Origin of the sequence: Gilliamella sp. Bif1-4 (genome assembly GCF_001690535.1) — a bacterium.
Classification (GTDB): domain Bacteria; phylum Pseudomonadota; class Gammaproteobacteria; order Enterobacterales; family Orbaceae; genus Gilliamella; species Gilliamella bombi.
The window spans coordinates 57672-173014 of record NZ_LZHC01000062.1 but is presented as its reverse complement, the minus strand read 5'-3'; the positions used below and the strand labels follow the sequence as shown (position 1 = coordinate 173014).

Genomic DNA, 115343 nt, shown 5'->3' with positions numbered 1-115343 from the left:
GGTTTATTTACATTTTTTTAATTATTGTGCCTCTGTCAGGGTACTTAATGAGTAGTAGGGCGCTGAATTTTTTGGGCATCATTTCTATTCCGTCTATTGATATGCCTAATATGTTTTATGATTTTTTTCATATTATGCATAAGTTCAGCTCATATTTATTAGCAATTTTACTTATTTTACATATAGCTGGCGCCTTATATCATTATTTTTGGATTAAAGATAAAGTATTGCAATCAATGTTAAGTCGTAATTAATTCTATTATTTAAAATAAATAACATAAAGGTGACTTATGAATAAAACAATGAAAGAAAAAGCACTGTCCATATTAACACCTATGCAATATCACGTAACCCAAAAAAATGGGACTGAACCACCGTTCGAAAATGAATTTAATTCCAATCATGAGGAAGGGATATATGTTGATATTGTGTCTGGCGAGCCGTTATTTACTTCGTTAGATAAATTCGATTCAGGGTGTGGCTGGCCTAGTTTTGCTAAACCGATAGAAAAGGGCAATATTGTTGAAAAAAAGGACACCAGTTTTGGTATGCGACGTATTGAAGTGCGATCTGTGGATGCTGATTCTCATCTTGGGCATGTCTTTAATGATGGCCCAAAAGAGTTAGGTGGATTACGTTATTGTATTAACTCGGCTTCCTTACGATTTATACCTAAAGAGGAACTGGAAGATGCAGGCTATGGGCAATATTTAAACCTGTTTGATAAACAATCACAGACAGCATAAACGCTACAATATAAAAATCCTATCATCTAAATCAGATGATAGGATAAAATTTTAAAAGGCCTAGTTTTTTCGTTTAAATAAAATATAACTAATCAATAAAAATACGAAACTGGTTATAAGCGAACCAATAACAGGGTAAATACCAATAACAATACTTACTTGGGCAAACAAATTATCGGCAATATAAAATAAGAAGCCAAAGCTAATGCCTATCACCACACGAATCCCCATTGATACGCTACGCAATGGACCAAAAATAAACGATAAAGCTAACAACATCATCACAGCAACTGAAATAGGTTTAATGATCTTTTTCCAAAACAGCAAATCATAATACTTAGTATCTTGCCCAGAGTTTTTTAGATATTGTGAATACTCATAAAGTCCTGAAGCCGACAACGAGTCAGGGTCAAATGCGACAATATTTAATTTATCAGGAGTAATGCTTGTTTTCCAAGGCATGGATATCGTATTTACACCCACTACTTTATTGGGCACTGTTAGATCATTTTTTTCAACTTGCGACAATGTCCAAGTATCATTTTCATACACTCCATAAGCAGCATAGGTAATGGATTGAAGCTTATTTTGGTCAACTGAATAAATATAAACATTTGAAATCGAATTATCGTTATTTATATGGCCAATAAACACATAATCATTACCATCTTTAGCCCAAAGACTGCCTTGTTCAGCCATTAACGAATTACCATAAAGCTTTTCAGAACGCATATTGCGTGCAGTTTGCTCGCTAACTGGAGCAACCCATTCACCAATCGCCATTGTAATTAGTACTAGTGGTAATGCTGTTTTCATCACCGCAAATGCAATTTTGAAACGACTAAAGCCTGATGTTTCCATTACAATTAATTCACTGCGGGATGCTAACAATCCTAAACCAATCAATGCACCCAATAACGCTGCCATCGGGAAGAATACTTCTAAATCTTTTGGAGCCATTAAAAGCGTATAAATACCGACAGAAAACGCATCATAATCAACTTTAATTTTTCGAAGCTGATCAATAAAACGGATGATACCCGACAAACTAATAAGTAAAAAAAGACTAACACCAATGGTGCTTAAAATAGTTTTACCGATATAACGATCTAAAATCGAAAACACGCTTTGCTCCTTAAGATGCCGAATATTTTAAGCGAAGTTTACGCATAAATAGGTTATTCCAACAATTCAATATTATCGCTAACACAAAATATCCTAAATTTAGTATATAAAACCACAATTCGGGATCTAACCGACCTTTACCTGCATTAGCCTTAATTGAACTGGCCGATAAAAAGTAAACTAAATAGAGCAGTAAAGCTGGTAAAACTTGTGCAAGGCGTCCTTGTCGTGGATTTGATACGCTCAGTGGAATAACCAAAAAGGCCATTAATGGTACTGAAATAATCAACGTTATACGCCAATAAAATTCCGCAACAGCTTTAGGTGTATTAGTATTAATAAGTTCTAATATCCCCAACTGCTGAACATCGACTTTATCGGCATCCTCGTTAGTATTTAACTCTTTGGGTTTAATGATACCTAAATAATTATGAAAGTTTGAAATTCTAAAATCTTTTAATTGTGCTGTGCCTTCATAACGATTAGCATTTTCAAGTGTAATAATTTGGTTACCTTCATTATCGTGGCCAGTCTTACCTTTATTGGCAATAATAATAGAAGGTCGTTGATTTGCTTTTGGATTGATTTGAGCAATAAAGACATTTTCTAAATTGTTATTATCCACATTACCAATGTAAATAACTGAATTACCATCTGTTGTTTGTTGGAATTGTCCTGCTAATAATCCAGCTAAACTAGGATTGATCTTAGCATTAGCAACTAACTGATCTTGCTTAACGTTAGACCAAGGACCAAACCAAATTGAATTCATTACGGTTAATATGCTAGTTAAAATGCATAGAAAAAATACTACTTGATAAGTTAAGTTTTTCTTAACACCGCACGCATGCATTGCCACCATTTCACTATCAGAATAAAGTCTCCCGAAAGTAACAAGCACACCAAGAAAAAGGCTCAACGGCAAAATAAGATCGGCCATATTTGATATGCCTAAAACTAGTAGCGGCATAATTAATTCACGAGGAATTGAACCATCGATTGCGCTCGACAAAATTCTAATTAATTTTTGAGAAAAGAAAATCAGCAACAAAATAAATAAAATTGCCCCTTGGGTTTTCAATGTCTCTTTCACTAAATATCGACGAATTATCACATCTTACCTTTATATGTTGGCACAAAACCGGACTATTATAATCCGATTTGTTTCGTTTTAGTTATCTTTTTGTTGCTATCCAACAATGAACCGATAGAATATAAATTATCTCTACCAATTCATAAATGAGAAGCACTATGGAATTTCAAATAAAAAACAGCGCAATCATAACTAAACAAAAAACAGAGTGTTTAGTTGTTTCAATTGATTCAGGAAAAAGCCAGTCTGATTTTGTCAAAGATATCGATAAATCAACCAATGGTTTAGCTAGTCAGCTTATCAAATCAGGTGATATAAGTTGCGAACTAGGTAAAACTACTTTGCTATATCCAAACAGCAATTTAAAACAAAAACTTTTATTTGTTGGTTGTGGCAAAGCAAAAACATTTGAACTCGTTCAAGCTAAAATTGTTATTAAAGCGGTAATAAAAGAACTACTAGCCAAAAAAATTAAAAATATCGCATGGGATCTATTAGCGTTCAATGAAGTAAGTAGTCTTGAAATTGCCAAACAACTGCCGCAAATTATTAGCGATATAACTTATCGGTTTGATGACTTTAAAACGACTAAAGATCCTGTACCAAGCCTAACTAAAGTTACATTATTAATTCATGATAAAAAAGCGTTATCAGCATTAACTGATAACTTGTTACAAGGGCAAATTATTGCTAATGCTATTATCGCAACAAAAGCAATTGCCAATATGCCGTCAAATATTTGTAACGCAAAATACTTAGCCGAACAAGGTAAACAACTAGGCAAACTGCATTCATCATTAAAAGTAACCTGCCTTGGCGAAAACGAATTAGCAAAATTAAACATGAACGCTTATTTAGCAGTAGGGCGGGGCTCGCAAAACGAATCAATCATGACCATTATTGAATACAAAGGTGCTAAAGATAAAAAAGCTCAGCCGTATGTTTTAGTTGGCAAGGGACTAACCTTTGATTCAGGAGGAATATCAATCAAACCATCTGCAGGCATGGACGAAATGAAATACGATATGTGCGGTGCGGCAACCGTTTATGGTGTTATGCAGGCTGTGGCAGAGTTAAAATTACCTATTAACGTTGTTGGAGTCATGGCGGGTTGTGAAAACATGCCTGACGGCAACAGCTACCGCCCTGGCGACATATTGACGACCATGTCAGGTACTACAGTTGAAGTGATTAACACTGATGCGGAAGGTCGCTTAGTATTATGTGATGCTTTAACATATGTTGAACGTTACAATCCAAAAACTGTTATTGATATAGCCACCTTAACCGGCGCTTGTATCGTTGCATTGGGTTATCACTATACTGGAGTAATGGGTAATAACGACAAATTAATTGCACAATTGATCTCATCATCCAACAAAGCAGGTGACAAAGCATGGGCGCTACCGATTGATAATGAATTCCAAGAACAAATCAAATCAACCTGTGCTGATATTGTTAATGCAGGTGGTCGAGATGGAGGCACCATTACTGCGGCATGCTTCTTATCACGTTTTACCGAAAAATATCAATGGGCACATCTAGATATTGCTGGCACAGCGTGGAAATCTGGAAGGCAAAAAGGTGCAACGGGTCGTCCAGTTGCCATGTTGATTCAATATCTACTAGATCAATAAATCGAGCTAAGATTTTATGAAAAAAGTGATCTTCTATTTACTTGAAAACCAAACAGAAGCCAACGAGTCTGGCGTGCTTTTTTATGAAAAACTAGCATGCAAAAAAATAGTTGAAGCATGGCACGCCAATCAGCGCGTGCAAGTTGCTTGTCAAGATCAGGCTCAAGCAGAACGAATAGACGAGTACCTATGGCAACTCGAAACCGACAATTTTGTTCCGCATAATTTGGCCGGTGAAGGCATGAAAAGGGGATCACCTGTTGAAATTAGCTGGCCACAAAAACGCAGTAGCGGCACACGTCAGCTACTTATTAATTTACAAGAACAATTTCCTGAATTTGCAGGTGTTTATCGTGATATTATCGATTTTGTGCCAGTTGATGAGCAGCTAAAGTCATTAGCAAGGGAACGGTACAAGTTGTATAAAGAGGCAGGGTTTAATCTTAAAACGATTTCAATTAATTTCGAATAATATTAGAGGAGTTTGTTTATTTCTTTACTGATTATTTTCTCTAAAAGTTAAAATAAAAATTAAATAAAATCAATGTTCTATCTGAAGGTTTTTTAATGGCGAAATCTATTCATTATCCAAAAACTTAAAATTCACGCAACCCTTTTTTTATTGATATGTGAAAATTAATAAAAAAAACAATAAATTAAAATTATCTTGTAAAAAAGGGTATTTTAAAATAGAAAACCTGTTTTCCTTTTGCAAAACAATGTTTATAGTATATCTGCTTCTAGATTAACGCCGTATAGGCGGTTTAGAAACAAAATTCGTTTAACCACACCACAAATTCTATGATTAACGCCGTATAGGCGGTTTAGAAATGCTCTTTTTAGTTGTGTTTCCTTATATGTTCCCTTTTACAATTTGTTAGGTATGTTTAGGTTAGCACTATTATTCTTCTATTTTTTAATAGCAAATTTAGGTTTTGCTCAAGCTAAATTTTGTTGATTAATATTGCATCGATTATTGACCGTATAAAGACTATTTTGCCAGTTTATGATATGATTAGGACTCAAATTCGATGGCAATGAGTTATGGTGATTATGAGTTATCAAGTTCTGGCACGCAAATGGCGACCAAAATCATTTTCTGAGGTTGTGGGGCAGCAACATGTTCTTAAAATTTTGTCCAATGCACTTTCGCTAGGACGAGTTCATCATGCTTATTTGTTTTCAGGTACTCGAGGTGTAGGTAAAACGTCAATTGCGCGTTTGTTAGCAAAAGGACTGAATTGTGAAACTGGCATTACTGCTACACCATGTGGAGTTTGTGATAATTGTCGTGATATTGAACAAGGTTGTTTTGTTGATTTACTTGAAATTGATGCTGCATCTCGTACCAAGGTCGAAGACACTCGTGAAATACTTGATAACATCCAATATTTACCAACTAAAGGGCGCTTTAAGGTTTATTTGATTGATGAAGTGCATATGTTATCGCGCAGTAGCTTTAATGCACTTCTTAAAACTCTAGAGGAGCCACCTGAGCATGTTAAGTTTTTATTGGCAACTACAGATCCGCAAAAATTACCTATAACGATTTTATCACGTTGTTTGCATTTGCATTTAAATGTATTAGATACAACATTAATTGGTCAGCAACTTGAACATATTTTGAGATTAGAGCAAATCAGCAGCGATCCGAAAGCCATTGGGTTATTAGCTAAAGCCGCTAATGGTAGTATGCGTGATGCGCTGAGCTTAACCGATCAAGCGATTGCTCTTGGTAATGGTAAGGTCGATGCAGAATCAGTGTCGGTTATGCTTGGTACACTTGATAAGTCGGTTCCTTTTGCAATTATTGAAGCATTACATAATAGTGATGGTAATGCCTTAATGCAACAAATTGAAGCAGCTGCTATACAGGGCGCTGATTGGGATAATCTGTTAGCCGAAACCATTACCTTATTGCATCAAATTGCGTTATTACAAGTAGTGCCAACTGCTTTGGGTGATTATACTGATAATGAAGAACGCATACGTTTTTTAGCACAATATATGGCACCTAACGATGTGCAGTTGTTTTATCAAATTTTGCTAATGGGTCGTAAAGAGCTTTCTTTTTCGCCTGATAAAAAAATTGGTGTCGAGATGAGTTTTTTACGCGCTTTAGCCTTTATGCCAAAGGTAGTTGATGCTGTTACACCATCAGTTATGGCTAGTTCGGCATCTGTTCAAGGCAATAAGCAGACACAAGCACAAACTCAAAAGCAAACTAAAGAACAGCCTAATGCCCAATTACAAACAGTAGCGCATACTAATGTATCAAGGCAAGCAGAAGTTAATAATCAGGTTGTAAATCAAACTAAAAAACAATCTAGAATTCAGCAACCTGATCCTATACTTGAGACAGTGAGGCAGCTTGTTAATCATACCGCACAGACTACACCACAACCAGTGGTAAGCTCGTCATTAACAAATGAGCAAAGCCAGCCTCAGGACTCAAGCGATTTAACCGTTGTGTCTTCAAAAACAGCGCCAACATCTAAAGCTAAACCAGCAACAGCGGATCTAACAATTCCAGATGATGTGTCGTCGGTGACTAAAAGCATTTTAGAAATGCGTATACAGTTGATGAAAGAGGAACAAAATCCAAAAAAGTCTGAACCGGTTGATGTAAATCAACCACAAAATTTAGTAATAAATAAATCATTAACACGAATTAAACAGAGCATCGTGCCAGTAAACGATACCAATACCGATAACAACGATAGCGGTAATAGCAAAGAAGACATTACCGCCGAAAATTATCGATGGCAAGCCAGTGGCTTAATTGCAATGAAGGAAGAGCTGGTGGTCGATACTAAGGCTTTTCGTGAGTCACTAAATGGTGATAAAACCCCTGAAATGGCCCAAAAATTGATTACCGAAATAGCGCAAAAAGATGCTTGGTGTGCCGAAATTGAGCAATTAGATTTACCGCCGTTAATTAAGCAAATTGTAGTTAACTCGGCTTTTGAACAGATAGATAGTGGGACGATTGTGTTACATTTGCGTTCAACCGTTAAGCATTTAATTAATTCGGTATCGAATGTGATCAAAATAAAAAAAGCTCTATGCAAACATCGTAACCAAGAGCTTGATGTAAATATTATTATTGATGATGTAAATTATAAAACACCAGTTGAAATGCACGAAGAGTTATACCAAGAAAAACTTGCGCAGGCGAAGATAGCCATTGCCAAAGATTCAAAAGTGGCTACAATTTGTCGATATTTTGATGCTAAGATTGATGAAGCCAGTGTTCGTCCTGTATAATGTTGGCTATACTTTTTAATGAGGAATTATTATGTTTTCAGGTGGAAAAGGTGGTTTGGGCAATTTAATGAAACAAGCCCAACAAATGCAAGCTAAAATGCAACAAGCTCAAGAAAAGATTGCTAAATTAGAAGTTACTGGTGAATCCGGTGCAGGTTTAGTTAAAGTCACTATTAATGGGACTCACAGTTGTAAGCGTGTTGAAATTGATCCATCACTTATGACTGATGATGATAAAGAGATGTTAGAAGACCTTATTGCTGCGGCTTATAATGATGCGGCTCGCCGTTTAGATGAAGCACAAAAAGAAAGAATGGCTCAAGTTACTGGTGGAATGCAATTACCACCGGGCTTTAAAATACCATTTTAAGTTAACGTATTAATTTAGTTATTTAAATTTTTTATATTGCCGACTGTGTGTATTAAGTCGGCAATGTTGTTTTTGTTATTGCCTGTCTATTTATACAGTTTTTCTTTATTATTTTTTTGTTATCGGGTAAACTACACCTTATTATTTGCTTATTTGTTATGCTTTATTATTAAGGATATATTGTGATTGGTCGTTTACGTGGTACCATTATTGAAAAGCAACCCCCTAAAGCGTTGATAGAAGTCGGTGGCGTCGGTTACGATGTGTTTTTGCCGATGACTTGTTTTTATGAATTACCCGAAAACGGACAGGAAGTCATTTTGTTAACACATTTTTCCGTGCGTGAAGATGCCCAAATCCTGTATGGTTTTAATGAAGAACAAGAGCGTGAATTATTTCGAGAGCTCATTAAAGTTAATGGAGTTGGGCCTAAGTTAGCGTTAGCCATTTTATCGGGCATGTCTGCAGCGCAATTCATTAGTGCTGTTGAACAAGGTGAAATTAAAACACTCGTCAAACTGCCGGGTGTAGGCAATAAAACTGCACAGCGGTTAATTGTTGAAATGAAAGATCGCCTTAAACGTTTTGGTGAACAAACATCAAGTGTTAGCTCGGTTGCTGATATAGATAGTGTTCAAAAGTCAGCTAACCAAATTGAAAGCGAGGCTGTTTCAGCTTTAATTGCATTAGGTTATAAACCACAAGAAGCCAGCCGTATTATTAATAAAGTAATTAATCCTGATATGGATTGCGAAACGCTGATTCGTGAAGCCTTAAAATCAGCATTGTAGATAGAGATTTATTATGATTGAAGCGGATCGTTTGATTGCACCACAAGCGCAAAAGGAAGAAGAGTCATTAGATCGTGCAATTCGTCCAAAATATTTAGACGAATACATTGGTCAACCGCAAGTTCGTGAGCAAATGAAAATATTTATTCAAGCCGCCAAACAACGCAGTGATGCACTTGATCATGTGCTTATCTTTGGTCCCCCTGGGCTTGGAAAAACTACGTTAGCTAATATTGTTGCGAACGAAATGAATGTTAATTTGCGTACTACATCAGGCCCTGTTTTAGAAAAAGCTGGCGATTTAGCCGCTATGCTGACCAATCTAGAGCCAAACGATGTGCTGTTTATTGATGAAATTCATCGGCTTTCACCTGTGGTTGAAGAAATTTTATATCCAGCTATGGAAGATTATCAATTAGATATTATGATTGGTGAAGGACCTGCAGCACGTTCAATCAAAATCGATCTTCCCCCCTTTACATTAATTGGAGCAACAACTCGTGCAGGTTCGTTAACTTCGCCATTGCGAGATCGTTTTGGTATTGTACAACGGCTTGAGTTTTATCGGGTTGAGGATTTGGAATATATTGTTAGCCGTAGCGCTAAATTTTTGGGCATGGCTCTATCAGACGAAGGCGCGCACTTAATAGCCCAACGTTCACGTGGTACTCCCCGAATTGCAAATCGACTATTGCGCCGTGTACGCGATTATGCCGATGTAAAATCAAAAGGTGTTATCGACAAGAAAATTGCTACCCAAGCACTGGATATGCTTGATGTTGATAATGAAGGCTTTGATTATATGGATCGCAAATTATTACTGACTATCATAGAAAAATTTATGGGAGGGCCTGTTGGCTTAGATAACATTGCCGCGGCAATTGGTGAAGAGCGTGAAACGATCGAAGACGTACTTGAACCTTTTTTAATTCAGCAAGGTTATATCCAAAGAACGCCACGTGGTAGAATTGCTACACCTCATGCGTATCACCATTTTGGGATTATTCAGGATAATTGAACAGTTAAAATTATGCTAGTTTATACCAACAAAAACGTGGCTATATGCTTAGCTACGCTTTTTTTTTTATTAATCAAGTTTATTCCTAATTGGAATTTAACCAAGTTCTTTTTCAGTAAACATGCCACTAAATAAGTCAGTACTTAAGTAGCGTTCACCAGAAGAAGGTAAAATAGCTACAATAGTTTTATTAGCATTTTCTGGTAATTTTGCTAATCGATCGGCAGCATAAATGGCGGCACCAGATGAAATCCCTGCTAAGATGCCTTCTTTTTCCATCAATTCGTGGGCTGTTTCGATCGCTTCTTCATTTGATACTTTTTCCACTATATCAATTAAACTTAGATCAAGATTTGCAGGAATAAAACCAGCTCCTATACCTTGAATTTTGTGAGGTCCAGGCTTAATTGGTTCACCTGCTAGTGCTTGACTAATTACTGGTGAGTTGGTTGGTTCAATGGCAACTGCAATTATATTTTTACCCTGTGTCTTTTTGATATAACGTGTTACACCAGTAAATGTGCCTCCCGTTCCTACTCCAGCAATAAAAATATCGACTTTACCATCGGTATCTTGCCAAATTTCAGGTCCCGTTGTTTTTTCGTGAATTTCTGGGTTAGCAGGATTACTAAATTGTTGTAGCATCAAATTCTTTTTAGGATCCTTTGCCACCATTTCCTCTGCTTTTTCGATTGCTCCTTTCATACCTTTAGCTGTTTCAGTTAATACTAAGTTAGCTCCTAAGGCCTTTAGTAGTTTTCTACGTTCAATACTCATGCTTTCAGGCATGGTTAACGTAAGTTTATAGCCTCGAGCAGCGGCTACAGCTGCAAGTGCAATCCCAGTATTACCACTTGTTGGTTCAATTAATTCAACATCTGTAGTTAATAAACCACGCTTTTCAGCATCCCAAATCATGTTCGAGGCAATTCGGCATTTGACGCTAAAACTTGGGTTGCGAGACTCAACTTTGACTAAAATATTACCGTTACCAAAATGTTTTAATCTGACTAATGGTGTATGCCCAATAGTTTGCGAATTATCATCAAAGATTTTACTCATAACAAAGTCCTTCTTTAGTTCCAATTAGCTCAAGAGAAACTCTCTCTAATAATTACTTAATCATATTTATTATAATAAATGCTACCTAAAAAGATGGTACTAATTAATTATTATAATGATATTCATTTGAGCTATAAGGTGATGTCTATTGAGTAGCTGGGCTATCTCTTTTTTTATTCTTTCCGGCTTGTAATAATACGAAAATCTGGTATCGTTCCTTCCTAGAAAAGTGATTATAAAGCATAGCAATCTCCAAACTGTGGTGGTGTGAAGTAACTAGTATAAATCACCTTTCTACTTTCTTCCTCCACCGAGTTTAAAATTGCACTTCATGTTTTAATCCTGATTCTAAAATTGAATTTTTTGTTAAAAAATATGTTATTATAAAACATATGATTTTAAATCAACAAGTTTTTTAGTATTTATTGGATTTTATGTAAATGTATGACGTTACCTGATATCAATTAATTTAGATTCTTATTATTTTAGCTCCTTTATACCTTTGGTTTATTTCTATTTCAATAATAGGGTTAATATTAATTATTTTTAACAAAAACACAAAATAATGAGGCAAATATAGATTACTACAGGTTAGGTAGTTTATTACTATATTTATTCTGATTAATTTTCTCATATCAGTAATAGGGGTTATGACTAGGCTTAATATAGCTGAATTCTAATTAAATAGATAATAAATTGGATTATTTGGATAATTGTAAATAGACCATAAAAATGGTACGCCCGGGTGGACTCGAACCACTGGCCCCCACCATGTCAAGGTGATGCTCTAACCAACTGAGCTACGGGCGTATATTTGAAACACGCAAATATTAACTGTCAAATCGGTTTGTATCAAGTAAAAAAATAAAAAATTAGCTGTTTTTTTAGGCTGTTGAACTAAATTCATTATAGAATAAACGTTATATGCAATAAATTTTAAAAATTGCAATAGGCTTTGTTTAATGCAACCGCTTTAAAAAACATTTTATTTTTGGGATTGAATTACCAATTTTCGAAAATTGATAGTGGTTTGCTTACTTTAATTTAGCTATACTCGCTAGCCCAAGTTGGGTTTTATATGTTTAGGTTAGTATGTCAATAAAAGATCATATTGAAGATGTTTTACAAAATGTTTTTGGTTACAAGTCATTTCGAAATCAACAAAAAGAAATTATTGAATCTATTATCGATGGACGTGATACTTTAGCCATTATTCCAACTGGTGGAGGGAAATCTTTATGTTATCAGATTCCTGCGGTTTTATTACCGGGAACCGCAATAGTTGTTTCACCGTTAATTTCTTTGATGAAAGATCAGGTTGATCAGTTATTAGCTAATGGTATTGCTGCTGCCTATCTTAATGCCTCACAATCATCTACAGAACAACAAAAAGTTATCAAACAATATTTGGATCATTCGATAAAACTGTTATATATTTCTCCTGAAAGATTGGCAGTATACTCTTTTTCTTCATTAATTGATGAATATCCTCCTTCATTAATAGCTATTGATGAGGCGCATTGTATATCTCAATGGGGGCATGATTTTAGGCCTGATTACCGGCAATTAGGACAACTTTCTACTCGCTTTCCTAAAGTACCAATTGTTGCACTGACCGCTACTGCCGATAAGATGACGCAAACTGATATTATGCATCAACTTAATCTGGTTGCTCCGTTGGTTGTAGTGAGAAGTTTTGATCGGCCGAATATTCGTTATACAGTTGTCGAAAAATTTAATCAATTTGAGCAAATTATTTCGTTTATTGAGACGCAAAAAGGCAATAGCGGAATTATTTATTGTTCAAGTCGTTCTAGAGTGGAATATATGACCACTAGACTTGCATCTCGTGGTTTTTCTGTTAAGTCTTATCATGCTGGATTGACTAATCATGAACGCCAACAGGCCCAGGAAGATTTTATAAAAGATAATGTGCAAATTATTGTAGCGACCGTTGCATTTGGTATGGGAATTAACAAACCTAATGTGCGCTTTGTTGTTCATGCGGACTGTCCAAGAACGATTGAATCTTATTATCAAGAAACAGGACGAGCAGGTCGTGACGGTGTGCCAGCTGAAGCTATACTACTATTTAATAGTAAAGATCTTAATTGGTATCAGCAACAAGTTATAGAAAAGAGGAATGGTCAACATCAAGATATAGAATTGCAAAAGATCAATGCGATGGAGGCTTTTGCACAAAGTTTGACTTGTCGGCGTACGGTATTGCTTAATTATTTTGGTGAAGAGAGGACCGAACCATGTAATAACTGCGATGTTTGTTTATATCCTCCAGAGCTTTATGACGGTTTAATTGATGCACAAAAGGTTTTATCTTGTGTTTATCGTGTAGAACAGCATTATGGCGCTCAATATATTATTGATGTGTTACGTGGTTCCGGGCGATCTCAAATTAAAGAAAATGGCCATGATAAGTTATCAGTTTATGGCATCGGTAAGCAGCATTCATCAGATTATTGGCTTAGTGTTATTCGACAGCTAATTTATTTGGGGTATTTAAGTCAAAACATATCAACCTATACAACCCTTCAATTAACGCAAAAAGCGCGTTTAATACTTAGAAGTGAAATACCATTGTCATTGGCCAAACCTCGTTTAGAAATTGTCAAAAAAAGCCGTATAAATCGATATGCAAGAGCAATTAATTTAACAACTATTTTATCATACGAAGAACGGATTTTATTTAACAATCTTAAACGATTACGCAAAAACATTGCTGATGCAGAAGATATTCCTCCATATATTGTTTTTAGTGATGCAACTTTGCTTGAGATGGTTCAAACTAAACCTGAAAGTAAAAAGCAGTTAATTAACATTACAGGCGTAGGGAAAATTAAGTTAGAAAAATATGGTAATTTGTTTTTAGATGAAATAAATGAATTCATGGTAAAAATATTATAATATTTTGATAATTATAATAAATCAATAAAAATGGAAATTGTTATGTTAACAATGCGTAATGTATCACAAATACTTGGAAATATTTAAATAAAAACTAATCTTAAAAAAATCCAACCATTAATTTGACTTGATTAGTGGTTGGTTTTTGTTTTTTTAGCTATAATTAGTCAATTATAAAAAATGTATAATCATTATGATGATTGGTTTTATTGGTGCTGGTAAAGTTGGGTGCACTTTAGCTAAGTATTTTTCTTTGTGTGGTATGCAGGTCGCTGGGTTTTATAGTCGATCTTACGAGCAAGCCCAAGTCGCAAGTAAATTTACTCAAAGTCAGGCATATTCAACGTTAAACGAGCTGGTGAAAGATTGTGATTGTCTGTTTTTGACAGTGCCAGATCATCAAATAGCCGTTGTTTGGCAATCACTTTGTCAGTTACCTATTAGTAATAAATGGATTGGTCATTGTAGCGGATTATTAACATCAAACGTATTTATATCTCATCAAGCGGTTCATCCTTTCGCATTTTCTTTGCATCCTTTATATGCAATATATGATCGGTTTGATTGTTATCATGCTATGTCAAAAGTGTTTTTTACGCTTGAGGTAAATGAACGAGTTATTTCTCAATTACAACAATTTCTAAAACCATTGAAAAACCCTATAGCGATACTATCGGCTGATAAAAAGCCTCTTTATCATGCTGCTTGTGTAATGCTTAGCAATCAGGTTATCGCATTAGCTCAAATAGGAGGTGACTTGTTCACAAAATGTGAGCTTGATACTGAATTTAGTCAGCAAGCTTGGCATAGATTATTTTTAGATAATGCAAAAAATATTTGCAAAGAGGGGACAATTGCCGCTTTAACAGGTCCGATTGAGCGTGCTGATGTTGAAACAATAAAAGAGCATTTAGCTGTCATACCAACTGATGTTAAACCGTTGTATAAGCAATTATCCTCAATTTTAGTTAATCTTAGTCGTAAAAAACATCCAAATAAGGACTATCGACAATTAGAATTGGAGTTGTTACCTTGAAAAATACTATCCTTACACTACAAAAACGTAAACAAAATAAACAAAAAATTACTATGTTAACGGCATATGATTATACAACTGCCAAATTGATGGACGAAAGTGGCGTAGATTGTTTGTTGGTTGGCGATTCTTTAGGCATGGTAATGCTAGGCTACGATAGTACTGTATCGGTAACCATGGAAGATATGATTCACTATTCTAAAGCCGTTGCAAGAGCAGCTAAAACGGCTTTTGTTGTCACAGATTTACCTTTTATGTCTTACCACACCTCGGTATATGATGCTGTTTTAAATGCTGGACGTTTAGTTAAAGAAGGGCAAGCTCAAGCCGTTAAACTTGAAGGGGGGCAAGCTTTTTGTGAACATATTAAAATGATTACACAAGCTTCTATTCCTGTTATTGCACACATTGGATTAATGCCTCAATCAGTGCTTGCTTTAGGTGGCTATAAAGTTCAAGGCAAAGAATATCAACATGCTAAAAATATTATTCTTGATGCATTAGCTGTTGAGCAAGCGGGGGCGGTTGCAATATTACTTGAATGTGTTCCTGCCGATTTAGCTAAATATATTTCTGAATTAGTTAGTATTCCAACTATTGGTATTGGTGCAGGGGCTGGTTGTGATGGGCAGGTGCTTGTTTATCAAGATATGCTGTCTATGTATGATGGTATTTCATCAAAATTTGTTAAATCTTTTGCACCAATTGGTGATCAAATGAAAAAAGCGTTTTCTGAGTATTGTGAAGAAGTGAAGGAACAGCAATTTCCTGCTTCAGAGCATGAGTTTGCAATTGATAACGAAATAATAGTAAAACTTAAATCTGAGTTTTCAATAGGGCATAAAGGGTAACTAAAATGAAGGTTGTAACAACTATTGAACAAGTGCGTCAGCAAGTCAAAGCTTGGCGTCAAGCTGGTTGCAGTGTTGGACTTGTGCCAACTATGGGCTATTTACATGAAGGCCACCAAAGTTTAATGGCAGCTGCTAAAAAAGATAATCAAAAAGTTATTGTTACTATTTTTGTTAATCCGATACAGTTTGGTCCTTCAGAAGACCTTGCTAGCTATCCTCAAGATCTTGAGCGAGATAAAATCGCCTGCGAGCAGATGGGAGTCGATCTTATTTTTTGCCCATCAGCGAGTGAAATGTATGATGCTAACTTCAATAGCTATGTTGATGTTAATGATTTAACCGATGCGCTTTGTGGCAAAAGAAGACCTGGTCATTTTAAAGGTGTGTGTACGGTAGTAACTAAATTATTTAATATCACACAACCTGACCGTGCTTATTTTGGACAAAAAGATGCTCAACAACTTGCGGTGATTAAACGTATGGTTGATGATTTAAACTTTAATGTTGATATTATAGGCTGTCCAATTGTACGTGAAGCGGATGGTTTAGCCAAAAGCTCTCGCAATAGCTATTTATCAGACGTTGAACGTGCAGCTGCAGTTTGTTTATATCTGGCTATTGAATTTGCTAAAGACCAAATTAAGCAAGGCGAAAAGTCAGTGGCTACAATAACCCAAGCTATGCATAACGTAATAGCAAAACAATCGCTAGCTAAAATTGACTATATTGAGTTTGTTGATTTAACTACCTTAAAAGCAGTTGACTCTCTTGAGCAAGACAGCTTATGTGCATTAGCCGTGTATATAGGTAAAACTCGATTGATTGATAATTTTATTTATCAATATAGTGGTAGATAAAAGCTATTTTTTCCTACTGAGACTATTAAAATAATTATTGTTTTAACCATATAATTTGGCTTTTTTAATTCACCGTTTTAACTTTAAAACGGTGAATTTTGAACTCATCACTATCAATATTTACATAAGATCGTCAAAGATAAATTAAATCCACTTAGATTATCGTTCTGCTAATTTATTGTTTTTCTATTTTACTGTAGAATAAACGCTATTTTCTATTATGCCCTAGATCAGGATTGATGCTTTAATTATGAAAAACACAACTTATAATCCACACGAAATTGAACAACCCATTTATCAACATTGGGAAGAAAGCGGATACTTTAAGCCTAATGGTGACAAATCACAGCCAAGTTATTGTATTGCTATTCCACCGCCAAATGTAACGGGTAGTTTACATATGGGGCATGCTTTCCAACAAACAATTATGGATGCCTTAATTCGTTATCATCGTATGCAAGGGCATAATACCCTTTGGCAATCAGGAACCGATCATGCTGGTATTGCAACGCAAATGGTAGTAGAGCGTAAAATTGCTGCTGAAGAAAACAAAACTCGCCATGATTATGGTCGTGATGCTTTTATTGACAAAATTTGGCAATGGAAAGCTGAATCTGGCGGTAGCATTACAAAACAGATGCGTCGTTTAGGGGATTCGGTCGATTGGGATCGTGAACGATTCACGATGGATGAAGGTTTATCAAATGCAGTAAAAGAAGTTTTTGTTCGACTATATCAAGAAAAACTTATCTATCGAGGCAAGCGTTTAGTTAATTGGGACCCTAAATTACGCACAGCGATTTCAGATCTTGAGGTTGAAAACCGAGAAATTAAAGGTTCAATGTGGCATTTGCGTTATCCATTAGCAGATGGTCTCAGAACAGCCGATGGTAAAGATTATTTAGTTGTTGCAACTACTCGCCCAGAAACCTTATTTGGTGATACAGGGGTTGCGGTTAATCCTGAAGATCCTCGCTATAAAGATTTGATTGGCCAATATGTGATATTACCATTTGTTAATCGCCGTATTCCTATTGTTGGTGATGAACATGCTGATATGACAAAAGGTACTGGGTGCGTAAAAATTACGCCAGCTCATGATTTTAATGACTATGAGGTAGGGCGACGTCATCAATTACCGATGATCAATATCTTAACCTTTGATGGTGATATTCGTCAGCAAGCTGAAGTGTTTGATACTAATGGCGAACCAAGTGATGCTTACGAACCTACTATTCCTGCTCAATTCCAAAATCTAGAGCGTTTTGCTGCCCGTAAAGCGGTTATGGCAGAATGTGAATCACTAGGTATTTTAGAAAAAATTGAACCTCATGATTTAACTGTTCCTTATGGTGATCGTGGTGGCGTTGTTATTGAACCTATGCTAACTGATCAATGGTATGTGCGTGCAAAAGTGCTTGCCGAGCCTGCGATCGATGCTGTAAAAAATGGCGATATCCAATTTGTACCAAAACAGTATGAAAACATGTATTTTTCTTGGATGAATGATATCCAAGATTGGTGTATTTCGCGTCAATTATGGTGGGGACACCGTATTCCTGCTTGGTATGATAAACAAGGTAATGTTTATGTTGGTCGAGATGAAGCCGAGGTTCGCCGTGAAAATAAGCTTGCTGATGATATAGAACTGAAACAAGACGACGACGTGCTTGATACTTGGTTCTCATCAGCGCTTTGGACGTTTTCAACGCTAGGTTGGCCAAATAATACTGATGATTTAGCCACATTCCACCCAACGAATGTGCTTGTAACTGGTTTTGACATCATTTTCTTCTGGGTTGCCAGAATGATCATGATGACCATGCACTTTATTAAAGATGAGCAAGGTAAACCACAAGTTCCTTTTAAAACCGTGTATGTTACAGGCTTAATTCGTGATGAAGAAGGGCAAAAAATGTCAAAATCTAAAGGAAACGTAATTGATCCTTTAGATATGATTGACGGCATCTCACTACCCGGACTATTAGAAAAACGCACGGGTAATATGATGCAACCTCAATTAGCTGAAAAAATCGCTAAACGAACTCAAAAGCAATTTCCTAATGGCATTGAGGCTCATGGTACTGATGCATTACGCTTTACGTTAGCTGCCTTAGCATCGACAGGGCGAGATATCAATTGGGATCTAAAACGATTAGAAGGTTATCGAAACTTCTGTAACAAACTTTGGAATGCTAGCCGTTATGTATTAATCAATTCAGAAGGGCACGATTGCGGATTCAATGGTGGAGATTTAGATTATTCACTTGCTGATAAATGGATTTTAGCTGAATTTAACCAAACCGTTAAATCTTACCGTGAAGCATTTGATACCTACCGATTTGATTTAGCTGCAAATATTTTATATGAATTTACTTGGAACCAATTTTGTGACTGGTATTTAGAGTTAACCAAATCGATTTTAACCAATGGCGAACAATCACAGCAACGTGCAGCTCGTCATACGTTAGTGACAGTATTAGAGGCTCTATTATGTCTAGCTCATCCAATTATTCCATTTATTACGGAAGAAATTTGGCAAAATGTAAAAGGGATAATGCACATAACGGCTGACACTATTATGTTACAGCCAATGCCTACTTTTGATAAACAATATGTAAATGACGAAGCGGTAGCAGATATTAATTGGATAAAAGATGTGGTAATTGCAGTGCGAAATATTCGTGCAGAAATGAATATTACACCAAGCAAGCCATTACAATTACTAATTAGAAAGGCCTCACCAACGGTACATCGAATTATTAGTGACAATATCAACTTTATTGAATCACTAGCAAGATTATCCGAAATTGTTTTACTTGATGAGGGTGAAACTGGACCACTATCTGTCACTAAACTGGTGGATGGTGCTGAATTGCTTATCCCGATGGCTGGATTAATTAATAAAGAAAATGAACTTGCGCGTTTAGAAAAAGAAATAGAACGAATTAATGGCGAAATTTCTCGTATTAAAAATAAATTATCTAATGCTAGCTTTGTTGATAAAGCACCAGCAGCAGTAGTAGCGAAAGAAAAGGAAAAGCAACAATGTTATATTGACGATAAAGCCAAACTGCAAGAGCAATATACCGCAATAAAAAACCTTTAATTTTTTAAATTAAAAACCTCTCATTTGAGAGGTTTCAGATTTAGGAATCGAAGTAACAAGTAAAAACGCACTTAAGGATATTCAAATAGCAAAAGAAGTGGCTATTCGAGAAGCTGGTGGTGTTTTTGTGCGTCATCCCAAAACCAAAGCGTTGATAAAACTTTCTGATAATATATCTAAAATAATACGTTTAGAATAGAAGGAGTTGTAAAGATATGAACATAAAAAGATTTAGTTATTCAGCACTTTTAGAAAAAAGTGAAGATTTAACTTATCGTAACCAAGTAACTGATATGGCAACAGTATTAATGACCTTTTTTAAAGAGAATCATTTAATTACAGTCGACCCCTTTAACGAAGATGGTAGCCTAAAGAAAGATAATTTCGCTTTGTATAATTCTGATTTTACGGAGTTCGGTAGGCTTTTATTTGAACAGTATGTTCCAAAATGGTCTGCCTATATAGATAATGGTGGCGATGTCCATAATACAGAAATATTGAAATATGGTTTAAATATATTGAATGTAAGAAGATTTAGTTATTCAGACCTTTTAAAAGCCAATAAAACTTTAAGTTATCGTAAGCAAGTAACTGATCTAGCAACAGTATTAATGACCTTTTTTAAAGAGAATAATTTAATTACAGTCGACCCCTTTAAGGAAGATGGTAGCCTAAAGGAAGATGATTTCGCTTTGTATAATTCTGATTTTACTAAGGTCGGTAGGCTTTTATTTGATCAGTATTTTCCTAAATGGTCTGCCTATCTAGATCGTGGAGGGGATGTTCACAATACAAAGATATTGGAAAAAGGTTTAAAGGCATTAACAAATAGGTAAATAAGACACCGAATTTTGCTACATTTGGCTGATACCCACAGTTCTTGCTAATCCAAATTTTAACCATCAGAGTAACCACGCCTCACCGCTGATAGATAAATGCTTTGATTACGACCACGCCAACAACTTAATCCAGCAGGTCAACGGCTATGATTACATCAGACAGCGTTGACAAAAAGGCTTTGCTAGAATCTGATTTACATAGCAAAACGAAAGGGTATAAGCGAAGTTCTATGCTGATAGCCATCAAAGGTAAGAATGAGCAATTAGCTAAAATAATTCACGAAATGGATTATATGCCGTGGAGTGCGGTATCCACGCCAAGAGGCATTTATGCCCACGAAATGGGACATGCATTGCATTATCATTATCGAGAGGAAATTGATGATATCATCTGGAAAGCGTGGGATCGTGGTTGGGCGCACGCAATTAGCAGGTACGCTCAACGTAATAAAATGGAGTTTGTAGCTGAGTCATTTTCGTTGTATATTGAAAATCCAGTTGAAGCAAAAAAACGTTTATATCCAGAATTATTTAAATTTTTTGAATCATTAGACAAAGGTGTGAAATGAAAAAATTTAAATCATTAATAGAGCAAGCTTCTCGATTGGTTAACACATCACCGCTTCCAGATGATGCAGAAGAACAATTGGAGAAAATAATTGAGCAGACAGATAATGAAACTGAAAAATTTATGCTGGCCAGTTTTGCTGAATCTCTTTTTGTGAAAAGACATTCATAACCCAATCACCCAAACCGCTTCGGCGGTTTTTTTTACATCTAAAATAAACACGAGGTAAAGCATGACACTTAAAAGTGTAAATGTTTTATCTGTCGTTAATAGTAAATCCAAAATATCAACGCAAATCATTGACGGGAAAGAGCACATTGTTATCAATGATGTGGTCCCTATCGTGGATGATATTGTCATGAACGGAATTTTCTATCCGGCAGATGAAATTAACAAATCGTACATGACATTGAATGATAATTTAATGCCGTTAGACCACCCACGAATAAATAACGAGAATGTTTCGGCGTTAAATCCGCAGGCTATTAATAACTTCTATATTGGTGCTTGGGGCAGAAATGTTCGCAAATCTAACGATAAGGTGTTAATGGATGCCTATATCGATAGAAAATTTGCTGAAAGTACCGAAAAGGGGCGAATGCTTGTGAATCGGCTTGATGACATGATGAGTGGGAAAAACACCACACCAATTCATGTATCAACAGGGCTAACCTACACACCTGATAATCAATCAGGCACATCAAAAGGCAAACGGTACAAGTCAATAGCTCGAAACATGAAGTTTGATCATGTCGCAATACTACCAGACAAACAAGGTGCGGCCACGCCAAAAGTACAAAACTTTGAGGGTAAAGGCATTACTAATCATCCGCACACCAATCAAGTGGATTTAAGTGCGTCTGGTTTGAATATTGACTTAACATCAACAGCCACAAGTAACGACGATATTATTAATTTCTTCACAAAAGACTTTGTTGTCATTCTTGATGCTAATTTAGTGTCAGAACAATTAAAAGTCTTTATCTCTCCTGAAATTGAGCGCCGTTTAAATCTTCCTTACTCTAATTCAAATGGATTTAAAGAGGGGACAGTAAAAGACTATATTTTACGTTACTCAGCGCACATTGGTTCATTCACTAAAACATTTGAGTTAAAAGGCAACCACTTCATTGGTTACGTTCGTAATGCTCAGTACATTAAAACCCGTATTGCTGCGCCGATTGGCTCGTTCATGAAGCAACGAATCAACCCACATGACAACTATCAAACACTGGTTTGGTCAGCGTTTGGCTTGCAAATCAAGCGTGACTTTAATGGTAAAAGCAAAGTCTTTAACGCTAGGGGGTAGTTGATGAAATTACGGGTAACTAAACGCGGCTGTTTCGGCCGCATTGATGGTGCGGTAACTGAACTACCTATTGGACATGAGTTCCACGCTACAGACATTCCTACTGCTTTTATTGGGCGTGTAATTGTGTTAGAGCAGCAATCTGTTGAAGTTGAAGCAGACAAAAAGAAAAAGGGTAAATAATCATGTCGGTACAGGTAACCGCAGAAGACGTTAATCAAATGTTATCAGAGCTTGGTTGTTCTGTACCGAGCATTGTTATTAACGCAATCCTTAATAAGGTGAATTCAATCAGTGATTGCTTGGTTGCTCATAATTATTCAGAAGCCGACCAGCTTTTGATACTGATTTACTCAGCTTGTTTACTGGCTCAAATGCAAGGAGCAAGAAAAATCGCATCACAATCAGCACCAAGCGGTGCGTCAAGGTCATTTAAATATGATGACGTGGGTTTTAAATCCATGTACTCATTGCTAAAAAATCTTGATGTCCACGGCTGTACTGATTGTCTGGGCATTTCATGCTCAAAAAAAACATTTTTTTAGTTGTTGGAGGTAGGGATGAGTAATACAGCGAATTGGGCGTATACCGCTAAGGCAACGCTTTGGCGTGTTTATGGTGAGAATGAATATGGTAAAAAAATATTTCATCCTCCAGAGTTAATTTATTGTGATTACGGTTTTGATTCAGCGTTAAAACTTGGGGATATCGGTAGTGGATTTGTTATCAAAAACACGTTTTGGACTGAATATTCACAAGCCAATCAGGGGGATTTTATTCTAGTTGGCGAGTCGTTAGAGGTAGACCCAATAAAAGCTGGAGCAGACGAAATCAAGCATATTATTCGATATGCGGATACATTTGAACGAATAGCTGATGATTATGCGCTTATAACAGGAGTTTAGGATGGCGGTTAAGGTCAAAGTAACAGGCATCAATGAGTGTATTAACCAATTAAATAAAATTGTTGGTGACGTTCAAAGCCGCAGAGCGGTAAGAGCTATTCATTCGGTATTAATAATTGGTGGAGGACGAGCAGCAACCTACACGCCAGTCGGTGATACCTCTAATTTAATCAATAGTCAATATCGTGAAGTGGTTTTTAACGGTAGTCATTTGATTGGTCGAGTTGGTTATACGGCTAATTATGCAGCATATGTTCATGACCCTAATCGCCCGATGAAGTTCAGATTAGCCAGAGCTAAAAAAGAGTTCTTGTATAAAGGTTTTGAAGATGAGAGAGAAACAATTGACATGGTGATGAGAAAAGAGTTGCATATATGAAAATGTATATTCGAGTGGCTGATTACCTCCAAAATGCAAGGTTAACTGAGGGATTTACTGTTCAATATTTAAGTGGCGAGATACAAAAAATAAAAGCAGTAAATTCATTGTATTTCGCCCTAATGGTGGTTCAATACTGAAAGCTTATTTAGGTAATGAGTATTACACGTTAGTCGATGTTATTGGTGTAGTTAATGATATTGAATCAATTGATAATCACGTCTCAGTAATAGCTGATTACATCAAAAACAATCCTTACACTGATATACAGGGCTTGTACAAATTGTTGGCGCATGAGCTATATATCCTTCTCTCTAACTCTATGGGCGAGCTGGGTTATAGCACGCAAAGCACGATATCTTATATTGATACGCTATCTAACTTGATGACCATCAATAAAACAAGTGCAATCGGTGCAGAATCAGCTATCAACGCGTTAACCAAAGCGCAGATGAAAGGTAAGCTTGCTGGTGTTGAGGCAATGACGGTATTTAGTAATATGCCTAGTGTTTTAGGAACATTAACTAATTACCTCAAAAAGAACGCCAAATCAACAAAAGAAGCTGAGAAAATAACAGAGCAATACGTAAGTTAGCCACTGACGGTAAATTATCTATTGCAAACTTTTACCGATGCGCTTATAGATTCTAATGCTGAGCTGGATTCACTTGCTGATAACATGCGAAATACGGTACAAGACGGCATCAACCGTGTTACCAATAATTTAAAAAAATATTTGGGCGAGCTTAATAACTCAACTGGCGCAACAAAAGTTTTAGTTGATTCGTTGATTTTGATGTCTCAACATGTTGACATCTTGATGACTGGTGTTGGTGCTTTAGCTGCTATCTATGCAGGAAAATACATCACACACCATTAGCTAGTGCGACTAAGCAAGGTGCTGAGAAAGTGATTAATGATATAAAACTTGCTCAAGCTGAAAAAGCGGCAGCGCAAGCAGCACTACAGCAAGCACAAGCTGAGCTTGTTCACTTAAGAGCTGTGCAACAATCATTATCAGCACAGCTAAAACTAGCACAAACCGAAAAAACTAGAAACGCAATTAGAAAACAGTTAAAAGCTAACACTGACGCCTTAACTGCAGCTACAAATCAGCAAACAGCAGCGCAAGCAAGACTTGATGTAGCAATGAAAGCAACGTCTTTCGCGGCTAATGGCTTGCGTTCAGCTATGGCGTTACTTGGTGGACCCGCTGGTATGCTATTCCTCGCAGCTGGTGCACTATCAATGTGGTCAAGTAAAATTGATGAAGCTAAGCAAAAATCATTAGAACCCGGCGACAAAGTAGATCAGTTACGAGAAAAATACAAATCTTTAAATCAAGAGCAAAAACAACTTGAGCTATCAAGATTAAAAGTTTTTTTTGATAAAACAAAAGAAAGTATTGACTGGCAAATTGTTGCTGTTAAAGAGTTAAAAGCTGAGTATGAGCAATACAAACGTCGAGCCGCAGGCGCACTGAACAGCATATTTACATCACAAGAGGGTTTAAATGAAGCTCAGAATAAATATCTAGAAGCAAGTGATAAACTAAAAAAATCTCAAGAAAATTTAGCAAAAGCAGAAAAAGCACGTAGTGATATCGAATCGGGAGCAATCGAAAAAACAAATGAAGCGACCGAGGCAAACAAAAATCTATCAAAAAGTTGGGATAAAGTATCGCAATCAGAAATAGATAAAAAATTAGCAAGCTTATCCAAGGAACTTGATATTGCTCAGTTGAAAGCCAAAAAAAATAGTGAAGCGGCATTTGTACTTGACGGACTTTATTCAGCTTTGGGCGATAGTGCTAACGAATATCGAGAAGATCTAATGGCGCTGGATCTTGGACAAACTAACTTTACTAAGCTATCAAATGATCAAGCTGCTGCATTACAGCCGCTGATAGCGCTATTAAAATCATTATCAGCTGAAAACGAAAAGCTAAACGCTAGTAAAAAAAGCGGGCGAGGCACAACAAAATCATACGCAGAGGAAATCAAAGAACTTAGCGATAAGTTGGAAGTTGCTAAACTTGAGGCTCAAGGGCTTACTGTTGAATCTGAATTACTTGCTATTACTCAAAAAATGGGTAGCAAAGTTACAGCGAAACAAACTGAAGAGCTTAGAAAGCTAATCGAAGCATCACAAGCTTATAAAGAACTTGGTTCATTAAAAAGCCCGATTGAAGCTGAAAATGATGCTTATAAAAAGTCTAAGGATTCATTGGATAAATTACAAAAGCTAGGTGAAATAAAAACTCAAGAAGAATACAACGCTAAACTTGAACAAGTAGAAAAACAGCATCAAATCAACATGGCTAAAATTAAGTCTGAAGCTGTTGTATCTAAAATTGACGACGCTGTAGCACAAATTGACCCAGTCCAAGCCCTTAAAAATGAAAATGATAGAAAACTTGCTTTGATTCAAGAGTTTGAAAAGCAGAAATGGATCACCGAAGAAAACGCAATAGCATTGCGTGAAGCGGCTAATCATCAGTATGAGCAAAATAGGATAAATGCACAGTGGGAAATATGGCGAAATCAGAGTGATGCTAACGAGTTTTTAGCGTCATCACTTGAGGGATTAGCAAGTAGTGCGACAAGTACGATATCGGGACTGATGTCTGGCACAATGACAGCAACACAAGCAATGCAGAACTTTGCTAATGTGATTTTGAACGAAGCTATCGGATCACTTGTTCAAATGGGTATGCAATACGTCAAGAACGCAATTGTCGCTAAAACAACTTCGGCAGCAACGACCGCAGCTCAAGTACTTGAAGCTCAGACGCTAGCTTTAGCATATGAACCGGCGGCAATGAACGCATCTATTGCCACACAAGGCGCAGCAGCAGCGATAGGCGCAGAGGCATACGCAACGGCTATAAAGCGTTGGGTATAGCTGGTGCGCGTAAAAATGGTGGTCCCGTAGATGTTAACTCAATGTACCGTGTTGGCGAGGGAGGAAAACTTGAAATCTTGGTAGCAGGCGGTAAACAGTATTTAATACCTGGTGAAAACGGGCAAGTATTAAGCAATCGCCAAATCACTTCTGGTAAAGGTGGAGGTTCAGTAATAAACATGACATTTAATACACCGATTCATCTAGACGGAAATGGCAGCATGTCAGAACAAGACGGACAGCAACTAGCTAAAAACATTGAGCAAGCTATCCGTGCGCAGATTATGAAAGAACAAAGACTACGGGGCTGCTAAATCGGCGTTGATTTTATAGATGAATTTTCATATTTTCACCAAAAAAACCGTCAGGAAAGATATTGATTTTATTAAAGTTTTTTGATGTTTTTGAGAGTAAACTAAACAACCCTTTTTTTAATCGCTTTTTTAATTCATTGAAAAATATAGATTAATTTAAGCACCAGAAAAAAGGGTCATTTTCGGAGAAATGGTTAAATTTTAGTTAAAACAAAAGGCTATGTTTGATATAATCTAGTTCACCGCTGCACAAGCGGTTTAGAAAATTTTGCATGTAACGGACCTCTGGGTCTTGCCGTTCACCGCTGCACAAGCGGTTTAGAAAACGTTACCTAAGTTTTTTATATAGACATTATTGTTCACCGCTGCACAAGCGGTTTAGAAAGCGACAAATGGACATACCCGGCCGATCATTGCGGTAAAAAAATCTACTCAATAGAAAATGGTGCAGAATCAACAGTAACAGAAATTGGCGATATTCCAAGTAATTACACTCTGTTAAAACCAAACTCCGAATTTGATAACTGGAACGGTGAAGCGTGGGTGTTAGATGAAAACAAACAGCATCAGCATTACATAGCTGTAGCAACAGCACAGAAAAAACAGCTATTAAGCGAAGCAACTACGCAAATTGATTATCTACAAGATGCAATCGACACAGAAATAGCAACTGATGAAGAAAAAGCATTGTGCGCAGTATGGAAAAAATATCGTGCGTTATTAAATCGTGTTGACGTTGATACTGCGCCAGATATCGATTGGCCAGAAAAACCACAGTAATTATAGATGTTCTGATCAGATTTAGTTTTTATAACACGGTCAATAAAACAAACGCTTGAGTTAATATTATGAATGACTTAATATTTTGACACTTTAATTTTATGTAAATATTACGATGAATAATATAACTTCTTTTAATAGTTTAAGATTTTTGTTGGCCTTGTTTATTTGCTTATTTCACACTCAAGGAATATTAGCTAATGAAACAGGATATAAATATTTTAGATCGGCTCACTTGGCTGTTGACTGTTTTTTTGTTTTGTCTGGTTTCTTGCTGGCCAGATCGTTTTATTTAAAATCGCTATACACAGAAAACCCTACAGGGTTAATAGATTTTTTTATATCTAGAATAAAACGGCTGTATCCAGAATATTTATTTTGTATGATTTCATTATTTATTTTAATGAGATGTTTAAAAGTTGACATGGGTAGCGCTAAAGCATTTTTTTTGAATTTTATTATGGTTACTGATGTTAGCGGAATTCAGACAATGTTACTGGGGGCTTGGTACGTTGTTGTCCTATTTTGGGTTAGTTGTTTTTTGTATGCATTAATGTATTTTTTTAAAGAAAAAGCGCTTCAATTATATATTCCATTATTATCATTTTCGTGTCTATTTTTTTTAACATCAAACGCAGGTGCAGTTTCAGGTTATTCTGTACCAACGGTATTAGGTTTTTTATCACAGGGAGTGGTAAGAGGTTTTTTAGGCCTATCGGTAGGTATTTTTGCTTACATGATTGCGGATTATATAAATAAAAATGATTGGAACTGTATAAACAAAAAAAAGATCCATTGCATTCTAATTTTTTTAGAGTTACTGTCTATTGCAGGGCTATTGATGCTACTGTGTAGTAGCAAAAAAGGGAGTTTTCACGATTTCAATATCTATTTCGCATTTACGTTTATTATAATATTACTCTTTTATAAAAAAGAATTTTTCTTACGATTTTTATCTAATCAGTTCTAGAAAAAATTGGGGATATATCGTATATACTGTACTTATCACATATTTCACTAATGTTTTGTTTAAAAAAATACTCAGTATTTTTAGATATGAATGTTGTATTAATATTTGTTTTATCAATTATTATTAGCGTTGTTTTTGCGGTAATTTTATATTTTTCTTGTAGATTGTTGAGATCGTTTATAATAAAACAAATTATTGTAAAATAAGGTATTTATAACTACAGGATCGCTGATGTTGTTTCTGTAGTTACTATTTAATACACTAAATTTTAATCTTTATCACATATCAATCTTCAACTTACAATACTCAACAGCATCATGTAGCATCACAAAATCAGCGATATCGTATAGCATTTTTGCTGTTTGATAGAATACATAATTGTGCTCGTCGTCGCTATTGATAATGTAGCATTCGGCCCGTAATTTCATTTTCGTAATCTTCGGGCGACATGCGTATGTAAATTGGTAGTGTGTAGTTTATTGTTATCATAATAAGTAAAGTGTTAATTTGTTATGATTATTAATAAACTGAGTTACAAATAATTATTTTCTTAATTGTTCTAATAGCAACAGAATAGATACTTAAGCAGTTAAATTTTATAAAACATTAGAAATTGATTTAAATCGTTGATTTTAATGGCGTCCCCTACAGGATTCGAACCTGTGACCTACGGCTTAGAAGGCCGTTGCTCTATCCAGCTGAGCTAAGGAGACTTAGATAGGTTTCTTATTTAGATGTTGTGTATTATATAAAGCTATTTCGATACGTCAATGATTTTTAATGGCCTATTATATCGGATAGATAAAATATCATCAATTTGGTTTTTTATTAGAGTCGTTGATGTTTTGTTTTAATCATAAGCTTTCTTTACATTTTTAACTGTTAGCAAATTATATAATAGACCTATGTAATTAAATGTCGAATATTGTTGTTAATAATATTCAGTTTTTTATACATTCTAGTAATTAATTTTGGCATAGTAATATCTCGTTATGATTTAGTTAAATGATGACTTATAATGCTTTTTTAGCAATCTTTTCCAGTAGACTGTTATTATGACTCTCGAATTGTCCTTTAAGGTATCTTTTATCAACTGATAAGATAAAATAGAGCCTAAAAGATTATTAGAGAAATAATTTATCTAACCTTCTGTTTTATTTTTATAAAATACAATAGACGTTGCTATTATCGAACCAATTAATAATATACCACTTAGTGCAAAATTGCTTTGCCATCCCAGATAATCAAATAACAATCCGCCTATCGTTGAACCTATTGCAATTGATGATTGAATTACTGCAACCATTAGTCCTCCACCAATTTCTGCGTCTTTGGGTAATGTTTGTGCTATCCATGCCCACCATCCAGTTGGTGCGGCCGTAGCAAACAATCCCCATAAACTGAATAAAGTAGCTACAGTCCAGATGTGACTTCTAGTTAAAAATAAACCTATGATAATGACAGTCATTAGTAAAGAAATCATCATTAGTGTTTGATAGAGTTTAGTTTTCAGAAAGGTTGTAATTACCATTGTTCCAATAAAACCAGCGACACCTATAGCAAGTAAAATTAAAGATAGATTAAAATTATCTACCTTAGTCACTGTTTCTAGAAAAGGGCGCACATAGGTGAATAAAGTAAACTGTCCCATGAAAAATAATCCACACGCCAGTAAGCCTATAGATAGAATTGGTTTTTTTAGCAGTTGAAGCATAGGCTTGTTAGGTTGATTTTCTTTATAGGTTTTCATAGTAGGCAGGCTAATGCATTGCCAAATAAATGCAAAAATAGCAAGGGGAATGATACAAATAAATGCTCCACGCCAGCCTATTGTTTCTCCTAAGTAGCTTCCCAGTGGTGCGGCTATAATTGTCGCAAGAGCATTACCGCCATTGAAAATAGCTAGAGCCTTAGGTACTTGATGGTGTGGCACCAAACGAATGGCCGTTGCAGCTGACATTGACCAGAATCCACCGATAGCAATACCAATCAGTGCTCTTCCCAGAATATAAACCAAGTAATAGGATGTGATAGCGATAACTAGCCCGGATAAAGCCATTAAAAACGTAAAAAATAGTAACAGTAGTTTTCGATCTAAGTTTCCTGTAAATTTATGAATGGTCAGACTAGTTAGTACTGCTAGTATACCTGATATAGCAATACCTTGACCTGCTTGTCCATCGGTAATTTGTAAATCTCTGGCAATAGGTGTCAGCAGGCTTACAGGTAAAAATTCTGAAGCAATTAATACAAAAACGCATAGCGTCATAGAAAATATACCGCTCCAGTGTGTGTATGTTTTATTGTTTGGTATATTGAGATTTTTTTTAGACATTATAGCTTTATCCTCATACCTTTTTAACCGGCCGAGTTGCATTAAGGGCAAATGTTGTTTCTGTATATAGTAGTTATAAAATTAATAAAAACAAAATATTAGAAATAACATTTTTGTCATTTATATAATGATAATAGCCATCAGTAAATACAGTTATTTTTGTTGGGATGGCTAATATCTATCCTTATAATTTTAAGTTGGTCTTAAAGAACTGTTCAAATTTAGTAAATGGTATTTTTCCTGTGGTATTGTCATATAAATCGACATGATTTGCTTCAGAAACAATTACCAATTCTTTTTTCTTGCCACCGACCATTTTATAAGCATCCTCAGCAAAATAACGAGAATGAGCCTTTTCACCAGTAACAATTAATGTGGGAATAGTAATTTCATTTGCATAGCTTAGTAGCGGCATATTCATAAATGAAAGAGGCATTGTTGCATTCCATGCTCCAACCGAATTAATAGAACGAGGATGAAAACCACGAGGCATTCGGTAGTAATTATAAAACTCTTTCAACACTGGAGGCGGATTTTCTGGTAATGTTTCTGGCAAAATACGTTTAGAAGCACTGACTTTACCTTTCTCATCGATATAAATATCATGTCCACCTAATGTGGGAATACCTGTTTTAGCATCTTCCCAACGTTGTTCGTTCAGATATTGCAAAACAGAATGTCGATCAGCTGTTGAATAACGATCTTTTCCATCACCAACCCCATGACCCATTGCACGACTCATATCGTACATTACACTCGTTGCAACAGCCTTTACACGAGTATCCATTGCTGCATTGTTTAATGCCATACCGCCCCAGCCACAAATGCCGAGCAGTCCAATACGATTACGATCCACTTCTTTTTGTAGACCAAGAAAATCAACTGCAGCACTAAAATCCTCGGTATTGATATCGGGAGAAGCAACATTACGTGGGTAGCCAGCACTTTCTCCGGTATAAGATGGATCAAAAGCCAACGTAATAAAACCTTGTTCGGCTAGTGTTTGAGCGTATAGCCCGCTCGCTTGTTCTTTTACTGCACCAAAAGGTCCGCTGATTGCGATTGCAGCTAATTCGCATTCATTTTGATTTTTGGGAATATAAAGATCGCCGATTAATATAATTCCATAACGGTTCTGAAAGGCGACTTTACGGTGATTAACTTTTGTACTTTTAGGAAAGGTCTTGTCCCATTTTTCGATCAGTGATAAAGGTGAAATTTGATTTATCTTATCAGTACTCATAGTTATAACTCCACTTATTGGTGTGAATAGTATAGTAGTAGGTGGAACAAATTTTGCTAAAAGCTCTTATTACTCATTTCTTTTACTGATATAGATTATATTTAGATAACTCAGCAGAAATTGTATTAGTAATTATTATAATTAATATTAATAGTATTGATTAGTGGGGAAAAAATGCTAAGATTAATACTAAATTGTTATAAATAAGAGTAAAAAAATACTTTGCTAACTAAGCGAGAAAACTACAATGATCTTTACCTGTTTATGATTGTTGTACAGGAAGGAAGCTTTACCGCTGCAGCAAAACGGCTTGGGCTTGCACAATCAGGGATAAGTCGTTCTATCCGTGAGCTTGAAAAGCGCCTTGGTTTACAGCTTTTGGTTCGCACAACGCGCAAATTATCTCTGACGCAGGCGGGTGGACAATTTTATCAAAAAGTACTATCTGGATTTGATGCATTAAATGACGGACTAACCTCTCTAGCTTATTATCGTAATACTCCATCAGGTACTGTTCGCATCAATGCTAGCCAGCATGTTATAGATAAAGTGCTATTACCTAAGTTAGCGGTATTTCAACAACTTTATCCTGATATCCGATTGGAACTTATCAATGAAAGCAGGTTTGTTGATATTATTTCTGAGAGATTTGATGCCGGTGTGCGCCTAGGTCCAGAAATTAACGATGGCATGGTTGCTGTACGTATTTACCCGGATATGGAAATGGCAATTGTTGGCACTCCCGACCACTTTCGTCGCTATGGATTTCCACAAATACCAGCAGATTTAGTGGCACATCCTTGCATTGCATATCAACTTGGTGACGGAAGTTTGTACTCGTGGGAGCTTTATCAAGATGGCGAAAAAATTACCCACCGACCTGAGGGAAAATGGGTTTTTGCTGATAGTTATTTGGAAGCTAAAGCTGCTCGCTTGGGATTGGGGTTAGCCTATGTACCAGAAGAATTGGTAGCGGATGATATAGAAAAAGGCGTTCTCATTAGAGTGCTACAACGTTTTAGTCTTAAGCTCGAAGCATCGTATATCTATTACCCTCATAGAAATATATCTCCTGCGCTAAGAGCTGTTATTGACGCATTGAAAATTTAAAGGGAGATTAAATTGTCTACATTTGATTATTTGTAATAGTCCTTATTTAATTTGACATTTGAGTTATTTTATAACGCAAAAGGAAATGTCAGAAATAAATCAAAAAACAAAAATCATTAAACCTAAATTAGGACTTTAAAAATAAAATTATTGCCACTAACTTCTTGTCTTAATTATTACTTTTGAATTGGAGCGGGAAACGAGGTTCGAACTCGCGACCCCGACCTTGGCAAGGTCGTGCTCTACCAACTGAGCTATTCCCGCATAGACGCATAGGTAAGAAGTGGTGCCCGGGGCGAGACTTGAACTCGCACGGCCAAAAAGGCCGAGGGATTTTAAATCCCTTGTGTCTACCGATTTCACCACCCGGGCTCAAAATTGATTACTTAGAAGTAATTCGTTTTGAATGCAAAGCATTTTACCGATCTTATGATTTCAGTCAATATAAATTTTAAATAAATCGTTTAATTGCTCAATGTTTGACTGATTGATAATTTAAATAAAAGTTATTGGTTGATTTGGAAGGGGATGAGTAATTTTGTTTACTAGAATTTATCAACAAAATTACTCATATAAAAATATGCTTAGGTAGAAATTAACTAAAAATAATTATTCTTCTAATAAATCGCTATGTGCTATCCATAAATATTGCAACATTGATAATAGCGTTAATACTGTTGCAATAAACAATGCTGCAAGACCTGCGTAAATAACAATGTCACAAGGACGCCAAAGTAGCCAAGTTAATGCTGTCATTTGTGCTATCGTTTTGATTTTCCCAATTGACGAAACAGCTACATTGTTACGTTTACCAATTTCAGCCATCCATTCCCGTAAGGCCGATATTATAATTTCTCGTGAAACAATAATAATTGCAGGGATTGAGATCCACCATGATTGATAATATTGTGTAATTAAAACAAGCGCTATTGTTACTATGATTTTGTCGGCGACTGGATCTAAAAATGCGCCAAACTTGGTTGTTTGCCCTAGGCGACGAGCAAGATAACCATCTAATACATCAGTCACGGCCGCAATTAAAAAAATCAATGCAGAGAAAAAACCAGACCATTCATGAGGTAACAAATAAAATGCCAGCACAAAAAAAGGAATTAAAATAACTCGAAATAGTGTTAAGAATGTTGGAAAATTAATTTTCATGTGACAAAAGCTCTTTTTTTATTTTATTAATCAATGAATTATAGATTAATAAAAAACAGTATTTTCTTAATGATTATGTTGCCTGAAATATGTTATTTTTTCAATGGGTTATTGTTGTAAATTTAGATAAATTTTTTCAGCTAATTGTTTTGATATACCTTGTACTTGCGCTATTTCATCAATACTGGCGTTTTTTAACTCTCTTAATCCACCAAAATGTTTCAGTAGTGCTTGACGCCTTTTAGCACCAATACCTTCAATATGTTCTAAGGCACTGTCGGTTAATTGTTTTGTCCCTTTTTTACGCTGACCTATAATGGCATGATCGTGTGATGCATTTCTTATTTGCTGAATGAGTAATAGGGCAGGTGAGTGATCATCAAGATAATATCCTTTACCGTGTGCTTCAAAAAATAGTGTTTCTAGTCCTTCTTTACGCTCAGCACCTTTAGCAACGCCAATTAGAATAGGATGATTTTTATTCCAATTTACTTCTAATTTTTCAAACACCTTTAATGCTTGGTTTAGTTGTCCTTTACCACCGTCAATAAAAATAATATCGGGGATTTTGTCGATAGGCAGATCTTTTTTATTGTAACGGCGTGATAATACTTGTTGCATTGCTGCATAATCATCACCAGGGGTAATTCCTGTAATATTATAGCGTCGAAATTCGGATTTAACAGGTCCTTTATCATCAAAAACAACACAAGATGCAATGGTGTTTTTACCCATAAAATGGCTGATATCAAAACATTCCATTCTATTAATTTTGTCAATTTTTAAAAAATCTTTTAGTCCGTCATAACGTTGTTTTATTGTTGAGTTTGCTAGTAGTTTGTTTTTGACTTCTGTTTGAGCATTCACGGTTGCAATAGTGAGTAATTTTAGGTTATCACCTTTAGGTTCATCAACTAATTTAATTTGATGTTCAGCAATAAGTGATAGCGTTTCTTCTATTGGTTGTTTATCAGACAATGAGAAGTTAAGTAAAATCTTTTTAGGAATATTTCTGTTTTGATTGCCTTGTAAATAAAACTGTCCTAAAAAGGTTTCGATAACTTCTTCTAGCTCAGTATTTGATGGAACCTTAGGGAAATAAGAACGATGCCCAAATGTTTGTCCATTGCGAATAAATAAAACATATATACAAGCTAAACCAGACTCATAATGAAAACCGATCACATCAAGATTATCGTTGTTGTTGTATATGGCTTGTTTTTCATTGATATGCTTTATTGCTTGTAGTTGATCACGCAAAACTACTGCTTTTTCAAAGTTGAGTTCGCTACTAGCTTTTTGCATATCTTCAGTTATTTTTTGTATTATCTGATCTGATTGACCAGATAAAAATAATCTAACATAGTTAACTTGTTCTAGGTAATCTTCATCACTGACTAATCCAGACACACAAGGGCCTAAGCAACGTTTAATTTGATATTGTAGGCAGGGGCGAGTTCGGTTGCGATAAGTTGAATTTAAACACTGTCTTATTGGAAATGTTTTTTGTAATAAAGCTAATATTTGCTTTACTGCATATCCACTTGGATAAGGGCCAAAAAATTCATCTTTTTTTCGATTGACCGCACCACGATAAAGAGACAATTGCGGATGTTGTTCTTTGCTTAACTTTATAAAAGGGTAACTTTTGTCATCTTTTAACAGTACATTGTATCGGGGTTGATACTTTTTAATATAAGTCTGTTCAAGCAGTAAGGCTTCGGTTTCGGTATTGGTAATTGTAAATTCAATATGATGGATATGACTAACGAGCATATCCGTTTTTAGCGTTTTTTTACTATTATTAAAGTAACTTTTTAAGCGATTATTAAGATCTTTAGCCTTTCCCACATAAATAATCGTCTGTTTATCATTAAACATTTGATAAATTCCTGGCTTATGTGGGACTGTTTTTAAAAAAGATGCTGAATCAAATTGGCTCATATTAGTTTTCAAATTTGAGGGCTTTTTTCTCTATAATCCTCATAATGGTGCTAAGTAAACCATTTATCAAGAGATATATTAACCCAGCAACAATAAAAATAGTGAAATCATAATAATCCGCATTCAATTCATTGCTGTAGCCCATAACATCCATAACAGGAATCATTGAAGCTAATGCTGTGCCTTTTACTACAAAGACAACTTCATTTGAATAAGTCGAAAGGGCTCTTTTTAATGCATAAGGCAAAACAACTTTTAAAGTTTGTTTTTTATTCATGCCAAGTGCTTCACAAGCTTGCCACTGTCCTTTAGGTAAGGCTTTTAATGAACCATAAAAAATTTGAGTTGTATAGGCGGCACTATTGAGTGTTAATGTTAAATAGGCACAAAACCAAGGCGAAGAAATAATGTTATAAAACGTCGGTATTTTGATTAAAATATCTCTAAATTGTGATGGCCCATAATAAATTAGTAAAAGTTGTACTAGTAAAGGGGTACCTGTAAATATAATGACATATGCGCGTATAACTTTATTTAATATAAAGTGATTTAATGACAATAGACATGATAGACAAGCAGCAATCAATCCAGCAGATAAAATGCCCAAAATACCTAAACTTAATGTATCGGGTAAACCTTGGGCAATGATGTTAAGGTAATGAATAAAATTATCAGACATAATACGGCCTTACTAACTTTTCGCTGATGTAGGTTGTTCAAAATAGGTTGAGCGTCTTTCAATACGCGATATAACCTTTTGACTTAAAATTGAGATAATTAGATATATGATCATTGCAACAAAATACCATAAAAAAGGTTGGTTGGTTCGCGCGATGATAGTTTTGGTTTGCATCATTAAATCATCAATTGCAATTGCTGAAACTAATGCGGTGTCTTTTAACAAAATTAACCACTGATTACTTAATCCAGGCAGGGCATGGCGCCACATTTGTGGCATTATAATGCGAAGAAACGTGCGTGATTTATTTAATCCGAGTACTTGAGCTGCTTGTTTTTGTCCGTTAGAAATTGCTTTAAATGCACCGCGTAACGTTTGAGAGGCATAAACAGCGTATAAGAGTGATAGTGCTGCAACACCGCATAAAAAAGGACTAATATTAAAATCTTGAATATCTAATTGTATCGTCAATGACAAAAAATAAAGATCGATTGTGAAACCATCATTTAATAATATTAATAATAGTGGTAATCCGTTATAAATAGCTACCACAATTAATAATTCAGGTAATGCGCGAATTGTTAAATTAAATAAGGACATTGTCCACGCAACGGGTTTAAATGGAACAGATTCTAGTATTGAGAAAATTAAAGCGAAAACAATTCCGATAATTAATGATACAAAGGCCAATGATAATGTGATACCTGTTGCTTGTATAAGCGGCAAAATATACCCATCCATTAACGATGAGATCCATATCATTTTATTTGCAAAAAAATCAAACATAAAAAAACCAAGGTTAATTTAAAAAATAAATTCGCCGCAAGATAATGCGGCGAGATTATCATTGTTATATTTATTTAAAAATATAGTTTATTTATTAAACCATTTTTTATAGATAGCATCTAACTCACCGTTCGCTTTTAATTTATCTATCGCTTGATCAAATTGGTTAAGTAATTTTTCGTTACCCTTACGGATAGCAATTCCTAAACCTTCACCAAAATAGTCGTGGTCAGTGATTTTATTGCTTAAAGCAACAATATCTGCCTCTTTGCCTAGCCATTCTCCAGCTACAATTGAGCTTGAAACTATTGCATCAATTCTCTTCGCTTTTAAATCTAAAATAGCGTACTGATAACTATCATAGCTAACCGCTTTCATATCTGGGAATTTATCACTTAAATATTTAGGATAAGTTGTTCCTTTTTGTAGACCAACTCGTTTACCTTTTAGTTGATCGAGACTAGTCAATGTATCTTTCAATGTAACAAATTGGATTGAGCTATCATCATAATAAATTTTAGTAAAATCAACTTGTTTTTGTCGTTCTGGCGTAATATCAATTCCGGCTATAGCGGCATCAATTCGACGAGTTTTTAAGCTAGGAATTAAACCATCAAATGATTGATTGACAATTTTGCATGAAACTTTTATTTCATCACAAATCTTATTAATCACATCAATATCAAAGCCGATGATTTCATTTTTTTCATTAGTAAATTCAAAAGGCGCATAAGTTGCTTCTGTTCCGATTGTTAAGGTGTCTGCTGCTTGAGCTACAAAAGCAGTTCCTGCAAGACAAATGGCTAGTAACGTTTTTTTCATATATCCACCTAATTTTATTTTAATTAATGTGACAAATAAGCTTTAAACTCTTCAGTTTTAGGATGAGCAAAACATTCGAGTTGTCCTCGCTCAATAATTTTACCTTGCTCCATATAAATTACTTGTGAAGCAATTTTGCGTGCAAAATCAACTTCATGCGTAACTATAATTTGTGTAATACCTGTTTGAGATAGCTCATTGATAATTTCGGCAATTTGCGATGTAATTGCTGGATCTAATGCTGCTGTAGGTTCATCGAATAATAATATTTGAGGTTCCATCATTAACGCTCTAGCAATAGCGACACGTTGCTGTTGTCCACCTGAGAGGTGAAGCGGGTAGCGTTGTGCCATATCATCAATTTGCAATCTTTGTAATATTGCCATTGCTTTATCGCAAGCTTCTTTTTTAGATAACTTTAATATTTGGCAAGGTGCTTCAATCAAATTTTCTAGTACCGTCAAATGCGGCCATAAATTATAGTTTTGAAATACCATGCCTACATTTTTACGGAGATGTCTAATTGTTGATTCACTGATTTTTTCAGAAAAATCAAAATGGGTGTTAGCAATAGTCATCTGCCCTGATTTAGGTATTTCAAGTAAATTAAATACTTTTAATAAAGAGCTTTTTCCTGCTCCACTTTGACCAAGTAAAACAATGGTTTCACCAAGTGGATAACAGAGTGAAACATCATTTAAAGCCTGATGTTTACCATAAAAACAGTTAATATGGTTTAATTCAATATTCATTGTTAGTTATACATTTTTCTTGATGCTAAATTTGATTAAATATTACTTTTTCCTGCATAAAAATGCAATCTAATTTATTAGACAAGTTCTCTTTTGTTTGGTTTTTATACTTAAAGATGCACTTTCCTGAAAGTTTTTACAATTTTTTGTTATTTAGGATGGTTATTGAGCATTAGATAAAATAGGAATTACAGGGCCAAGATATCTAGGTTCTTTTTTTAGAATATAAAGATCAATAAATGCACTAACACGCGCAAACATTTCGCGGATACGGACTAACTTCATATTTTTAGGGGAGGGCACAGCAAAACATTGTGCTTGTATGTCTTGAGCAAGGGCAATAAAAATGGCTCGTTCACAATGAAACTCTTGAGTGATAATAGTAAAATTATTTGCATCAAATACTTTATTGGCACGAACCACTGAATCGAAAGTTCTAAAACCTGCATAATCCAAAACGATCACATCGCTAGGAATTCCAGCTTTTATCAAATCCTTCTTCATAGTAATTGGTTCGTTGTAGCTTAAAAGAGCGTTATCACCACTTAATAATAAATAATCAACTTTGTTTTGCCAATAAAGATCAATTGCTCCATCAATACGATTACGATAAAAATCATTTAAACCTCCTCCTCGAACATATTTCGATGTTCCAAGTACAACACCAATAGTCCGGTAAGGAAGTTTGTTTTCATCATGATAAATATAAGGAGCTGTTTTATAGCTGATCCAATAATCTAAACCTACAATAGCAGTTATTAAAATCAAGCAGAAACTAGCAATATAAGCAATAAGCTTTTTTAATTTCATGCTAAAACCAGTTAAAAATAAATACCATTATTGGAAATAAAAAAGGTGCTGTCAATGAGGTCATAACACCACATAAAACTAATGATAACGAACTATACGCACCTTCGTTATAATCAACTTCAATACAACGGGCAGTGCCGACAGCATGTGAAACAGCACCGATAGCTAATCCTCTTGCTGGTGCTGATTTTATTTTTACTAAATTTAATATTTGATGTCCAAATATACCGCCTAATGTACCAACTAATATTACGCATAATGCAGCTATTGACGGTATACCATCTTGATTACTTGCAATTGTTACTGCAATGGCAGTAGTAACAGATTTAGGTAGCACAGATGCAGCAATCTCAATACTTCCACCTAACCAAAATACAATACAAACACCGGTTATCATTGAAGCAAGCGATGCGGTAAAAGTAATAATCATTATTGACTTCCAACGAGCTTTAATTTGGGGAATAAGTTCATATAAAGGATAGGCGAGAGCAACAACAGAATAAGGCAATAGTTTATTAATGATTTGTACGTTGTCAACGTATTGTGTGTAACTGGTGTTTGTTATCAGTAAAATTGGAATTAATACTATTACCGTAATCACTAGGGGATTAAATAACGGATTTTTTATTTTAAATGATATTTTTCTAATAATGAAGAAAACAAAAAGCGTTAATGGTAGCATCCATATCATGGCTGATTGACCTCATCTTTTGGTGATGAAATTGAATTTTTTGCTGCGATTTTATGACATTGTTCTGCTAAAAATGCGGTTAGAAGCAATACAATAAGAGAACCACCTACACAGCCAAATATAATCGGACCCCAATTTTGTAATAAAAGTGAATAATTATCCATAATCCCCATTGCTGCAGGAATAAATAATAATGTCATGTAACGCATGAATAGATTACAGCTATTTTTGATCCAGCAAGTGGGAATTAACTGAAATGCAAGTAAAAAGAACAGGATCAATAAACCAATAATACTACCAGGAATTATTATAGGTAATATTTTAGAAATAATATTACCTACCCATAAACAAAGAGTTAATATGACCAATCCACGACCATAACTAAAAAAAGTATAGTATAAAGAATATAGTCTATGTCTGATGGTGGCGTGCTTAGCTAGAAAATGTTTCATAACGTAAATGCTATTAATCTTAATTATAAATTATGACGGATGCTAGAGTGACATAAAGTTATTTTTCTATATGATACGCTCGTCAAAATTAATTACCAACTAAATAATGGCAGTAATGATAAAGTTGTTTAATTATTGCTAGTTTTTCTGGTTGCTGAATATAAGTTTCAGCATATTGTTCTAATATTAATAAGTAATCTTGAATTTTTGGGGTGTTGAGTTTATCGCGACAATAATCTTTCCAAATAATCTGTTCATGCTCTGTTAATGTTTGTGGGTAATTTCGTGCTTTATAACGAAAAAATAGTGTTGGTAAACGAGGATCATCAAACGTTAATGATAAACTATCTAATAGATGAATTGGAGTTGTTCGAATAGTCTCGCAGCGTAACTTATCTTGGTTATTTAGAAATTTTCCATAAATTTGAGCATCAACATCAGCGTTAATAGTATTAATAGGACTATTATTATCAATATTAAATAACGTCTGTATTTTATTTTGTAATAAATTTTGATTTTCTAACAATTTATGTTGGTTTATTAAACATTGCTCTATATCAATGTTAAACCGTTCAGCATTTTCAGGTAATAATGTTTTTAATGGTGCAATAACAGGACATTTATTGGTATGAACCAATTTTAAAGGTATTCGTGATTCACCTAATTGTAGATCTTTAGTTTTGGTGTAGAGCCTTTCCTTTATTTGCTCAACAGGTAGATCGATTAAGAGATCTATATCTCCAGTTAAATCGCAAATAACAGCGGCACTATTTTGTACTGGATGCCAAATTATAGGTGAAACTAAAGATAGATTACCACGATGGCTACCTAACATGCCTGATACATGAACTATTGGCGTCATATTAACTACATCAATAAGTTCAGCAACTTTATTTTTTTTACGTAATGAGAAAAAATAATTAAACAGTTTAGGTTGTTTTTGTTTTATTAATTTAGCTATTGCTATAGTCGCATAAACATCAGACATTGCATCATGTGCATGTTCATGCTTAATGTTATTTGCTTTTGTTAGATGTTCTAAACGAAAACTTGGTAGGCCTTCATCATTAGTTGGCCAATTAATTCCTTCTGGTCTTAGCGCATAACAAGCACGAACTACATCAAGTAGATCCCATCTTGAATTGTTGTGTTGCCAACAATAAGTATAAGGGTCATAAAAATTACGATATAAAAGATTACGCGTTACTTCATCATCAAAACGAATATTGTTATATCCTAAAATACAAGTATTAGGTTTGCTAAAAGCTTGATGAATTTGTCGAGTAAATTCAGCTTCACAAACTCCTTTGTTATTAGTTTCTTGAGGTGTTATGCCAGTAATTAGTACCGCTTCTGGATTGGGTAGATAGTCTTGAGCTTGACAACAATATATAACCAAAGGATCTTCAATAATATTAAAATTCTCATCAGTTCGAATTCCAGCAAATTGAGCAGGGCGATCTAATGCAGGATGAGTTCCAAATGTTTCATAATCGTGGAAGTAAAAACTTGGCTGTTCTTGGTTATTTTTCATTGTTCTTCTTTGCCCATAATTGTTCTTTTATTTATTTAAATTCAATAAGATATAATAAATTTTTGTTCATTTTTGTTTTTAGCTATTTAAGCGGTTTTTTATTTGTTCACTTGCAAATGTGTACAGATTGAGTACATAATTATATTTTTATATGTGTACAGAATGTAGAAAATAAAATGGCATTAAGTGATACAAAATTAAAATCAATATTAAATAAACCTTACACAGGGTTGCCTGAGTTAACCGATGGTGATGGTTTGGGAGTAAGAATATCACAAAAAGGAACAATTGCGTTTCAATTTCGTTATAGATGGAACGGAAAAGCTCAAAGAATGACAATAGGACGTTACCCATCATTATCGCTTAAAGATGCTAGGATTTTGGTCGGTGAGCTGAGAGACTTATACAATAAAGGAATCGACCCAAAAAAGCATAATCAAGCAAACAATACAGGTATGACTTTGAATGCTTGCCTTGATTATTGGATGGAAAAATATGTATCAACGCTTAGAGATAAAACTGCCACACTATATCAAGCCGTTGTATGCAAAAATCTTTATAATCAATTTCCTGATATACCAGTTAATGAGATACCTGTGCGTGACTGGGTCACTTTTTTTGAAAAGCAAGAACAAATTAATCTTAAAAGAGCCAGAACAATACTAGTGCAGGCTAAATCTGCAATAAATTGGTGTATTAGTCGTCAAGTTATAGACTCATGTGAGTTAATGAAATTAAGCCCTAAAAATATAGGCGTTAAAACTGAAATTGGTGATAGGGTATTAACATATAAAGAGTTGGCAAAAATATGGCTAGCAATTGAGAATAGCAGGGCATCAACAATAAATAAGCTTCTACATCAAATGCTAATGTTATGGGGGGCTAGAAATTCAGAATTACGACTTGCTTCTGTTGATGAATTTGATATGGGTGAATTGATTTGGACAGTTCCAAAGGGACATAGCAAAATGGGTAACGTAATAAGAAGACCTATTTTTGAACAAATTAGACCAATGGTTGAAAAATTACAAAATATGTTTAATGATAAAATGTTTCCAGGAACATCGTTAAATACCTCTATTACAATTTCAGCAGCTAATAGGTATGTAAGACGATTGCGTGAAAAATTAGATATGCCAGAATGGAGCTCCCATGATTTTAGAAGGACATTATCAACTAGATTATCAGAGGAGGGAGTTATGCCCCATATCACAGAAAGGATGTTAGGGCATGAACTTGGTGGTGTTATGGCTGTTTACAATAAACATGATTGGTTAGAAGATCAAAGAAAGGCATATGAATTATATGCTGATAAGATCCTTTGGCACATCAAACACGTTGATTAATTCCGCCATTATTAAACCAGTCAATTACCGCTTTTTTATTGTATCGCTTTGGATAATTCAATACAGCAGCAGGAAAACCTTTATTTTTTGTTAAATTATAAATTGTTGTCCTGCTTTTGATGCCAAACTTTTGCATGATTTCTTTTTCTTCGATTAAGTCATACATTTTATTTTTCTCCAGACTTTTACTTATACTGTATTTTTCGCCAAATTTGGCGTTAATTAATAAAACGGGTGTTTGTAATTTATACTTTGATTCCCCCGAATTGGTGAATCAAAGATAAAAAATGCTCTCTCTATTATTTCATTGCACGCCAAATAATCAGCGCAGATATCTGTAATAAATTAATAGAATAGGTTGGTTGTTCAGTGAGTTATTAACAGATTTTGTGGATTAAAAAAGGGCATAATGCCCTTAATTTATAGTTTCTGTAATTGTTTTTTTTCTAGCTGTTTTTTAAACATCGAAGCAACAAAAGCACCGTCGCCAAAATGATCGTGAATTCTTATACCGAAATTAGAGCCCAACATTTTAAAAACATCATATAAACGATTGTCTATGTAGAAATCGTTCAACCAAAGCATGTGATGAACTAAACAAATTAGGTTGGTTCTGCTTACCTCAATCATATCTTTTCTTGTTTTTGTAACCCCACCCAACCACTTAATAGCCTTATCAAATTTGCTAGCGGGTAAGTCTTGGTAACGTGGTATCTTGAAGTTTTCATAGAATTTAGTGTAGATAGCTTGGTAATGTTCACCAGTCCTGTATGAACGTTCGTTTACCGCTTTTTTGATTGCTTGTTGCTGTTCGGTGTTAATTGTTAATGAATATGAGCCTGTTTTGCGGATTGTTGGTAATACTTCATCAAATACCCAATTTTGGAAGTCTATGGCTTCTTTTTTATTACTGCGAAAAATAACGCAGTATAAATTAGGTTCGTTAATGAAAGTTAATTCTCTTTGTTGCCCAGATGACCTGAGGTACATTTTATGTACCCCAGCTTCAGAAAGATTGAAACGACTAGATTTAGCATTTGATATATTTAAAATTTCTGCTATATCTTTTAAGCAAAACAATGGCTCATTGTTTACTATTTGAATGCGTACTTGGGATTGGTTGAAGTTAAAAACAGATATTTGATTTGACATATTTTGTACCTTTCGTAAAGTTTAGTTAGTTGATCACTTAGTGGGTGATCGGGCTTCAACTACCGCTTTACGACGGCGAGACTTATTTCTCTTTCGAGTATTGTATTTCGTCTTCTCGACCCGATCATAGATATGATCAAATGCCTAAATAACAGGCATAAAAAAACCGCTAGGCTATCGGGTGCGGAAGTCCGCGTAAAGTTGTAGTATTTACAACTATACAACCCGATAAAATTATTGTCAAACTAAAATGGAATCCCGTCATCTATAAAATCATCTTGCTGAGCTGGTGCTGGCGGTTTATGTTGTTGTGCTGACTGATTACTGCTTTTATCGAACGTTAACGCCTCAAAATCATCAACTATAAAATAAATGGCTGTTTTGTTGTTGCCTTGTTGGTCCTGCCATTTATCTGTTTTGTATCGAGTTGTAACACGAATAAAAGCACCTTTGCCTTTATCTCGCACTTTTTCCGCAATCTTACCGAACGCTCGTAAATTAGCCCAATCTGTGACATCTTCATAGCTATCGCCATTCTTCTTATAGCTACCAATTGCCATAGTGAAATTAACGATTAACTTGTTATCAGAGGTGTAACGCTCATCGATTTTCCCAATTCTGCCGGTGAATAAACACTGATTTAAATTATTTGCCATTTTCTTGCTCCAGTTGTTCATAGCTCTTTGTAAAAAGAGATTTATTAGACTCTATTTCGTTTATCTTTTTATGTAATTTTTTTGTTTTTTCTGACAGAAGATCTATTCCATATTTATATGCATTACATGCATAGGTAAACAAACGATCAGATTGAGATTTGTTATAAGTCTGAACATACAAATATTCAGCATAGTCTAACTTTAGTTGCGCTTTTGTAATTTTTGATATAGTTGTTTTTGTTAACTGTAAATCATATAAATCATTTACAACATAGATAACATCCCCAACTTTTAGCTTTTTCCATTCTTCATCTGTAATCATAATTTACTCCATCATTAAATATTGATTTAATCCGCACAACTGTATTAACTCATGCGTGTAAACCCAAGCTAAAACATGACAGCCATTAACATACCCCCATTTATCGCTTCTTCTGTAATAACATGAGTTCCGAGTGCTGATTATAATTTTTCCGTCCTGCGAAAATGACCTAGTAATTACAACGCAATCAGTAAGGGTTTCTGGCAACTCTTTGCTAGCATCACGCCAATTAATCATTACCCACCTCCGTTATTGTTATACCGAAATCATCTAAGCCACTCCAGTAGTAATCAATTATTTTTATCCCTTGTTTTTCGTCAATATCCCAGAAGCCTTCCTCATCTTTTATTTTTGAGCGAAGTTCTTCAACACTAGTGAGATCTTGAACAATCAAGTAAAAAGCTCTTTCAGCAATCAGTTTTAATCCAACATAAGTAATATTGTCATTATATTTGCGTAGTCGATCCTCGCAGCCACCCCAGTACTCGTTCATCTCTTTAAATATTTGCTCGATGTCTTTTTCGTGATCTAACTGAATTGTAATGAAAAATGAACCATACCAATTTAATTCATATGTTTTTTTACTCACTTAAACCTCGCTTATAATTAACAATGATCAATAATTCAGATGTTCGCCAGCAATCTTTATTCTGCTTCTCTGTTTGTGATTTGTTTAGAATAGCCATTATTTTTCCTCTAAAATTAATGTCACTCTGTCGCCAACGGCGTGACTACCGTCATGTCAAACAATACGGCTTGTATATTTCAAACTAGTGCGCTAACTGCAATTGCGGACAGTGTCTCTGCTAACACTAATCATCAACGCATATACCAGACGTTATTAAAAAACCGTCACTAGGACGGTTATGCTTCGACCACGGAAAAATCAGCGTCTAAAATCATTTCATTATCTTGACTTATGCCAGCTTCTGCTTTTTCGTCCAAAATTACAGCTTGTTGAATTTCAATTGAAACAGGTAAATATTTAAATAATCGTCGAATGACTGTTTTCTTTGCCATTTCTTCCCAGTGAGTTATCCAAGGTCCTTTATCACCAGCTTTACTTTGTTTGCGAACTGATTCAATTTGGTTGAATGTCATTACTTCAAATTGAGAACCACCGTCTTTCAAGCGGGCAACAGCATAAACATATGTGATTGGTGCTGATTCGTCGGCTTTTGGAGTGTGTTTTAAATCCTCATTTAAACCATACTCATAATGAAAATCATCGCCTTCTCGAACGGTTCTTGCTGATATACTGATGATTTGCCCTGAACGTCTAGCAAGATCAATCATGCCTCTATAGCCAATAATTAACTGTACGTTAGATTTTCCATCCTTCGCTTTACCGTTACCAAATGGGAGTAGGTAGGCATGCCCAAGAGCTCCTCCTGGTTCTAAACCCAGTTGCGAGCATTGAACAACTGCTCCTAAAAAACTTTGAATATTTGAGTCTGCTAATGCTGGCGTTTTCCGAATTTCTGTTGTAACGATTCTTGCCATTCTGTCGGGGTTCATGTGTTTTGGCAGTGCCATGGCAAGTTGGTTTTTAATTTTTGGAGAGTTAACTAATTCAGCTAATGTTGCTGGCTTTTTGTCTTGATTTGTTAGTTGAGTTTTTTCTAGGTCAGATTTAGCAATAGGTGGTTGATTTTGTTCACTCATTTTTTAATTCCTTAGCCCAATAAGGCAACGATAATGTTTGAAGTGCTGGAAAATTGTTATCTTCTGTGCATTGTTTGAATCTAAATAAATTAGCTTTATAAGCTTGACGACCAATGTTTTTAGCGGCCTCATCTAATATGAAAGTTTTTACAGGGTATCTACCACAATTGATTGTTGTGCTAACTACCAAGAAAACAAAAGTAGGTTTTTCTCCAGTGATAGATTGAACACCGTCGCTATAAAACGAGTCTTGCACATGATAACGATAGTCATATGAATGAGCATAAAAGCGATCAATATCAGCAGATGTTTTTATATCCGCTACCCAGTTAAATTTTTCTATAAATTTATCAGGTCGGCATCGGCATAAAATATCTGTATCAATATCATTCCAATATATAGATGATTCTGTATACCCCCGCTCTTCAATAATCCATTTCGCTAATGGATGAGCCATTGCACTATCACGCATTAGAAGTAACTTTCTGTAATCTTCATTGGTGATGATAGCTTGATTAGATTCTTTGGCTTCTTTGAGTAACTCTTGGTACTCGGCTTTTCCTGCGTTGGTTCTTAAATTGATTGGCTTTGGTATTATGAAGCGCTTTTTAAATTCTTCAGGCTCTAATAGTAGACAATGAAAAGCTGTCCCCATATCCAGTGATGACATTTTACTTTTATCAACTGGCGCATTTTTTACCCACTGATAAAGAGCAGGACTTTCTTCAATAAAATCTAGTTGCGATTTACTAATACCTGCGCCATTGTGATAATCTTCGTTAGATATATCGTAATAAATACCTTGTTTCATTATCTTTACTCCGTCGCCACTTCTAACATCCAGCGAATCAACATAAACAACCCGCCAAATGTCACAATTAAGACACAAAAAAGGGCGTATATTTTTTCGCCCTTAGTCATTCTGTAATTAATATTAAATCGGTCTGTTTGATAAACATTACAGCCGACATGATCAATCGGTATTGTGTTCATGCTATTTCCTCAATTCTTCGAAAAACCAATCTGTTATGTCTTCACAATTTTTACTAATGCGGAATGGTTCCAAATCATCCCAACGCAAACCGCATCCATATTCCGTGTTTTGTTCAATAAATAAAGGCTTTTTCAGTAACATCAGGTCGGGTAAGCACGACGCAGACGCTCCGTGGGACCAGCTAATTTTTGCATCAATGCAGGCGTTTAACACTAATGCTACTTCGTGCTCGGTTTCACATTTAACAAACCAATCTTGGTGCAGTAATCGCTCAATAATCTTTTTACTTGTCATTGTTTAATCCCCTGTCTATTTGCTAAATCTGTAAAAAAGCCCGTTACTCAATTCACGGGCAAAGGATTTGCATGTACTCGTCTTTCCGAGTTGTCAAAAATTTTGGTTATACTCAAGATTGGCTTGAGAGTAGCAAATATCGGTTATAAATTGGTTATAAAGGTCTGCATCAATGCTTTTACTTTCTAGCTTTATTTTTAAAAGCTCTACTATTTGCCAATCGTTGTCGTTACTGAAATTTTTAAGCAATTCTTCGGCTCTAGCTTCAATCCATTTGTCTTTATCAAATTGCGCTTCGTCATTGTTCATCATGTTGCAATAAGCATTTTCGTAACCATTTTCTACAGCTCTATGTAACATCATCTATCTCCTTCCTTATATTTCAAATTCAAGCGCACTTGTTTAAATGCGCTTTGATTTGAATGCTGGTACATACCCCAGTAGGTGTTGCGCTCCCTTACTCTGCGTTATTCGTTCATCAGCTTAGAGGGAGCTAGGCATTTCGTTCTAAGATGAGCTTCGCTTTCACACTGTCTACTTGAATAACACTTTATAAGTTGTTCCGACTTTCCGAATTTTTAAAGAGCTTCAACTTTGGTAAGTTGATTTGTTTTGATGTGACTATTACAACATAAGTTGTTATTAATATCAACACCTAAAGTTGTTATTATTTTTAATTAAGTTGTTAAGTTGTTGTTTTTGTGTGGTTGATTGTTATTCGTTTGATTGTTTTTTAATCAGTTGGTGTTTTAAAGTTGTGGTGGGGGATTTTAGGCGTGAAAAAAGCGACTTCTGTCGCTCGAATAAAATTTAGCAATTAGTTGTCGGGTATTTTTAATGAATCGCTGTAAATAATAATTTCTTTAGCTTTCATTTTTAATTGAGCGCTATAGTTTAAACTATACTCTCTTTGACGATATTGCTTGTATATCTCTTTAATATTCTCATTATTATCGTATGAAACTAACCAATGGAATTGTGCATCATCAAGTATTTCTCTGATTTTCACATGATCGTCATGGTTATAATAGTTTCTATATAGTCCTTGTCCTTTTACATAGTAAGGAGGATCTAAGTAAATAAAAACATTTTTATTATTAGTTTTATTTATTTGAGTTAATAATTTCGATGCATCTAGATTGGTAACAAAAATATTTTTGGCCCAACCGCTAATTAATTGAATTTTTTTTATTAAGTCTAATTTTTTAAATCGATTATCTATTCTATAAATTCCATCTTGTTTTTTACCGCCAATAACCCCACCTTTTAAAATTCCTGAGCGGTTCGTTCTATTGAGGAAAAAAGCTGAAAATCCAAGGTTTAATTCAGAGTTATTTAATGGATTATTTATGATCTCTTTTTGCTTATACCATTCATCGATTGTTATAGGCGTATCATTAAGTAAACGTAAAAAATTTTCAGTATCATATATAGCTGATTTCCAAAATGAATAAACAGCCGGGTCAGCATCGTTAATGTGAATGTTTTTGCAAATACCATCAATTAGAAGATTAAGAGCAACACCAGCACCACCTGCATAAATTTCATAATAGTCACAACCAACAATATTGTTGGTTTCTATTATATTTTTAATATGAGGAGAAAACTTAGATTTTCCCCCAGGATATCTTAATGGTGAATAGTGCATGATGGTATCAAAATAGTGAATATGATTATTAGTGTATATCAACTATATTTTATTGGCCAGAACTAAATTTTAATTTGGCCAAATATTTGGGTCAATACCATTAGATGTAGAAACATTTTTAAATAAACATTTTAAATCATGAATAAATTCATCTAATTCAATCTTGTTTTCTTTATTGGCCAACCAATGTCGAAGTAATAATTTAAAAAATAAATCATGTTTTTTAAATAGTTCTTTTCTTTTTTTTCTTATTTTACCATTAGAAGATTGATTTTCTTTTATGAGCTTATGGGAAAGCTTGTCGATTGCTTCAATTTCACATTTTATATGTTCTCTGTAATATTCTTTTGTTATTTGGGATTCTAGTACATCAAGACTAGACCAAAAATCAGGCTGACTATTATAAACATTTAATGAATAATCAAATAATAATTTTTCAGGGCTTTTATTGCTTGGAAGAAAAATAATATTTTTTCTGCTATAAATTTTTTTAAGTTCTTTATAAGCTCTAGGATCTTCATTAGAAGGTCTCTCATCTCCATCAAGAATGGTTATCGAAGGAGTTAATGACCGAAAAAAAACCTCATCATCATTCATATCTTTTAATGTTTGTGCACCAATATTAAATTGGCCACAATGTAATGAACTTTCTATTTTTGAAAAATTTTCATTTTCTTTTCTTTTGTAATTAAGTATTTCTTTTAAAAAAATTCTAGCTTCTTCATCTTCAGTTAGAACAGGGATTTTTTTTAATTTGTATTTCCCGTCATCAATTTTATTTTGGAGAAATAATGATATGTTCTGTAATGTCGGATCAGGTAACAGTATTATAGAGCCACTTTGTGTTTTAGGTGTGGTGTTATCAATCAAATATAAAATATTACATCCTTTTTTTATTGAATATTCAATAAGAGACAAGCTATGTGTTGTGAAAAAAACTTGTATTTTATAACCAATAGAAAACTCATGAATTATTTTCAATATTTTATATTGTAGTGTTGGGTGTAATGTAGCATCTAGCTCATCAATTAGTAACACGCTTTCGCATTTGTTACTTTGGTTACTATTTTCATAATAGTATTTTAAAGACAGTAATGCTGTTAATAGTATTTGTATATTATCTTGCCCTGCTGATATTGTGTTTGAATCAATCCCACTGATGTTGCTTCTAAATGTTGGCCTTTTTTTTATGTTTGCAATGTTCTCTTGAGGTAAAATCTCGGCTATTTCAATATTACATAAATCATTATACAATTCATTGTACTTATCCCTATATTCTTGTGGTAAAAACTTCTTTATAGTGATTACATCTGTGTCATCAGGAATTTCTCCAGTTGGAATTAGCCTCGGTAATCCTAAATAAATTATAGGTATTTCAGGTAAGTTTTCTTTTTTGCCTTTTGCATAATTGGGGATAATTCTATAACGATTTAACATTCCATCATCCTTCACTCTAAAAGGGATCGAATTGGGACGGTCGTAATATTTTATATCAAAAACTTTTCCTTCATTATTATCTTGTTTTGTTACTAATCCCGCTTTGGCTAAAGATTCAATTTTTGGATTTATAAGTTGGTTTAATGAGTTAATAAGTTTTAAGCTTGGATTGTTTTTTAATTTTGGTTGTTTAAATGAATTACTTATGATGTATAAAATAGTCGTTTTGCATGTACCATTCCCTCCGGAAATAACATTGATGTTATTTGAAAATTTAAAACTAATATCGTGTAATTTTAAATACTTTTTAATTTTAATTTCTTCTATCATGATATATTACTACCTTATTCCGGTTACCTATATTTCACTCACAAAAAACCGCCGAAGCGGTTGTTACGGATAATCTTTGCCACCATTTGGTGGTTTACATCTCATTAATCTGCCTAATGTCATTTTCCACCCTTTGAATACGCCATATTTTTCAATTGCTAATAAGGCATATTCTGAGCAAGACGGTTCGAATCTACATGCTGAGCGAATGCGATTGGGGGCTATCGCTCTATATAGATATATTAATTTAAAACTAAGCCACTTCACGTCTAAAGATAATCACATAATAAATAGAATATTCTTCTTTCTTTCCTAAAAGAGATGCAAGACACCCTGGGGATGTTCTTACTCCAACGCTTTCAACGCTTACAAATTCCCAATTATCGTTGGCTTTGTTATTTATTATTTCACGCAAATAAGCTCCAGCTTCATTGCCTTTATCCTTTTTTCCGACATTAATATTTGGTGGAATTTGAACTGTTTCATAAATATAACGCATTGTTTTCTCCTTGAATTATTATTTAATATATATCTAATCATGGTTATCTGTTTTATTCACTAGAATAACCTCGAAGCGGTTAGCCGTGTTTTCTTAATAGCATTGATTACATTTCAAATGAACAATGAAATACTCGCCCGATTATTTCTATATTTTTTGAATCATCAATTTCATCAGGAAATTCTTCAGAGTTGTAAGAAACAATTCTTATTTTTCCTGCTGGTAATAAATACAATCTTTTTAGCCGACACAATCCGTCTTGGCATATTGCATAAACATCGCCATCACGAATATCTTTTTGTAGTGTGTTTACAGCGACCGTTGCACCATTTGGAATAACTGGCTCCATGCTGTTTCCTTTAGCTGGAAAACAAATGACAAATTCTTTTTGTGCATTTTTTCTTCTAAAAAAAGATTTGCTAAATCTGAGCTTATATCCGTTGTGATCTTCCGTGCTTGAACAACCATGTCCTGCTGCAAGTTCAATTGATTTGAAATATGGAACTTCAACTTCATCATCATTTAATGGGGTTTTATCATCCCACTCATCTACGTCTCTTGCTGATAATTCATCCATCGGCGTTCCGTCTCGTTGCTGTTTAAGCTGAGGACCTTCTCCTTTAGCTAACCATTCAACCGAAACACCTAAATAATCAGCGATCTTCAATAGATTTCTATTTGATTTTGTTTTGCCTGTCATTAATTTCCATATTGTGGTTTGAGACATACCAATAGCCTCTCCCAATTTCGCTTGAGAAATCTTCTTTTCTTTCATTATTGAGGTTAGTCGATCTGCTAATGTCATTTTTTAAGCTCCTTTTTCATTTAAATAAAATACAACCAAAGTTGTATAAAGTAAAACATCTTAAGTTGTTGACACAAGCAAAAACAAAAGATAATATTCACAACATAAGTTGTTAAAAGAGAGTTTGTATGAAAAATAAAGCAATTGAGAAAGCTATTTTAATTACGGGAAGCCAGAAAAAATTAGCTGATGCGTGTGGGAAAACTCAGACATCAGTATGGAAGTGGCTGCACGGATTGTCTGATGTTAGTCCTGAGCATGTTCATTTAATAGTAAAAGCAACCAATGGGGAAGTTGCAGCTTGCGATATTAGACCTGATTTACCAGAACTTTTCCCAAGAAAGAGGGTAAGCAATGAACGCAGTTGAAATATTAAAACTAATAGGGCGTCCGAATGCCTATTATCCTAAGCTAGCTAAGCCACTGGGTGGTGTGAGTCCTGCTGTTTTATTCTCACAATTATTTTATTGGCAAGACAAGGCTACGTCTGATTTAGGTGTGTATAAAACACGTGATGAGCTTGAAGATGAAACTGGTTTATCTCATAACGAACAAAGAACGGCTATCAAAAAACTAAAAGAAAAAGGCGTGTTAATTGTTACAGAAAAGAGGTTAGAGCATAAGACTTTTTACAAGATTGATAATGAAAAAGTTAATCAAGTTTTAAGCGATTTCGCCAACTCTATAACTCAATCATCACGACAACTAAAAAGTAATCTTCCCGATCTCTACAATGTAGATGCCGAGGAGTCTACAAAATCAAGTTCGTTATATCAAGAGAATACTACAAAGACTACTACAGAGAATACTACAAATATTATTGCGAATAAATCGCAACAGCCAAAGCGACCTTGTCAGTTTCCTGATGAATTTAAACCGAACGATCATCATCGAGATATAGCGATGAATGAAAACATCAATCTGGATAATGAGTTTGTTAAATTTAGGGATTATTGCTTGGCGAATGGCAAAAAATATATTGATTGGAATGCGGCTTTTAACAACTGGTTACGCAATGCTAACGGTTATAAAAAATCAAATAAACCACCATCTAAATTCATGACCCTTTCTGAACGTAACAGGGCTGTTTTAGAGAGTATGAGGGCTTAACCATGGCAAAGATTACAGATGAATTTTTAGCGGTTATTGGTGGATTACTTGAGGTTTACGGGCAGCAAGCAAGCACTGTCAAGGTTAATATTTACTGGTCAACACTTGGGCAATATCCGATTCAATCGTTAAAAGCCGCTGCACATGCTTGGGTGCTTAAAAGTCAATTTATGCCTAAGCCTGCTGATTTAATCAAGCTAATAGGCGGTTCAAGTAATCATTTATCACCAGATGAAGCATGGTCGATTGCAATACTTGCTAGCGATGAAACCAATACGGTTGTTTGGACTAATGAAATAGCAAAAGCGTGGGCACAAGCTGAAATTGTCTACCGAAATGGCGACAAAATTGGAGCAAGACGAACGTTTATTGATGCATATGAGCGAATGGTTGACGAATCGATGATGTACGGACGAGCTATCGAGGTGTTTGTCTCCCAAGGTAGCGATAAAGCAAAGCGTGCTGATGCTATAAACCATGCCGTTTTTACAGGGCTATTAACACAAGAGCGAGCTAATCATTATCTGCCAAAACCAGAAAATACGTTTGCAATGTTGGAATGTAAAACTGAGCAATATGCATCAAGTAAAAGCATGATGCATATTGCTAGCATTAAGCAGATGTTAAAAACAGGTAGAGCTTGTGTTGCGGAGAGTTAACCATTGCCCACTTGGACGTTATCACATGCTCGACAAAATAGCATACGACTATGTGAGAGCAATACGAGAGCGCGGAGCGAATACGGCAAAGATTAAGCAGCAGTTAGCAGAACGAGTAAAAAATTATTCAGAAGAAGATAAGACAAAATTGAGGGAGTTGATACAAAAATGGCAAGAGTTAAAAAAGTAGTGGAAGCAAATGTATTCGATAAAAACACAGGTTTAAATATGGAGTTATCAGAGCTTATTTTTGATAGAGAACAATATTATCAAGAATTGGTGTGCGCTTTTTCGGTTATCAAAAAAAATGGTTTAGAAATTGAATTCTTAGGTGCTGTAGAAAGCCTTGTGCACAACCCAAAAATTAAAAGAAGCATTATCAACTGTATCACTGATAAAAAACATGTACTAGGGAAAGAGATAGGTGACTACAACCAAGTAACAAAAAATTATATTAAAAAATACTATAACAAATTAAAACATGAAGTTGATAGCGAAAAAGTGATTGTTCTTCAAAGAGAAATTGCGGAGCTTAAGAACCAGTTGGATGCAATTACAACAGCTTCACTTGTTGATAATTTGAGTGCGTGAGGGTTTAGGGATGAGTGATGGAGCAATAGTAGCGATAGCGATGATGCTTTATTGTGCATTTGTAATTTGGAGGATGACGAAATGACTAAATTAATTAATATGTTAGAAGGATTAACTTGCAAAGAATTAGAAAAATTGATTGAAGAATCTAAACAAAAAATAAATGAATTAAAAAGAGGAGATCAGGTTAGATTAATAGCAGTTTGCAAGCGAATACTTGTTCTTAAATATTTCAAATTAGCAGATAAAGACAAAGCAATTTCATATGCACATGAACATATGAATAAGCAGTTAAACGATTCGACGAACGCCAGATTTGGTTGCGATATTTCAATTGAGACAACTTTGGTTCCTGAATCAGATGTAGATAGCTATTTGGAGATGAATGATGACTAAACTAACGCAACAGCAAACAGTGATCGACAACATTAAAAATCCAAAACACTATCAAATCATCAGCGGTGTTGAATCTATCGATATTATCGCACGTTGTATGACAGTTGAGCAATTTAGCGGCTTTTGCCTCGGTAACATTCTAAAATATCGAATTAGAGCGGGCAAAAAAGATGCGTTAGAGCAGGATATTGCCAAGGCTAACGAGTACGAGAAGATTTTTGAGAGTAAAAAATGTTTATGTATTGATTGGGGTGTTACCAATGATTAAAGAATTTCGTTTAACACATGAAACAGCACGCACTACAGCGATTAAAGTAATAAATCAATTACCAGTTGATAGCGAGCATCCGCTAAGAATTGTGATTGATGAAGAAAAACGCAGTAACGCTCAAAATCGCATGATGTGGGCTGTTTTAAATGATATTGCTAAGCAAGTTGAATGGAACGGAGAAAAGCTCACAGCGGAGGAATGGAAACATCTAATCACAGCTAACCTACACGGTCAAAAATGTGTAAAGGGTATTCAGGGCGGACTGGTGTTTATGGGGCAATCAACAAGGAAAATGAATAAAAAAGAATTTGCTGATGTAGTGACTTGTGCCGAACAGTTTGGGGCTGAAAACGGCGTTATATTTAGCTCAGATGCACAGGAAGCGATTCGACTGGCTGAACAGTACAAAGACCAATTATCAAAGGTGGCATGATGAACAACAAACACAAAGAACAATTAAAACTGTACGATGATAAAGAGCAAGAATTAGAGCGAGCAATAGCAATAGTTAGAGAACAACGCAGAGAATACATCAATCAGCATAATTTAAACAGGGTTAACGACAATGCCGAAGAAACACAAACTAATCAAAACTGATTTTAAATGCCCAGAATGTGACGGGGCTTGTTTATATAACGTTGACTTGGATTTATTTGTCTGTAATAGACCATTGGTTGGCGTTAACGGAGAAGTAAAAGGCTCTTGCGGTAAGTTTTACAAGAATAAAGCGAAATTCAGACAATGAAGCGAGAAATAAAGCAGAAAAAATGTAAAAGCTGTGGCAAAAAATTTGCGCTATTTAACTCGCTCGCTCAAGTATGTTCGGTTGATTGCGCTATTCAATATGCAAAAGATAACAAAGTTCAAGAGCGAACGAGAATTAAGTTAGCACGGATAGCCAAGGAGGGCATAAAAACACGCTCAGAGCATTTAAGAGATGCGCAAACAGCATTTAATACATTCATTCGAGAGCGAGACAAAAACGAGCCGTGTATTAGCTGTGGACGATATCATAACGGGCAATATCACGCAGGACACTATCGAAGCGTTGGTGCGTGTCCAGAGTTACGATTTTGTGAGCTGAATGTACATAAGCAATGTTCAGCATGTAACAATCACAAGTCAGGGAACATCATTGAGTACAGAATTAATCTGGTGAAAAAAATTGGCATTGAAAAAGTTGAATGGTTAGAGGGGTATCACGAACCGAAAAAATACACAGTAGAGCAAATAAAGCAGATTAAAGCTGAGTATAAACAAAAATTAAAAGAATTAAAAAAGGGGGCGTAATGAGAGAAACTAAAGACATTTTAACAGCATGGAAAAACACACGCATTTTAAAGCGTATGGGTACAGAATATCCCTCAAAATCGGCGGGTATTAATGGTGCACCAATGGATTTTGATTATCGTCAGTATTTAACAGAAGAAGAGGCGCAGATTATTGATAATGCTGTTTTAAGATTAAAAGCAGATAATATTGAGCATTGGGCCGTATTAACATCTTTTTATCTTCGTGAAATTTCATGTAGTAAGCAAGCAAGAATATTGGGTAAACAAACAACAGAAATTACAAGAATTTTGTTTGCTGCTGAATGTTTCATCCGTGGTCATATTATTGAATTATTCCCAAAGGTGGCATAGTTGACAATGAACATAATTAAGATGTATATTGAAAAAACGTTAGCAAAATCTAACGTTAGGATTAGCCTCCTACTGTTCAGTACGACGTATAACCGCGTCAGCGGTATTTTTATGCGTAAAGCTTAGTTGCATCTATTCTATGGTGAGCTGGGTAAGGGCTCGAAAGAGCGCCGTTTCGTACTAGCGGTAAGGCTAACCTTATTCAGTTCACCTCCAATGATTAGCCTCTGCGGTGGTGATTATTAAAATCATTAGTACGGAGACAATATTATGTCTAATTCATTAGTCTTTCATAATACTACCATTCAATCAGTTAATCACAATAACCAAATATGGATCACATCAAGCGAACTAGCTAAATTACTTCAATATAAAAGCACTGATTCAGTAACAAAGATTTATAGTCGAAACAAGTTAATTTGTTATTGACTACCAAAGCAATTTAATTGTATATTCTTTGGTGAGGTGTCGAAACCTAAACAAAGCGGATTAATCGCCCCGTTAACGTGATTTTTTTATGCTCAAAATCTATGCCGAGAGGGCGAGGAATAAAATACCAGCAATGGAAATAACTCCAGCCTTTCTTTGTTAGGCTTTCGAACCTCTTGGCACCCAATTAACTAGATTGGGGAAGTAATTTCGAAAAAAATAAACAAAGGATATAGCATGTCAAACACAAAATTAGAAACAATTCAGTTTCACAATCAACAATTAATCGTTCTTAATCACCAAAACAAACCTTATATTGCAATGAAGCCAGTTTGCGAAAATATTGGGTTAGATTGGGAAGCTCAACGCCAAAGAATCAAGCGTCACCACGTGTTAAGCAAAGGAGCCTTTATGATAAAGGTACCTTCTAAAGGTGGAATTCAACAATATTTATGCCTACCAATTTCAATGATCAACGGTTGGCTTTTTGGTATTGAAACTAGTCGAGTAAAACCAGAAATAAGGGCGACACTTGAACAATATCAGCTTGAATGTTTCGATGTACTTTATAACCACTTTATGCCAAAAGTAGCGCAACAGTTCCCTAACACAATTTCGCCCGAGCAACAACAGCAAATCCAACAGGCTGTCAACGAGCGAGTTTATCGAACAGGTGAAAAACATCAGGCTGTTTATTCAAAATTTCATCAGCAATTTAAGATCCCTCGCTACCAAGATTTGCCAGCTAGTAAATTTGATGAGGCGATTAAGTGGTTGGGTGGTGTGCATTCTCGAAGTGGGTTGTCTGATGAAGATTTATACAATTTAGCTTGGTTATATAAAGTAGCTGATAGAATGCGTCACCACATAGAGTTGGTAGAACCTGCATTGCGTGCAATAGATTCACGTTTTACGGGAGCTTTTTACTCCATGGCTTATGATTATAAATATACGTTAAGACAGGCTAGAAAAGTTATTGAACGAGAAACAGCGCATATAATTACAAGTCATCTTACTACAAATTGGAATAAAGTATTACCTGTAATAAGAAATAATTAATAGAAATAACTTAAACACTTGACTGTTTAAACGTTTAAACGGATAATGTGCCTAAGATGCGGTTTTCAACGCATAGAATTTAAGCCCACTGAAATAGTTGGGCTTTTTATTTACAAGTGTAAGTAATTTTATGAGAACACGAGCATATAGACGACATCAAGTTAAGCGATGTTTAGATAATAGAAGGAATGATTTTTATTCTGGTGATTCTAGAAAGTCGCTAAAAAGGCATATAACAACACCGACAGCTTGTTCTTGTTGGATGTGCGGCAATCCAAGGCGATATCTCAATGAGTTAACATTGCAAGAACATCGATCATTGCTGAATTTGAAAGAAAGCCTCAATTAAGAGGCTTTTTATTATCAAGGTAAAATTTCACAGCATCAACAATAAGCTTAGCTTGTGGAATATCTAGGATTTTACTTGCTTGTTCAATTAATGCGATATCGTCAACGTGTAGCTTAAAGCCTTTTACTTTAACTCCTCGTTTTTGGTCGCTTTTTTGATTAATTTCAACTCTTGTTAATGCCATGTTATCCGCCTTGATTTTTTAAAATTAAATTGTTATATTTAAGGTCATCGGAGAGGTTTCCCTCTCCTTTGAACTACTTTAGAATGCTGGGGAGCTAATCAAAAGTAGCAGAATTAAAATGAATATTTTCTTTTTCATTTTTCTTCTCCTTAAGCCCTCGTCTTAGGTCGGGGGTTTACCTTATCAAGTCCCTCACTTGATGCTTATTATTGTAAGTTAACTTACAATAAAAGTCAACACTATTTATCAAAAAATTTTAATTTTTATAGATTTATTACTGAATAAAATTATTAAATGAAGCCGCTTAATTGCGGTTTTTTTATGTCAAAATTTCATGCATGTTGGCGACATTGATGTCGTTGACATCTACAGAATCGACAGCAATGCTAGACACACACATAACTAACATTTAGCTAGTACGCTGTCATGTCATTAACTAACACGAATATTCATCATGGAAAAATACACTTCACCGATTTCGTATTTCTGGGGAGCTATATGCACGCTTTTAGGTGCGCTTAGCTTAAACGATATAGCCATTATTGTCGGTATCATTTTATCAATAGCGACATTTATTATTAATTGGCTGTATAAGCGTCGTGATTTTTATCATAAAAAAAAATTGAGAGAGCAATACTATGAAAAACACAACAAAAATAGCGACGAGTGCGATTTGTAGTGTTTCAGCAATAATTGCTATTGTTCTTGCTAATTATCAGGATGAAATCAGAACAAGCAAAGTCGGATTAGAAATAATCGGTAATGCTGAATCATGTGTACGAGAGCCTTATTATTGTCCAGCTAACATATTAACGGTTGGCATTGGCTCAACGGGTAACAATATTGAACAACGAATCTACTCAGATGCTGAAATAGCTAAGCGCTGGGTAGATGATATCAAAACAGCAGAAATGTGTGTTAATCGCTACGCTAACGGTTTTCATCTACCACAGTCTGTTTTTGATTCCGTTACTTCGATTACATTTAATGTTGGGTGCACAAAGATGCGTACTTCAACAATGTATAAACATCTGAACAACGGCGATTATAAAGCGGCTTGTAATGAGTTTCCAAGGTGGAACAAGGCAGGTGGTAAGGTTTTGAATGGCTTAGTAATCAGACGAGAAAAGGAGAAGGCGTTATGTCTATCTTATGCTTCATTATCGCTTCAATAATGGCTGTTAATGATGTGAATGGCTGGGGTTGGTTTTTATTTGTATCGTTATTGTTGAGTGATTCATCATGTTCAAATTGTCAAAAGTAAAAAGTAAATATGTTTTAGCTTCAGGACATAATTACGAAATAGCGCTAGAAACCGAGCGCAATTCACTAGAAGTGCTTATAGTAGAGTGCGTTTCGTGGCTTGTGGCTACAATTGTTACCGTTGGTTTTTTTTGTTTATATACAAAATTTGTCTGTCCTGAGGTGTGGAGTTACATCGTTATGAATAAATCAAGTATGGCGAGCATAGCATTAATCGTTGCCGCTTTTGTCTTTGCTGTCCACTTCGGTTACAACAATTATCAAGAGAAGAAACTGCTACAAAAAGATAACGCTGAACTGTTCGGAAAAATCGAACAGTTGAACCAGGATATTGCTAAAAACAATCAAATTATAGCGCAACGAGAGCAAGAAAAAGCTCAAGACGCTATGTCAATTAAACAACTTCAAGAGCAAATGAAAGATGCGCTTAAAAATAATCAATGTGCTAATGATTTTATGCCTAGTAACGTGTCTGACTGGATGCGGAACGGTAAAAACTGAGTACGTTTATCAATGCAATATCCCTGCTTCGCTGACACAACCAAATAACGAGCCTTATATTGATAAGCGAATCACTTGGGGACAATGTCCAGTTTTGTACACTGAATTATTGAACGAACTTAGGCAGTGTAATGCGGATAAAAGGGCGATAAGAGAAATTAATTATTAGTTATTGTATTGCTAATTAGGGAAAAGTAAGTTATTATCCAAATGATCTTAGGGTAACTCACTTATTAAACAATTTGTTACATTTTTATCCGTATCATGTTTAATTTCTTCGTACTAGGGGGAGTTGGTTCACGGTCGCCAAACTTAGAAACCATATCCCCTTAAAACTACTAACTTAGATACTCCTCATTAATAGTTTTTCAATTAACTACCTGTATAAATAATCATTCACTTTTACCGCATAAACTATAAAAATACCCGGGCAGTTATAAAAAATAACTGCATATTTAATCAAACCGCCTCGTGCGGTTTTTTTATGCCTGAAATGTTTGAAACACCACAAACCCAATTCAATTTTTAATCAATCATAATGCCATCACACGGCAAATATTAACCAAGAGCTTTACAGAATGAGCCTGAGAGAATGACAGCTAATGTCTGAACTCTTGGGGCTGTTTATTCTGTGTGACTTAGGCTCATTCTATAAAGGACATAATATGAATATTATTAAATTTGATTTTAACGGTCATCAAGTTGGTTTTAACGATGATGGTTGGATTAACGCTACAGAAGCTGCGTCAAAATTTGGTAAACGTCCAAATGACTGGCTAATTCTTCCCGATACAGTTAATTATATCAATGCTTTAGAATCTACATACCAGAAAATCCCGTATGTAAAAACTAGCCGAGCCAGAAAGGATCGTGGTGGTGGTACTTGGATTCATCCTAAATTAGCCGTTCGATTTGCCCGGTGGCTGTCTGTGGATTTTGAAATATGGTGTGATGAGCAAATTGATAAGCTTATTCGTTCTCAAGTTGTTACTTATACAGATGAGCAAGTATTAGCAATACTAACTCATAAAGAGCCTCAAACATGGGAAAAACGATTCCAACAACCTTTTTATCAAGCATTATCAAAAATGACTAACTTGCCATTCAATAATCATATTGGCGGTTGTCCATCATTATTTGGACTGATAACCCAGAAGTGGGTTTATGGTGTTGTACTACCTAAAAAGGTTTATCAAAGCATCAAAGAGCGCACAAAGAAAGGTGAAAAAATTCATCAGTTCTTAAAGCCAGAAGCGCTAAAAGCGGTAGAGGATCAGCTTATCGCAATAACAACAATTGCAAAAGGCTGTATTGATTACAAAGATTTCGAGGCTCGATGCTCAACAATATTTAATACGCAGGGACAGATTAAATTTATATTGGCAGCATAAAGGTAACTATCATGGATAATAATAAAAACCCTATTTTTTACGCTCGCATTGTTAGCATCTCATATGTAGAACATCTAATTAGAATAAATGGCGATAATATTTTCAAACATCATCTAGGAAACTTGGAATTAGAACCCGACAGCCTAGCGTCTTTTTTGGAAGGATTCTATGAACGAGAGCTTTCAGAATTTGAACGCATGTGTATGTATGGTTCAATGATTGATATGAATAAAACAAAAGAGGGCTGTTCATTAAAAATCGGCACTACCTTTTATTTAAATCAATCTGGCATAGATAAATTAAACAATCTAATGAGTGATTTCATGCTAATGAATTTAGAAGAGAAAGAAACAAAATCAGCAGTTACATATCATTAACTTCTAGGTTAATCATGTTCGCCGAGGTAAAGAGAAATGAAACAAATTCAATTAGCCCATTTATATAAGCACGGTAGGTTTTATGGTTACGGTATTGCAGTAGATGGACAGCTTTTAACTAATCAAGTAGCTGTTAGTATCGAGACAAAACCCAATCAACCGCCTCGCATATATGTTGATTTTTACTTAGATAGTGAAGCGGTTAACAATCCGATTGATATTGAATTGAATAACAAGAGTAACAAGAAAGAATTCAACAACTATCAGGACTGATAATGAATTTCGTCATTAATATAAACGTCAACATCAAAGCCTAATTATGCCAATTGCTCCAAAAATATTTAATCCTCATCGCAAAAACAATACAGCTAAAGTTAGCGTTAAACAAACATGGGGAAATGGAAGAGGTGGCAGACCATGGAGGCGATTACGCATAGCGATTCTTGAAAGGGATAACTATCTCTGTCAATGCGATGATTGTACACGATTAGGATTGATTAAGGTTGCTAATGAGGTTGACCATATCATTCCGTTGTTCAAAGGTGGCACAGATGATGAAACCAACCTACGAGCTATTAATAGTGAATGCCATAAGAAGAAAACAGCAAAAGAAAGCCGCACGAAGACTAAAAAGAAGGAGGGGGTGGGTTAAAAGTCTATAACTTTTTAGATGGACACCGACCGCCTAATCAAATTTTCACACCGTCAAAATTAATAATCCGATTTTTAGGAGGATGTAACATGGGCAGAAAACGGACTGATCCCAATTTAAAGGTGATCGCAGGTACCGACCGCCCCGATCGAGAAATTCAAGATGTACCTAAATTTGATTTAATTGATGATTTTCCCGAAGCGCCACTTCATTTAAATATCGATGGTATTCAAATGTGGAATAATTTAGGTCCACAACTGGTAAATACAAAAGTATTGCAAGTGGTTGATTTGTACCCGCTTGAACAACTATGCGTTGCGTGGCAAATGTTTAGAAAAAAAGCAAAAGCTGACATGGAGATCACAGCATCAGAGCATCAAGCATTGAAAGCATTATTTTCAGAATTTGGTATGACACCTGCAAGTCGTAGCAAGGTAACGGCGCAGAACGATAAAAATACTGGTAATAAATTTGCAGGCAATGGGAAACGAAAAGCGAGTTAAATTATGCGTGATTATGTTCAGATAGCGATTGATTATGCAACTGACGCGATAAAAGATAAAAAGCGTGAGAAATATTGCAAACTGATCAGGCAAGCAGCCAAGCGATTTTTAGATGATTTAAAGAGAGCCGACAAAAAAAATTGTCCGTTTTTTTTTGATGAGTGGCATGCAAAAGATGCGTGCGATTTTTTAGAAAAATTACCACACGCTAAGGGTAACTGGGACCCACCTACTATAGTTTTACATCCATCACATATATTTTTTGTGGTTCAATTATTTGGATTCAGAAAAAAGACTTTTATCAAAATAAAAGATTGGGCTGATGATGATAAGTTTTATCCTCGCAGGTTTTCGTCTGCGCTGTTTGCTGTTGCTCGTAAAAATGCAAAAAGCACATTATCAGCAGGAATCTTGCTTTATTGTCTTTGTTGTGAGCCAGAGAATGGAGCGGAGGTAATTAGTGCGGCAACAACATTTCCACAAGCGCGAATAATTTTCGATACAGCTAAAATAATGGTTGAGAAAACATTCGATATGCGAGAAGCGTTCGGGCTTGAATGTTGGTCGAAATCGATATCTAGATTTGAAACAAACTCAAGCTTCAAACCAATTCACGCAAAAGCATCAACACAAGATGGCTTAAATCCATCACACATTGGGATAGATGAAATTCATGCACATAAAACGGCTGATTTATTAAATGTCTTACAGTCAGCGTTAGGCGCTAGAGCAAATCCACTTATTTTATACACGACAACAGAGGGTTATGTTAATGCTGGACCATGGCAAGAAATAAGAAAATTTGCACAGGATTTGTTGAAAGGTAGTTTTAAGGATGAAGCGGATCACTTCTTGGTGGTTTTTTATGCGCTAGATGATGACGATGAAGAATTAAATCCTGAGTCATGGATAAAAGCGAGTCCGTTTATTGACATAAACCCTTATTTACTTGATGAGATAAAAAAAGCTGCGATTGAAGCTAAGCAAATGCCATCTAAAATGGCAGAGTTTAGAATCAAGAGGCTTAACAAACCATCATCAGCCGCTGATATATGGATAGATTTAAGGAAATGGGATAAATGTGACGGGCAAGTGGATTTGGAATTTCTAAAAGATTACCCGTGTTATGGTGGTCTCGATTTAGCCTCAACAAGTGATTTAACGTCGCTAAGTTTGACGTGGAATATTGACGGTGAAATTTATACTTATAACTGGGGTTGGTGCCCAACATCAGCAATAAGTTATCGAACAGAAAGGGGTACAGTGCCGTATGCGGGTTGGGTTGAAAAAGGCTATATCAAGCAAACAGAAGGCGATGTAACTGATTATACTGTAATTGAATCAGATATATTGGAATTATTTAATAAATTCAATATAGTAAACATAGCTTATGACTCATGGAATGCACAAACGTTAGTTAACAATCTTGTCGCCGAAAATGTACCAATGATTCAATTTATACAAGGTACAAAATCTTATCATCCAGCTATGCAAGCGACTGAAATTTATTATGTGTCAGGAAAATTACATCACGGAGGTAATCCTGTGCTTAGATGGTGCGCGTCAAACATGGTGGCGAGGCGAGATCCAAACTTGAATATGGCCCCAGATAAAAAGAAATCGGCTGACAAAATTGACTATTTGGTCAGTATGTTAATGAGTATTGGTGTAATGATAGCGGACATTGAAGATAACGAAGATGAAGATATTGAAGCAGCATTTAAGGACGTATTAATAATATGAAACTAGCATTAATTTTATTCATGGCTTTTAGCTTATTTGGCTTTGTATTGCTGATTATTGCTGCATATCTAATATTCGGATATCAGTATTCAATTTTAACAGCCTCTTTATGCTCGTTCATAACGGCTTATTTCATTAAAAGAGGCTTAACAAATGGCTAAAAATTTCTTTCAGGTTCTTAGTGATTCTTTTAAGCCACCGAGAAGCGAAGTATTGGATACTGGCGGTAATGTTATTAGACCCTCTGATAGTGAATTCTGGGCAAATTTTTTTGGTTGGCAATCAGCAAGCGGGCAAAATGTATCTGTAGATAAATCATTGAGATTATCGGCGGTGTGGGCATGTGTTGGGCTTATTTCGGACACCGTTTCAACATTACCGTTAAATCTTTATGAACGATTGCCAGATGGGGGTCGTAGAGTTGCAAGTGAACATCAGTTACAAGATGTTTTACATTCAAGCCCAAATTATAACAATACACCATTTGAATTTTGGCAAATTGAATTAGCGGCAATGCTACTGAGAGGAAACGCTTACGCTGAAATAAAAAGGACTGCTAATAAAGTTTCTTCAATAAACTTCTTGCTTCCGCAATCTATAGAGACTCAAATACAAGATGATGGAAGCCTGAGATATCGCTATTCTAATAAAAATAGCACTAGGATAATATCTGAAAATGACATGTTCCACACAAAGGCATTTACATTAGACGGTATTACAGGTATTTCACCAATTCAGTACGGGGCCAATGTAATCGGTTCGGCAATATCTGCTGATACCGCAGCAAACAGCACGTTTAAAAACGGATTAATGCCCACCGTTGCATTTTCTACAGATAAAATCATCAAGAAAGAACAACGCGAAGAGTTTAGAACAAGCGTACGCGAAATATCTGGCGCAATGAACGCTGGAAAATCTCCAATTTTAGAGTACGGATTAGAAGCAAAACAAATTGGTATTAGTCCTGAGGATGCGCAATTACTTGAATCTAGAAAGTTTAGTATTGAAGAAATTTGCAGATGGTTCCGCGTTCCGCCGTGGATGATTGGGTACACAGAGAAAAATACTAGCTGGGGATCGGGGTTAGAACAACAAATGATAGCGTTTGTTACATTTAATTTAAACCCTTGGATAACAAGAATTCAACAATCCATTAATAAACGACTATTGTCTCCGGAAGATCGTAGTAAATATTATTCTGAATTTAGTCTTGATGGTTTATTAAAGGGCGATAGCTCTGCTAGAGCTAGCTTTTATTCAGCTATGGTTAACAACGGTATTTACACACGTGATGAAGTACGAGTAAAAGAAAACCTGCCAAAACGAGGTGGTAATGCTGACGTATTAACAATTCAAACCGCAATGGCGCCAATTGATGCGCTTGGAAAATCTAAAAACTAAGGTATATCAATGAAAAAACAAAACTTACCTGTAGCGCCACAGTCGCTGCAAAAGATTCCTATTGCCTTTGATTTGAGCGCAAATGCTTTAAATAAATGGGAATCAGGGATTAGAGCCGAAATAGAAGAAGATAACACAATATCTATTTTAGATCCTATTGGTCTTGATTATTGGACCGGCGAGGGCGTGACTGCAAAACGAATTGCTGCGGCTCTTCGTCAGATAGGGCATGAGCAGGATGTCACTGTCTACATCAATTCACCCGGCGGTGATATGTTTGAAGGTTTTGCCATATATAACCTTCTTCGTAATCACGGCGGGAAAGTCACGGTAAAAATAATCGGCATTGCTGCATCGGCCGCGTCAATAATTGCAATGGCTGGGGATGACTTGCAAATAGCTAGAGCAGGCTTTTTAATGATTCATAATTGCTGGCTACACGCTGTAGGAAATCGCCATGATTTACGAGAAGTGGCGGAAACAATCGAACCATTTGATTTAGCTATGTCAGATATTTACGTAATTAGATCTGGATTGGATAAAGACCTAATTATATCGATGATGGATAAAGAAACTTACATCGTCGGTAATGATGCGGTCAAGCAAGGTTTTGCTGATTCATTATTACCTGCTGATATCGTAACAAAACAAAAAGAATCCGATCCGAATTCATCAATCAAAAAATTAGACGCCCTGCTCGCCAAGGCTCAATTACCGAGAACGGAGCGTCGAAAATTCATTCAAGAACTAAAAACTAGCATGTCTGGCGCTGCTAGCGAAAGCACGCCGTGCGCTGCTTCTGATGTTCAAATAAACGTAGAGTTTGGCTCTACAGCAAAATTATCAAATTCACTAAAAGGTATTTTAAAATGACAGATTTAACACAATTAGAACAAGAGTATAAACAAGTCCAAGCTGATCTCAAAAGCGTTGGTGACACATTAAAAAGTTATGCTGAGAAATCTGAAAAAGAAATTAAAGCGCACCAGCAGTTAAGCGAAGAATCAAAGGCGAAAGCAGACACAGCATTAGCTAAATTCAATGAATTACAAGCTAAGTTAAATGATATTACGCAAAAGCTTGAACGACCACAAGATAACCCAAAAGAATCTGTTCAATCACTCGGGAAAATGGTTGTTGAAAGCGAATCATTTAAAAATGCTAATATGAACGCGTCGTTCCGAGGTTCAGTACGAGTGAACGCTCCCCGTTCGGCGATTACGACCACAACAACGAATATTGTGGCTCCAGATCGCCAAGCTGGGATTATTGCACCGCCAGTACGCCGTATGACAATCCGTGATTTATTGATTCCGGGAACCACTAACTCAAACTCAATTGAATTTGTCCGAGAAACTGGATTTACAAATAATGCAACAACTGTTGGTGAGAGTATGGCAAAGCCTTATTCTGACATTACGTTCGGATTAGTTAATTCACCAGTACGCACTGTTGCACACTTATTTAAAGCCTCCCGTCAGATTTTAGACGATGTTTCTGGATTGATTAGTTACATCGACGGGCGAGCACGTAATGGTTTACAGCTAGCAGAAGAAAAGCAATTATTATTTGGCAATGGTTCTGGCTCTAATATTCTTGGTATTGTTCCTCAAGCCTCAAGTTTTACTCCGTCATTATCTGTTGCCAATGCAACCGCAATTGATCGCATTCGCTTAGCTTTACTTCAAGCTGTTTTAGCTGAATTCCCATCAAATGGTATTGTTTTAAACCCAATTGATTGGGCAGGTATTGAGCTGACAAAAGATAACGAAGGTCGTTATATCATCGGCAATCCAATGGACGGCACAACTCCTCGACTTTGGAATTTGCCCGTTGTAGAAACCCAAGCTATGAACGCAAATAATTTCCTAGTGGGTGCATTCAATATGGCAGCTCAAATTTTTGACAGAATGGATATGGAAGTCTTGATTTCTACAGAGAATGACAAAGACTTTGAAAATAACATGATCACCATTCGAGCCGAAGAGCGATTAGCATTAGCTGTATATCGCCCAGAAGCATTTGTAACGGGTGAAGTAACACCAACAGTGTAAAGGAGAATGGCGAGGCAACTCGCCTTTATTTGCTATGGAAAAAATAAAAGTAATTGCTTTAAAAAGTTTTGATTACGGCGGAACAATCAGAACACCTCAATCGCCACCGTTTGAAGTTGATAAATTAGACCTGTCCTATTTTGTATCAAATGGCATGGTTAAACACTATCACGAGAAAGACAATGTTAACACGGAAGAAGATCAGCTGTCTTCTAATGCTGATAAAGCCTCTCAACCTAACACGAAAAAAAAGGCTAAAAAAGATGTCACTGATAACGCTTGATGAAGCAAAATTACATCTGCGCATTGACCATAATTTTGATGATGCTGATATTCAATTAAAGCTTGATGCCGCAGAGGAACAAGCAATTAATTTCTTGGAGCGACAAGTTTACGCAACAGATGACGAACTAAAACAAGCTGTTTTTTCAAATAAAGCAGGAGATCGTCCGATGTTAGTCAATTCAAGTTTTAAATCCGCTGTTCTTTTATTATTGGGACATCTTTATGAAAATAGAGAAGAAACCAGCACCGCAAATTCATCAAATGTTAAATATGGATTTGAACGATTGTTAAACCCATATCGAATTCATATAGGTGTTTAGTATGCAGTCAGGCAAATTACGTAACCAAGTAACTTTTCAGAAGCAAATCAATCGTACAGACGAACTGGGACAACTAGTTAATAAATGGGTCGATGTGTGCACTGTACGAGCTGAAATTCGTGACGTGTCGGGAAAAGAGTATCAAAGCTCACAAGCTGAACAAACGCAAACAGATTGTAAAATCTTAATTCGGTACAGAAAAGATATTACTGCTGATATGCGTGTGCTGTGTAATGGAACTTATTACGATATTAAAGCGGTGCTTGAAGACGTAAAAAGGACAAGGCTTGAATTACCCTGCCAAAAAGGCGTACGTTATGATTAAACCCACGTTATCAATAGCTGGATTTAAAGAGCTTGAAGCGGACTTTAAATTACTGTCAAAAGCAGAGCAACGAAAAGTTTCAAAAAAGGCTGTGCGTGCCGGTGCTGTTGTTTTTCGTGATGCTATTCGTGCAAGTGCTCCTGTCAGAACTGGGCGCCTCAAAAAATCGATTTCAGTTGACGCAGTTAGAGGTAAAAACGCAATTGCAGGAATTAAATTTAAAAAAGTACGAGTCGTTAAAAAACTGAAAAATGGCGAAGGTTCTGTAGTAAAAAGATGGACGCCTTTTTGGTGGTGGATCTTAGAAAATGGTTCATCGAAAATGTCAGCCAAGCCTTTTGTTCGTCCTACGTTCGATGCAAATGTAAAAAAGGCAGAAGATGCTGCATTTGAACAGTTTTTAAAAGATATCGATGAGATTTTCTCAAAATGATAGAAATTAAAATTAATAACGCACTAAAAATTTTGTGCGACGGACGGGTAAGTCCATTAATTGCACAACAAGGAACTAGCCCACCATACTTGTGCTACACAAAAGTTTCAGAAGTTTACGACGATGTTATGAGTGGCCAATCATCTGTTGAGTATTGTTTTCAAGTTGATATCTACGCTAAAACATTGCTCGAAGCTGAAACCATTAAACAACAAGCGTACGAAAAACTGAAACCATTAAAACCATTCAATATCACTAGTCGCCAAGACTATGAAACCGAAACAGAGCTTTATCGCTCAACGTTAGAATTTTACATTCAATAATTACCTATTTAACCATTTTATGCCGCTTAATTGTGGTTTTTTTATTTTTGGAGATATTAATATGCCAGAAGTTCAACAAGTACAAAGTGAATACACAAAAACCAGAGATGTTGGTGTTTTTGTTAGTAAAGATCCGTCCCTTAAATTTATTGCGCAAGCAACAGCAAAACTTAGTCTAGAATGCACTGTGACCGATTACTCAATGACAGCGCCTGAGGGTGAAGAAATCGACGTATCGACACTTTCATCAATCACAAAAGAAACTATCAGCGGCTTACCTGCCGAGGCAACGGTTTCAATGAACGCTAACTTTGTTATTGGTAATTCTGCACAGCAAGTATTACGCAAATCGTACGACACGGGAGATAACTACGCATTCCAGATCAAATATGAAGACGGTAGTTCAATCGACTGGATTGCACGTGTAACGAGTTACGAGTTCAAAGGTGCAAAAAATGGCGTGGTAACTGGCTCTTTCTCATTCAAAGTAAAAGGTAAGTTCGTTTTTAATGCTCCGTCTGTTAATCAAGGACAAAAATAATGAATTTAAAACAAATTATCACAGCAAAAAACTCAGGCTTTCGTACAAAAAAGGTTCGGGTTGAAGAATGGGGTGTGGCGGTTACTATTCGTGAGCCACTACACACCGATTTTAATCGGTATATTAAGACAATCAAAGATATCACAGATAATGAAAAACTAACTGATCACGAAAAAGATTTGTTAAACATTAAAGCGGAAGCAACGCTATTTGCAACGGTGCTGCTTGATGATAAAGGTGATTTTGTTTTCAGCAATGATATTGATGATTTAGTAAAAAGTTACGGTCCTGTTCATACTCGATTAGTCAATGAGGCTTTTAATCTGCTCGGCTTGAAAAGCGAGCCGATAAAAGAGGCTGAAAAAAAGTAGAAAGCGATCCTGAGCTGTTTTTTAAGCTTAAATTAGCATTAAGGCTCGGTAAAACTCTTGCCGAGCTTGAGCAAACGCTATCAGTAAGGGAATTTTACTACTGGGTCGCATTCGACAAATTAAACCCGATCGGCGACGAACGCCACGACTGGCACGCCGCACAAGTCGCATCAGCTATCTATCGCTCACAAGGTGCAAAAGTCGAGTTTGAGGACTGTTTACTTAAATTCAAAGAAGAGAAGAAAGAGCCTGTCAGCATATTTGACGCGCTATCAAATTTACTTGGGAAATAATTATGGCAACATTGCGAGAATTGGCAATCCGAGTTACAGCCGACTCATCATCATATCAACGAGAAATGAGTCGAGCATCACGACTTGGTACAGATTATTATAAAACAATGGAAGACCGTTCAAAGCGGTTTGATGCATACATTGCTAGTAATAATCGCTCAGTTCAAGCAATGAACATGCAATTAACTCAGCTAAAATCATCAGCTTTAAGCGTGGCTACAGCGTTCGCTGGAGGCTTTGCATTTACTAGCATTGTAAACATGGCGGATGACTGGGGGCAAATGGCTGCTCGTATTAGAATGGCTATTACATCTGTCGAGGGTTCAGCTGATAATTATGAGCAAGTGCAAAGTCGCTTGCTTGAAATTAGTAATCGTAATGCTAAAGCAATTGAAGATTCACAAGAACTATACATTGCAACGGCATCATCAATGCGTGATCTGGGTTATAGCACAAACGACACGATCGACTTTATCGAGGCTATGTCAAACAGCTATACTATAAATGCGACTTCTGCAGATAAAGTATCAACCAGCATTAACGCAATAACTAAATCGATGATCACAGGGAAAGTTAGCAGTAACGACTGGAAATCGATAATGGCATCAACGCCAAATGTTGTTACAGCACTTACAAACTCAACAGGTAAAGCCGAAAAGGTCATAAAGCAACTCGGTATGAGTGGTCAAATATCAATGCGTCAATTAGCAGATGCAATGATAAAGGTGAAAGACGAAACGGGCGCCATGGCGGACGGCATGGGTAATACCGTAAAAGATGGTTTTACTCAAGTTTTAAACAGCTTCGAATCGTTAATCGGTAAGATAAATAGCAACATGGGGATTACACAAAGTGTTGCTAGTGGTTTGAAAGTCGTTGCGGACAATATTCATTTGATTACTGGTGCTGGCGCAGTTTTAACTGCCGCAGGATTATCACGATATTTTAGCGGACTTTCGCTATCTGTTTTTAATGCAACAAAAACAACATTAGCAAACAGAGCAGCACAAATATCTCAAGCCCAAGCACAACTAGCAGCTGTTAAAAGCTTGCAATTAAAAGCGGTTGCAGAAGTAAATGCTGCTCGATTTGAAGCACAACGTGCGGTTGGTTTAAAAGCAAGTCTTGTTGCGCAAAACAATTTAACAGCAGCTATTAATCGTCAAACACAAGCAAATAATGCGCTAGCTGCTGCACAAACAAAAGTAAACGCACTAACTAGTAAGTTTAATTTGTTATCCCGTGCAGGCAGCGGTTTATTAGGTATGCTGGGTGGTCCACTTGGCTTAGCTACAACATTGTTATCGGTGGGCGCTGGTTTTTTAATGATGGGGGATGGCGCAGATAAAGCTAAAAAACCGCTTGAGGAATTACAATTACCCGTTGATCAACTACTCGCTAAGTTTAAAGAACTCGACAAATCAAGACAGTTAAACATAACAACGGGACTGCAAGCAGAAATCGATATTAATACAAAAGATATCGATATTAATATTTCTGATATTAAAGATAAATTAACGGATAAATTAACTGACATTTTACCCGCTGGATATTCGGGTGTGACGCTTTATTTGTCACCATCTAATAAACAAGCTATTGATGAGTATGTGAATGAAATTGATTCGCTCAAAAATAAGCTAAAAGAGGGAGAAATAACATCAAAAGAATTTGGCGAGAAGCTATTTGAAGCTGGGCAGAAATTTACATCAGCAACAGCAGGCGGCGAACAATTCAAGACACTAATTGGGAATATTACTACTGCTCTGTTAGAAAATGCTCAGAAGCTAGCAGAAAACAAAGAAAAAATGGATGCGGTGGGCAAAGCCTCGGCTGAAACAGCTAAAGAAGTAAAAACGCTTGATGCTGCTGATTTTCCGAATTTAGAAAACCAGCTCGGTGTACTTAGTCAGCAACTTGATGTAAACAGAGCTAAGTCAGAAAGTGGAGCAGAGGCGGCATTTGTGCTTGCTGGGCTACAACGAGCGGCAGGAGATGCTGCACTTGAACATGCAGATGATTTGTTTAATTTAGCAACTAATCAGCAAGTATCTGCTGAAATGTCAGATGTACTTACTGAAAAGCTTAGATTATATACAAAAAATCTACGTGAAAGCTTCAAGCTACAAGAGGGCTTCAAACACTCAAAAACGATCAAGAGCGCAGCAGAGCTGTATAAGTCGCAGTTAGACAAACTAAATAGTCAGATCAACGCTTACACTGATATCACTGAGCTACAAAAAATACGCAGGCAATTAGCGGAAGGGGAATTAAGTAAGCTAACTGATATTCAAAAGAAAGCGTTAGAAACAAAAGCTATTGAGCTTGATCGGCTAAATGCGCAAAAAGAATATAAATCAATTATGGATTCTTTGCGCACTCCAGCGGAGCAACAGCTAGATACTTACAAGCAGCATTTATCGATTATCGAAAAAGCAAATCTATCATTAAAAGAACGTGAAGAACTGCTTAATAGAATGGCTAAAAAAGCCGCTGAATCAGCACCAACATTCAGCTATCACAACTCTTACAACGGTTTAGGTAGTGATTTACTGAATGTAGCGGAGGATGATAAAAAGCTGCGAGACTGGAATGAGCAACAGCTACAAATTCAAAACGACTTATTAGCACAAAAGCTAATTAGTCAGCAAGAATATGCTGATGCCGTCGTAAAAATTGAAGAAACTATGCAACAAAAGCAAAAGGATATTCAGTCTGCATATACACTCGCAACACTCGGCACATTCTCATCATTAACAGGCTCGATTGCTGATATGTTCAAGGAAACCGCAGGCGAATCATCTGCTGCATACAAAGTTATGTTTCTTGCTAGTAAAGCCTCAGCTATTGCGCAATCGATAATCAGTACCGAAGTAGCAGCCACTAAAGCATTAGAGTTTGATCCGACTGGTGTTATGTCTGGAATTACACGAGGTCTTGGATATGCATCGGTTGGCATGATCGCAGCTCAAACACTAACTGGTATGGCTCATAGTGGTATTGATCACATTCCAGAAGATGGTACATGGTTACTTAAAAAAGGTGAGCGGGTAATAGATGATAGAACAAATGCTGACTTAAAGAACTTCTTGCAAACATCGAATAAATCAGCAGGTAATATAACTGTAAACGTGCCTGTAAATGTTGGTAACGGTGGTTTATCTGAAGACGACGGAAAAGCGGTCGGAAATATGATAAAACAGTCAGTACTAGCAATTCTTGATGAGCAAACACGCCCGGGTGGCAAGCTAAATAGACGTTGATTTAATGGATTAAATTTCATACCATTATCCAAAAATTAATTAAGGAGAATGGTATGAAAAAAATTGTATTTTTGGGGTTAATGAGTTTTACGTTGATAGGGTGCTCGTCGTCACCAGTGTCAAATGATGCGGCAGTAAACGTTCCTGAGCAGCGGATATATAACCAAGATATTTTTGTAAAAAAAGAAAATTCAGAAATGGTTATTATAAAAAGAGATAAAGGATTTGTAAGTAGCGCTTGCTCTGATTCTCTTTTTGTTGACGGAGTTAAAATTGCTGATTTAAACCCCGCGGAAAAAGTTGTTATCTATCCGCTATTAGGGAAACGAATTTTTAGCATGGTGGCAAATGGAGTTTGTGGCGGAGGAATGGTTGAAGTTGAAGGGGATGTTGAGAAAAGTCAAGTTTTAACATATAGGATTGCTCATTCCTTAAATGGCGGATATGGTATTTATAGAACGGCGTTCTAAATAGACTAATCATTTATAGGAGAATGATGTGAAAAAATCATTAATTTTAGTAGTTATTGTTTCTTTTCTTTCTGGTTGCTCAACAACTCCTCTTTCATTAAATGAAATAAAGGATGTACCGAGGGAGAGAATATTTGGCTATCAAAATAAAGTTGATAATTATGCTAATTTAGTATTAATAAGAGACAAAGGTTTAGTTGGAAGCGGTTGTTATATAAATGTATTTATTAATGGTCAAGAAGTCGCTAAATTAGAAACAAAAGAGCGTGTTTCACTGTATGCGCCAAGTGGCAACATAATAATAGGCTCATCTCTTCAGGGAAGTGGATTATGTAGCTTTAATCCTCCACGCCGTGAACGTGAATTTTCTTTTAAAGATGGTGAAAGAAAAGTGTTCAGATTATCTATAGATCAAAATGGAAATACAGATATAACACCAACAACTTTATATTAAAGCCATTTATAAGGAAACAGTATGAAAAAATTATTATTATTAACGTGTTTAGGTTTTATTTTCTCTGGTTGCAGTGTTCATCACCAATTTAGTGATAGGCTGTCTTATTAATCATTAAAGCAAATAAAATCAGAGATACATATAACTCAAAAAGAAAGCTTAGATATTACATGGGTTCCTAGTGATTTTACGTCACGAATTGATATACAAGGGGCATCAGGGTTTCTTGGTAGTGGAACTCGTACTAGAATCCCGATCGGCATTGGTCTTTCATCAAGAATTGAAGAAGCAATTAGCTCGTACGCAGATTTAAATTCTGACGGTAGAAAGTTAACATTAATAGTTAATAATGCTAAAACAAAATTCACTTATGGAGCAACGAATATTGATAGTGCGAGTGTATATTTAAATGTAACATTTGAATTGTCAGGCAATAGGTGGACTAAAGAATTTTCTACTAAGCAGAATGATAGCGGTGTAAAAGATGCAAAAGTCACTTCAGTTATTGAGTATGCGTGGGATCAGATAGCTTTAGATGTAGCTAGAGAAATAGCTACACACTTATAATCAAACCCTCTTAGAGGTTTTTTTTATTAATAGAAATATTGACCCTAACTTTAAGTTATAGTCATTCACCTAACCGCCGCATAGGCGGTTTAGAAATTTCGGGCTTATTTTTTATTAATACCGATAAATTCAAATTGCCCCACATTTTCTAACAACGTCTCTAAGTTTGTCATTAATTTATGCAGTTGATCCTTGTCATTAGAATATAAAAAACTATCTTCAAGAATACTCACTATTTCTGCGTTCATAGAGCGATTATTTTTTGCTGCAGCTTCTTGAATTTTTTCTTTTAATTCAATGGGTAACCTTATTTTCATTTGTGGATCTTCTTTAGCCATATCAACCTCGAAAAATTTTTTTCTATTATGAACCACTTTGGTGTTGACATCAATAAACCAAAGTGGTTTACTACACACAAATGAACCAAAGTGGTTTGTAAATTAAAAGGAGAAAATAAAACATATGAAAAAAGCAAAAGAGTTGTATCAAAAGAAAGTGAGATTTCAAGATGATGTGAAAGAGACAATAATTGATAACTCAAAAAAGGAAATTCGAAGTTTTGATGCAGAAGTAAATTATCAATTAAGAAAAGCTTATGGGTTATTAGAAGGAGTAACAAATGCCCAATAAAGCAAAAACCCCAACATCGGCAAATGTTGAGGTTCAATCAACAAATCAATTTTAAACAGGAGATTCGTTTATGAAAAATGATATAACTTTAGTAAATAAAAGTCAATTGACAATGTCTAGCCGTGAGATAGCCTCTTTAACAAATAAGAGACATGATCATATATGTCGAGATATTCGGGCTATTTTAGTGGCGTTACTTGGTGGTAAAGATGGTGATTATATCCGTAACCCAAATTTGGGTTACCTTACAAATCAACATGTTAGCTGTGATCAGTATGATTTTAAAAATCCTAATGCGTGGGAATATCATATATCGAGACGGTACACGGAAATATTAATTACGGGTTATGATATTAAACGTCGAACAGCAGTTATTGATCGCCTTTATCAACTAGAAGAAGCTAACAAGCAATCTCAACTAAAACTTCCAACAACAAAAGAGCTTGCACTAATGGTTATTCAAGCCGAAGAAGAAAATGAAAGGCTGATGATAGAAAATAAGACGCTAGGATCTCAACTTGAAGAAATGAAGCCAACCGTTGCTGCCTTTGATCGCATTGCGACTAAAGCAGAAGGTAGCATGTGTATTACTGATACTGCCAAGCATTTACAAGTTCAACCAAGAAAATTCTTTCAAGAATTAAACTCAATGGGTTGGATTTACAAAAGAACAGGCAGTCATCATTGGCTTGGATATCAAGATAAGGTTAAGCAAGGGCTGTTAGAGCATAAGATTACAACAGTCTCAAGAAGTGACGGCAGTGAAAAGATAGTAGAGCAGGTGCTAGTTACTCCAAAAGGGTTAGCGAAACTATCACAAATTTTATCACAAGAAATCGCAGCTTAATCAATTAACAACAAATTATAAGCCCTCTAAAAAGGGGGCGATTACGAGGATATAGCATGTCAAATCAATTAATGTTTCACAGCACAGTAGTGCAACCAGTTAAACGTAATAATCAAATTTGGATCACGTCCACCGAGCTATCTAAGCTTTTACAATATGCTGATTCTAAATCAGTAACAAAGATTTATAGTCGGAACAAGGATGAGTTCACAGATAAAATGACAATGGTGGTCAAATTGACTACCAATGGAATAAACAACAGTCTACGCAAGAAATCAGTACGAATTTTCTCACTTCGTGGAGCGCACCTAATCGCAATGTTTGCTAGCACGAATGTAGCAAAAGAAGTGCGTAAATGGTTGCTAGATTTAGCTGATAAAGAGGCAAGTCATTCGCAAACAAGAAAAGATATGATTGAGGTGAACAGGACTAATTTAATTTGTTTGGTACATCACATGCTTTGGTTGAACGATTTCTACATAGACAATCGTTTATATGATGTTTTTAAAATGCTAGGCTCTAATTTCGGTGTAAGAGTTCACGATCATTTTGGCGACGGTGCTTTTGTTGCCTCGATGTTTAAAAAACAGCTAGAAAAGAAACAACTACAGCAAGTATAAATAATTATTATATAAGCAGTTTAGAAAGATTGGCTTCCATTTTTTTGTGGAAGCCAATACTCTGCTGTCAAGTGGAATAAAAGCATACCCGAAGATGGTTTTATTGATCAATTAAGTTTTTTATTCTCAACAAATTCAATTAATAGTTAAAAAAAATTATCAAAATTTATAAAAAAGATGTACTGTATAAAAACACACTGTTTGTATAAACATAAAGAAAATGCATTCTTATTTATATATAATCACCATTATTGATTAAATATTGTGTGTTATTTATGACTATTGATAGTGGTGGTGCATATAGTATAAGAGGTTTTAATTACCAGAAAGCAGTAATTGCTCAAATTGCTATTAATAATTTTAACGTGGATAATTTTTATATCATTGTTGAAAATCAAGAGGACATTGTTGTTTTTTTCTCAGAAAAAAATTTCCACCTGCAAGTAAAAGGGCAAACATTAAGTATTAAAAGTTTAATTAAAGTTCCAAAGAATAAAAATTCGATTTTATATAAACTTTTAAACAAGGAAGAAAAAGTCGATTATTATAAAGTTGTAACTCTAGATACTTTCAGTAAAAAAGATATAAAAGATTTATCTGAATCTAGTTGTAATATATTCGATGATTTTGTTTATGATTATTCTGAAAAACAAAAGGAAGAATTTTTAAAATGTCTGCAGCAAGAAAATTTATTTTCTGGTGATGAAAAGAAAATTCAAAATGAATTAGATAAAACTAAAATAGTTTTTTCTAATTTTAAAAATGATTTATCACAAGCGGAACTAATACTTCTCGGTTATATGACAAAGAAGGGAATCACTATGGATGACTATGCTGGAATTAATGCGCTCAATGAACTATTTACACAAATAGATTTAAAAAGTGAACAAAAAGCAAGTATTCATAATAAAAATGTGATTGAAAGTAAAAAAATAACCTCCAAAGAACTAAAAAACATTTTTAGTCTTTGTAGCATAATTACTAAGATACCAGAGCTTAGAATTAATTTTTTAGAATCATTAGTTGAAGATGAATTATTGAGTAAAAAAGAAAGAAGAGATATAGAGTTAAAATTCTATATGCTTAATAGCAAATTAAGGGATTTAAGAAAAGATATTTTAGCTAGAATAGCTAATAGTGATTTCTATATTAAAGAGTTAGAAAGTAATGGTTTTTCCTTTATACATAGTATTTATCAAAAATTAAGTGATAATTTTCAAGCAGATATTTATGCCGTTCTTATTGATATTGTTTCGGAAAAGTTTTTGGAGCGTAATAAATGATTATTAAGCGCTTTGTTATTTTAGACAAAAAAAATAAATTAGCTAATGAGTTTCATTTTTCACCTAATTCTAATGTTATCTATTCTAAAAAGGGTACTGTTGGTAAATCAAGCTTACTGAAATCAATTTACTATTGTTTGGGAATGAATATTAAAAGTTTTACAAAAACTTGGAACTATAGACAAATGATGTTTAAGTTATATTTCACTCATAACAATCAAGAGGGATGGATAATACGTCATCATCGGTACTATAAAGTATATGATAGAGACGAACTTTTAGATGAGGGCGAATATTCTAAATGGTTTGCCAATTTATTGAATATGCAAATTAAATTACGCACCAAAAATAGTGAGAATCTAAGCCAAGTTGTTGCTGCAGCTATCCTTAGTTTGTTTTATATAGATCAAGATTCTTCTTGGCAAGGAACGCCATTTAGAAATACAGCTAGTTTAACTTGGTATGACTCAAAAGATATGCCAAAATCTATTTTTGAATATGTTCTTAACTTAAAAAGTAATGAACATCTTGAAAAAGAAGAGAAAAAAGGAAAATTAAAAAAGGAACATAGTGAATTAACAAGTAATCACAATTCATTGTTAACACTTAAAGACCAATTTATTTTAACTGAAAATTGCAATTCTTTTGTGAATGAAGATGAGTATAAAGAAGATCTGAGGAAGTATTTATCAATAATTAATACGATTAATCAGCAACTGTCTACTTATAATGGGCAAATATATTCAAAACAAGTTGAATTAGATTCTCTTAAATTAGAAATAAGAGAGCTTGAAGAGATCTTAAAATACAATAATGAATTGTATGAAAATCACTCCATTAGATGCAGTAAGTGCGATTCTTTCTTAACTGAACAACAATCCAAAGAAAGAATGAAACTGGATTATAGTTCTTTTCTATTAGCCGAAAATATAAAGGATACTCAATCAAAAATTGAAAAAGTTGAACAAGACCTAAACTCTTTATTGAATAAAAAAATTGGGCTTGATAAAGAGTATAAAACCCTATCTAATCAGCTGAAAATAACCTCAAGTAAAGCATCGATTGATGCGTATATCCAAAGTGTAGGTGAGAAAAAATCTCAAGATAAATATTATGCAATACTAAACGATTTAAAAATTAAAATATCCAAAATTAATGATGATTTAAAAATTATAAATGCAGATATAAAAATATTAACCAAAGAACAAGATAAGAATAGAGCTAAAATAGATTCAGATTTTACTGTTTTTTTTAATGAACTGGCTGATAAATTGCCATCTGTAGATCGTGATTTTATATTTTTAAAATTTAATCAAATAAAAAATAGTGGTTCAGCATTAAATCAAACATACTTGGTTATTTATTTAACTTATATAAAGATATTAATGAAATATTCTTCTGTAGAACTTCCTTTTGTTATGGATTCAATAATAAAAGATGAACTTGACCCAGGTGTAATATCAAGTTCTTATCTTCTTATTAATAAAGTACTTTTATCATCCCAAAAACAAACCCTTTTTGCGGCTCTCAATGATAAATTTCAATATTTAACAGGTGAATGTAATAGGATTGAAATTAAAAGTGACCAAAAACTTTTAAATAAAGAAAGTTATGAAAAATTAAAAAGTGAAATTGTAGTTTAGTAAATATATTATATTTTAATAAACTTTTTAAATTAATATTAGATTCAAATATATACATAAATATTTTGTATGTGAACAACATCAATAACCCGCTTCGGCGGGTTTTTTATTAAAAATCTAACAGTTCAGGTTTGATTTGTAGCGCTTCGGCAATTTTAATCCGTGTTGCTTTTCTCAACTTTTGGCTTTTTTCATATTGAGAATAAGCCGATTGACTAATACCTATTTTATTCGCAACTTCAACTTGAGATAGCTTTAAATATTCACGCCATGCTTGTGCTGGAGAATAATTATTATCAAAAACCATGTTAACAACTTCACTTGGTACGCCTGTTTCAATATCGATTGTTTTATTCATTATTATTTTTATGATTAACCTAAATATAAGCATTATATAAGTTTTAGTAAAAATATAAATAATTAGAATTGATAACCATAGTTGACATCTTAGCAGTGTAAGATATAATAGTTTTAAATTAAAACAGGAATAAAGCATGATTACTGTAAGTTATACACCGCAAATGGAAAAATGGTTGAAGTCGCTTAAAGATAAAACTGCAGCAGCTAAAATTAAAGTTCGAATTCGTCGTATGCAAGAAGGTAATTTTGGTGATGTTAAGCCTGTAGGCAGCGGTGTATCAGAAATGCGTATTCACTGTGGAAAAGGGTATAGGGTTTATTTTGTTAACCGCAATAATGAAATTGTTATTTTATTGTGTGGCGGTGACAAGGATACACAACAAACAGATATTAAAATTGCTAAAGAATTAGCAAATAAATGGGGTTAATTATGACTACAAAACTAAAAACTTTTGATGTGGTTGATTTTTTAAATACTGATGAAGAAATGCAAGAATATTTAAATGCCGCAATAGAAGAAGGAGACCCTAAATTTTTATTTATTGCGCTTGGTGATATAGCTAGAGCTAAAAACATCAGTCAGCTTTCACGTGATACAGGTATAAGCCGTGAGGGTATTTATAAAGCGTTATCAGGTGAGGGGAATCCTACATTTAATACAATCTTTAAAATTGTTCAAGCATTAGGTTTGCAAATGCAGTTTTCCTCACAAAAACATGCTGATTGTTGTTAACTGAGTATGGAAAATCTAATGTAGATATACAAAATAAAATCAAACCTAAAGCTCGCAATTGCGGGCTTTTTTATGTCTGGAGAAAACTATGGAAACATTTCACTGGCAAGTTGCACCGAGCATGAGCGAAAAAGCCGAGCCAAAAATAAAAACCATTAAGTTCGGTGACGGCTATGAGCAACGAATTAAAGACGGCATTAACAACGACTTGCGCTCATACAGCGTTACGCTAAAAGTATTGCGAGAAGATGCGCAACACATCAATGACTTTTTAACACGGCAGGGTGGGCTTCACGCATTTAAATGGATAGAGCCGAACTCGCACAGATTAATAACAGTTAAATGCCCAAGCTGGACATCTAACGTTATGAACACTGCAACAACAATAACAGCAACATTTGAAGAGGTAGTCGCATGATCCCCAAAAAAATGTTACTTGATATAACCAAAATAGCGCAAGATGCGATTGTTGATTTGTATGAAGTCGATTTAACGAAGATCGTGGGTAATAAAACGATATTTCGCTTTCATAACGGATTAAACGAGCTAAGGCGACCCATTACATGGCAAGGCAATATCTATGAGCCATATCCTATTAAAGTAGATGGTTTTCAAAAAAACGGGCAGGGCACTAGTAACCGTCCAAAAATGACTGTTTCCAATGCTTTCGGTCTAATAACCGGTTTAGTGAAATCATTTGATGACTTGCTTGGAGCTGTAGTAACTAGACGTCAGGTTTTAGCGGAATTTTTAGATGCTGTAAATTTTGAAGGTGGAAATAATAAAGCAGATCCGACGCAAGAAGTGGTATCGCAATATTTAGTTGAGAGATTAACTAATTTAATACCAAGTGAATCTGCCACATTTGAATTAGCATTACCTTGTGAAAGCGATGGGATTTTCTTGCCATCTAGGGTAATCATCGCACATACATGCTGTTGGCAATATCGTAGCTCTGAATGTAGTTACACGGGTGGTGCGATTGCTGATGAAAGAGATGCTCTCACAAACGATGTTACTAAAGATAAATGTTCTGGAACGATTACGGGTTGTAAACTTCGCTTTGGTAAAAACGGCATTCTTCCTTTCGGCGGCTTTCCCGCTTCTGCAAAACTATCTTAATTAATTATGAAAACACAAATACTTAATCACGCTAAACAATGCGGTGAGTCTGAATGCTGCGGATTTGTTATTGATAATAAATCCTATCTGCCATGCAAAAACATCTCACCTACACCCACTGAAACATTCCAAATATCCCCTGATGATTGGATAAAAGCGGAAGAAAGTGGCGTTATAACTGCAATTGTTCATTCTCACCCCGACGGTTTGCCTATTTTGAGTGAGGCTGACCAGTTTTATCAGCAAAAAACTGCCGTTGATTGGTGGTTAGTCTGTGATAACAAAATTCACAAATTTAGATATATGCAACCTTTATTAGGTCGTGAATTTAAACACGGAGTAACTGACTGTTACGCGTTATTTCGTGATGCATATCATCTATGTGGTTTTGATTTTCCGAACTTTCACCGTGACGACGACTGGTGGGACGACGGGCAAAATCTTTATCTAGATAATATGCAAGCTAATGGTTTCCATCAGGTAAGTATATCTAGTTTGCAAGATGGCGACGTTATTCTTTTTCCGCTTAACAGTAAAACCGTTAATCATGCTGCTATTTATATTGGTAATAACTTTATTCTTCATCATCTACCACGTCGTCTATCGAAAAGAGATTTATTTAGCGGATACTGGATTAAAAACTATCATTCAATATGGAGACACAAACAATGGCAATCATTAAACTTTACGGCAATCTTAAGCAATATGGCAATAAATACAAAATAAACGCTGACACAGCGAGTGAAGCTCTAAATTGTTTGTATTTACAAATTAAAGGACTAAAGGAAGAAATTAAAAAAGGTTTTTTTCGAGTTAGAATTAATAAAAAAGATATCACAGATAAAACGTTGCAATTTGGGCTTCATTCTCAAATTTCACATGATTCAGTAATCCACATTGTTCCAGTAGCCGCAGGCGCTAAAAATGGCGGTATTTTTAATATTATTGCAGGGGCTGCTCTGGTAGTAATCGGTGTGGTAGGTAATATTTATGGAGGTTGGGGAACACCGTTTATCGCAGCGGGCATAGGAATGATGGCAGGCGGCGTAGCTCAAATGCTAACAAAAACTCCAAAAATGAAAGATGCAGCTAATGACGAAGGTAAAAAGAGCACCTCTTTTTCTAGTCTTGGCAACACTGCCGCTCAAGGATCGCCTGTTCCTTGGGTTTTTGGGGAAATAATGGTTGGCTCAAAAGTTGAGTCGCAAGGCGTTGAAACAATGAATGTGGAGTGATAAATGGGTGACAGTTCAGGAAAAACAAAAACTCCGCGAATTGAGGCTGACAATCTAGAATCAAAACAACAATTATCTATTATTGATATTATCAGTGAGGGTCAGATTGAAGGTCCTGTGGGAGGGTTAAAAGGGGTTTTTTTAAATAAAACGCCAATCCAAGCTGATGATGGATCATATAATTTTAACGGCGTTGAAGTTGAGTGGACGGCTGGGACACAATCGCAATTACCGTTGTCGGGATTTGCTGAAACACAAAACGAAATCCCAGTTGGGTTAGAGGTTAAACAAAAAACACCAATAGTTAGAACGATAACCGATCCTTATGTCGATCGAGTACGCGTAACTGTCGGTGTTTCTGCATTATATAGCCAGACAAATAGTGGTGATATAACAAGAACATCTGTAAGCATGGCGGTGCAAATTGGAAACGGGGCAAGTTGGGTTACAAAAAAAGTTGTTGAATTAGAAAATAAAAAAACGCGTTCACAATATTTAACATCTGTAATTTTAGATGATTTACCTTCTGTGCCGTTTAATATTCGCGTTATTCGCCTTACTCCAGACAGCAAGTCAGATTTATTAGTAAATAACACTGTTTGGTCATCTTATACAGAGATTTATGACGTAAAATTATCATACCCAAATACGGCGCTCGTCGGTTTAAGATTTGATTCATCGCAATTTAATGGTGTGCCAACTCGCACATATTTGATTAGAGGGATTAGATGTAAAATTCCTAATAATTATGACCCTATTTCTCGTACATACAACGGAATTTGGTTGGGCGAGTTTAAAACGGAGTGGACAAATAATCCTGCGTGGGCATTTTATGACATTATAACCAGTAATCGCTATGGTATGGCGCAACGATTTGGTAAGATTTCAATTGATAAATTCATGCTCTATTCAATTGCTCAATATTGCGATGAGCTTGTTGATGATGGTTTTGGCGGGAAAGAGCCTAGATTCACATGCAATTGTTGCATAACAGAAAGATCACAAGCATATGATTTGATAAATAATCTTTGCTCGATCTTTAGAGCGATGCCAGTGTGGGACGGAACACAGCTAACTACTATTATTGATAGACCAAGCGATACTGTTGCTATTTATACCAATGCAAATGTTGTTGATGGTAGATTCAGTTATTCATCTGCAGCAATGAAAGATAGACATACAGCAGTTCGAGTTAAGTACATCGACCCAGCTTACGGATGGGAGCCTGTAACAGAATACGTTGCAGATGATGAGGCAATCAAGCGGTTTGGGCTAAATGTGTTAGACGTTGAAGCCTTTGGGTGCACATCACGAGGTCAGGCGCACCGTACAGGAAAATGGATTATAACTACAGAAAAATATGAACGTCAAACAGTCACGTTCAGCGTGGGGCGAGAAGGATTGCGACATTTACCGGGCGATGTAATCGAGATTTTAGATAATGAATATATTATGTCGCAATCAGGAGGGCGAATTGTCTCCGCAGTCGATAATATTGTTACGTTAGATCGTGATGTTGAAATTGAAAAAAATAGCTACATAACATATCAAGACATCAATGCAAAACTAATAAAAGTCAAGGTTGTATCACAAAAGACACCGAATACTTTAGTTTTAGAGCAAACAGTTAATGCAGATCAGTGGTCAACATGGATTTTAACAAATGTTAATGTATCATCACGCTTATTTAAAGCGATCGCTATTAGTGAAAATGACGACGGTACATATTCTATAACAGCAATAGAACACGAACCTAAAAAAGAAGCAATAGTAGACGAAGGAGCTGTTTTTACACCCAACAACGCTCAATCCATCGGCTGGGGAATTCCACCGATTGAAGGTCTTGCTGTTTCAATTACCCCCGATAGTGACGAATATCAAGCGGTGCTTTCATGGACAACGCCAAGAACAATGAACCATCTTGAGTTTCAGGTTACTATTTTGAGAAATGGTAATTTAGTATCACGTCAGACAGTACATGAAATGAGTGTAACAATGAGTAACCTTGATGAAGGTAAATATACTGCGTCCGTGCGTGGAATATCGACAGAGGACGGCAGGTTGGGCGATGAGTCTACAGTAGCATTTACTATTGCAGCACCGGAGACCCCAACTCAATTGGTTTTTTCCTCTTCAAGTAATACTGTAACAATCAAACCGATTATGCCGTCAAGTGTTGGTCTTGGCACAACATTCGAGTATTACAAGGGTTCTACACTGGATGAGGTTAAAGCTATGACTAATTATCTAGGCAGAACATCAAATAAGCTAATTGATGCTGATGTACAAGCGTCTACAACTTATTATTACGGCGTGATTGCGGTTAATGCGGCTGGCCATTCGGGAATGTGTACTGGTTCAGCAACAACAGCAGATGACACAGTTGGTGCCGCAGGCGGCATTTTTAGAATAAAAACCGCCGATGGGTTTTTTCCTGAAAACAATGACAAAGCTACACAGCTTTTTCATTATGTTCTTGGAATGTGGCCATCACGAGATACGGTGCTAATAGTTTACACCGAGGATGGTAACGGACATGTAACTAAAACTGAAGCAAAAATGTATGACGGCGCAAAATGGGTATCACCAGCATTATTTTTAGATGGCAATCTTATTGCTACAGGCACTATCAGTGGTGATAGATTGGTTGCATATACTGAAATCAAAGCACCAATCATTCGAGGTGGCAGCATTAATATTAATGACAGGTTTATTGTAGCAGAGGACGGCTCAGCAACAATTAAATATTTGAACGGTAACGCAGGAACTATAATGAAAGATGGAACAATAAAAATCTTTGATGAAACGGGGGCTTTAGTCGTTCAAATCGGTAATTTGGAGGTTTAAATGTCATTTGGCATTAAAGTTTTCACAAAAACAGGGCCAGCATACCATTTAGATGGAAACTGTACATCTATGTTTATATCCGGTGCGTTGGGATCTGATGTTTACCCAGAAACTGGGCTTTATGTGCCTAATGGGCATGACTACTATGCGCATCTTTCTGATGCGTGTGGTTTTGATGGTTATTTAGATGATACGGGCTCTACAGTTATTTATTCGTCTATTGCACCATTACCATATTTAGATGAACGACGTCAACTATGTTTTAAAAACGGTAAATATGCTATAGATTCGATTACAGGAGTTCCACCAGAAGTAATGATTAAAAGTGACCAGCAGCTTGTTTTACTAACGTGGCCAAAACCAGCGCGCGCTAATGGGCATGGTATTTTGTTTAACGGTGTTAATTCTTTTTTTCAAATTAACCAAAACACTAATTTTAGTAACGTAATCTGGAAAGGAGATGTTGAAATTAGTAGAAAAGGGTGGAAAGTGCAAGATATTGAACCATCAATATCGCATTATAACTCATTTACTTTTTTTTATTGTGAAGATCCATCAATATCGGTAGGGAGGAGCTGGGATTTGAGTGACAGGGCATTAGGAATGGTTTACATTCCCTACGACCACAATGGTTATATTAGTAATAGAGCGATAAAAGTGAAGGTTGTTGTTTTTGGGGTCGGTCAAATAAAGACGTCTAAATACGGATTAAGAATATATAAAAATAAACACGTTGTATATGATTCATGTAATGAAGTGCTTATAAACCCAGTTTTTACAAGTTTTGATAAATATTCTCTTGGTCAAATGCAATCTATAAATGGTGTTCGGCGTCCTATGTTTGCGAGGGTATCTGTTGGTGCACGTCATTTTAACGAAGGAAAAGGTGGTCGCCTCTGTGATATTGGTTTAAGATCAAATGGATATCAACTTTCAACGACGGAACAGATTGCAATTAAAACTTATTGGATGGACTCAGAACTAAAATTTGCATCATTTATATCAGAGCAACCCGTTATGATTTTAGACGCTGAAAATTATTTTAAATTTTAAAAAATGGAGATAGAGCAATGATAAAAAAAATAATATTACTATTTATGTTGTTATTTTCTAGTAATTCGTATTCTGAAAATTTAAATTGCAACGCAATTTATAAGGAGAATGCTTTAGGCGGAAGGTTAAAAACATACGAAATTATAAATGTTAAAAAGATCAGTGAAAATCATTACGATCTGAAACTTAAAGTTAATGGATCGATCAGGCAAAAATTAGATAATTTTCCGACCGATAAAACTCACACATTGGTTGATGTTAAATGTGCAAATTTAGAAAAAGAAAAAAAATTAAAAGAACTACTCAAACTATAAATTAAGTTTTAAAAGAAGACCGCTCGTGTAGCGGTTTTTTTATGTCTGGAGAAAATTATGGCAAAAATATCAGGTATTTTAACAGATGGTGCAGGACAAATTATTAATAACTGTACTATCGAGTTATACGCAAAAAAAACAACAGGCGCAGTATTAACACAAACACAAGCGTTTCAAGTCGCAAACAACGGCAGTTACATGATGAACGTGTTGCCGTGTGATTACGATGTGAAGCTGATTATAAACGGATTTCCGCCGAAAAAATTGGGCACTATCCAAGTATTTTCTGATTCAAAAGACGGCACATTAAATGATTTTTTACTCAATCCATCAGAGAGTGAGATAACACCCGCAATACTGCAACAAGTTATTGATGCTCGTAATCGTGCAAATAAAGCTGCCGAAAAAGCGGCAGATTCAGAGCGAAATAGTAAAATCGCTGAAACGAATGCAAAAACTAGCGCAGATAATGCAAAAGTAAGCGAAACTAATGCAAATAATTTTGCACAATCAGCACGCGAATCAGCAACAACGGCAACGAATGCTAACTCATCAGCAAAATCACATTCAGATTCAGCAAAAAACAGTGCAGATAGTGCGAGTTCATCAGCGACAGCATCTCGCAACTCAGCTCAGCAATCTAGTAATAGTGCAAATGCTGCTAAAGTGTCGGAAGACAATGCTAAAACATCTGAACAAAAAGCTAAAAAATCAGCAGATGATGCAAAAAAATGGGTATCAACAATTGATACTTCTAAACTAGTAAAAAAGTCTGGCGATGAAATGACAGGGCAGTTGCGTATGTCCGGTGATTCTGCAGGTATTAAATTCAAATATGCTGATAGTAATAACGAGTTTGTATTGCGTACGCTGAGTAATAGTTTGTCATTTATTTTTTACGACGAGCAACAAAAAGCATGGTCAACAAAATTAGCGTATATAACAAATGCAAAATCATGGTGTTTTCAAAACATTAATGATGTAACAATTAATAATAAATCAGTGTTAAAAGTAGGTGACGCTCTCCCTGTTTATGTCGGCGACCAACGTCTAATGCCGTTTAGACGTGATGAACTGCCGTTCGGGTGGTATTTTCGCAACGGTGATAATTTCTTACTAGATTCACCGCAAGGGAAGGCTTTAAATGGTTTATCTGTTAACTACAAAAGAGACCATAATATCACGATAAAAAAAATTGATGGTAAACAGTATATTAATGTACCGACTGCATTTTCTTCCGACGGTCGTGGTTTTTTTGAGCGCGCGGTTAACGGAACCAGCAGGCAAGTTGGTAGCATGGAAAATGATGCAATTCGTAATATCTGGGGACAGCTTTATAACGTCATGCAATGGCGGGGGACGGTTGGACAGGGTGTTTTTTATGTCGATGAGCCAAACACATCTGGGTCAGGATTAAATAACAGAAACGGAAATGCTGTTACGTACCCGAGTGATTCTGATTTTCCAGAACGAACTATAACATTTGACGCATCACGTGTAGTGCCTGTCACTGCTGATGATAACAGACCTCTCAACATCGGTATGACACCAGTAATTTATTTAGGAGTTTAATATGATTAATTATTATTTTGATACTACAAAAGAATTAAAACCGTACACACATTCTCTTGAAGCGAACGATGACACGTTACCGCCTGATAATGCGCTACGGATTGCCCCTTCATTTAAAGAAGGTTATTGGCCGTGTGAACAGAACAGCGAATGGATTTTAATTGAAGATAACAGAAACAAAACGGTATATAACATTGATACGAAAGAATCAAGTGTTATTGATTATCTCGGTAAAATTAAAAACGGTTTTACACTGTTAGAGCCGTTTGAATTTTGCAAATGGAACGGCAAAAAATGGGTATTAGATGAAGATGCAAAAAATGAACATATCATCAAAAATAATCAAAATTTAAAAAACTCATTAATCAATGAAGCTAACGAAAAAATATCGTTACTTCAAGATATTATTGATTTAGACATGCAAGAAGCTGATGAAGAAGCGCAGTTAAAACAATGGAAAAAGTACCGCATTTTAGTAACTCGTGTTGATGCGTCAGATGTTAATGCTGTGTTTCCTAAAAAACCACAATAGTATCATCGTATAATACTCTCAATCTTCAACCAACAATACTCAACAGCGTCTTCTAGCATCACAAAATCAGCGATATCGTATAGTGTTTTTGCTGTTTGATAGAACACGTAATTGTGTTCGTCGTCGCTGTTGATAATGTAGCATTCGCACGATAGCTCAATTTCAAAATCGTGTAACCCTATATATGTTGTATTGAAGTATAAAAGTGAGTACATATTTGAGTACAGATTCAATTACATTTGAAATTAAAATCAATAATAAACAAGCTGATACATTAAAGGTTTCATAATCGTGGAAGTAAAAACTTGGCTGTTCTTGGTTATTTTTCATTGTGTAACCATATATTTTATGTTTTCTGTAAAGAAACTCATAAATTTCATTATATATACTAAAAATAATCAGCTTCTTTCCCACATTTTATAGGGAAACTTAAAGTAATTTATTATTTACAAGGTAGAAATTAATCAATTCAAAATTTTCAATGATATCTATTCTTACACAAAACAAACATTTTGAATGATTTAAAATGAGTATAATTTATTATTAATTAGTTGGTGCACTTTCGATAATATCGGCTAGTTTTTCGAGTGTTAGCCTTAAAAATTTTGGCATAGCTTCTAGCTCAATAGAATCCATTAAATTTTTTACATATAATCCTAATTCAGTATCGCCTTCAACAATCAAACGACGTTGAAAAAATAGTGTATCGGGGTCTTGTCGTCTAGTTGCTATCATAATCAAATCATTAGCATTACCTATAAAGCTTACATCAGCAATTTCTTCTCGGCTAACAACTAATTTATTATCGATTAAACTAACAAACCACACAAGCTCTAGATCAGTAACTTGAATTTTAAGCCAACGATTTTCTAAAAAATCTAGATCACCCTCTTGTAGAGAATGTTCAAATTGTAATTTCAATAATTGCTCTATGGTTTGTTTTTTAATACTAAAAGGAATGCATCGCAAGGTAAGCCCCAAAATATGGGGCGCTTTATTGACAAACTGTGAATGAATTTTGTTTAAAATTTGGCTTTTTGCTCCAATCATTTATGCATCCCCAGAAATCATTTTTTCATAAATATCCAAATCGTTATTTAAATGTTCATAAACTTCTTCGCTTACTTCATTACGAACTTTCATTTGTAGTAAAGCTGTACGTTCTGCACCAATTGCAACTAGACGCATACGTCTTTCTAAGTTTTCAGCCTCTAGTGCTTTTTGTTCTAAATCTTTAAGTCCAGTACGGCGTCTTAATGAACCAATGACACGAGAACCAATTTCATGTATAATCTCTTGATCTAAGCCAGATTCAGAAGTTTCTTGTAATAAATTATTTTGCATTTTTTCAAGACTGATAATCGCTTCTTCTGCCATTTGACCTTTAACTGATAAAATTTCATTTTTTTGTTCAGAATTATCTAAAATTACACTACCTCGTAACAAGATAGGTAAGATTATCACCGCTGCAATCAATGAGATTAAAATGATACCTGTCGCAATAAAGACCAGTTGATAACGGCCATTAATTGTCATCGGAATAGATAATACGCCAGCTAGAGTGATAGCACCTCTAACGCCAGCAAATGTTGAAATTAAAAGATCTCTGGTTGAGTATGCTCTAAATGCAAGAGGTCTCTTAGTTCCAAAAGGCATCGTTGGCATATGTTTCATTGACCATAACCAAGCAAATCTAGTTCCCATCAATACAGCAAAAACGAATAAAACAATTAAACATAGTTGCCATACCTCAATTGAGGTATCAATTTGGTTTTCTACAAAAGTATTATTAAAAATGCTTGGTAACTGAATACCTAATAAAACAAATACAAATCCATTAAATACAAAGGTTAACATTGACCATGTGCTATCTGATTGCAAACGTGCAGTTAAAGGTGCGTTTCGCATCATACCAGAATGGTTCACGGTCATACCCGCGCTTACTGCTGCTAAAATACCAGAACAATGACACTCCTCAGCAATGATATAGGCGGCGAATGGTAGTAAAAATAGTAATACTATTTGAATAGCTGGATCATTGTGAGTAAGCTTATTTATTTTACGCAAAATACGTGCATATAACCAAGTAAATAAAACACCAATAGCTAATCCACCAATAGCAACTACAAAAAATTGCACACTAACATCAAAGATGTTGAATACTGCATCACCAACGGCAATAGCAATGGCAAATTTTAAAGATACCAAACCTGAAGCATCATTCATCAATGCTTCACCTTCGATGATTTCCATCTTTTCTTTTTCGATCCGACCTTTACCAACAATTCCACTTAATGCTACAGCATCTGTTGGTGATAAAACTGCCGCTAATGCAAATGTTGCTGCTAGATCGATTCCTTTTGGTAACATCCAATAAAGTAAATAACCAACAGCTACAATTGTTATTACAACTAAAACTAGCGCTAGCCCAACAATTTCTCTAACATTGTGCACAAAATCTTTTACCGATGTTTTGCGGCCATCGGCAAAGAGTAAAGGTGGAATGAATAAAACGAGAAATAACTCTGGGTCAAATTTGACATAAACACCAAATGCAGCCAATATACAACCTAATAATATTTGCATTAGAGGCAATGGGATTTGTATCGGTAGCATTTTAATAACAACGCCAGAAAGTGATACAATTAATACTAGTAGTAAAATTATTGAAAAAAGATCCATAGCTTCTCTTTTATTTATCCTATAATCCTATTGTTTGCATTGATTATATCGGATCTTTAGTTAAATTTCAGTTGAAAATTTCATAGATTTATCTAAATTTTGCTCAGATACAATTTATTAATCAAAAAACGGTGGTATCATTGAAAGGTATTTTGAATGAAAAATTGGCAAAGAGCATTTATACTACATAATCGCTCTTATACTGAAAGCAGTTTATTAGTTGATCTGTTTGTTGAAAATGTCGGAAAAGTAAAGGTATTAGCTAAAGGAGCTAGACGAAAAAGTTCAGCTTTGAAAGGTATGTTGCAACCTTTTACTCCACTTATTGTACAATACTCAGGCCAAGGTGAAATAAAAACATTGCGTCAAGTTGAGGCTATGTCGCTTGCATTGCCATTGGTATCTGTTTTTTTGTATAGCGCATTTTATTTAAATGAACTATTACATCGAGTTTTAGTTGCAGAAGCAGAATTGCCAACTCTTTTTGATGATTATCTAAAAAGTCTGCAACAATTAGCCCAACAGGTTCCTGCTGAAAATGTGTTGCGAGCTTTTGAATTATCGTTATTAGAAAATTTAGGATATCACGTTGATTTTTTTCACTGCTGTGTAACTGGCGATGACATTGTTAAATCGATGTATTATCAATATCAATCGGAAAAAGGATTTATCAGTAGTTTATTACAAAATAGCATCAGCTTTACTGGCGAGCAGGTTTTAGCTTTAGGAAAACGTCAATTTGATAATATCGATACGTTAAAAGCAGCTAAACGCTTTACTAGGATGGCGTTGAAACCTTATGTAGGATCAAAACCATTCAAAAGCAGAGAGCTATTTCTAAAAATTTAGTTTTGCTAATTTGGCTGCTCGATTTAAAAGAGTTATTAAATTCATTTCGATGTTGAATTAAGTAATATATCAAGCTGATTAGCAAATTTTTCTCGGTCTTTGCTGGAAAATGGAGCTGAACCTTTAGATTGTATTCCACTTGCTCGCATGGTTTCCATAAAATCTCTCATAATTAATCGTTCTTTAATTGTATCTAGTGTATATTGTTCACCTCGTGGCGTGAGCACTAATGCATTTTTATTTAAAACTTCGGATGCAAGTGGAATGTCTGAGGTAATAACTAAATCATTTTTTTGAACCGACTCAATTATTTTTCTATCTGCTACATCAAATCCTTTTTCAACTAATAAAGTTTTAATATAAGGTGACAAGGGGATAGTTAAACATTGATTTGCAATTAATGTTGTATTTATTGCTTTTCGATTTGCAACTCGATATAAAATCTCTTTAATTGGGTTAGGGCAGGCATCAGCATCAATCCAAATATTCATAGCATATGTGTTCATATTATAAACTTTTATTAGTTAATGATTATAATCTTTGTTATACAAAAATAACCATTTATTTGTAAAAAAGTTTCCGGTAACTATGTGTTTTAGTATATTTATTAAGCTTCATATTAATATGATTCTTTCTATTTTAAATCCAGATGATAAGTGGTAGTATATTCGACCTATTTTTTAAGTAAGCAAGTGCGCTTTCGTGTGGCGCACCACTGTTATAAGGATTTGTTATGCCAATTATTACTCTTCCTGACGGAAGCCAACGTCAATTCGATAAACCCGTTACTGTTTTAGAAGTTGCTCAAAGTATTGGAGCAGGTCTTGCTAAAGCTTGTATAGCTGGGCGTGTAAATGGCGAGCGTAAAGATGCCTGTGATGTCATTGATCAAGATGCAACATTAGCCATTATTACAGCCAAAGATGAAGATGGACTCGAAATTATTCGTCATTCTTGTGCACATTTATTGGGTCACGCAATTAAACAACTATGGCCTAATACACAAATGGCTATTGGTCCAACAATTGATAATGGTTTTTATTATGATGTTGATTTAGATCACTCTTTAACTCAGGAAGACTTTGATGCATTAGAAAAACGCATGCATGAATTGGCTAAAAAAAATTATGAAGTAAAAAAAGAAGTGGTTAGTTGGGAGCGCGCTAGAGAAGTTTTTTGGGAGCGACATGAACCATATAAAATTGCTATTTTAGATGAAAACATTCCAAAAGATTCAAAACCAGCACTTTATTATCACGAAGAATATATTGATATGTGTCGTGGACCACATGTACCTAATATGCGTTTTTGCCATCATTTTAAATTGCAAAAAATTGCTGGAGCTTATTGGCGCGGTAACAGTGATAATAAAATGTTACAACGTATTTATGGAACAGCATGGGCAGATAAAAAACAACTTGATAGCTATTTACAATTTTTAGAAGAAGCCGCTAAACGAGATCATCGTAAAATCGGCAAGCAATTAGATCTTTATCATATGCAAGAAGAAGCACCAGGCATGGTGTTTTGGCATAATGATGGTTGGATTATCTTTCGTGAACTTGAGGTATTTGTTCGCACAAAATTGAAAGAATACGATTATCAAGAAGTAAAAGGTCCATTTATGATGGATCGTGTTTTGTGGGAAAAAACAGGTCACTGGGGTAATTATAAAGAGTTAATGTTTGTTACTTCTTCTGAAAATCGTGAATATTGTATTAAACCAATGAACTGTCCAGGACATGTACAAATTTTTAATCAAGGCTTAAAATCTTATCGTGATTTACCATTACGTATGGCGGAATTTGGTAGTTGCCATCGTAATGAACCTTCAGGATCTTTACATGGTTTGATGCGCGTTCGAGGTTTTACACAAGATGATGCACATATCTTTTGTACTGAAGATCAAATTCGCAGTGAAGTAAATAGCTGTATCAAAATGGTTTATGATACTTATAGTACTTTCGGTTTTAATGATATTACTGTTAAGTTATCAACCCGTCCTGAAAAACGAATTGGTAAGGATGAAACTTGGGATCTTGCTGAAAAAGATTTAGCTGAATGTTTAACAGAAAATGGCATTGAATTCGAATATTTACCAGGTGAAGGCGCTTTTTATGGCCCAAAAATAGAATTTACCTTGCATGACTGTTTAGGTAGAGCATGGCAATGCGGTACAGTTCAGCTTGATTTTATGCTACCTGAACGTTTAGATGCGACTTATGTAGGTGAAGATAATGAACGTCATGTCCCGGTTATGATTCATAGAGCTATTTTAGGTTCTATGGAGCGTTTTATGGGTATCTTGACTGAAAACTGTACAGGTTTTTTCCCTACTTGGCTTGCTCCATTGCAAGTTGCAGTAATTAACATTACCGATAATCAAGCTGAATATGCCAAACAATTAACCGCACAATTACAAAAAGTTGGCATTAGAGCAAAAGCGGACTTGAGAAATGAGAAAATAGGGTTTAAAATTCGTGAGCATACTCTAAAACGTGTTCCTTATATGTTTGTTTGTGGAGACAAAGAAATGGAATCAGGAACAATTTCAGTTCGAACTCGTCAAGGTAAAGATCTTGGTAGCTTTGAAGTGAAACATGTTATAGAATTGTTGCTTAACGAAATTCATAGTCGTTCATTAGAACAAATGAATTAATGATAAATTAATTTGGAGGAATGAGATATTAAAGTCAGTAAACGAATTCAGTCAACACGAGCACATAAAATCAATGATGAAATTACAGCTCGTGAGGTGAGGTTAACCGGCGTCGATGGTGAGCAGCTCGGTATAGTAAGCTTAGATGAAGCTTTAAAACAAGCTGAAGAAGCAACTTTAGATTTAGTTGAAATAAGCCCTAATGCAGAGCCACCTGTTTGTCGAATTATGGATTATGGCAAGTTCCTCTATGAAAAGAGTAAAGCAACAAAAGAGCAGAAGAAGAAGCAAAAGGTTGTTCAGGTTAAGGAAATTAAGTTCCGACCTGGTACAGACGAAGGCGACTATCAGGTAAAACTCCGCAGCCTGATTCGCTTTCTTGAAGATGGCGATAAAGCTAAAGTAACGTTACGCTTTCGTGGTCGTGAAATGGCTCACCAACAGTTAGGTTCTGAAATGCTTGATCGTATTAAAAAGGATTTAGCTGATTTGGCGGTTATTGAATCTTATCCAACCAAGATTGAAGGTCGACAAATGATTATGGTGCTAGCGCCGAAGAAGAAATAATGGTTCAACAAGCTAGATTTTGATACTATTGAAAACTACACCATTATTTTGTTTTTATTAACAATGCGAAGTGGAAATTGATAAAATGCCTAAAATTAAAACTGTAAAAGGCGCAGCAAAGCGCTTTAAAAAAACAGCTTCTGGTGGCTTTAAGCATAAGCAAGCTAACAAGAGTCATATCCTAACTAAAAAATCAACTAAGCGTAAACGTCATTTACGTGGTTTGACTACTGTGTCAAAAGGCGATTTAGGTTTAGTTACTGCGTGTGTTCCATACGTTTAAGTTTTGATTAATTATTAGAGGATATAGTTTATGGCTCGTGTTAAACGTGGTGTTATTGCTCGTGCACGTCACAAGAAAATTTTAAAACAAGCAAAAGGTTATTATGGAGCTCGTTCACGTGTATATCGTGTTGCTTTCCAAGCTGTAATTAAAGCTGGACAATATGCTTACCGTGACCGTCGCCAACGTAAACGTCAATTCCGTCAATTATGGATTGTTCGTATCAATGCTGCTGCTCGTCAATGCGGTCTTTCTTATAGCCGATTTATCAATGGTTTAAAGAAAGCGTCAATTGAAATTGATCGTAAGATCTTAGCTGATATTGCTGTATTTGACAAAAATGCATTTGCTGCATTAGTTGAAAAAGCAAAAGCAGCACTATAATAGCTTTATAAAAGCCGAGTTATCTCGGCTTTTATCATTCAATTTTAATATTTTAAGAGTAAATTCATTATGAATATAGCTATTTTTTGTTTCTTTTTTGGTTTCTTTAGCAATACTAAATCGTGAGGCAAAGAAAAAACAAAAAATAATTATAAAAGCCTCAAAAAGAGGCTTTTTTTATGCAATAAACACAATAAGCAGGAGAACTGTATGTCTCAATTAGTTGAACTGGTGAATAACGCCAAATCCGCTATTGAAAGTGCTAATGATATTAATTCGATCGAACAAATTCGAGTGGAATATTTTGGTAAAAAAGGCTATTTTACAATGCAAATGGCTTCTTTACGTGATGTTCCTGCCGATGAACGTCCATCTGTGGGTCAAAAAATCAATGATGCAAAGCAAGAAGTTGTTCAGCTATTGAATCAAAAGCGCAATTATTTAGAGCGTCAGGCTCTTAATGCAAAACTAACCAATGAAACAATTGATATTACATTGCCTGGCAACTCACTTGAACTAGGCGGATTACATCCAGTTACAAAAACAATTAATCGATTAGTTGATTTTTTTGGTGAACTAGGTTTTGTTGTTGAAACCGGTCCTGAAATAGAAGATGACTACCATAATTTTGATGCATTAAATATTCCTGCTCATCATCCTGCTCGTGCAGATCATGATACATTTTGGTTTGATGCAAAACGCTTATTAAGAACGCAAACTTCAACAGTACAAATTCGCACAATGGAAAATCAAAAACCACCCATTCGAATAATTGCTCCTGGAAGAACATATCGAAATGATTATGACCAAACACACACACCAATGTTCCATCAAATGGAAGGTTTGCTAGTTGATAAAGATATCAGTTTTACACATTTAAAAGGGTTATTGCATGATTTTCTGCACTGCTTTTTTGAAGATAATATGGAAATACGCTTTAGGCCAGGTTACTTTCCATTTACAGAACCATCGGCTGAAGTTGATATTAAAGCTAAAAATGGTAAATGGCTGGAAGTCTTAGGCTGTGGAATGGTTCATCCTAATGTATTACGTAATGTAGGTATTGATCCTGAAGTTTATAGTGGTTTTGCATTTGGTATGGGGATAGAACGATTAACTATGTTACGTTACGGTGTCACTGATTTACGTTCTTTCTTTGAAAATGATTTACGTTTTTTAAAGCAATTTAATTAATTCTGGAGATCAAAACATGAAATTTAGTGAAAGTTGGCTACGTGAATGGATCAATCCAGAAATTAGTAGCGAAACGCTAGCAGATCAATTAACAATGGCTGGTTTAGAAGTTGATGATGTCGAAAAAGTAGCAGGTGACTTTACAGGTGTCGTTATTGGTAAAGTAGTTGAATGTATGCAGCACCCGAATGCTGATAAACTTCGTGTAACAAAAATTGATATAGGCAAAGAAGAATTACTTGATATCGTTTGTGGAGCGCCAAATTGTCGACAAGGTTTGACTGTTGCATGTGCTACAGTGGGGGCTGTTTTACCAGGTAATTTTAAAATCAAATCAGCTAAGTTACGAGGTGAACCGTCAGAAGGCATGCTATGTTCATACTCAGAATTAGGGATTGCTGATGAACATAATGGTATTATTGAATTACCTGATGATGCTCCTTTGGGACAAGATATTCGTGAATATTTAAATTTAAACGATGTCATAATAGATATTAGTGTAACACCTAATCGGGCTGATTGCTTTGGTATTGTTGGGATTGCTAGAGATATTTCTGCAGTTAACAATATTCCAATGCAAGCACTTAAAGTTAACAGTGTACAGGCAACAATTTCCGATACAGTATCAATAAAAATAGATGAACCCACAGCATTACCTCGCTATTTGGGTAGGGTAATTAAAAATATTAATGTTAATGCTCAAACGCCACTATGGATGAAAGAAAAATTGCGTCGTGGTGGAATTCGTTCAATCGATGCCGTTGTTGATATAACTAATTTTGTATTATTAGAAATTGGCCACCCAATGCATGCATTTGATTTATCGCAGATTGAAAAGGGCATAATTGTTCGTTATGCAAACAAAGATGAAAAACTGACTTTACTTAATGGTAATGAAGTTAAACTTAATGATAAAACTTTAGTAATTGCTGATCACAAAAAAATTTTAGCGCTAGCTGGGATTATGGGTGGTGAAAAATCTGGTGTAACACAAACAACCAAAGATGTATTTCTTGAAGCGGCATTCTTTAATCCATTAGTTATAACGGGTAAAGCACGTGAATACGGTTTACATACAGAAGCATCACACCGCTATGAACGAGGAGTTGATCCTTTATTACAATTTACAGCAATGGAACGAGCAAGCCAATTATTAATTGATATTTGTGGTGGAAAAGCCGGCCCAGTTATTGATGTGACACATGAAGCTGAACTTCCTGCACAAGCAACTATCCAATTGCGCCGTAATAAAATTGATCGTATTATTGGTTATACAATCGAAACACAAAAGATCACCGATATTTTGATTAGACTAGGTTGTGAAGTTGAATATAAAGACAATGTTTGGATTGTAAAATCACCAAGCTGGCGTTTTGATTTGCAAATTGAAGAAGATTTAGTTGAAGAAGTTGCCCGTATTTACGGATATAACAATATTCCAAATGCCAATTTGAAAATTGAATCAGTAATGAAACCGAAACCAGAAAGTCAAATCCCATTACGTAGAGTAAAGGATTTATTGGTTGATAGAGGGTTTCAAGAAGCGGTAACATACAGCTTTGTCGATCCAGAAGTTCAGCAAATATTATATCCTGAACATCCAGAAATCAAATTACCTAACCCAATTTCAAGTGAAATGTCAGTTATGCGTTTATCACTTTGGTCTGGGTTATTAGATGTGATACTATATAACCAAAATCGTCAGCAAACACGTGCCCGATTATTTGAAACTGGTTTACGTTTTATTCCTGATGAAAATTGTGAATTTGGCGTATGTCAGGAGTTAATGTTAGCAGGTATTGTTACTGGTAATTTATACGAAGAACACTGGCAGCTCCCTAAAAAGAATGTAGATTTTTATGATCTCAAAGGTGATCTTGAGTCAATTTTTTCTCTTTTAGGGTGTGGTGATCAAATACAGTTAAAAAAATCTGAACTCCCGGCTTTACATCCAGGACAAAGTGCAGCGATTTATTTAAATGATGAGTTATTAGGTCATTTAGGAGTCTTGCATCCAGAAATTGAAAAAAAATTGTCTTTAAATAGTAAAACGCTTGTTTTTGAAATAAATTTAGCTAAAATTAGTAAAAAAGAGGTACCTGTAGCTCAAGATTTATCCAAGTATCCGTCAAATAAACGTGATATAGCTATTATTGTTTCAAATACAATACCAGCAGCGGATATTATTTTAGAGTGTAAAAAAGCGGGTGGTGAGCAACTTATTAAAGTGACTCTTTTTGATGTGTATCAAGGTGAAAATATCAAAGAAGATCAAAAAAGCATTGCTATTAGTTTGATTTTACAAGATAAATCACGTACGCTTGAAGAAGAAGACATAACTAACATTGTAAGCAAATGCGTTACTGCCTTACAAAATCGTTTTAAAGCCCTATTAAGAGAATAATAATATGACATTAACTAAAGCAGATATTGCAGATCGTCTTGCCGAAAAATTTAATATTGATCGACAAGAATCTAAAATCCTTGTAGAGCTATTTTTTGAAGAGATTCGGGTGGCTTTAGAAAAAGGGGAACCAGTTAAATTATCTGGATTTGGTAATTTTACAGTACGTGATAAAAATTCACGCCCAGGTAGAAACCCAAAAACAGGTGAAAGTGTTGATATTTCAGCTCGTAGAGTTGTTACATTCAGACCAGGTATAAAATTTAGAGAGCGTGTTGAGAAAAATCTAGTAATCTAATTTTTGAATTACATACTATCATTTCAAATAATGGCTTTTCTTTTGATGTAGCATCTAAAGAAAAGCCGAACAGCTGTGCTATACTAAAAAGTAGTTGTAAAAAATTAATAATTCAAGTATGATACCTCCGCTTCAATGGAGGCTCTATGGGTTCTCTTGCAACATTTTTTTGCTCACTAGGTCAGGTCCGGAAGGAAGCAGCCAAAGTAAAATACATGTGTGTGGGATGTAGCTGATAGGGTCTCCTCCAATGCATGTTTGCAGTAAATTTACCTATTTTTTTAATGCATAAATTAAATATATTTTATTAACTAAAATACATATGTGAATTTGTAATCCAAAACACTTTAAAAATGTATAATCAATTGATGAATAAGGAAATTTATTTTGAAATTACCGTCCCTTCTTCCAATAACGCTAGCAATTATTTTAAGTGGTTGTACTGTTTTACCTCATTCAGGACCAAATTTTTCATCTATAAAAAATATAAATAAACAACATGCTGAATTAGATAAAATTTATAATAAAGTAAAAATCGTTAATTTAAATATTTCACCTGATTCTATAAAAGAAGCGCAAACTAATTTATTTAACTTTACAAAGTTTATTAATGAAAGAGATAGCCAAGATAAAAAAGTTGATAATATAGGTAAAGGCGATAGTATAAAGATTTCTGTAATTGAAACCCCTCCAGCAATACTGTTTGTAGGTTCAGGTGATACAGCTGCTCCAAAAACTGGATTAACTGAATTACCAATAGTAGTTGTTGACTCTAAAGGATTTATTTCTTTGCCGTTTGTTGGGAATGTGAAAGTTGTTAATAAAACTCCCACGCAGCTACAAAAAGAAATAATTGAAAAATTATCTGGAATTGCAAATAGACCCCAAGTAATTGTCACTGTTTTAGAAAAACGTTCTTCAAATGTTACAGTTATTGGTGATAAATTTAGTGGTAAAATGCCTATAACAGCTAAGGGGGAGCGTTTATTAGATGCTGTTACCATGTTAGGTAGCAATATGTATGATATTAAAGATACTTTAATACAAGTCACTAGAAATAATAAAGTTGATAAAATTCCACTAAGTTTAGTATTATCTAATCCTAAATTTAATGTTCATCTTCAAAAAGATGATGTTATTGCTTTGATTAATAAGCCTAGTTCTTTTATTTCTATGGGGGCTATAGGATCGACAAAAGAAGTCAGATTTGAAGCTGTTGGAATTAATTTGTCACAAGCATTAGCTCGTATTGGTGGTTTACGAGATAGTCAATCTGATGCCCGTGGTGTTTTTGTGTTTAGATATCAAGACACTTTGTCGATAGATAATAAGAAAGAGCTTGTACCAACGGTTTATCAAATAGACTTAAATAATCCTAATTCATTATTCATAATGAAGAATTTCCAAATTAAGAATAATGATATTGTTTATGTTGCATCTGCACCAATTTTAGAACTACAAAAATTCTTATATGCGATTTTCTCACCAGGTGTTGGAGTTGTTAATCAAATTAACCAGATTAGTGAATAAGTTATTAACTATTACACTCGTGAGATTTTATGTTTTTAAATTTTAAAAGAAAAAAAAGTTGGTTATTACATCTAATTGTATCATTACCAACTTTATTATCGATAATTTATTTTGGATTAATTGCTGAAAATATTTATACATCTGAAGCAACATATATTATACGTTCTTCGGATACCCAATCATCATTAGGAGGGCTGGGAAGTTTTTTTTCAAAAGTTGGAATTTCACGCTCTAATGATGATTCATATGTTGTTTTGTCATATATAAAATCTAGAGATGCGCTATCTTCTGTTGAAAAAGTTCTACCTGTACAAGAGTGGTATACCCAAAAAGGCGATATAATATCTCGATTTAATGGATTCAATCTTGATTCTTATAATAAAAAAGAATATTTTTATCGATACATGTGCAATATGATAAGTGTTAATTTTGACAGTTCTACAGGTATTGCTACAATTAGTGTAAATGCTTTTGATATGCAAGATGCATTCAAAATAAATGAACAGTTATTAAAACAAGCTGAAGGGTTTGTAAACCAAATAAATTTACGAGCCAAACAAGATCTCATAACCGCATCGCTAGCAGAACTGAAAAATGCTGAATCACAGATGAAGAAAGAAGCTCATGCTCTAGCTGAATTTCAAAGAAATAAAAATAGAGATGCTAATTTAGCTGAGTATCAGCAGATATTAATTAATAATACGGTTGCTAAACAACAATTTGAGGCAGCCACATTATCATTACGTAATGCTCAGGTAGAAATAACTAAAAAGCAACTTTATCTAGAACGAATAGAGCAACCGAGTATATCAGATGTATCATTTAAACCTGCACGCATTTATAATATCATTGCGACTTTTATAATTAGCTTTTTAGTATATGGTATTATTAATTTACTTTCAGCTGGTATAAGAGAACATAAAGATTAATGACGGGAGTAATTACTAAAACATCATTTATGCGTTCATTAAAAATACAAATTAATGTATTGAATGCTTTAATTTTAAGGGAAATAATTACCCGTTATGGGCGTAATAATATCGGTTTCCTTTGGCTATTTGTTGAACCTATGTCGTTAACGTTGTTAATAAGTTTAATGTGGTTTTTTTTTAAAATAAATTCTGTATCCAATCTTAATATTATTGCATTTGTATTAACAGGCTATCCAATGGTAATGATGTGGCGTAATGCTTCATCTCGAGCAAAAGGTTCAGTAGCAGCCAATAAAGCATTGTTATATCATCGTAACATTAAAATTTTAGATCTAGTTTATGCACGTGTATTTCTTGAAGTGATTGGGGCAAGTGCAGCTCAAGTTTTTGTTATATCAATTTTTATTTTTGCTGGACTAATTGCTATACCTTATGATCCTTTTTATATGTTATGTGCTTGGGGGTTGATGTGTTGGTTTTCTCTGGGGTTAGGTTTAATCATTTTTGTTTTATCTGCCAAATATGGTGCTTTTGATAAAATGTGGGGTACTTTAAGTTTTATCCTTATGCCTTTATCTGGAGCTTTCTTTTGGGTTGATACCTTTCCCCATGAAATTCAAAAGTTATTGCTTTATATTCCGCCAATTAATGGAACAGAAATGTTTAGAGCAGGTTATTTCGGCCCCTCAACTATAACACATCAAAATGTAAGCTATTTGATTTTTTGTAATATAGTTTTATTATTTGTGGGATTAACCATGGTAAAAATTAATGAGAATTATATTCTTGAGGATAATTGATGATTATTGTTAAAAATGTAGGTAAACAGTACTCAACAAGAAAAGGATATAAAACAGTTCTCAATAATATCAATTTTTCTTTACAGAGAGGAGAAAAAATTGGCATTTTGGGACGTAATGGTGCAGGTAAATCTACACTAATTAGACTTCTAAGTGAAATAGAAAAACCAACTACAGGTTCAATAATAAGAAATATGTCAATTTCTTGGCCATTAGCTTTTTCTGGTGCTTTCCAAGGTAGTTTGACGGGAATGGATAATTTAAGATTTATTTGTCGAATTTATGGATGTAATTTTGAAAAAGCGAAAGAATACGTTGAAAATTTTGCGGAATTAGGCGATTATTTATATGAACCAATAAAAAAATACTCTTCTGGAATGAAAGCTCGTTTAGCTTTTGCGTTGTCTTTATCAATTGAGTTTGATTGTTATTTAATTGATGAAGTGATTGCTGTTGGTGACTCTAGATTTACAGAAAAATGTAAAACAGAATTATTTGAAAATAAAAAAGATCGTGCTCTCATTCTAGTTTCACATAATATGAATGCTATAAAAAATTATTGTGATAAAGCTATGGTGCTTGATGCTGGTTACTTATATCAATTTGATACAATTGAACAAGCTTATATTTACCATAATAAACAACAAAAAATTACATAAACTTATTATTAATAGAATTCTAAATGAAAAATGCTCTAGTCTTTTCAAAAAAAATCCTAACAATAAAAAGTATTAATCACTTTTTTTCTGATCTGTCGTTTAGTAAAAAAAATACTAAGAAGAAAATCGATGCAGTTGCAGGGTGGGGATATCGCCCAACAACAATAAAAGCTAGGACATATGCAACTAAACATTTACTACCATTTATTGCTCTTGAAGATGGATTTTTACGCTCTATTGGTTTAGGTCTAGAAGGCTATCCTCCACTATCACTTATTGCCGATAGTATTGGAATTTATTATGATTCTAGAAAACCATCAGAATTAGAAATATTAATTAAAAATAAAACGAATTTAAATCAATATATAAATGAAGCAACCTTTGCATTAAAATTAATTATTGAAGCACAGTTATCAAAATATAATCATGCACCTGATTTTTGTGGTTTCGAGGATAAAATCAATAATAAAAATAAAAAAGTATTAGTTATCGATCAAACATTTGGAGATATGGCTGTCGAGCTAGGTGGAGCAAATAAACAAACTTTTATATCAATGCTAAATTGCGCAGTCGAGGAGAACCCACTTTCAACGATTTATATAAAAACCCATACAGATGTAATTAATGGATACAAGAAAGGTTATTTAACTCAAATAGCTAACCAAAAGTCTGTTATGTTATTTAGTGAAGATGTCAACTCTCTTTCATTGCTTAAACATTTTGATAAAGTGTATGTCGTTACATCGCATATGGGATTTGAAGCACTTTTATTGGGTAAACATGTTGTTACCTTTGGTTTACCTTGGTATGCTGGTTGGGGGGTCACTGATGATCGACATAAAAATATAAACCATTTACGAGCAAATGATAGAAGAACCCAAGCCACAGTTTTAGAGCTGTTTATCGCAAGCTACATATTATATTGTAAATACATTAATCCTTATACAGGCAAAAAAGGAACTATTTTTGATGTTATTAACTATTTAATCAAAATCAAAACACTCAATAATAAACTTAGAGGTACGATTAACTTAGTTGGATTTTCATTCTGGAAGAAACAAGTACTGCTACCTTATTTAAGGTTACCTTCTGTAAAATGTCGATTTTATTCAGTGGATAAATATATAAAAATTTTTAATGACAAAGATACAAAAAATAAACTTAAAACTGAAAAATTATTAATATGGGGACAAGGAAAAAAAGAGTTACTTCCAATTATTAACAGTATGAATCCGTTTCGTATTGAGGATGGTTTTATCCGTTCTATTGGTTTAGGATCCAATCTAGTTATGCCATATTCACTGGTTATTGATAAACTAGGTATTTATTTTAATTCACAAAATATTAGTGAATTAGAGTTTTTATTAACAAATAAAAAAGTTACTAAAAAGGAAAAAGAAAAAGCTAGCTCACTACAAAACTTACTAATTGTAACTAAATTAGGTAAATACAATGTTGGTAAGAAAATGAATATTAGACCTATTGGAAATAAAGAAAAAATCATTTTAATACCTGGACAGGTTGAAGATGACGCATCTATTTTATATGGTTCTCCTATTATAAAAACAAATTTAGAGTTAATAAAAACTGTTAGACAAAATAACCCTGACGATTATATTGTTTATAAACCTCATCCAGATGTTTTAAGTGGTAATCGAAGAGGTGAAGTTGATACATTCGAAATAAAAAAATATGTTAATAATATTATTGAATTTGTTGATATTATCGATTGTATTGAGCAAGTTGATGAAGTCCATACAATCACTTCATTAGCAGGTTTTGAAGCTTTAATCAGAAATAAACCAGTAGTGTGTTATGGGCAGCCATTTTATTCGGGCTGGGGATTAACAATTGATATATACCCTAATATTAGAAGAAATAGATCACTAACACTTCATGAATTAATTTATATTGTGATGTATGATTACCCGATTTATATTCATCCTGATTCTTTAAATTTTACCGATCCAGAAACTTTAATAAATTATTTAAATGATAAAAAATTAAAAGCTTCAAGCAAAATTAGACAGGTTTGGTTAAAAAAACAATTTAACAAGTTAAAACAGGTTGTTTTTCTTATTTGTAAATTAAAATTAAACAACTCTAAATTTTAGCTTTAATCATTTATGTATAAGAAAATACCCTATCGTTTTCCACCTCTAGTTCTTTTAAACGTTTAATGTCTGAGTGTTACATACAGGCATATTTCTCTCGCCATTTATAGAAAGTTGAATTACCCATGCCATATTTACGGCAGAGTTCCTTGACAGGAATACCTGCTTCAGCTTCTTTTAAAATAGCTACGATTTGATGTTCAGTCATTTTTTTCATAATTAAATCCCCTTTTACTTTTATCATAGAGAATTTTCTACTTTTTTGCTGTACTATTTTAGGGGATAGTTACAAATATTTTTTCAAAAAATTACTAATTAATGTAGAATCGTGATATATTGGTAAAGTTTTTTAATTATTTTTAATAGTAAAGCTATACTTTATAAAGCATTCTAGGAATAGGGTTAATAGGTTATAAGTATTAATAAGTTTATTCAGTTGTGAATAAATTTATTCTATATAATTTATTATATAAAAGGACAATGAATCACTATTTATACGAATTAATTCATACTAAAAGAAATATATTATTTCTACAAGGTCCTATTGGTCCTTTTTTTAAAAACGTTGCAGAGTGGTTGAAAAAATCAGGATGTAACGTTTATAAAATAAATTTAAATGGAGGTGATGAGTATTTTTATTCAAAAAATAGTGTTTCTTTCTGTAAATCAGTTGAAGAGTTCCCTCAATTTTTACAAGATTATATCTATCAACATTCTATCGACGCAATTATTGTTTTTGGCGATTGTCGGATATACCACAAAATAGCTAAGTCAATAGTAAATTCTAATCCAAATTTATCATTTTGGGTGTTTGAAGAAGGTTATCTTAGACCGCATTATATTACTTTTGAGAAAGATGGGGTTAATGGTTTTTCTCTCTTACCTAAAAATCATGATTTTTATCAAAATATTGAAATTACCTCTATAGATGAAAGTAATGGGAAGTCTCATTATTATTCAATGATTTACTACAGTATTGTTTATTATTTTTTTATGCTATTAAAGAAATATAAATATTCTAATTATATACATCATAGGAAAACATCATTATCTTTTTATGCTTTTCATTGGGCTTTAGCTTTAATTAGAAAATTGAAATCAAAGTTAATAGAGCCTAGATTGATAAAAAATGTTATTGACAATGAATATAAACCATTCTACATTTTTCCTTTACAATGCAATCAAGATTTTCAAATTCAAGAGCATAGCCATTATCACTCTATGAAATCATATATTTTCAGAGTTATACGCTCATTTTCTTTATTTGCTGATGAAAAAAGCTATTTACTAATCAAGCATCATCCGATGGATGAAGGTTTTAATAATTATAACCGACTAATAAAAAAATTGGCTAGTCGTTATGGTGTTAGTAAACGGGTGATATATATCCATGGCGTTCCTATGCCAATTTTACTTAGAAAAGCAATCGGGTTGGTCACGGTTAATAGTACTTGTGGACTTTCAGCCTTGATTCATGGATTGCCTGTTATTGCTCTCGGTAAAGCACATTATGATATAAAAGGGTTAACTTTTCAAAATGGACTTGACCGTTTTTGGATGGAAGGGCATAAACCCGATACTCAGTTGTTTGAAAGATATCGTAGTTATTTATGCAATAAATCCCAAATTAAAGGATCTATTTATTATTCAAAATTCAAAATTTAAAATTTTATAATTAATTATCTATACTTAATAAAAATGAAGGAATTTAAAGTAATGTATTCACCTCTATTAACAGTTATAGTTCCATTTCGCAATGACCCTGCTTTACCTTATTTGATGCTTAGATTGGAAGAGTTAATTTCATCTTTTCCGAAAAAAAAAGAGCTTGAATTCATTCTTGTTGATTCTGGTTCTAATATTGATAGCCAATTAATAGCATCCAATATATGTAAAAAATATAATATAACTTATCTGTATCATGATAGTAGTAACAAAATATTTTCGATAGGTGAAGTAAGAGATTTTGGTGTTGTTCATGCTAATGGTCAAAAAATTACATTTATGGATGTTGATTTTAGGGTTCCATCAAATTTTTGGGATAGACTGTTAAATTTTATGATTCAATTTGAAGTAAATGATAAGAAAAAATCAATTTTTGTTGTCCCTGCACTATATTTAACTCAACTAGGAACTGAAAAATTTTATGAAATAAGTAATGATGATAAATATAATCAGTTTTTATTAAAATGGCTATATGGAGACGAAACATTAGTTGAAACGATGGCTTTTTGTACTCCAATGTCAATTATTGATAAATACTATTATTTATCAATTGGTGGACATAATTCTGAATTTAGAGGGCATGGATTTGAAGACTTTGAGTTATATCATCGAATACTTATAGAAAATAATGAGTTTCCAAAACCTGATGACTACTATTTAGATAGAAAGTCATGGAATTTTAATACTTATAGTGGCTTTCGTGCTAAGTTTTCTCTTCTTGGAAGGGCTGCTTATGCTGCTAATTTATTCATTGTTCACTTATGGCACCCAAGACCTGAACAAGCATCTTTTTATAATCCTGATGCAATGAAAAAAAATCGTTCCATTTGGCAATCAATATTTAAAGAATTTGAAAATACACTAGAACATCCTGAGCCTTTAATTTCTAAAAACTCTTTATATAAAAAAATACTTATATTAGGCAGACCAAAAACTAATATTGTTCGTTGTATGAGAGATGTTATACCTATGTTAGGTACACCTTTATATATAAATGAGTTTGATTTTATTGACGAGGATGATGGTTTATATGATAAAGAATTTCGACAAATGTTAGAGCATAACGATATTGATTTAATTTTATTTAATGCCCCTTATGGAAATAAAGCTCGTCAGAACATTTATGAATGGAGTAGAAAGGAAAATTTTCCATATCTTGTTTTTGAGCGGGGGGCTCTACCAGATAGTTGGTTTTTTGATTCCAAAGGGTTTAATGCTGACTCATTGACTTATAATGAAGAATATTGGAATATTGAATTAGATGAACTAAAAATAGAATCTGTTAAAAATTATATTTATAAATGTTTTAATGAAAAAACACCATTAGAACATCAAGATAGTAGAATAGGCTCTCGCAGCCTTTCTGATAAGCTTCGAATAGGTGGCAAAAAAGTATTATTTATACCATTTCAAAGACCAAGTGACAGTGTTGTTAAATATATGTCTGGAACCGCAGTAAATTTTGAAAATTTTGTTCAGGTAATAGATAAAGTCGCTCAAGAAATGGAAAAATATGGATGGATTGTATTGTGTAAAAAACATCCTTTGGAAACAGTTCAACCTGAGCTTGTTCATGCTCAATATGTGCCTAATGAAACTAATTTTCTTGATCTTATTGAATTATGTGATGCGGTCTTTCTCATTAATTCAGGAGTTGGAATTTATGCTATGATGGCTGAAAAACCATGTTATATATTAGGTAATGCTTTTTATCAATTTGATGGGATCAATCAAAGTATAGATACATGTGATCCAATAGTTATTTCGAATACTATTTTAGAAGGTTACAAATTTGATATAACCAAAATGTATAAATTTATATATTATTTACTTAATCATGTATACAGTTTTGGAACTCCTACTATTGTTCGAAAAATAGAAGAAGACGGTTCATTGAGAACCCTTACTCGTTACGTTGATTTTTATCATATTAATATTGATAATAAATTTGTTTTAAATTATAAATATAATAATTTAAAACAAGTTCCTACTTATGCGCCATTATTAGAAAAATACAAATTAGATATTTTTCAAAAAAAACAAGTTAAAAAAGGGAAAATAACTGAAACTAAAAAAGTTGAGTCGCCAAAATTAACTACCAAATCAAAAGTAAATACTAATACAGAAAGAAAAGGTATTTCCGCACAAATTGAAAAATATGAGCGAAAAACAGGTTTTGCATATAAGTTATTTTTGTTTACTGTACGCCCATTTATTTCAAATAAAAAATATGACAAATTAAAAAATAAACCTTATGATTTTTTTAATGACACAAAATTACCAGTAATAAAAAAAATAGGGGAAATCATTTTAAAATAAAATTATTTATTAATTAATAGGTTATTTTTTTTATTAACTAAATAAAATTTTCTTTTCTGAGTTACTATATTTATAATCTTAATATAAGCATAAGGCTCAGAATTGAACTGTAAAATGACTATTACTTTCCCTAAAAGTAATTAGTCATTTTACTTGAACTTTTAACTGTCTTATGAACTTTCAATTCATTTCTTAAATCATCAAAGTAGTTTTGTATACCTTGAATTACTGTCATTTTAACTCTCCATAATAACTGTTGGTTTTTATATTAAATCTAAAATATTATAATATTAATTATGAAAAATATAGTAGGTATTAATTGCATCAGAAACGCTTTTAAAAAAGTCAAGATTACAGTGCTGATTTCAGTTACAATATATTCGTGAATCAAAGATGGAATATTGGGTAGTACGGTTATTAAAAGTTAAAACTCATATTATTCATGATTGTTACTATAAGCTAGGAAAATTAGCTAATAAAGTGCTATTTGAATATATTAAAATTTATTTTAATTACATACGCCGTCATTTTGTCAACGGTAAGGGGGAGCGCCAGAATAATATGAACAACAATTTTACTAAAAACAAAACTACAAAATGATAGAGGTGAGGAC

Annotated in this window: 136 protein-coding genes, 4 tRNA genes, 1 other RNA gene and 2 pseudogenes (1 of these 143 only partly in view); 99 read left to right on the top strand and 44 right to left on the bottom strand. The window is 34.6% G+C overall.

Annotated features, from left to right (window positions below; translation table 11 throughout):
• On the top strand, positions 1-254 hold the end of the coding sequence (locus A9G25_RS10345) for a cytochrome b (RefSeq protein ID WP_065626851.1). It extends 274 nt beyond the left edge of the window; 254 of the gene's 528 nt are visible here — the last part of the coding sequence; the start codon falls outside the window, past its left edge; it ends in the stop codon at positions 252-254.
• Positions 255-302: 48 nt separating this feature from the next.
• Entirely contained in the window at positions 303-746 is a 444-nt protein-coding gene (gene msrB / locus A9G25_RS10340) for a peptide-methionine (R)-S-oxide reductase MsrB (protein WP_176701123.1), read from the top strand.
• Positions 747-806: 60 nt separating this feature from the next.
• Here msrB and lptG read toward each other — a convergent pair whose 3' ends face one another.
• Both lptG and lptF read right to left on the bottom strand, forming a co-directional pair.
• Positions 807-1871, bottom strand: coding sequence for an LPS export ABC transporter permease LptG (gene lptG, locus A9G25_RS10335; RefSeq protein ID WP_065626849.1), 1065 nt, complete (start codon positions 1869-1871; stop codon positions 807-809).
• A 10-nt stretch (positions 1872-1881) separates the two neighbouring features.
• Positions 1882-2985 (bottom strand): LPS export ABC transporter permease LptF, encoded by a 1104-nt coding sequence (lptF, locus tag A9G25_RS10330; RefSeq protein WP_065626848.1) that lies wholly within the window; start codon positions 2983-2985, stop codon positions 1882-1884.
• A gap of 137 nt (positions 2986-3122) precedes the next feature.
• Between lptF and A9G25_RS10325 the strand changes: the two genes are divergently transcribed.
• The 6 genes from A9G25_RS10325 to ruvB all read left to right on the top strand — a co-directional run bounded on the left by A9G25_RS10325 (position 3123) and on the right by ruvB (position 10047).
• On the top strand, positions 3123-4601 hold the full coding sequence (locus A9G25_RS10325; protein WP_065626847.1) for a leucyl aminopeptidase: 1479 nt from the start codon (positions 3123-3125) through the stop codon (positions 4599-4601).
• 16 nt (positions 4602-4617) lie between these two features.
• Positions 4618-5073, top strand: a complete 456-nt coding sequence (locus A9G25_RS10320; protein ID WP_065626846.1) for a DNA polymerase III subunit chi — start codon at positions 4618-4620, stop codon at positions 5071-5073.
• A 581-nt stretch (positions 5074-5654) separates the two neighbouring features.
• Positions 5655-7868 carry a DNA polymerase III subunit gamma/tau gene (gene dnaX / locus A9G25_RS10315; protein WP_065626962.1) on the top strand — a complete coding sequence of 738 codons (2214 nt, stop codon included), beginning with the start codon at positions 5655-5657 and terminating at the stop codon, positions 7866-7868.
• A 31-nt stretch (positions 7869-7899) separates the two neighbouring features.
• Positions 7900-8238 carry a YbaB/EbfC family nucleoid-associated protein gene (locus tag A9G25_RS10310; RefSeq protein WP_065626845.1) on the top strand — a complete coding sequence of 113 codons (339 nt, stop codon included), beginning with the start codon at positions 7900-7902 and terminating at the stop codon, positions 8236-8238.
• Between the two features lie 182 nt (positions 8239-8420).
• Positions 8421-9029, top strand: coding sequence for a Holliday junction branch migration protein RuvA (ruvA, locus tag A9G25_RS10305; RefSeq protein ID WP_065626844.1), 609 nt, complete (start codon positions 8421-8423; stop codon positions 9027-9029).
• A 13-nt stretch (positions 9030-9042) separates the two neighbouring features.
• Entirely contained in the window at positions 9043-10047 is a 1005-nt protein-coding gene (gene ruvB, locus A9G25_RS10300; protein WP_065626843.1) for a Holliday junction branch migration DNA helicase RuvB, read from the top strand.
• A gap of 96 nt (positions 10048-10143) precedes the next feature.
• Here the strand turns inward: ruvB and cysK are convergent, their stop codons facing one another.
• Entirely contained in the window at positions 10144-11109 is a 966-nt protein-coding gene (gene cysK, locus A9G25_RS10295; protein WP_065626842.1) for a cysteine synthase A, read from the bottom strand.
• Positions 11110-11842: 733 nt separating this feature from the next.
• Positions 11843-11919, bottom strand: a tRNA-Val gene (locus A9G25_RS10290).
• Between the two features lie 282 nt (positions 11920-12201).
• On the opposite strand from A9G25_RS10290, the gene recQ reads away from it, so the two are divergent.
• From recQ to A9G25_RS10205, 20 genes and pseudogenes are all read left to right on the top strand, one after another.
• Positions 12202-14031, top strand: a complete 1830-nt coding sequence (gene recQ / locus A9G25_RS10285; RefSeq protein ID WP_065626841.1) for a DNA helicase RecQ — start codon at positions 12202-12204, stop codon at positions 14029-14031.
• A 193-nt stretch (positions 14032-14224) separates the two neighbouring features.
• Complete coding sequence (locus A9G25_RS10280) at positions 14225-15067, top strand: Rossmann-like and DUF2520 domain-containing protein (RefSeq protein ID WP_065626840.1); 843 nt, start codon at positions 14225-14227, stop codon at positions 15065-15067.
• Positions 15064-15918 carry a 3-methyl-2-oxobutanoate hydroxymethyltransferase gene (panB, locus tag A9G25_RS10275; RefSeq protein WP_065626839.1) on the top strand — a complete coding sequence of 285 codons (855 nt, stop codon included), beginning with the start codon at positions 15064-15066 and terminating at the stop codon, positions 15916-15918. The genes A9G25_RS10280 and panB overlap by 4 nt, the downstream gene beginning before the upstream one ends.
• 5 nt (positions 15919-15923) lie before the next feature.
• Positions 15924-16778: a pantoate--beta-alanine ligase gene (panC, locus tag A9G25_RS10270; protein WP_065626838.1), complete on the top strand. Its 855-nt coding sequence runs from the start codon at positions 15924-15926 to the stop codon at positions 16776-16778.
• 250 nt (positions 16779-17028) lie between these two features.
• Positions 17029-19887: a valine--tRNA ligase gene (locus tag A9G25_RS10265; RefSeq protein WP_065626837.1), complete on the top strand. Its 2859-nt coding sequence runs from the start codon at positions 17029-17031 to the stop codon at positions 19885-19887.
• Positions 19888-20102: 215 nt separating this feature from the next.
• A complete protein-coding gene (locus A9G25_RS13110; RefSeq protein ID WP_218057606.1) occupies positions 20103-20723 on the top strand; it encodes a hypothetical protein in 621 nt (206 codons plus the stop codon).
• A 149-nt stretch (positions 20724-20872) separates the two neighbouring features.
• On the top strand, positions 20873-21295 hold the full coding sequence (locus tag A9G25_RS10255) for a hypothetical protein (RefSeq protein WP_065626836.1): 423 nt from the start codon (positions 20873-20875) through the stop codon (positions 21293-21295).
• Positions 21292-21465 (top strand): hypothetical protein, encoded by a 174-nt coding sequence (locus A9G25_RS12895; protein WP_176700375.1) that lies wholly within the window; start codon positions 21292-21294, stop codon positions 21463-21465. The genes A9G25_RS10255 and A9G25_RS12895 overlap by 4 nt, the downstream gene beginning before the upstream one ends.
• Positions 21466-21526: 61 nt before the next feature.
• Positions 21527-22603, top strand: coding sequence for a major capsid protein (locus A9G25_RS10250; protein ID WP_065626835.1), 1077 nt, complete (start codon positions 21527-21529; stop codon positions 22601-22603).
• Between the two features lie 3 nt (positions 22604-22606).
• Positions 22607-22786 (top strand): hypothetical protein, encoded by a 180-nt coding sequence (locus A9G25_RS10245; protein WP_065626834.1) that lies wholly within the window; start codon positions 22607-22609, stop codon positions 22784-22786.
• A 2-nt stretch (positions 22787-22788) separates the two neighbouring features.
• A complete protein-coding gene (locus tag A9G25_RS10240; protein WP_065626833.1) occupies positions 22789-23148 on the top strand; it encodes a DUF7370 family protein in 360 nt (119 codons plus the stop codon).
• Between the two features lie 15 nt (positions 23149-23163).
• Positions 23164-23508 (top strand): hypothetical protein, encoded by a 345-nt coding sequence (locus A9G25_RS10235; RefSeq protein WP_065626832.1) that lies wholly within the window; start codon positions 23164-23166, stop codon positions 23506-23508.
• Position 23509: 1 nt separating this feature from the next.
• On the top strand, positions 23510-23887 hold the full coding sequence (locus tag A9G25_RS10230) for a hypothetical protein (protein ID WP_065626831.1): 378 nt from the start codon (positions 23510-23512) through the stop codon (positions 23885-23887).
• Positions 23888-23939: 52 nt separating this feature from the next.
• A pseudogene (locus A9G25_RS13435) lies at positions 23940-24143 on the top strand (phage tail termination protein); the annotation flags it as partial.
• A gap of 30 nt (positions 24144-24173) precedes the next feature.
• Complete coding sequence (locus A9G25_RS10225) at positions 24174-24482, top strand: tape measure protein (RefSeq protein WP_141675078.1); 309 nt, start codon at positions 24174-24176, stop codon at positions 24480-24482.
• 21 nt (positions 24483-24503) lie between these two features.
• A complete protein-coding gene (locus tag A9G25_RS10220) occupies positions 24504-24767 on the top strand; it encodes a hypothetical protein (protein WP_065626829.1) in 264 nt (87 codons plus the stop codon).
• 29 nt (positions 24768-24796) lie between these two features.
• The gene (locus tag A9G25_RS10215) at positions 24797-26791 is read left to right on the top strand and encodes a hypothetical protein (RefSeq protein ID WP_065626828.1); all 1995 of its coding nucleotides are present in this window, start codon (positions 24797-24799) and stop codon (positions 26789-26791) included.
• The gene (locus A9G25_RS10210) at positions 26782-27105 is read left to right on the top strand and encodes a hypothetical protein (RefSeq protein WP_065626827.1); all 324 of its coding nucleotides are present in this window, start codon (positions 26782-26784) and stop codon (positions 27103-27105) included. The genes A9G25_RS10215 and A9G25_RS10210 overlap by 10 nt, the downstream gene beginning before the upstream one ends.
• Before the next feature lie 345 nt (positions 27106-27450).
• Positions 27451-27885, top strand: coding sequence for a tail fiber assembly protein (locus A9G25_RS12435; RefSeq protein ID WP_442903095.1), 435 nt, complete (start codon positions 27451-27453; stop codon positions 27883-27885).
• 115 nt (positions 27886-28000) lie between these two features.
• Positions 28001-28855 carry an acyltransferase family protein gene (locus A9G25_RS10205; protein ID WP_065626826.1) on the top strand — a complete coding sequence of 285 codons (855 nt, stop codon included), beginning with the start codon at positions 28001-28003 and terminating at the stop codon, positions 28853-28855.
• 278 nt (positions 28856-29133) lie between these two features.
• On the opposite strand, the gene A9G25_RS12890 is transcribed toward A9G25_RS10205, so the two are convergent.
• The 4 genes from A9G25_RS12890 to A9G25_RS10190 all read right to left on the bottom strand — a co-directional run bounded on the left by A9G25_RS12890 (position 29134) and on the right by A9G25_RS10190 (position 32466).
• Positions 29134-29283: a hypothetical protein gene (locus A9G25_RS12890; protein WP_176701118.1), complete on the bottom strand. Its 150-nt coding sequence runs from the start codon at positions 29281-29283 to the stop codon at positions 29134-29136.
• A gap of 208 nt (positions 29284-29491) precedes the next feature.
• Positions 29492-29568 (bottom strand) — tRNA-Arg (locus A9G25_RS10200).
• Positions 29569-29996: 428 nt separating this feature from the next.
• Positions 29997-31190: an MFS transporter gene (locus tag A9G25_RS10195; protein ID WP_065626825.1), complete on the bottom strand. Its 1194-nt coding sequence runs from the start codon at positions 31188-31190 to the stop codon at positions 29997-29999.
• Between the two features lie 184 nt (positions 31191-31374).
• Positions 31375-32466: an alpha/beta hydrolase gene (locus tag A9G25_RS10190; protein WP_081297234.1), complete on the bottom strand. Its 1092-nt coding sequence runs from the start codon at positions 32464-32466 to the stop codon at positions 31375-31377.
• Positions 32467-32655: 189 nt separating this feature from the next.
• Between A9G25_RS10190 and A9G25_RS10185 the strand changes: the two genes are divergently transcribed.
• Complete coding sequence (locus A9G25_RS10185; protein WP_081297233.1) at positions 32656-33543, top strand: LysR family transcriptional regulator; 888 nt, start codon at positions 32656-32658, stop codon at positions 33541-33543.
• A 188-nt stretch (positions 33544-33731) separates the two neighbouring features.
• Here A9G25_RS10185 and A9G25_RS10180 read toward each other — a convergent pair.
• From A9G25_RS10180 to sbcB, 12 genes are all read right to left on the bottom strand, one after another.
• Positions 33732-33807, bottom strand: a tRNA-Gly gene (locus tag A9G25_RS10180).
• Positions 33808-33827: 20 nt separating this feature from the next.
• Positions 33828-33915 (bottom strand) — tRNA-Leu (locus A9G25_RS10175).
• A gap of 237 nt (positions 33916-34152) precedes the next feature.
• The gene (pgsA, locus tag A9G25_RS10170) at positions 34153-34704 is read right to left on the bottom strand and encodes a CDP-diacylglycerol--glycerol-3-phosphate 3-phosphatidyltransferase (RefSeq protein ID WP_065626822.1); all 552 of its coding nucleotides are present in this window, start codon (positions 34702-34704) and stop codon (positions 34153-34155) included.
• Between the two features lie 108 nt (positions 34705-34812).
• Positions 34813-36648, bottom strand: coding sequence for an excinuclease ABC subunit UvrC (gene uvrC / locus A9G25_RS10165; RefSeq protein WP_065626960.1), 1836 nt, complete (start codon positions 36646-36648; stop codon positions 34813-34815).
• A 1-nt stretch (position 36649) separates the two neighbouring features.
• On the bottom strand, positions 36650-37327 hold the full coding sequence (gene artM / locus A9G25_RS10160; RefSeq protein WP_065626821.1) for an arginine ABC transporter permease ArtM: 678 nt from the start codon (positions 37325-37327) through the stop codon (positions 36650-36652).
• 12 nt (positions 37328-37339) lie between these two features.
• Positions 37340-38068 carry an arginine ABC transporter permease ArtQ gene (gene artQ / locus A9G25_RS10155; RefSeq protein ID WP_065626959.1) on the bottom strand — a complete coding sequence of 243 codons (729 nt, stop codon included), beginning with the start codon at positions 38066-38068 and terminating at the stop codon, positions 37340-37342.
• A gap of 132 nt (positions 38069-38200) precedes the next feature.
• On the bottom strand, positions 38201-38935 hold the full coding sequence (locus A9G25_RS10150) for a transporter substrate-binding domain-containing protein (protein ID WP_065626820.1): 735 nt from the start codon (positions 38933-38935) through the stop codon (positions 38201-38203).
• Between the two features lie 23 nt (positions 38936-38958).
• Entirely contained in the window at positions 38959-39687 is a 729-nt protein-coding gene (gene artP / locus A9G25_RS10145) for an arginine ABC transporter ATP-binding protein ArtP (protein ID WP_065626819.1), read from the bottom strand.
• Positions 39688-39849: 162 nt separating this feature from the next.
• Complete coding sequence (locus A9G25_RS10140) at positions 39850-40497, bottom strand: ElyC/SanA/YdcF family protein (protein WP_081297232.1); 648 nt, start codon at positions 40495-40497, stop codon at positions 39850-39852.
• Position 40498: 1 nt separating this feature from the next.
• On the bottom strand, positions 40499-41188 hold the full coding sequence (locus A9G25_RS10135; RefSeq protein ID WP_065626818.1) for a CidB/LrgB family autolysis modulator: 690 nt from the start codon (positions 41186-41188) through the stop codon (positions 40499-40501).
• On the bottom strand, positions 41185-41640 hold the full coding sequence (locus A9G25_RS10130; protein ID WP_081297231.1) for a CidA/LrgA family protein: 456 nt from the start codon (positions 41638-41640) through the stop codon (positions 41185-41187). The genes A9G25_RS10135 and A9G25_RS10130 overlap by 4 nt, the downstream gene beginning before the upstream one ends.
• Positions 41641-41728: 88 nt before the next feature.
• Positions 41729-43174, bottom strand: coding sequence for an exodeoxyribonuclease I (gene sbcB, locus A9G25_RS10125; RefSeq protein WP_065626817.1), 1446 nt, complete (start codon positions 43172-43174; stop codon positions 41729-41731).
• 176 nt (positions 43175-43350) lie between these two features.
• Between sbcB and A9G25_RS10120 the strand changes: the two genes are divergently transcribed.
• Positions 43351-44520 carry a tyrosine-type recombinase/integrase gene (locus A9G25_RS10120; protein ID WP_065626816.1) on the top strand — a complete coding sequence of 390 codons (1170 nt, stop codon included), beginning with the start codon at positions 43351-43353 and terminating at the stop codon, positions 44518-44520.
• On the opposite strand, the gene A9G25_RS10115 is transcribed toward A9G25_RS10120, so the two are convergent.
• From A9G25_RS10115 to A9G25_RS10050, 15 genes are all read right to left on the bottom strand, one after another.
• The gene (locus A9G25_RS10115) at positions 44504-44686 is read right to left on the bottom strand and encodes a helix-turn-helix transcriptional regulator (protein ID WP_065567557.1); all 183 of its coding nucleotides are present in this window, start codon (positions 44684-44686) and stop codon (positions 44504-44506) included. The two genes, A9G25_RS10120 and A9G25_RS10115, sit on opposite strands and share 17 nt — an antisense overlap.
• Before the next feature lie 254 nt (positions 44687-44940).
• Positions 44941-45672 carry a BRO-N domain-containing protein gene (locus tag A9G25_RS10110; RefSeq protein WP_065626815.1) on the bottom strand — a complete coding sequence of 244 codons (732 nt, stop codon included), beginning with the start codon at positions 45670-45672 and terminating at the stop codon, positions 44941-44943.
• 245 nt (positions 45673-45917) lie between these two features.
• Positions 45918-46328 carry a single-stranded DNA-binding protein gene (locus tag A9G25_RS10105; protein ID WP_065626814.1) on the bottom strand — a complete coding sequence of 137 codons (411 nt, stop codon included), beginning with the start codon at positions 46326-46328 and terminating at the stop codon, positions 45918-45920.
• Complete coding sequence (locus A9G25_RS10100) at positions 46318-46650, bottom strand: hypothetical protein (protein ID WP_065626813.1); 333 nt, start codon at positions 46648-46650, stop codon at positions 46318-46320. The genes A9G25_RS10105 and A9G25_RS10100 overlap by 11 nt, the downstream gene beginning before the upstream one ends.
• A 229-nt stretch (positions 46651-46879) precedes the next feature.
• The gene (locus tag A9G25_RS10090; RefSeq protein WP_065626811.1) at positions 46880-47239 is read right to left on the bottom strand and encodes a DUF2528 family protein; all 360 of its coding nucleotides are present in this window, start codon (positions 47237-47239) and stop codon (positions 46880-46882) included.
• Between the two features lie 275 nt (positions 47240-47514).
• Entirely contained in the window at positions 47515-48315 is an 801-nt protein-coding gene (gene recT, locus A9G25_RS10085; protein ID WP_034910107.1) for a recombination protein RecT, read from the bottom strand.
• Positions 48308-49126: a PD-(D/E)XK nuclease-like domain-containing protein gene (locus tag A9G25_RS10080; RefSeq protein WP_065626810.1), complete on the bottom strand. Its 819-nt coding sequence runs from the start codon at positions 49124-49126 to the stop codon at positions 48308-48310. Before A9G25_RS10080 ends, recT begins: the two co-directional genes overlap by 8 nt.
• A gap of 5 nt (positions 49127-49131) precedes the next feature.
• Positions 49132-49308 carry a hypothetical protein gene (locus tag A9G25_RS13105; protein ID WP_218057603.1) on the bottom strand — a complete coding sequence of 59 codons (177 nt, stop codon included), beginning with the start codon at positions 49306-49308 and terminating at the stop codon, positions 49132-49134.
• A 1-nt stretch (position 49309) separates the two neighbouring features.
• Positions 49310-49603 carry a hypothetical protein gene (locus A9G25_RS10075; protein WP_065626809.1) on the bottom strand — a complete coding sequence of 98 codons (294 nt, stop codon included), beginning with the start codon at positions 49601-49603 and terminating at the stop codon, positions 49310-49312.
• A gap of 93 nt (positions 49604-49696) precedes the next feature.
• Complete coding sequence (locus tag A9G25_RS10070; protein WP_141675077.1) at positions 49697-49966, bottom strand: hypothetical protein; 270 nt, start codon at positions 49964-49966, stop codon at positions 49697-49699.
• 454 nt (positions 49967-50420) lie between these two features.
• Positions 50421-51251 (bottom strand): DNA adenine methylase, encoded by an 831-nt coding sequence (locus A9G25_RS10065; protein WP_065626807.1) that lies wholly within the window; start codon positions 51249-51251, stop codon positions 50421-50423.
• A 69-nt stretch (positions 51252-51320) separates the two neighbouring features.
• A complete protein-coding gene (locus tag A9G25_RS10060; protein WP_065626806.1) occupies positions 51321-53018 on the bottom strand; it encodes an AAA family ATPase in 1698 nt (565 codons plus the stop codon).
• A gap of 63 nt (positions 53019-53081) precedes the next feature.
• Positions 53082-53285, bottom strand: coding sequence for a membrane protein insertion efficiency factor YidD (gene yidD, locus A9G25_RS13255; protein ID WP_080702292.1), 204 nt, complete (start codon positions 53283-53285; stop codon positions 53082-53084).
• Positions 53272-53517 (bottom strand): hypothetical protein, encoded by a 246-nt coding sequence (locus tag A9G25_RS10055; RefSeq protein WP_034910092.1) that lies wholly within the window; start codon positions 53515-53517, stop codon positions 53272-53274. Before A9G25_RS10055 ends, yidD begins: the two co-directional genes overlap by 14 nt.
• Before the next feature lie 106 nt (positions 53518-53623).
• Entirely contained in the window at positions 53624-54322 is a 699-nt protein-coding gene (locus A9G25_RS10050) for an XRE family transcriptional regulator (RefSeq protein WP_065626805.1), read from the bottom strand.
• 128 nt (positions 54323-54450) lie between these two features.
• On the opposite strand from A9G25_RS10050, the gene A9G25_RS10045 reads away from it, so the two are divergent.
• The 12 genes from A9G25_RS10045 to A9G25_RS10000 all read left to right on the top strand — a co-directional run bounded on the left by A9G25_RS10045 (position 54451) and on the right by A9G25_RS10000 (position 60480).
• A complete protein-coding gene (locus A9G25_RS10045; RefSeq protein WP_034910089.1) occupies positions 54451-54690 on the top strand; it encodes a helix-turn-helix domain-containing protein in 240 nt (79 codons plus the stop codon).
• Positions 54677-55432, top strand: a complete 756-nt coding sequence (locus tag A9G25_RS10040; protein ID WP_065626804.1) for a hypothetical protein — start codon at positions 54677-54679, stop codon at positions 55430-55432. Before A9G25_RS10045 ends, A9G25_RS10040 begins: the two co-directional genes overlap by 14 nt.
• A 2-nt stretch (positions 55433-55434) precedes the next feature.
• A complete protein-coding gene (locus A9G25_RS10035; protein ID WP_065626803.1) occupies positions 55435-56091 on the top strand; it encodes a hypothetical protein in 657 nt (218 codons plus the stop codon).
• 168 nt (positions 56092-56259) lie between these two features.
• Complete coding sequence (locus A9G25_RS10030) at positions 56260-56682, top strand: hypothetical protein (RefSeq protein WP_065626802.1); 423 nt, start codon at positions 56260-56262, stop codon at positions 56680-56682.
• An 81-nt stretch (positions 56683-56763) separates the two neighbouring features.
• Positions 56764-57078, top strand: coding sequence for a hypothetical protein (locus A9G25_RS10025; RefSeq protein WP_065626801.1), 315 nt, complete (start codon positions 56764-56766; stop codon positions 57076-57078).
• On the top strand, positions 57071-57346 hold the full coding sequence (locus tag A9G25_RS10020; protein ID WP_065626800.1) for a DUF3310 domain-containing protein: 276 nt from the start codon (positions 57071-57073) through the stop codon (positions 57344-57346). Before A9G25_RS10025 ends, A9G25_RS10020 begins: the two co-directional genes overlap by 8 nt.
• Positions 57339-57782 carry a recombination protein NinB gene (locus A9G25_RS10015; protein WP_065626799.1) on the top strand — a complete coding sequence of 148 codons (444 nt, stop codon included), beginning with the start codon at positions 57339-57341 and terminating at the stop codon, positions 57780-57782. The genes A9G25_RS10020 and A9G25_RS10015 overlap by 8 nt, the downstream gene beginning before the upstream one ends.
• A complete protein-coding gene (locus A9G25_RS12885; RefSeq protein WP_176701117.1) occupies positions 57782-57946 on the top strand; it encodes a hypothetical protein in 165 nt (54 codons plus the stop codon). Before A9G25_RS10015 ends, A9G25_RS12885 begins: the two co-directional genes overlap by 1 nt.
• Before the next feature lie 144 nt (positions 57947-58090).
• The gene (locus tag A9G25_RS10010) at positions 58091-58639 is read left to right on the top strand and encodes a recombination protein NinG (RefSeq protein WP_065626798.1); all 549 of its coding nucleotides are present in this window, start codon (positions 58091-58093) and stop codon (positions 58637-58639) included.
• A complete protein-coding gene (locus tag A9G25_RS10005; protein ID WP_065626797.1) occupies positions 58639-58992 on the top strand; it encodes an antiterminator Q family protein in 354 nt (117 codons plus the stop codon). The genes A9G25_RS10010 and A9G25_RS10005 overlap by 1 nt, the downstream gene beginning before the upstream one ends.
• 270 nt (positions 58993-59262) lie before the next feature.
• A complete protein-coding gene (locus A9G25_RS12880; RefSeq protein WP_176701116.1) occupies positions 59263-59421 on the top strand; it encodes a hypothetical protein in 159 nt (52 codons plus the stop codon).
• 237 nt (positions 59422-59658) lie between these two features.
• The gene (locus tag A9G25_RS10000) at positions 59659-60480 is read left to right on the top strand and encodes a phage antirepressor N-terminal domain-containing protein (RefSeq protein WP_065626796.1); all 822 of its coding nucleotides are present in this window, start codon (positions 59659-59661) and stop codon (positions 60478-60480) included.
• Between the two features lie 341 nt (positions 60481-60821).
• On the opposite strand, the gene A9G25_RS09995 is transcribed toward A9G25_RS10000, so the two are convergent.
• Positions 60822-61013: a hypothetical protein gene (locus A9G25_RS09995; RefSeq protein WP_065626795.1), complete on the bottom strand. Its 192-nt coding sequence runs from the start codon at positions 61011-61013 to the stop codon at positions 60822-60824.
• 454 nt (positions 61014-61467) lie between these two features.
• Here A9G25_RS09995 and A9G25_RS13430 point away from each other — a divergent pair, with 454 nt between their 5' ends.
• The 20 genes from A9G25_RS13430 (at position 61468) to A9G25_RS09905 (ending at position 73496) form a co-directional block, all read left to right on the top strand.
• Positions 61468-61692: a phage holin family protein gene (locus A9G25_RS13430; protein ID WP_081297227.1), complete on the top strand. Its 225-nt coding sequence runs from the start codon at positions 61468-61470 to the stop codon at positions 61690-61692.
• Positions 61652-62188 carry a lysozyme gene (locus A9G25_RS09990; RefSeq protein ID WP_065626794.1) on the top strand — a complete coding sequence of 179 codons (537 nt, stop codon included), beginning with the start codon at positions 61652-61654 and terminating at the stop codon, positions 62186-62188. Before A9G25_RS13430 ends, A9G25_RS09990 begins: the two co-directional genes overlap by 41 nt.
• Before the next feature lie 67 nt (positions 62189-62255).
• The gene (locus A9G25_RS09985) at positions 62256-62777 is read left to right on the top strand and encodes a DUF2570 domain-containing protein (RefSeq protein WP_065626793.1); all 522 of its coding nucleotides are present in this window, start codon (positions 62256-62258) and stop codon (positions 62775-62777) included.
• Positions 62698-62946, top strand: coding sequence for an Rz1-like lysis system protein LysC (lysC, locus tag A9G25_RS13425; RefSeq protein WP_442903093.1), 249 nt, complete (start codon positions 62698-62700; stop codon positions 62944-62946). Before A9G25_RS09985 ends, lysC begins: the two co-directional genes overlap by 80 nt.
• Positions 62947-63442: 496 nt before the next feature.
• Positions 63443-64168, top strand: coding sequence for a KilA-N domain-containing protein (locus A9G25_RS09980; RefSeq protein ID WP_065626792.1), 726 nt, complete (start codon positions 63443-63445; stop codon positions 64166-64168).
• An 11-nt stretch (positions 64169-64179) separates the two neighbouring features.
• The gene (locus tag A9G25_RS09975) at positions 64180-64545 is read left to right on the top strand and encodes a hypothetical protein (RefSeq protein ID WP_065590553.1); all 366 of its coding nucleotides are present in this window, start codon (positions 64180-64182) and stop codon (positions 64543-64545) included.
• Positions 64546-64581: 36 nt separating this feature from the next.
• Entirely contained in the window at positions 64582-64818 is a 237-nt protein-coding gene (locus A9G25_RS09970; protein WP_065626791.1) for a hypothetical protein, read from the top strand.
• Between the two features lie 46 nt (positions 64819-64864).
• Positions 64865-65197: an HNH endonuclease gene (locus A9G25_RS09965; protein WP_065626790.1), complete on the top strand. Its 333-nt coding sequence runs from the start codon at positions 64865-64867 to the stop codon at positions 65195-65197.
• A gap of 89 nt (positions 65198-65286) precedes the next feature.
• Complete coding sequence (locus tag A9G25_RS09960) at positions 65287-65700, top strand: P27 family phage terminase small subunit (RefSeq protein ID WP_065626789.1); 414 nt, start codon at positions 65287-65289, stop codon at positions 65698-65700.
• 3 nt (positions 65701-65703) lie between these two features.
• A complete protein-coding gene (locus A9G25_RS09955; RefSeq protein WP_065626788.1) occupies positions 65704-67443 on the top strand; it encodes a terminase large subunit in 1740 nt (579 codons plus the stop codon).
• 213 nt (positions 67444-67656) lie between these two features.
• Positions 67657-68844, top strand: coding sequence for a phage portal protein (locus tag A9G25_RS09950; protein WP_218057602.1), 1188 nt, complete (start codon positions 67657-67659; stop codon positions 68842-68844).
• A 9-nt stretch (positions 68845-68853) separates the two neighbouring features.
• Positions 68854-69717 carry a head maturation protease, ClpP-related gene (locus A9G25_RS09945; protein ID WP_065626786.1) on the top strand — a complete coding sequence of 288 codons (864 nt, stop codon included), beginning with the start codon at positions 68854-68856 and terminating at the stop codon, positions 69715-69717.
• The gene (locus A9G25_RS09940) at positions 69714-70898 is read left to right on the top strand and encodes a phage major capsid protein (RefSeq protein ID WP_065626785.1); all 1185 of its coding nucleotides are present in this window, start codon (positions 69714-69716) and stop codon (positions 70896-70898) included. Before A9G25_RS09945 ends, A9G25_RS09940 begins: the two co-directional genes overlap by 4 nt.
• A gap of 34 nt (positions 70899-70932) precedes the next feature.
• Complete coding sequence (locus A9G25_RS12875; RefSeq protein ID WP_065582165.1) at positions 70933-71181, top strand: hypothetical protein; 249 nt, start codon at positions 70933-70935, stop codon at positions 71179-71181.
• Complete coding sequence (locus tag A9G25_RS09930; protein WP_065626784.1) at positions 71162-71503, top strand: head-tail connector protein; 342 nt, start codon at positions 71162-71164, stop codon at positions 71501-71503. The genes A9G25_RS12875 and A9G25_RS09930 overlap by 20 nt, the downstream gene beginning before the upstream one ends.
• Before the next feature lies 1 nt (position 71504).
• Positions 71505-71828 carry a phage head closure protein gene (locus tag A9G25_RS09925; RefSeq protein ID WP_065626783.1) on the top strand — a complete coding sequence of 108 codons (324 nt, stop codon included), beginning with the start codon at positions 71505-71507 and terminating at the stop codon, positions 71826-71828.
• Positions 71821-72261, top strand: a complete 441-nt coding sequence (locus A9G25_RS09920) for an HK97-gp10 family putative phage morphogenesis protein (protein WP_065626782.1) — start codon at positions 71821-71823, stop codon at positions 72259-72261. The genes A9G25_RS09925 and A9G25_RS09920 overlap by 8 nt, the downstream gene beginning before the upstream one ends.
• Entirely contained in the window at positions 72258-72584 is a 327-nt protein-coding gene (gene gp17 / locus A9G25_RS09915; protein ID WP_065626781.1) for a tail completion protein gp17, read from the top strand. The genes A9G25_RS09920 and gp17 overlap by 4 nt, the downstream gene beginning before the upstream one ends.
• Before the next feature lie 61 nt (positions 72585-72645).
• Positions 72646-73125: a phage tail tube protein gene (locus A9G25_RS09910; RefSeq protein ID WP_065626780.1), complete on the top strand. Its 480-nt coding sequence runs from the start codon at positions 72646-72648 to the stop codon at positions 73123-73125.
• Positions 73125-73496: a phage tail assembly chaperone gene (locus tag A9G25_RS09905; protein ID WP_065626779.1), complete on the top strand. Its 372-nt coding sequence runs from the start codon at positions 73125-73127 to the stop codon at positions 73494-73496. Before A9G25_RS09910 ends, A9G25_RS09905 begins: the two co-directional genes overlap by 1 nt.
• A gap of 27 nt (positions 73497-73523) precedes the next feature.
• Here the strand turns inward: A9G25_RS09905 and A9G25_RS13225 are convergent, their stop codons facing one another.
• On the bottom strand, positions 73524-73667 hold the full coding sequence (locus A9G25_RS13225; protein ID WP_255307112.1) for a hypothetical protein: 144 nt from the start codon (positions 73665-73667) through the stop codon (positions 73524-73526).
• Between A9G25_RS13225 and A9G25_RS13420 the strand changes: the two genes are divergently transcribed.
• From A9G25_RS13420 to A9G25_RS13100, 4 genes are read left to right on the top strand one after another with little or no spacing between them, the layout of a single operon-like run.
• Positions 73625-73789 (top strand): phage tail assembly protein T, encoded by a 165-nt coding sequence (locus A9G25_RS13420; RefSeq protein WP_442902711.1) that lies wholly within the window; start codon positions 73625-73627, stop codon positions 73787-73789. The two genes, A9G25_RS13225 and A9G25_RS13420, sit on opposite strands and share 43 nt — an antisense overlap.
• Before the next feature lie 2 nt (positions 73790-73791).
• Complete coding sequence (locus tag A9G25_RS09900; RefSeq protein WP_065626778.1) at positions 73792-77049, top strand: tape measure protein; 3258 nt, start codon at positions 73792-73794, stop codon at positions 77047-77049.
• A gap of 53 nt (positions 77050-77102) precedes the next feature.
• Positions 77103-77519: a hypothetical protein gene (locus tag A9G25_RS09895; protein WP_065626777.1), complete on the top strand. Its 417-nt coding sequence runs from the start codon at positions 77103-77105 to the stop codon at positions 77517-77519.
• A gap of 28 nt (positions 77520-77547) precedes the next feature.
• Positions 77548-77973, top strand: a complete 426-nt coding sequence (locus tag A9G25_RS13100) for a hypothetical protein (protein ID WP_065626776.1) — start codon at positions 77548-77550, stop codon at positions 77971-77973.
• Positions 77974-78119: 146 nt separating this feature from the next.
• Here the strand turns inward: A9G25_RS13100 and A9G25_RS12645 are convergent, their stop codons facing one another.
• Positions 78120-78341 carry a hypothetical protein gene (locus A9G25_RS12645; RefSeq protein ID WP_141675076.1) on the bottom strand — a complete coding sequence of 74 codons (222 nt, stop codon included), beginning with the start codon at positions 78339-78341 and terminating at the stop codon, positions 78120-78122.
• A gap of 55 nt (positions 78342-78396) precedes the next feature.
• Between A9G25_RS12645 and A9G25_RS12865 the strand changes: the two genes are divergently transcribed.
• A complete protein-coding gene (locus A9G25_RS12865) occupies positions 78397-78540 on the top strand; it encodes a hypothetical protein (protein ID WP_176701115.1) in 144 nt (47 codons plus the stop codon).
• A 104-nt stretch (positions 78541-78644) separates the two neighbouring features.
• Here A9G25_RS12865 and A9G25_RS09880 read toward each other — a convergent pair whose 3' ends face one another.
• The gene (locus A9G25_RS09880) at positions 78645-78878 is read right to left on the bottom strand and encodes an Arc family DNA-binding protein (RefSeq protein ID WP_065626957.1); all 234 of its coding nucleotides are present in this window, start codon (positions 78876-78878) and stop codon (positions 78645-78647) included.
• A gap of 124 nt (positions 78879-79002) precedes the next feature.
• On the opposite strand from A9G25_RS09880, the gene A9G25_RS09875 reads away from it, so the two are divergent.
• The 5 genes from A9G25_RS09875 (at position 79003) to A9G25_RS09855 (ending at position 83563) form a co-directional block, all read left to right on the top strand.
• Positions 79003-79170, top strand: coding sequence for an Arc family DNA binding domain-containing protein (locus A9G25_RS09875; RefSeq protein ID WP_065626775.1), 168 nt, complete (start codon positions 79003-79005; stop codon positions 79168-79170).
• Between the two features lie 70 nt (positions 79171-79240).
• A complete protein-coding gene (locus A9G25_RS09870) occupies positions 79241-80017 on the top strand; it encodes a phage antirepressor KilAC domain-containing protein (protein ID WP_065575802.1) in 777 nt (258 codons plus the stop codon).
• Positions 80018-80088: 71 nt separating this feature from the next.
• Positions 80089-80637 carry a BRO family protein gene (locus A9G25_RS09865; protein ID WP_218057600.1) on the top strand — a complete coding sequence of 183 codons (549 nt, stop codon included), beginning with the start codon at positions 80089-80091 and terminating at the stop codon, positions 80635-80637.
• Between the two features lie 275 nt (positions 80638-80912).
• On the top strand, positions 80913-81920 hold the full coding sequence (locus A9G25_RS09860; RefSeq protein ID WP_065561128.1) for a hypothetical protein: 1008 nt from the start codon (positions 80913-80915) through the stop codon (positions 81918-81920).
• On the top strand, positions 81917-83563 hold the full coding sequence (locus A9G25_RS09855) for a hypothetical protein (protein ID WP_065626773.1): 1647 nt from the start codon (positions 81917-81919) through the stop codon (positions 83561-83563). The genes A9G25_RS09860 and A9G25_RS09855 overlap by 4 nt, the downstream gene beginning before the upstream one ends.
• A 109-nt stretch (positions 83564-83672) precedes the next feature.
• Here A9G25_RS09855 and A9G25_RS09850 read toward each other — a convergent pair whose 3' ends face one another.
• Positions 83673-83921 carry a helix-turn-helix domain-containing protein gene (locus tag A9G25_RS09850; protein WP_218057599.1) on the bottom strand — a complete coding sequence of 83 codons (249 nt, stop codon included), beginning with the start codon at positions 83919-83921 and terminating at the stop codon, positions 83673-83675.
• Positions 83922-84057: 136 nt separating this feature from the next.
• Here A9G25_RS09850 and A9G25_RS09845 point away from each other — a divergent pair, with 136 nt between their 5' ends.
• The 11 genes from A9G25_RS09845 (at position 84058) to A9G25_RS09795 (ending at position 93331) form a co-directional block, all read left to right on the top strand.
• On the top strand, positions 84058-84351 hold the full coding sequence (locus tag A9G25_RS09845; protein ID WP_065561130.1) for a type II toxin-antitoxin system RelE/ParE family toxin: 294 nt from the start codon (positions 84058-84060) through the stop codon (positions 84349-84351).
• A gap of 2 nt (positions 84352-84353) precedes the next feature.
• Entirely contained in the window at positions 84354-84656 is a 303-nt protein-coding gene (locus A9G25_RS09840) for an addiction module antidote protein (protein WP_065561131.1), read from the top strand.
• Between the two features lie 88 nt (positions 84657-84744).
• Positions 84745-85074 carry a phage tail protein gene (locus tag A9G25_RS09835; protein WP_065626772.1) on the top strand — a complete coding sequence of 110 codons (330 nt, stop codon included), beginning with the start codon at positions 84745-84747 and terminating at the stop codon, positions 85072-85074.
• Positions 85071-85778, top strand: coding sequence for a phage minor tail protein L (locus A9G25_RS09830; protein ID WP_065626771.1), 708 nt, complete (start codon positions 85071-85073; stop codon positions 85776-85778). Before A9G25_RS09835 ends, A9G25_RS09830 begins: the two co-directional genes overlap by 4 nt.
• Positions 85779-85784: 6 nt before the next feature.
• The gene (locus tag A9G25_RS09825; protein ID WP_442903092.1) at positions 85785-86504 is read left to right on the top strand and encodes a C40 family peptidase; all 720 of its coding nucleotides are present in this window, start codon (positions 85785-85787) and stop codon (positions 86502-86504) included.
• On the top strand, positions 86447-87013 hold the full coding sequence (locus tag A9G25_RS09820; RefSeq protein ID WP_065626769.1) for a tail assembly protein: 567 nt from the start codon (positions 86447-86449) through the stop codon (positions 87011-87013). The genes A9G25_RS09825 and A9G25_RS09820 overlap by 58 nt, the downstream gene beginning before the upstream one ends.
• A 3-nt stretch (positions 87014-87016) precedes the next feature.
• The gene (locus A9G25_RS09815; RefSeq protein WP_065626768.1) at positions 87017-89860 is read left to right on the top strand and encodes a host specificity protein J; all 2844 of its coding nucleotides are present in this window, start codon (positions 87017-87019) and stop codon (positions 89858-89860) included.
• On the top strand, positions 89861-90913 hold the full coding sequence (locus A9G25_RS09810; protein ID WP_065626767.1) for a hypothetical protein: 1053 nt from the start codon (positions 89861-89863) through the stop codon (positions 90911-90913). It abuts the gene before it with no gap.
• Positions 90914-90930: 17 nt separating this feature from the next.
• Positions 90931-91227 carry a hypothetical protein gene (locus tag A9G25_RS09805; RefSeq protein ID WP_065626766.1) on the top strand — a complete coding sequence of 99 codons (297 nt, stop codon included), beginning with the start codon at positions 90931-90933 and terminating at the stop codon, positions 91225-91227.
• A 57-nt stretch (positions 91228-91284) separates the two neighbouring features.
• Complete coding sequence (locus A9G25_RS09800) at positions 91285-92799, top strand: prophage tail fiber N-terminal domain-containing protein (RefSeq protein ID WP_065626765.1); 1515 nt, start codon at positions 91285-91287, stop codon at positions 92797-92799.
• A gap of 1 nt (position 92800) precedes the next feature.
• Positions 92801-93331, top strand: coding sequence for a tail fiber assembly protein (locus tag A9G25_RS09795; RefSeq protein WP_065626764.1), 531 nt, complete (start codon positions 92801-92803; stop codon positions 93329-93331).
• Positions 93332-93874: 543 nt separating this feature from the next.
• On the opposite strand, the gene ubiT is transcribed toward A9G25_RS09795, so the two are convergent.
• Positions 93875-94360 carry a ubiquinone anaerobic biosynthesis accessory factor UbiT gene (ubiT, locus tag A9G25_RS09790; RefSeq protein WP_065626955.1) on the bottom strand — a complete coding sequence of 162 codons (486 nt, stop codon included), beginning with the start codon at positions 94358-94360 and terminating at the stop codon, positions 93875-93877.
• A gap of 21 nt (positions 94361-94381) precedes the next feature.
• Complete coding sequence (locus tag A9G25_RS09785; protein ID WP_065590948.1) at positions 94382-96013, bottom strand: Na+/H+ antiporter; 1632 nt, start codon at positions 96011-96013, stop codon at positions 94382-94384.
• A gap of 156 nt (positions 96014-96169) precedes the next feature.
• Between A9G25_RS09785 and recO the strand changes: the two genes are divergently transcribed.
• Positions 96170-96862, top strand: a complete 693-nt coding sequence (gene recO / locus A9G25_RS09780; protein ID WP_065626763.1) for a DNA repair protein RecO — start codon at positions 96170-96172, stop codon at positions 96860-96862.
• Positions 96863-96903: 41 nt separating this feature from the next.
• Here recO and A9G25_RS09775 read toward each other — a convergent pair whose 3' ends face one another.
• The gene (locus A9G25_RS09775) at positions 96904-97353 is read right to left on the bottom strand and encodes a YaiI/YqxD family protein (RefSeq protein ID WP_065560286.1); all 450 of its coding nucleotides are present in this window, start codon (positions 97351-97353) and stop codon (positions 96904-96906) included.
• A gap of 242 nt (positions 97354-97595) precedes the next feature.
• Between A9G25_RS09775 and thrS the strand changes: the two genes are divergently transcribed.
• From thrS to A9G25_RS09710, 13 genes are all read left to right on the top strand, one after another.
• Positions 97596-99521 (top strand): threonine--tRNA ligase, encoded by a 1926-nt coding sequence (gene thrS / locus A9G25_RS09770; protein WP_065626762.1) that lies wholly within the window; start codon positions 97596-97598, stop codon positions 99519-99521.
• 27 nt (positions 99522-99548) lie between these two features.
• Complete coding sequence (gene infC, locus A9G25_RS09765; RefSeq protein ID WP_065560275.1) at positions 99549-100088, top strand: translation initiation factor IF-3; 540 nt, start codon at positions 99549-99551, stop codon at positions 100086-100088.
• Positions 100089-100173: 85 nt separating this feature from the next.
• On the top strand, positions 100174-100371 hold the full coding sequence (gene rpmI, locus A9G25_RS09760) for a 50S ribosomal protein L35 (protein ID WP_034913143.1): 198 nt from the start codon (positions 100174-100176) through the stop codon (positions 100369-100371).
• Between the two features lie 30 nt (positions 100372-100401).
• Positions 100402-100755, top strand: a complete 354-nt coding sequence (gene rplT, locus A9G25_RS09755) for a 50S ribosomal protein L20 (RefSeq protein ID WP_024496189.1) — start codon at positions 100402-100404, stop codon at positions 100753-100755.
• Between the two features lie 210 nt (positions 100756-100965).
• Positions 100966-101949 carry a phenylalanine--tRNA ligase subunit alpha gene (pheS, locus tag A9G25_RS09750; protein WP_065626761.1) on the top strand — a complete coding sequence of 328 codons (984 nt, stop codon included), beginning with the start codon at positions 100966-100968 and terminating at the stop codon, positions 101947-101949.
• 16 nt (positions 101950-101965) lie between these two features.
• Complete coding sequence (gene pheT / locus A9G25_RS09745; RefSeq protein ID WP_065626760.1) at positions 101966-104353, top strand: phenylalanine--tRNA ligase subunit beta; 2388 nt, start codon at positions 101966-101968, stop codon at positions 104351-104353.
• A 4-nt stretch (positions 104354-104357) separates the two neighbouring features.
• On the top strand, positions 104358-104651 hold the full coding sequence (locus A9G25_RS09740) for an integration host factor subunit alpha (protein ID WP_034913150.1): 294 nt from the start codon (positions 104358-104360) through the stop codon (positions 104649-104651).
• A gap of 145 nt (positions 104652-104796) precedes the next feature.
• An RNA gene (gene ffs / locus A9G25_RS09735) (signal recognition particle sRNA small type) lies at positions 104797-104892 on the top strand.
• Between the two features lie 146 nt (positions 104893-105038).
• Entirely contained in the window at positions 105039-106181 is a 1143-nt protein-coding gene (locus A9G25_RS09730; protein WP_065626759.1) for a polysaccharide biosynthesis/export family protein, read from the top strand.
• Between the two features lie 29 nt (positions 106182-106210).
• Entirely contained in the window at positions 106211-107110 is a 900-nt protein-coding gene (locus tag A9G25_RS09725; RefSeq protein WP_065626758.1) for a hypothetical protein, read from the top strand.
• Complete coding sequence (locus tag A9G25_RS09720) at positions 107110-107913, top strand: ABC transporter permease (RefSeq protein WP_065626757.1); 804 nt, start codon at positions 107110-107112, stop codon at positions 107911-107913. Before A9G25_RS09725 ends, A9G25_RS09720 begins: the two co-directional genes overlap by 1 nt.
• Positions 107913-108572 carry an ABC transporter ATP-binding protein gene (locus A9G25_RS09715; protein ID WP_065626756.1) on the top strand — a complete coding sequence of 220 codons (660 nt, stop codon included), beginning with the start codon at positions 107913-107915 and terminating at the stop codon, positions 108570-108572. The genes A9G25_RS09720 and A9G25_RS09715 overlap by 1 nt, the downstream gene beginning before the upstream one ends.
• A 23-nt stretch (positions 108573-108595) precedes the next feature.
• Positions 108596-110686: a capsular polysaccharide biosynthesis protein gene (locus tag A9G25_RS09710; RefSeq protein WP_065626755.1), complete on the top strand. Its 2091-nt coding sequence runs from the start codon at positions 108596-108598 to the stop codon at positions 110684-110686.
• Positions 110687-110765: 79 nt separating this feature from the next.
• Here the strand turns inward: A9G25_RS09710 and A9G25_RS09705 are convergent.
• Positions 110766-110903, bottom strand: a pseudogene (locus A9G25_RS09705) (transposase); the annotation flags it as partial.
• A 263-nt stretch (positions 110904-111166) separates the two neighbouring features.
• On the opposite strand from A9G25_RS09705, the gene A9G25_RS09700 reads away from it, so the two are divergent.
• Both A9G25_RS09700 and A9G25_RS09695 read left to right on the top strand, forming a co-directional pair.
• A complete protein-coding gene (locus A9G25_RS09700; protein ID WP_065626754.1) occupies positions 111167-112351 on the top strand; it encodes a capsule biosynthesis protein in 1185 nt (394 codons plus the stop codon).
• A gap of 51 nt (positions 112352-112402) precedes the next feature.
• Entirely contained in the window at positions 112403-114730 is a 2328-nt protein-coding gene (locus A9G25_RS09695) for a glycosyltransferase (RefSeq protein ID WP_065626753.1), read from the top strand.
• Positions 114731-115343: the final 613 nt, after the last annotated feature.

Coding starts and splice junctions, on each gene's coding strand:
- A9G25_RS10320 (WP_065626846.1), top strand. CDS start 4,618: ATGAAAAAAGTGATCTTCTATTTACTTGAAAACCAAACAGAAGCCAAC.
- A9G25_RS10245 (WP_065626834.1), top strand. CDS start 22,607: ATGAAATTACGGGTAACTAAACGCGGCTGTTTCGGCCGCATTGATGGT.
- A9G25_RS09785 (WP_065590948.1), bottom strand. CDS start 96,013: ATGGATCTTTTTTCAATAATTTTACTACTAGTATTAATTGTATCACTT.
- A9G25_RS10235 (WP_065626832.1), top strand. CDS start 23,164: ATGAGTAATACAGCGAATTGGGCGTATACCGCTAAGGCAACGCTTTGG.
- recT (WP_034910107.1), bottom strand. CDS start 48,315: ATGAGTGAACAAAATCAACCACCTATTGCTAAATCTGACCTAGAAAAA.
- A9G25_RS10020 (WP_065626800.1), top strand. CDS start 57,071: ATGACTAAACTAACGCAACAGCAAACAGTGATCGACAACATTAAAAAT.
- A9G25_RS09725 (WP_065626758.1), top strand. CDS start 106,211: ATGTTTTTAAATTTTAAAAGAAAAAAAAGTTGGTTATTACATCTAATT.
- thrS (WP_065626762.1), top strand. CDS start 97,596: ATGCCAATTATTACTCTTCCTGACGGAAGCCAACGTCAATTCGATAAA.
- A9G25_RS10310 (WP_065626845.1), top strand. CDS start 7,900: ATGTTTTCAGGTGGAAAAGGTGGTTTGGGCAATTTAATGAAACAAGCC.
- A9G25_RS10130 (WP_081297231.1), bottom strand. CDS start 41,640: ATGAAACATTTTCTAGCTAAGCACGCCACCATCAGACATAGACTATAT.
- recQ (WP_065626841.1), top strand. CDS start 12,202: ATGTCAATAAAAGATCATATTGAAGATGTTTTACAAAATGTTTTTGGT.
- A9G25_RS09990 (WP_065626794.1), top strand. CDS start 61,652: ATGAAAAACACAACAAAAATAGCGACGAGTGCGATTTGTAGTGTTTCA.
- A9G25_RS09865 (WP_218057600.1), top strand. CDS start 80,089: ATGTTTCACAGCACAGTAGTGCAACCAGTTAAACGTAATAATCAAATT.
- A9G25_RS09815 (WP_065626768.1), top strand. CDS start 87,017: ATGGGTGACAGTTCAGGAAAAACAAAAACTCCGCGAATTGAGGCTGAC.
- A9G25_RS10265 (WP_065626837.1), top strand. CDS start 17,029: ATGAAAAACACAACTTATAATCCACACGAAATTGAACAACCCATTTAT.
- A9G25_RS09775 (WP_065560286.1), bottom strand. CDS start 97,353: ATGAATATTTGGATTGATGCTGATGCCTGCCCTAACCCAATTAAAGAG.
- A9G25_RS13430 (WP_081297227.1), top strand. CDS start 61,468: ATGGAAAAATACACTTCACCGATTTCGTATTTCTGGGGAGCTATATGC.
- cysK (WP_065626842.1), bottom strand. CDS start 11,109: ATGAGTAAAATCTTTGATGATAATTCGCAAACTATTGGGCATACACCA.
- A9G25_RS09975 (WP_065590553.1), top strand. CDS start 64,180: ATGGATAATAATAAAAACCCTATTTTTTACGCTCGCATTGTTAGCATC.
- A9G25_RS10255 (WP_065626836.1), top strand. CDS start 20,873: ATGATTACATCAGACAGCGTTGACAAAAAGGCTTTGCTAGAATCTGAT.
- A9G25_RS09695 (WP_065626753.1), top strand. CDS start 112,403: ATGTATTCACCTCTATTAACAGTTATAGTTCCATTTCGCAATGACCCT.
- A9G25_RS09870 (WP_065575802.1), top strand. CDS start 79,241: ATGAAAAATGATATAACTTTAGTAAATAAAAGTCAATTGACAATGTCT.
- A9G25_RS10040 (WP_065626804.1), top strand. CDS start 54,677: ATGAACGCAGTTGAAATATTAAAACTAATAGGGCGTCCGAATGCCTAT.
- rpmI (WP_034913143.1), top strand. CDS start 100,174: ATGCCTAAAATTAAAACTGTAAAAGGCGCAGCAAAGCGCTTTAAAAAA.
- rplT (WP_024496189.1), top strand. CDS start 100,402: ATGGCTCGTGTTAAACGTGGTGTTATTGCTCGTGCACGTCACAAGAAA.
- artQ (WP_065626959.1), bottom strand. CDS start 38,068: ATGGATGGGTATATTTTGCCGCTTATACAAGCAACAGGTATCACATTA.
- A9G25_RS10075 (WP_065626809.1), bottom strand. CDS start 49,603: ATGACAAGTAAAAAGATTATTGAGCGATTACTGCACCAAGATTGGTTT.
- artP (WP_065626819.1), bottom strand. CDS start 39,687: ATGAATATTGAATTAAACCATATTAACTGTTTTTATGGTAAACATCAG.
- A9G25_RS09985 (WP_065626793.1), top strand. CDS start 62,256: ATGTTCAAATTGTCAAAAGTAAAAAGTAAATATGTTTTAGCTTCAGGA.
- A9G25_RS10030 (WP_065626802.1), top strand. CDS start 56,260: ATGGCAAGAGTTAAAAAAGTAGTGGAAGCAAATGTATTCGATAAAAAC.
- gp17 (WP_065626781.1), top strand. CDS start 72,258: ATGATAGAAATTAAAATTAATAACGCACTAAAAATTTTGTGCGACGGA.
- pheS (WP_065626761.1), top strand. CDS start 100,966: ATGTCTCAATTAGTTGAACTGGTGAATAACGCCAAATCCGCTATTGAA.
- A9G25_RS09820 (WP_065626769.1), top strand. CDS start 86,447: ATGGCAATCATTAAACTTTACGGCAATCTTAAGCAATATGGCAATAAA.
- pheT (WP_065626760.1), top strand. CDS start 101,966: ATGAAATTTAGTGAAAGTTGGCTACGTGAATGGATCAATCCAGAAATT.
- A9G25_RS10280 (WP_065626840.1), top strand. CDS start 14,225: ATGATGATTGGTTTTATTGGTGCTGGTAAAGTTGGGTGCACTTTAGCT.
- A9G25_RS12890 (WP_176701118.1), bottom strand. CDS start 29,283: ATGAAATTACGGGCCGAATGCTACATTATCAATAGCGACGACGAGCAC.
- A9G25_RS12895 (WP_176700375.1), top strand. CDS start 21,292: ATGAAAAAATTTAAATCATTAATAGAGCAAGCTTCTCGATTGGTTAAC.
- A9G25_RS09960 (WP_065626789.1), top strand. CDS start 65,287: ATGGGCAGAAAACGGACTGATCCCAATTTAAAGGTGATCGCAGGTACC.
- A9G25_RS10240 (WP_065626833.1), top strand. CDS start 22,789: ATGTCGGTACAGGTAACCGCAGAAGACGTTAATCAAATGTTATCAGAG.
- A9G25_RS09995 (WP_065626795.1), bottom strand. CDS start 61,013: ATGGCATTAACAAGAGTTGAAATTAATCAAAAAAGCGACCAAAAACGA.
- A9G25_RS10150 (WP_065626820.1), bottom strand. CDS start 38,935: ATGAAAAAAACGTTACTAGCCATTTGTCTTGCAGGAACTGCTTTTGTA.
- A9G25_RS10000 (WP_065626796.1), top strand. CDS start 59,659: ATGTCAAACACAAAATTAGAAACAATTCAGTTTCACAATCAACAATTA.
- A9G25_RS09740 (WP_034913150.1), top strand. CDS start 104,358: ATGACATTAACTAAAGCAGATATTGCAGATCGTCTTGCCGAAAAATTT.
- A9G25_RS09920 (WP_065626782.1), top strand. CDS start 71,821: ATGATTAAACCCACGTTATCAATAGCTGGATTTAAAGAGCTTGAAGCG.
- A9G25_RS10100 (WP_065626813.1), bottom strand. CDS start 46,650: ATGATTACAGATGAAGAATGGAAAAAGCTAAAAGTTGGGGATGTTATC.
- A9G25_RS10120 (WP_065626816.1), top strand. CDS start 43,351: ATGGCATTAAGTGATACAAAATTAAAATCAATATTAAATAAACCTTAC.
- A9G25_RS13105 (WP_218057603.1), bottom strand. CDS start 49,308: ATGAACACAATACCGATTGATCATGTCGGCTGTAATGTTTATCAAACA.
- A9G25_RS09980 (WP_065626792.1), top strand. CDS start 63,443: ATGAATATTATTAAATTTGATTTTAACGGTCATCAAGTTGGTTTTAAC.
- A9G25_RS13110 (WP_218057606.1), top strand. CDS start 20,103: ATGAACATAAAAAGATTTAGTTATTCAGCACTTTTAGAAAAAAGTGAA.
- A9G25_RS10250 (WP_065626835.1), top strand. CDS start 21,527: ATGACACTTAAAAGTGTAAATGTTTTATCTGTCGTTAATAGTAAATCC.
- A9G25_RS10105 (WP_065626814.1), bottom strand. CDS start 46,328: ATGGCAAATAATTTAAATCAGTGTTTATTCACCGGCAGAATTGGGAAA.
- A9G25_RS09970 (WP_065626791.1), top strand. CDS start 64,582: ATGAAACAAATTCAATTAGCCCATTTATATAAGCACGGTAGGTTTTAT.
- A9G25_RS09840 (WP_065561131.1), top strand. CDS start 84,354: ATGACTACAAAACTAAAAACTTTTGATGTGGTTGATTTTTTAAATACT.
- A9G25_RS10205 (WP_065626826.1), top strand. CDS start 28,001: ATGAATAATATAACTTCTTTTAATAGTTTAAGATTTTTGTTGGCCTTG.
- A9G25_RS10115 (WP_065567557.1), bottom strand. CDS start 44,686: ATGTATGACTTAATCGAAGAAAAAGAAATCATGCAAAAGTTTGGCATC.
- A9G25_RS12875 (WP_065582165.1), top strand. CDS start 70,933: ATGGAAAAAATAAAAGTAATTGCTTTAAAAAGTTTTGATTACGGCGGA.
- A9G25_RS10080 (WP_065626810.1), bottom strand. CDS start 49,126: ATGAAACAAGGTATTTATTACGATATATCTAACGAAGATTATCACAAT.
- A9G25_RS09925 (WP_065626783.1), top strand. CDS start 71,505: ATGCAGTCAGGCAAATTACGTAACCAAGTAACTTTTCAGAAGCAAATC.
- A9G25_RS10045 (WP_034910089.1), top strand. CDS start 54,451: ATGAAAAATAAAGCAATTGAGAAAGCTATTTTAATTACGGGAAGCCAG.
- A9G25_RS10060 (WP_065626806.1), bottom strand. CDS start 53,018: ATGATAGAAGAAATTAAAATTAAAAAGTATTTAAAATTACACGATATT.
- A9G25_RS09805 (WP_065626766.1), top strand. CDS start 90,931: ATGATAAAAAAAATAATATTACTATTTATGTTGTTATTTTCTAGTAAT.
- lysC (WP_442903093.1), top strand. CDS start 62,698: ATGCGCTTAAAAATAATCAATGTGCTAATGATTTTATGCCTAGTAACG.
- sbcB (WP_065626817.1), bottom strand. CDS start 43,174: ATGAAAAATAACCAAGAACAGCCAAGTTTTTACTTCCACGATTATGAA.
- A9G25_RS09955 (WP_065626788.1), top strand. CDS start 65,704: ATGCGTGATTATGTTCAGATAGCGATTGATTATGCAACTGACGCGATA.
- A9G25_RS10230 (WP_065626831.1), top strand. CDS start 23,510: ATGGCGGTTAAGGTCAAAGTAACAGGCATCAATGAGTGTATTAACCAA.
- A9G25_RS10135 (WP_065626818.1), bottom strand. CDS start 41,188: ATGATATGGATGCTACCATTAACGCTTTTTGTTTTCTTCATTATTAGA.
- pgsA (WP_065626822.1), bottom strand. CDS start 34,704: ATGAAAATTAATTTTCCAACATTCTTAACACTATTTCGAGTTATTTTA.
- A9G25_RS09895 (WP_065626777.1), top strand. CDS start 77,103: ATGAAAAAAATTGTATTTTTGGGGTTAATGAGTTTTACGTTGATAGGG.
- A9G25_RS09880 (WP_065626957.1), bottom strand. CDS start 78,878: ATGGCTAAAGAAGATCCACAAATGAAAATAAGGTTACCCATTGAATTA.
- A9G25_RS09860 (WP_065561128.1), top strand. CDS start 80,913: ATGACTATTGATAGTGGTGGTGCATATAGTATAAGAGGTTTTAATTAC.
- A9G25_RS09930 (WP_065626784.1), top strand. CDS start 71,162: ATGTCACTGATAACGCTTGATGAAGCAAAATTACATCTGCGCATTGAC.
- dnaX (WP_065626962.1), top strand. CDS start 5,655: ATGAGTTATCAAGTTCTGGCACGCAAATGGCGACCAAAATCATTTTCT.
- A9G25_RS09795 (WP_065626764.1), top strand. CDS start 92,801: ATGATTAATTATTATTTTGATACTACAAAAGAATTAAAACCGTACACA.
- uvrC (WP_065626960.1), bottom strand. CDS start 36,648: ATGAGCCAATTTGATTCAGCATCTTTTTTAAAAACAGTCCCACATAAG.
- msrB (WP_176701123.1), top strand. CDS start 303: ATGAAAGAAAAAGCACTGTCCATATTAACACCTATGCAATATCACGTA.
- A9G25_RS10035 (WP_065626803.1), top strand. CDS start 55,435: ATGGCAAAGATTACAGATGAATTTTTAGCGGTTATTGGTGGATTACTT.
- A9G25_RS09845 (WP_065561130.1), top strand. CDS start 84,058: ATGATTACTGTAAGTTATACACCGCAAATGGAAAAATGGTTGAAGTCG.
- panC (WP_065626838.1), top strand. CDS start 15,924: ATGAAGGTTGTAACAACTATTGAACAAGTGCGTCAGCAAGTCAAAGCT.
- A9G25_RS12885 (WP_176701117.1), top strand. CDS start 57,782: ATGAACAACAAACACAAAGAACAATTAAAACTGTACGATGATAAAGAG.
- A9G25_RS09810 (WP_065626767.1), top strand. CDS start 89,861: ATGTCATTTGGCATTAAAGTTTTCACAAAAACAGGGCCAGCATACCAT.
- artM (WP_065626821.1), bottom strand. CDS start 37,327: ATGTCTGATAATTTTATTCATTACCTTAACATCATTGCCCAAGGTTTA.
- A9G25_RS09940 (WP_065626785.1), top strand. CDS start 69,714: ATGACAGATTTAACACAATTAGAACAAGAGTATAAACAAGTCCAAGCT.
- A9G25_RS09825 (WP_442903092.1), top strand. CDS start 85,785: ATGAAAACACAAATACTTAATCACGCTAAACAATGCGGTGAGTCTGAA.
- A9G25_RS10065 (WP_065626807.1), bottom strand. CDS start 51,251: ATGCACTATTCACCATTAAGATATCCTGGGGGAAAATCTAAGTTTTCT.
- A9G25_RS10325 (WP_065626847.1), top strand. CDS start 3,123: ATGGAATTTCAAATAAAAAACAGCGCAATCATAACTAAACAAAAAACA.
- recO (WP_065626763.1), top strand. CDS start 96,170: ATGAAAAATTGGCAAAGAGCATTTATACTACATAATCGCTCTTATACT.
- A9G25_RS09905 (WP_065626779.1), top strand. CDS start 73,125: ATGAATTTAAAACAAATTATCACAGCAAAAAACTCAGGCTTTCGTACA.
- A9G25_RS09945 (WP_065626786.1), top strand. CDS start 68,854: ATGAAAAAACAAAACTTACCTGTAGCGCCACAGTCGCTGCAAAAGATT.
- A9G25_RS10070 (WP_141675077.1), bottom strand. CDS start 49,966: ATGATGTTACATAGAGCTGTAGAAAATGGTTACGAAAATGCTTATTGC.
- A9G25_RS10055 (WP_034910092.1), bottom strand. CDS start 53,517: ATGCGTTATATTTATGAAACAGTTCAAATTCCACCAAATATTAATGTC.
- A9G25_RS13225 (WP_255307112.1), bottom strand. CDS start 73,667: ATGCGACTTGTGCGGCGTGCCAGTCGTGGCGTTCGTCGCCGATCGGGT.
- A9G25_RS10140 (WP_081297232.1), bottom strand. CDS start 40,497: ATGAAATTAAAAAAGCTTATTGCTTATATTGCTAGTTTCTGCTTGATT.
- A9G25_RS10110 (WP_065626815.1), bottom strand. CDS start 45,672: ATGTCAAATCAAATATCTGTTTTTAACTTCAACCAATCCCAAGTACGC.
- A9G25_RS09910 (WP_065626780.1), top strand. CDS start 72,646: ATGCCAGAAGTTCAACAAGTACAAAGTGAATACACAAAAACCAGAGAT.
- A9G25_RS10015 (WP_065626799.1), top strand. CDS start 57,339: ATGATTAAAGAATTTCGTTTAACACATGAAACAGCACGCACTACAGCG.
- A9G25_RS10005 (WP_065626797.1), top strand. CDS start 58,639: ATGAGAGAAACTAAAGACATTTTAACAGCATGGAAAAACACACGCATT.
- A9G25_RS09855 (WP_065626773.1), top strand. CDS start 81,917: ATGATTATTAAGCGCTTTGTTATTTTAGACAAAAAAAATAAATTAGCT.
- A9G25_RS09835 (WP_065626772.1), top strand. CDS start 84,745: ATGGAAACATTTCACTGGCAAGTTGCACCGAGCATGAGCGAAAAAGCC.
- A9G25_RS09800 (WP_065626765.1), top strand. CDS start 91,285: ATGGCAAAAATATCAGGTATTTTAACAGATGGTGCAGGACAAATTATT.
- A9G25_RS10010 (WP_065626798.1), top strand. CDS start 58,091: ATGAAGCGAGAAATAAAGCAGAAAAAATGTAAAAGCTGTGGCAAAAAA.
- A9G25_RS09720 (WP_065626757.1), top strand. CDS start 107,110: ATGACGGGAGTAATTACTAAAACATCATTTATGCGTTCATTAAAAATA.
- A9G25_RS12880 (WP_176701116.1), top strand. CDS start 59,263: ATGTCTAATTCATTAGTCTTTCATAATACTACCATTCAATCAGTTAAT.
- A9G25_RS09965 (WP_065626790.1), top strand. CDS start 64,865: ATGCCAATTGCTCCAAAAATATTTAATCCTCATCGCAAAAACAATACA.
- ruvB (WP_065626843.1), top strand. CDS start 9,043: ATGATTGAAGCGGATCGTTTGATTGCACCACAAGCGCAAAAGGAAGAA.
- A9G25_RS09830 (WP_065626771.1), top strand. CDS start 85,071: ATGATCCCCAAAAAAATGTTACTTGATATAACCAAAATAGCGCAAGAT.
- A9G25_RS10050 (WP_065626805.1), bottom strand. CDS start 54,322: ATGACATTAGCAGATCGACTAACCTCAATAATGAAAGAAAAGAAGATT.
- A9G25_RS09715 (WP_065626756.1), top strand. CDS start 107,913: ATGATTATTGTTAAAAATGTAGGTAAACAGTACTCAACAAGAAAAGGA.
- A9G25_RS09700 (WP_065626754.1), top strand. CDS start 111,167: ATGAATCACTATTTATACGAATTAATTCATACTAAAAGAAATATATTA.
- A9G25_RS10195 (WP_065626825.1), bottom strand. CDS start 31,190: ATGTCTAAAAAAAATCTCAATATACCAAACAATAAAACATACACACAC.
- A9G25_RS09850 (WP_218057599.1), bottom strand. CDS start 83,921: ATGAATAAAACAATCGATATTGAAACAGGCGTACCAAGTGAAGTTGTT.
- A9G25_RS09710 (WP_065626755.1), top strand. CDS start 108,596: ATGAAAAATGCTCTAGTCTTTTCAAAAAAAATCCTAACAATAAAAAGT.
- A9G25_RS09900 (WP_065626778.1), top strand. CDS start 73,792: ATGGCAACATTGCGAGAATTGGCAATCCGAGTTACAGCCGACTCATCA.
- A9G25_RS09875 (WP_065626775.1), top strand. CDS start 79,003: ATGAAAAAAGCAAAAGAGTTGTATCAAAAGAAAGTGAGATTTCAAGAT.
- A9G25_RS10025 (WP_065626801.1), top strand. CDS start 56,764: ATGACTAAATTAATTAATATGTTAGAAGGATTAACTTGCAAAGAATTA.